Source organism: Erwinia sp. BNK-24-b (assembly GCF_047456155.1).
In the GTDB taxonomy this organism is placed as follows: Bacteria; Pseudomonadota; Gammaproteobacteria; order Enterobacterales; family Enterobacteriaceae; genus Erwinia; species Erwinia phyllosphaerae.
Map to the genome: position 1 here is coordinate 3,208,928 of NZ_CP179901.1, position 115,343 is coordinate 3,324,270.

Consider the following 115,343-nt stretch of genomic DNA (forward strand, 5'->3'; position numbering starts at 1 on the left):
TCGACAGGCGCAGATAATAAAAGCTGCGGTCGAAGCTATCAGTAAATTGTGACACCAGAACACCTTTCCAGATTTCGGGAGATGCAGGCATTTCTTTCTGCACCCTGGCAACTCGAGGTTGCGGCCGGGGCACCGTATCCGAAGACTTAGGCACCAGGGCTAAGTGTGACTTACCAGTATGGTAAATCTTGGTCGTAAAATTCTACTGCTAACGAAGCGCGGTTGCCAGCAGGGAATTTCGCTATGTATTTTGATATATAACGTTTTTTTTGCCGCATAACGCGCTACGCTGGCGTAAAATAAGACAAAATTGCCGGGCTGCCTTGCCGCCAGGCTTACATATTGAAGGAATTTTATGCGTAACCGCACTCTGGCCGACCTTGATCGCGTTGTTGCTCTTGGCGGCGGTCACGGACTGGGCCGCGTTTTATCAGCGCTCTCCTCGCTTGGCTCCCGCCTGACCGGCATTGTCACCACCACCGACAACGGCGGCTCAACCGGCCGGATACGCCGTGCGGAAGGCGGCATTGCCTGGGGCGATATGCGCAACTGTCTGAACCAGCTGATAACCGAGCCCAGCATCGCTTCGGCCATGTTTGAATACCGTTTTGGCGGTCAGGGCGAGCTGGCCGGACACAACCTGGGCAACCTGATGCTAAAGGCGCTGGATCACCTGAGCGTCCGGCCGATCGAAGCGATCAACCTGATCCGCAATCTGCTCAAGGTGGATGCGTTTTTGATCCCGATGTCCGAGCAGCCGGTGGATCTGATGGCGCTGGATGCCGACGGTAACGAAGTCTACGGCGAAACGGCTATCGACAAGCTGCAACAGTCGCCGCGCGAGCTGATGCTTTCCGACACGGTCAGCGCCACCAGAGAAGCCATTGAGGCCATTCACGAAGCCGATCTGATCTTAATCGGGCCCGGCAGTTTTTATACCAGCCTGATGCCGGTGCTGCTGCTGCCCGATATGGCGCAGGCGCTGCGCCGCACGCCAGCACCGATGGTGTTTATCGGTAACCTGGGCAAGGAGCTAAGCCCGGCGGCGGCACAGCTTACCCTGGCGGACAAGCTGGCGATCATGGAAAAGTATATTGGCCGAAAGGTGATTGATGCCGTGGTGGTTGGCCCACAGGTCGATACGTCGGGCGTTAGCGACCGGCTGATTGTGCAGGAGCCGCTGGAGGCGGTGGATATCAAATATCGCCACGACCGCCAGCTGCTGCACAGCGCGCTGGAGCACGCCATTCAGCGGCTGGGTTAACGCGCCGCTGGCCAGCAGCCACTCTTAAGAAGCGGCGATAAACAGTTCGCGTATCTCGTGCAGCTGGTCGCGCACGTTGGCCGCCTCTTCGAACTCCAGGTTCTGCGCGTGCTCCTGCATTTTCGCCTCCAGCTCGCGGATGCGTTTTTGCAGGCCTTTTGGCGACAGGTCGACCACCGCCGCATCCTCTTCCACAATCGGGCCGGCTGGCTTGCGCCCTCTGCTTTTGTTCTTGCTGAGGCCCTGGCCCAGCTCCAGAATATCGGCGATTTTCTTGTTCAGCGCCTGCGGCACAATGCCTTTTTCCTGGTTGTAGATCTCCTGCTTCTCGCGGCGGCGCTCGGTTTCGCCAATTGCCCTTTCCATTGACGGGGTGATCTTATCGCCATACAAGATCGCCTTGCCGTTAACGTTACGCGCGGCGCGGCCAATGGTCTGGATCAGCGAGCGCTCGGAACGCAGGAAGCCTTCTTTATCGGCATCCAGAATAGCGACCAGCGACACCTCTGGCATATCCAGCCCTTCTCGCAGCAGGTTGATGCCGACCAGCACGTCAAACTTGCCCAGACGCAAATCGCGAATGATTTCGACGCGTTCGACCGTGTCGATATCCGAGTGCAGATAGCGTACCCGCTCGCCGTGCTCGGTCAGGTATTCGGTTAAGTCTTCGGCCATGCGCTTGGTCAGTACCGTGACCAGCACGCGCTCGTCAATCGCCACCCGCTTGCGAATTTCCGACAGCAGATCGTCTACCTGCGTGGCGACCGGCCGCACTTCGATAAGCGGATCCAGCAGCCCGGTTGGCCTGACCACCTGATCCACCACTTCGCCACCCGACTTCTCCAGCTCGTAGTTGCCCGGCGTCGCCGAAACATAGATGGTCTGCGGGGCCAGCGCCTCGAACTCTTCAAACTTCATCGGACGGTTATCCAGCGCCGACGGCAGGCGGAAGCCATACTCCACCAGCGTCTCTTTACGCGCGCGGTCGCCGCGATACATGCCGCCAATCTGCGGGATGGTAACGTGGGATTCATCAATCACCAGCAGGCCGTCGGCTGGCAGATAGTCGAACAGCGTGGGCGGCGCTTCGCCCGGCCCGCGCCCCGACAGGTAGCGTGAATAGTTTTCGATGCCCGAGCAGTAGCCCAGCTCGTTCATCATCTCCAGGTCAAACTGCGTGCGCTGGGAGATGCGCTGCTCTTCCAGCAGCTTATTGTTGGCCAGCAGCGTTTTACGGCGATCGGCCAGCTCTACCTTAATATCTTCCATCGCCTGCAGGATGCGCTCACGCGGCGTCACGTAGTGCGTTTTAGGATAGATGGTGTAGCGCGGAATGACCGAGCTAATCTGGCCGGTCAGCGGATCGAAAATAGAGAGGCGCTCGACCTCTTCGTCAAACAGCTCAACGCGCAGCGCGTAGTCGTCCGACTCCGCCGGAAAGATATCGATAACTTCGCCACGCACGCGGAAGGTGCCGCGCTGAAACGCCTGATCGTTACGGCTGTACTGTAGCTCGGCCAGTCGGCGCAGAATGGCGCGCTGGTCGATAACCATACCGCGCGTCAGATGCAGCATCATTTTCAGGTACGAGTCGGGATCGCCCAGACCATAAATGGCCGACACCGACGCCACCACGATGACGTCGCGGCGCTCCAGCAGCGCTTTGGTCGCGGAAAGACGCATCTGCTCGATATGTTCGTTAACCGAGGCGTCCTTCTCGATAAAGGTGTCCGAGCTGGGCACGTAGGCTTCCGGCTGATAATAGTCGTAGTAGGAGACGAAGTACTCGACGGCGTTTTCAGGAAAGAATTCCTTCATCTCTCCGTAAAGTTGCGCTGCTAAGGTCTTGTTGGGTGCCAGCACCATCGTCGGACGGTTCAGATCGGCTATCACGTTCGCCACGGTAAAGGTTTTGCCCGACCCCGTTACGCCGAGCAGCGTCTGGTGCGCCAGTCCATCCTGCAGCCCTTCTTCAAGGCGGCGAATGGCTTCAGGCTGATCGCCGGAAGGTTTAAAGGCGGAATTAAGTTTAAAGACTTTGCTCATTGAATGGCTACCTGGTAGTGAAAAGCGCGGACAAGGTTGTAATTTTACTCCGCTATGGCGATTTTGCCAGCGAAAAATACTGGATATAAGCACAGTTATTCTGCATGCTGGCTACGTTAAGTAAAATCTTGCGGATGCAGAGCAGCGGCAAATGCTTAAGCGGCAGGAAAGCGGCAAGGTTATCCCCAGCCAGGATGAAAGTTTAACATTTGTCAATACGCGCGGTTGAAATGACGACGGCGAAACTGCCTGGCCCTTTCTGCCGCTTGATTTTCATTAACTTATTGAAAAATATTACGCTGTTAATGGCGCTGAGTTTAGCAACAACTCAAGCCCAGGCCGCGTCCGCTCTCGCTTTACAAAGGTTTTCAGTCAGTCATACACATGGTTATCCACAGGAATGGTGGATAAGTGAATTCAGCGCCCTGCCCGTCTGCTGTGTATAAATTCCCTGTTCATGCGCGCGCGTACGCAAAATAATTTTTTTCTTTATTATTTTTATTCATTGTCCCCCGTTAGCCGGGCTGGCACGCATAGTTTCCTGAACGAAACCAGCCTTATTTACGCTTTTTCTTTTTGCTTTGTAGCGCCCGGTATTGCCTTTTATACAGGCGTCTGCACCATTATCGCTAAGCAACCGGCACTGACAAAGTGCAGCAACCTGTTCCCCGGGGCAATTGTTAACTTTTTCTGACCAATTGCGGCGGTAAACTGCGCTTCTCTACGAAATATCCGATTCTATTAAATTATGGCCTGCTAATTGCAACACTCTGTGACCGCCTCACGCTTTCACTACGTCAGCGTGTGAAGCGCAAACTGCGGACGTTGCCAAAACGTGACTGTTCGCCATCCATTGCCAAACGGAGGCGCGATCGAAAACCGTCCGAAGGAGAGTGTCAGATGCTGAGCTTACATGCGATTAACCAGTTTTATGGACAGAATCATATTTTGTGGGATGTCGATCTGGAGCTGCCGCCGGGCACCTGCACCGGCGTACTGGGTCGGCCAGGCATGGGTAAGACCACGCTGGTGAACTGTATTATGGGCCATCTGCCAATCAATAGCGGCTCCATTACCTGGCAGGAAGGGAACAGGCCGCCGCAAAATTTGCTGGCGCAGCCGGTCGAAAAACGCGCCGCGCTAGGCATTGGCTATGTGCCGCAGGGCCGTCATCTTTTTTCTCAGCTTAGCGTTGAGGAGAATTTGCAGATAGCGCTGCTGGCGGGCGTGGGGCAGCAGGGCCATCCGGCTATTCCGCCGATGGTTTACGATCTGTTTCCGGCGTTGTATTCGCTGCGTCACCGCCGCAGCGGCGAGCTGGCGCTGGACCAGCAGCAGCAGCTGGCGTTGGCCAGAGCGCTGGTGCTGCAGCCGAAGCTGCTGATTCTGGATGAGCCAACGGAAGGGATGTCGCCCTGGCTGGAGGAGGAGATGGGCAATCTGATCCACCGGCTGAATCACGATTTCGGGCTGACTATCCTGCTGCTGGAGCAGCGAATTTCGTTTATCCGTAAGGTGGCCGACTATTTTCTGCTGCTGCACCGCGGGCGCAACGTGGCGCATGGCAAAGTTGCGCAGCTGGATGAAAGCATGGTGAACACCTGGCTAACGGCCTGAACGGCCGTTAACTTACTCCGGTAGGCGAACATAGCGGCCCAGCTGGTCGAAGTCGGCGCTGTTCGTCAGGTAAGGGATTTCACCCAGCAGCGGCGCAGGTAAGCGCTGCCGTAGCGTCGCCATATATTCGGCGTGGCGCTTGCCCGCTGGCTGTACCACGTTAGCTATCCAGCCTGCCAGCCGCAGCCCGCTGGCCTGGACGGCCTGCGCCGTCAGCATGGCGTGATTGATGCAGCCCAGCTTGACGCCAACCACCAGCACCACCGGCAGCTGTTCCTGTATTACCCAGTCGGCAAAGGTGTGTTCTTCGCTTAGTGGCGTAAACCAGCCGCCCGCGCCTTCCGTCAGTACCCAGTCGGCCTGCTGTTGCAGCGCCGCCAGACCGGCGGAAAGACGAGAAAGCTCTATCGGCCTGCCCTCTTCCGCGCTCACAATATGCGGCGAGGTCGGCTCCAGAAAGGCCAGCGGATTGATACTCTCGTAAGGCAGTTCCAGCACGCTGTTTTGCTGTAAAGCCAGCGCGTCACTGTTGCGGATACCGTCCGCCGTTACTTCACAGCCGGAAGCGACAGGCTTATAGCCTACGCTACGCAGCCCGGCAGCTTTTGCCGCCTGTAGCAGCGCGGTGCTGGCAACCGTTTTTCCTACTTCCGTATCCGTACCGGTAATAAACCAACTACTCACCATCGATAACTCCATACAGCAGATGATAGCTGAGCAGAAAACCGCGCTCGTCGCGCGGCCAGCTCTGCGCCAGCTGATGTAAATGTCCCCGGCTTAGCAGCCCGCCACGTCGCCCGTGGTGTAAATGCGTTGCGCCAATGCCTTTTAGCGATCGCAAGGCGCTCAACACGTCAGGAAATGCCAGCGTCAGCGTGTGCTGCTCCAGCCGCAGATCGAGTTCGGCTGCTGCTGCGCTTGTTTCCGCCACGCTCAAAAAACGATTGACGGGCGCGGGTAGATCCAGCGTTTGCCAGGCCAGATTCAGCTCGCCAAGCGACCCCGCCGCCAGCGTTGAAAACAGTACCTGTCCACCGGGACGCGTAACGCGCCGCATTTCGTGCAGCGCCAGGCGTAAATCGCTGCACCACTGGACGGCAAGGTTGCTCCAGCAGACGTCAAAGCCGGCATCGGCAAAGGGCAGCGCTTCGATATCGCCTTGCTGATAGCTATCGGCGGTGTCGTGTAGCCTGGCCTGCTCCAGCATCTCCACCGATAAATCCAGCGCCGTCACATGATGGCCCGCGCTGCGCCAGCGCTGGCTAAACCAGCCTGGCCCACAGCCCGCGTCAAGCACCCGGCAGTGCTGTGGTCTGCGGGCAAACGAGAAGAGCTTCTCCCCGCTCAGCCGCTGTAGCTCAGCATGCTGGTTGTAGCTTTGCGCCGCTTTGCCAAAGGCCTGAGCGACCGCCGCCTTATTGACCGTTTGCGTCATGCAGCGCCTCCAGTAAGCGGTAAATATCTTCTTCGCCGTGCGCCGCGCTTAGCGTGATGCGCAGGCGCGCGGTGCCTTTCGGCACGGTTGGCGGGCGAATAGCCGTCACCCAGCAGCCTCGCTCACGCAGCCTGCCCGCCAGCCGCAGCGCCTGTGCTTCCTCGCCCACCAGTAAAGGCTGGATGGCGGTAGCGGAAGGCAGCAAGGTGAGCGACTTATCAACGCCAGCACGGAACAGCGCGATATTGCGTTGCAGTTGCTCACGCAGCTCATCGCCCTGTTGTACCGCCTCCAGCGCCGCCTGTAGGGCAAAAGCCTGCGCGGGTGGCATCGCCGTGCTGTAAATCAGATGACGAGCAAACTGCAACAAGTAATCTGCCGTTTCTTCGCTACAGAGTACCGCCGCGCCGCTTAGCCCAAATGCTTTACCAAAAGTCACCACCAGCAGCTCTGGCCGGACTTTTTGCTGCCAGCAGCTGCCGCGCCCCTGTTCGCCGATCACGCCAACGCCGTGCGCATCATCCACCATTAGCCAGCTCTGGTGCGCAGCGGCCAGCTGATGTAGATCCGCCAGCGGCGCGCTGTCGCCGTCCATGCTAAAGACACCTTCGGTAACGACCAGCGTTTCGCCTTCGGGCGAACTCTCTAACAATTTTGCCAGCGCCTGCGGCTGATTGTGGGCGAAGCGCCGCAGCGTGGCCGGACTCAGCGAGGCCGCCTCCAGCAGCGAAGCGTGCGATAGCCGATCGGCCAGGATGCGGTCATTTTTTTGCATCATCGCCGCGATAACCGCCTGGTTCGCCGCAAAACCAGAGATAAACAGCAGCGCGCGCGGATAGCCCAGCCAGCTGGCCAGCTGCTGCTCAAATTCCTGATGAGGCAAGCCGTAACCGGTGACATGGCCCGATCCGCCCGCCCCCACGCCATAGCGTTCAGCGCCCTGCTGCCAGGCTTTGATAATCGCCGGATCCTGACTCAGCCCCAGATAGTCGTTGGCGGAGAAATTCAGGTAGCGATGACCATCAACGCAAAGCGTTCGGGCATCATTCTGCTGATGAACGCGGCGCTGGCGAAACTGCTGGCTGGCCCGCCGCTCGTCGAGCGCCAGGCCGATACGTTGCTGCCAGCTCATTACAGGGCCGCGTTATAGAACTGCTCGGTGTCGGCGGTCAGTAGCTGACCGGCTAACGCCTGCTGCTGCTCGTTATCACCGGCTGCGGTAGTGGTATGTTCCGGATTCAGGCCCAGCTTGCGGAACAGGATTAAATCTTTGTCCTCTTCCGGGTTTGGCGTGGTCAGCAGCTTGCAGCCGTAGAAAATCGAGTTCGCACCAGCCATAAAGCACATCGCCTGCGTTTGCTCGCTCATCTGCTCGCGACCGGCAGACAGGCGTACGTGCGAGGTCGGCATCATGATACGCGCCACAGCGATAGTGCGGATAAAATCGAAAGGATCGACATCGTCGTTGTCCGCCAGCGGCGTGCCTTTGACCTTCACCAGCATGTTGATCGGCACGCTTTCCGGCGGCACCGGCAGGTTTGCCAGCTGCACCAGCAGACCGGCGCGATCGTTCACGGTTTCGCCCAGCCCGACAATACCGCCGGAGCAAACTTTGATCCCGGCATCGCGCACTTTGCCCAGGGTATCAAGGCGTTCCTGATAGCTGCGCGTGGTGATGATGCTGCCGTAAAACTCTGGCGAGGTGTCCAGGTTGTGGTTGTAGTAATCCAGTCCGGCGTGCGCCAGGCGGCTGGCCTGCTCGTCGCTGAGCGTGCCGAGCGTCATGCAGGTTTCCAGCCCCATCGCCTTCACGCCTTTGACCATCTGCTCCAGATAAGGCATATCGCGCTCGTGGGGGTTTTTCCACGCCGCGCCCATGCAGAAGCGGTCTGACCCTGCGGCTTTGGCTTTACGCGCTGACACCAGCACCTCTTCCACCTCCATCAGGCGCTCGGATTCCAGCCCGGTTTTATAACGCGCGCTCTGCGGACAATATTTGCAGTCTTCCGGACAGGCGCCGGTTTTGATCGACAGCAGCGTGCTGACCTGCACCTGACGCGGATCGAAATGTTGACGGTGGATCTGCTGCGCTTCAAACATCAGCTCCAGAAAAGGCTTGTCGAAAAGGGCCTGCGCCTGTGCGATTGTCCAGCGATTTGCCATTGCTTGCTCCAGAAAGGGGGTAAATAAGGTCTCAGGCGGCTAAAAAACGTAAAGCGCCACAAACGAGGGCGCTTTATCAACCGCCTTTTTTACGGTTATACTTGTAAACTAATTTTTTTAATTTTGGTTTACAAGTATTTTATGACGCCCAACGATCTCGCCTTCGACCGTGACCATATCTGGCATCCCTACACTTCCATGAGCAAACCGCTGCCGGTCTATCCGGTGGTGGCCGCGTTCGAGACCACGCTAAAACTGGATGATGGCCGGGAACTGACGGACGGTATGTCATCATGGTGGGCGGCGATCCACGGCTACAACCATCCGCGCCTGAACCAGGCGATGCACGCGCAGATTGCGCAGATGTCGCACGTGATGTTTGGCGGCATTACGCATCCGTCGGCCGTGGCGCTTTGTCGCCGTCTGGTAGAGATGACGCCGCAGGGCCTGGAGTGCGTTTTCCTGGCGGATTCTGGCTCGGTGGCCGTTGAAGTGTCGATGAAAATGGCACTGCAATACTGGCAGGCGCGCGGCGAAAAGCGTCAGCGCTTTCTGACGCTGCGTAACGGTTATCACGGTGACACTTTTGCCGCCATGTCGGTGTGCGATCCGCAAAACTCTATGCATTCGCTTTATCAGGGCTATTTGCCGAATCATCTGTTTGCCGCCGCGCCCGCCTGCGGTTTTGACGATGAGTGGCAGGAAAACGATATCGCTGATTTTGCGCGGTTGCTTACGCAGCATGCGCATGAGCTGGCGGCGGTCATTCTGGAACCCATTGTCCAGGGCGCGGGCGGGATGCGTTTTTACCATCCGCGCTATCTGCAAGCGGTGCGAGAGCTGTGCGATAGTCACAATGTGCTGCTGATCGCGGATGAGATCGCGACAGGTTTTGGCCGCACCGGCAAGCTTTTCGCCTGCGACCATGCCGGCATCGCGCCGGATATCTTATGCGTTGGTAAGGCGCTGACCGGCGGCACAATGACGCTTTCCGCCACGCTGACCACGCGCGAAGTGGCCAACACCATCAGCAACGGCGAGGCGGGCTGCTTTATGCATGGCCCAACGTTTATGGGCAATCCGCTGGCCTGCGCCGTCGCCAGCGAAAGCCTGGCCATGCTGCAGGAAAATCAGTGGCAGCAGCAGGTCAGCGCGATTGAAACACAGCTGCGCGCCGGGCTGTTACCGCTAAAAGCGCAGCCTGAAGTTGCCGATGCCCGCGTGCTGGGTGCCATTGGCGTGATTGAAACCCGTCGTCCGGTCAATATGGCCGCGCTTCAGCGCTTTTTCGTCGAGCGCGGCGTCTGGATCCGGCCTTTCGGCAAACTTATTTATCTGATGCCGCCCTATATTATTCAGCCGCAGGCGCTTAAAAAGCTGACGGATGCAATAGCCGAAGCGGTGCAGCAGCCCGGCCTTTTTCTGGATTGAGCCTTGAGCGGCATGGCACAGTCGACCAGGCGAGAGAGACGCGCATGCACTACGCTTCTTACAAGTTGTACCTCGTTAAGGAGAAAGAACTATGCCGCAAGACAAACAGACAAACCGCCGTATCGTACTGGCTTCACGCCCGCACGGTGCGCCAACCGAAGCTAACTTCCGTCTGGAGTCGCAGCACGTACCCGAGCCAGGGAAAGGCCAAATTTTGCTGCGGACCGTCTGGCTATCGCTGGACCCCTATATGCGCGGTCGTATGAGCGACGCGCCCTCCTATGTCCCGCCCGTCGCCGTGAATGATGTGATGGGCGCGGGCACCGTTGCCGTTGTTGAAAAGTCTAACCATGAAGATTATCAGCCGGGCGACTGGGTAGTCAGCCAGAGCGGCTGGCAGGATTTTGCCCTGTCCGACGGAAAAGACCTCTTTAAACTCAGCGGCCCGGTACTGAAGCATCCGTCATGGGCGCTGGGCATGCTGGGAATGACCGGCTTTACTGCCTATATGGGCCTGCTGGATATCGGTAATCCTCAGCCTGGCGAAACCGTGGTGGTCGGGGCGGCTACCGGCGCGGTGGGATCGATGGTCGGTCAGATCGCTAAGCTGAAAGGCTGCTACGTGGTTGGCATCGCCGGTGGCGAAGAGAAATGCCGCTATGCCGAAGAGGTGCTGGGCTTTGACCGCTGCCTGGACCACCGCTCTGGCGATCTGGCGGAATCACTGAAGCGCTACTGTCGCGATGGTATCGACGTCTATTTTGAAAGCGTTGGCGGCCCGGTGTTTGAGGCCGTCCTGCCGTTGATGAACACTAAGGGACGTATTCCGGTCTGTGGATTAATCGCCGATTACAACAGCACCGATACGCCCAGCGGCCCCGACCGCCTGCCGCAGTTCCAGGGTGCGATCCTGCGCAAACGCCTGCGCGTCGAAGGTTTTATCATTACTCAGGACTACGGCCACCGCTTCGAAGAGTTTTTCCAGCAGATGAGCCAGTGGGTAGCCGAAGACCGCTTTGTATTCCGCGAAGATGTGATAGACGGCCTGGATAACGCGCCGGAAACCTTTATCGGCATGCTGGAAGGCAAAAACTTCGGCAAGGTGCTGATTCGCGTAGCCGGTGACAAACCATCAGGAGTGTAAGATGAAAATTTTAATGGTGCTGACCTCACATGACCAGCTTGGCGACACCGGTAAAAAAACCGGCTTCTGGCTGGAAGAGTTCGCTGCGCCTTATTACGTTTTCCGCGATGCCGGCGCGAACGTCGTGCTGGCTTCGCCCGCAGGCGGACAGCCGCCACTCGATCCCGTCAGCGACGAGCCCGATGCGCAAACTGCCGATACCGAACGCTTTCGCAAAGATATTGCCGCTCAGCAGGCGCTGGCCAATACGCAACAGCTGGCCGATATCGACAGCAGCACGTTTGACGCGGTGTTTTATCCTGGCGGACACGGCCCTTTATGGGATCTGGCCGAAAACCAGCACAGCATCGAACTGATTGAGAGTTTCTACGCCAACGGTAAGCCGGTGGGCGCCGTGTGCCACGCGCCGGGCGTGTTAAAGCAGGCTAAGAAGCCGGACGGTACGCCGCTGGTGGCTGGTAAACGAGTTACCGGTTTCAGCAACAGTGAAGAAGACGCCGTTGGCCTGACGAATGTGGTACCTTTCCTGGTCGAGGATGCGTTGAAAACGCTGGGCGCGGAGTATGAAAAAACCGATGACTGGGGCAGCTATGCCATCACCGACGGTCATCTGGTAACCGGCCAGAATCCCGCATCCTCCGCAGCCGCAGCCGAGGAGCTGCTGAAACTGCTTCATCAATAAACCAGGAGGGGAAATGAAACTCTTTAGCCAGGATTTTCACGACGGCGACAAACTGCCAGAGCGGCAGGTTTTTAACGGTATGGGCTACGGCGGCGATAATCTGTCCCCGCATCTGGCCTGGGATGATGTGCCGCCCGGCACTAAAAGCTTTGTGGTGACCTGTTTCGATCCCGATGCGCCAACCGGTTCCGGCTGGTGGCACTGGGGCGTGGCAAATCTGTCCGCTGATACGCGCGTGCTGCCGCAGGGCGCAGGTTCCGGCATCGCCGATCTGCCTTCGGGCGCAGTGCAAACCCGTACCGACTTTGGTAAGGCGGGCTATGGTGGCGCGGCACCGCCAAAAGGCGAAAGCCATCGCTATATCTTTACCGTTTACGCACTGGACGTAGAGAAACTGGAAGTGGACGAGCAGGCCAGCGGCGCGATGCTGGGCTTTAACGTGCATTTTCACCAGCTGGCGAGCGCTTCCATCACCGCTATTTACAGCTGATTAAAACAGGCGGCAATTCTGTCGCCTGTCTCGGTTTAAATTTCCGCTATCGTCACCCACATCGGGCCTTGCCCAACCGCATAGCGAGCCAGCGGCTGCAGCAGTCCCCTTTCCGCAGTAATTTTATAGACTTCGATATGGTGCGACTTCTGTCCTGCCGCAATCAGATACTGACCGCTGGCGTCAATGTTAAAACCGCGCGGCTGCGTTTCCGTCGGCTGATGGCCTTCGACAGTCAGCAAACCACCGTCTTCACTGACGCTGAACACGGTCAGGATGCTGGCCGTACGATCGCAGCTGTAAATGTGACGGCCATCCGGCGTTAAGCGAATATCTGCCGCCCAGCGCGTGTCGCTGAAGCCTGCTGGCATCATATCCAGGCTCTGTACGCGTTCCACTTCGCCATGGGCATTATTGAGCTGCCAGACGTCTACGGTGCTGTCCAGCTCGTTAACGCAGTAGGCGTATTGCTGATTGGGATGGAACACCATATGGCGCGGGCCAGCGCCTTCCACAGTATTAACCTGCGGCTGGGCGTGCGGCGTCAGCTGACCATCTTCCTGCAGATCGAACAGGCAAATGCGATCCTGCTTCAGCGCCGGAACAAACAGCGTGTCGTTACGCAGATCGATATTGGCGGAATGGCAGCCGTCCAGGCCTTTAATCACCTGTAGCGGTTCGCCCGGCAGACCTTCTGCATCAAGTGGCGTTACGCTGACGCAGGCGTCGTTGTAAGAGCCGGTGAAAATAAAGCGGCCCTGGCGATCGGTGGAAATATGCGTCGGGCTGCCAGGCAGTGGTGCTTCTCCCGCTTTGGTCAGCTTGCCTTCGCTGTCGATGTGGAAAGCGATAACGCGGAAGTCAGGACGAATGCCGACATACAAAAAGGCTTTGTCTGGACTGACCACCATCGGCTGAACCTGACCTGGCAGATCGACAACCTGCAACAGCGTTAGCGCGCCCTGTTGCTCGAGCTGAAAGACGTGGATTTGCCCGCTTTCGGGGCTGGCGGTGTAAACGACCTGTTTCATGAATGCTCCTTTTTTCCTGGCGATCTGTTTTGCTTCAGCGTAGCGTGTTTTTCCCGGCTATGCTGGCGGATTTTTGCCAGGCAATTTTGTTAACCTCGTCACAAGGTGTAGACTCGAAAATTCGTGTTGATTATCGTTGGAACTGTTTATGAGTTATCGCGTTATTGCTTTGGACCTGGACGGCACGCTGCTTACGCCACGTAAAACGATTCTTCCCGCCTCGCTGGAAGCGCTGCAAAAAGCCCGACAGGCTGGCGTAAAAGTGATTATCGTCACCGGCCGCCATCACGTTGCCATCCATCCTTTTTATCAGGCGCTGGCGCTGGATACACCTGCAATCTGCTGTAATGGCACCTATTTGTATGATTATCAAGCAAAAAAGGTGTTGGCAGCCGATCCGCTGCCGCCAGAGCAAGCGCTGCGGGTAATTGAGATGCTGGATGAAGCCGCGATCCACGGCCTGCTGTATGTCGATAACGCCATGCTTTACCAGACCGAAACCGGCCACGTCACCCGCACTATTAACTGGGGACTGTCACTGCCGGAACATCAGCGCCCGGTGTTTACTAAAGTGCCAAGCCTGGCGAAAGCGGCGCAAGAAGCGCAATCCATCTGGAAGTTTGCCCTGTCTCATTCCGATACCCACGCTTTACAGCAGTTCGCCGACGGCGTCGAAAAAGAGCTGGGCCTGGCCTGTGAATGGTCATGGCATGATCAGGTGGATATCGCCAAAGCGGGCAACAGCAAAGGCAAACGGCTGGCGGAATGGGTTGCATCTGAAGGTTTGCAGATGAGCGACGTGCTGGCTTTTGGCGATAACTATAACGACCTGAGCATGCTGGAAAATGTCGGGTTGGGCGTGGCGATGGGTAATGCCGACGACGCGATTAAGGCTCGTGCACACCGTGTTATCGGCACCAATCTTGAACCCGGCATCAGCGAAACGATTTACCGGGAAATTCTGTAGTCGGCTTTAGCCGCTATCAGCACGGTCAGAGTCAGCTTTAAAGCTATCAGCACGGCCTAAGTAGCAATCGCTACGCTTTTAATCTGGGCATAAAGCCACATGCCCGGTTTAATCATCAGCTCGTCGCGGGCCCAGGGCGTTATGCGCGCCCACAGCTCGCTTTGCCCCACCAGCAGCTTTACCTCGACGTGGTTATCAATATCCAGCAGCTCGCTGACCTGCGCCGGAATGACGTTGCGAATGCTGCTGTTGAGCGGCGGCTGCAGGACCAGCGACACGTCGGCTGCCTGAAGGCGAATACGCAACGGCGTCTTCAGCGGCGCGTTAATCCGGTCAACCCAGATATGCTGGTCGCCCAGCGACAGCGCGGTCATCGCGTAATGCGGATGCTGCTCCAGAATCTGAACACGCAGCACGCTGCTCTGCTCGGCACGCGGTAGCCACGGACGCATGGTGCTGCTGGCCCAGACTTTCTCCAGCGTGCCCAGCGCTTTCACTTCGCCCTTATCCAGCACCAGCACGTTATCGGCCAGCTGGACAATCTCTTCCAGGCTGTGGCTGACGTACAGGATGGGGATATCAATCTGCTTTGCCAGCTTTTGCAGATACGGCAGCAGCTCGCGCTTGCGCGGCAGATCCAACGAGGCCAGCGGCTCGTCCATCAGCAAGATTTCCGGCGCGCTAAGCAAGGCGCGACCAATCGCCACCCGCTGTTTTTCACCGCCGGAAAGCGAGAAAGGAAAGCGATCCAGCAGTTGTTCAATGCCTAAAAGCGCGACCAGAGCGTCAAACTGTGAGCGCATGCTTTTCGCCATGCCATAGGTAAGATTGCCTTTTACACGATAGTGTGGGAATAGCCGCGCATCCTGAAAAACATAGCCGATGCGCCGCTTTTCGGGCGGCAGATTCAGGCCCGACTCCGCATCAAACAGCAGACGGTCATTGAGCAGAATGCGGCCTTCCTGCGGCGTGGTCAGGCCGCCGATAGCGTTAATCAGCGAGGTTTTTCCAGCCCCGGAAACGCCAAAGATAGCCGTGATCCCTTTTGCGGGCAGCTGCGCGTTAACCTGTAAGGTCGCCTCGCCCAGACGCTGACTGAAATTGAGTTCTAGCATGCGCCCCCCAACCTTTTCCGGCCCCAGCGCGCCAGCCACTCCGATAGCCATAGCGAACAAAGCGCCAGCGCTATGGCAATCAGGCAGAGTCTGGCCGCCGCGTTTTCCGCGCCCGGCGTTTCAATCAGCGTATACATGGCGGAAGGAATGGTGCGCGTTTCACCAGGGATATTGGAGACAAAGGTGATGGTCGCGCCAAATTCGCCCAGCGAGCGGGCAAAGGCCAGCACCGTACCGGCAATAATGCCGGGCAGCGTCAGCGGCAGAGTAATGGTAAAGAAAACCCGCCAGCGCCCTGCACCCAGCGTGCGGGCCGCCAGCTCCAGCCTGCTGTCGACGCTTTCCAGCGCAAGGCGAATCGCCCTGACCATCAGCGGAAAAGCGATGACCGCCGAGGCCAGCGCCGCACCGCGCCAGCTAAAGGCAAAGGTGAAGCCGAACCAGTCATACAGATACTGCCCGATAAAGCCGCGACGGCCAAAACCGATCAGCAGCAGGTAGCCGACGACCACCGGCGGCAGCACCAGCGGCAGGTGGATCAGGCTATCGAGCAGGGTTTTACCGGGAAAACGGCAGCGCACCAGAATCCAGGCCATGAGGATACCGAACGGCAGGCTGAACAGCACCGCCACGCTGGAAACTTTCAGGCTCAGGATAACCGCCTGCCATTCGGGATCGCTTAATATCACAGAGGCGTAAATCCGTAGTGTTTAAACACGGCCGCAGCTTGCGGCCCTTTTAAGTAATTGTAGAACGCGGTCACGCTGGCGGAGGCATGGCCTTTCAGCATCGCCATCGGATATTCCACGGGTTTGTGGCTGTCAGCCGGGAAAACGCCAACCTTCGTTACTTTCTGGCTGGCCATCGCATCGGAGCCATAAACGATACCGTAAGGCGTTTCGTTACGCTCCACCAGCGCCAGCGCGGCACGAACGCTGTTGCCGCGCGCCAGCACCGGCTCGACCGTCTCCCAGGCACCCAGCTTCTGCAACGCCTCTTTGGCATAGATACCGGCCGGAACGTGGTCCGGATCGCCTACCGAAAGACGCTGGCCCTTCAGCAGGCTTTTCCAGTCGGTAGTTTTAGAAATATCAACCTGCTGCGCCTTAGCTTCTTTTGGCGCGATCAGCACCAGATCGTTGCCCAACAGCGTATAGCGGCTGGCTTCATCAATGGTTTTTTTCTGGGCGGCGTAGTCCATCCACTGCTGATCGGCAGAGATAAACAGATCGGCAGGCGCGCCCTGCTCAATTTGTCGGGCCAGCGTAGAAGAAGAAGCGAATGAAGAGACGATCTTCACCTCTTTACCTTGCTGATAAGTGCTGGCGATATCCTGTAGCGCATTGGTCAGGCTGGCCGCAGCAAAAACGGTGATGTTTTCTGCCGCTACCGCGTGGCCTGCAAGGCCGGCCGTCACGACGGCACCGATAAATAACTGGCGTAATTTCACAGACATAATCTTCCCCGAGGTATCGTTATAAAGCAGTCACTATAACGTTTTACCAGGCAGTGTCATGATCTTTATCGGCAAAAAAAGGCAGAAGTTGAGACGGCTCGCAAAAAAATACGCCCGGCGAAAACCGGGCGTACAGGAAGGGGTTTTAGCGACGATCTTTCGCTGGCTGGTCTTTGCGGTGACCAAGAGTAGAAATGACGTTAAACACTTCGCCCAGGCCGTAGATCAGCCCAAGAATAATCGCCATCACCACGGGTACCATGAGGATTGCTTCCCCAAGTCCAATCAGTAATTCCAGCATGGCGTTCTTCCTTATTGAATAAAAGAAACTATTGTATCCATGGAACAAAAAAGTGCACTGACCTTTTGTGCGTTTTCGCGGTTTTTACGTTACGGGCGCACAAGCGTGTACAATTTAGCTATCCCTTTTTTGCAGGAGCATTTATGCAGGCTGAACTTTCCTTAATTTTAAAGCTGCAACAGCGGCTGTTTGCCGATCCCCGTCGTATTGAGCTACTTAAGCAAATTGGCCTGACCGGGTCGATTAGCCAGGGCGCGAAAATGGCGGGCATCAGCTATAAAAGCGCCTGGGATGCGATTAACGAAATGAATCAGCTGGCCGACAGAACGCTGGTAGAGCGCGCAACAGGCGGCAAAGGCGGTGGCGGCGCACAGGTTACCGCCTATGGTGAGAGGCTGATCCAGCTCTATGCCCTGATGGAACAGATTCAGCAAAAGGCGTTTGACGTGTTGCAGGATGACGTGCCGCTGGGCAGTTTATTAGGCGCCATCGCCCGCTTTTCGCTGCAAACCAGCGCCCGTAATCAGCTGTTCGGAACGATTGTCCAGCGCGATGCTCAGACCGTGCAGCAGCACGTCGAGGTACTGCTGGCAGATGGCGCAACGCGTATCAAAGCAGCGTTAACGGAACAGAGCGCTAACCGTCTGGAACTGACCACCGGCAAGGAAGTGTTGGTGTTGATCAAAGCTCCCTGGATAGACGTCACTCAGGCTGCCTCCGCTGCGGATAACCAGCTCAGCGGTACGCTCAGCGAACTGGTAAAAGGCGAAACCCACAGCGAAGCGCTGGTTACTCTGCCCGGCGGTGAGGTACTTTGCGCCACGCTGCCCAACCAGCGCGCAGAGGAACAAAAACTCCAGCCCGGCATCGTGGTGACAGCACATTTTAATGCCGATCGGGTAATTATCGCCACGCTGCTCTGAAAGCGTCAGTCATGTTTGACAGGGCCGCCGCTGGCGATTAATAGTGACAGGTACAATGCATAAAATGGAATAAACAATGTCTACGTTGCAAATTTCGCAAGGCACGTTTCATCTTAGCGCGGCCCGTACGCTGTTACTGAACGAACTGACCATCCAGGCAGGCGCCAGTTGGGCATTCGTTGGCGCAAACGGCAGCGGCAAATCTTCTCTGGCGCGCGCGCTGGCTGGCGAGCTAACCGCCGCGAAAGGAACGCTGGTCAACCAGTTCGTCCGCCCTGCCCGTCTTTCCCTGGAGCAGCTGCAAAAGCTGGTCTCGGAAGAATGGCAGCGCAACAATACGGATATGCTGAGTCCTGACGAAGAAGATACGGGACGTACCACGGCTGAGATCGTTCAGGAGGAGATCCACGACGCGGCCCGCTGCCAGCGTCTGGCCGAGCTTTTCGGCATTACGGCTTTGCTGGATCGCCGCTTTAAATATCTGTCGACAGGTGAGACGCGTAAAGCCCTGTTGTGCCAGGCACTGATGGCTGAACCCGATTTGCTGGTGCTTGACGAGCCTTTTGACGGGCTGGATGTGGCTTCGCGCGCCAACCTGGCTCAGGTGCTGGCGCAGCTGCACCAGCAGGGCTACACAGTAGTGCTGGTGCTGAATCGCTTTGACGATATTCCCGATTTTGTTGAGCAGGTTGGCGTGCTGGCGGAATGCGAGCTAACGCACGTTGGGCCTCGGGAAGCGATTCTTGCCGAAGCGCTGGTTGCACAGCTGGCGCACAGCGAAAACTTACAGGGGATGACGCTGCCGGAAGCGGACGACGCTTCGGCAAAGCATACCCTGCCTGCCGGAGCGCCGCTGATTGTACTGCGTGACGGCGTCGTCTCCTATAACGATCGGGCCATTCTTAACCATCTTGACTGGACGGTAAATCCTGGCGAGCACTGGCAAATTGTTGGCCCAAACGGCGCGGGGAAATCAACGCTGCTTAGCCTGGTGACGGGCGATCACCCTCAGGGCTACAGCAACGATCTAACGCTGTTTGGCCGCCGTCGCGGCAGCGGCGAGACCATCTGGGATATCAAGCAGCACATTGGCTACGTCAGCAGCAGCCTGCATCTGGATTACCGCGTCAGCAGCAGCGTGCGCAACGTCATCCTTTCCGGCTATTTTGATTCTATCGGCATCTACCAGGCCGTTTCCGATCGCCAGCAGAGCCTGGCCCGCCAGTGGCTGCAGGTATTAGGGATGAGCGCGGTAGCGGATGCGCCTTTTCACAGCCTTTCCTGGGGACAGCAGCGGCTGGTGCTGATTGCCCGCGCGCTGGTTAAGCATCCTGCCCTGCTGATTCTGGATGAACCCTTACAGGGTCTGGATTCCATTAATCGTCAGCTGGTGCGCCGCTTTGTTGATGTGCTGATTGGCGAAGGCGCAACGCAGCTGCTGTTTGTTTCGCATCATGCTGAAGACGCGCCGCAGTGTATTACCCATCGCCTGACCTTTGTCCCGGAAGGCGAAAATTATCGCTATCAGCTGGACGCCCTGTAACTTATCACGCCCGCCAGCGATAAAAGGTGCCGGTTTTCCGGCACCTTTTGCCTTTTTTCAAAAGTAAGAAATGATATTTATAGCAAAAAAATCAGGGTAACCCTCGGCATTATAACCAGTCTAATAATATTAGCTTTCGCGGCTATATTCAGAACCTAAAATCAAAGAACAGTCTGAAAATTTATTAGTTTATATACGCACGCCCCCTAAACTATAGTGAAAGTACGCCAGTTATAGATAAAGTCAACTTTTGTCTGATGCAGATCATACTTGATTTATTTCCGGGCGCTCTCCACTGGAATTTTAACAGATCCTGTTAGATGCTATATGCGCAGGCTCAAAGGACAGTGTGTATTTAAAAAAGGATATAAAATTATGGCATGGACTTACAACGTAACGAGCAAGAACTTCTATCTTAACGGCAAATTAAAATTTCAAGCCAGATATGCGGGAGCACCAGGCTATAAAAACAACCCTGATTATGAATGTTTGAGAAACAGAGGCCCGCTGCCCAGAGGGAGATACAGGATTGTTGGTGTTCCGTTCACGCATCGAAAAGCAGGGCCATTTACGCTAAGATTAAAGCCGTATCCGGATAATAGCATGTGTGGCCGGGATGGTTTTCTGATTCATGGCGAGAGTAGAAAGAATCCCGGCACGGCTTCAAATGGCTGTATCATTCTCGACAGGGATTTTCGTAATCTTATATGGAACAGTCTGGACAAGGAAGTAATAGTAATATGAAATATGTCATTTTGTTTTTTATATCATTAAGCATCAACTGCTCTGCCACACAGGTTAAGGATAATAACTGTAAATCCCCCCTGTCCAGCACAGGTATTGCGCTAATGGATGATATGTTCAACAATATGGGAGTAGATCCAAACAGCATTGATAAAGAAAAAATCCGCACCGAATTATTATATAATGAACCCGTAAGCGAAGCGCTGGCCAGACATTATGCGCTGGAAAGATATAGAGCCAATCCGGATAAATGGCTTTCAGTTAAAGATTACATGAATATTTATAGCGAAAGCCACCCGGAAAATTTAATCATAAAGTTTTCCATCCGGAATAAAACAGGTCAGGAAAATATATTTTTAGTTTCCGCTATAGCTAATGATTACGAGTGCGGCGTGAGATATAACGGATATATTATCGTGAAGCGCGAGTTTTAATTTTTTATCCCTCAGGTTTAACCGGAGGGATTTTTTATTCCGTTACCTCGCCGATTGAGGCACCAGCGTGCCTCTTATGCGTTCCGGTCTCCTTTTGGAGCACAATCTTGCTCGCAGGTGGCCAGGGCTTGCTGGTACCAAGTTTGCTCCATCAATGGGCAAACGCTACCAGCACAGACCGATTATTCTGAAAATCCCTTTTTCTTTCATATTTCAACAGCGTAAATAACCTGCTGATATCAGGTGTAACCGCTACCACAGGAAGGCGATAAAGGCCGGGCCGCTATGGATTTTCCAGCCATAAAGCCTGACTTTCAGGAATTTTCATCTTGTGTAAACGATTCCATTTATTCACACTCGATCACGCTTTATTGCGCTGCGCTGTGCTATTTTTCTTACAGGCTTGCCCTTACCCGGTTTTATCAGGACTTAACATGCAAAAATTCAATCCGGTCGATCACCCTCATCGCCGTTACAACCCGCTTTCTGACCAGTGGATTCTGGTTTCTCCGCATCGCGCCAAACGCCCATGGCAGGGCGCGCAGGAAACGCCTTCCCACGAGAAGCTGCCCGCGCACGATCCGGACTGTTTCCTGTGTGCGGGTAATACACGCATCACCGGCGATAAAAATCCGGACTACAGCAGCACCTATGTGTTTACCAACGACTTCGCCGCGCTGATGACCAATACGCCGGACGCGCCGGAAAGCGACGATCTGCTAATGCGCTGTGAAAGCGCGCGCGGCACCAGCCGCGTCATCTGCTTCTCGCCGGACCACAGCAAAACGCTGCCGGAGCTTTCCGTCACCGCACTGGAAGACGTTGTGCGTACCTGGCAGGAACAGACCGCAGACCTGGGCCAGCACTATCCCTGGGTGCAGGTTTTTGAGAACAAAGGCGCAGCGATGGGCTGCTCTAATCCGCATCCGCATGGTCAGGTCTGGGCCAACAGTTTTCTGCCTAACGAAGCTAAGCGCGAGGACGATTTACAGCGTGCCTATTTTGCAAAACACCAGTCGCCGATGCTGGTGGATTACACGCGTCGCGAGCTGAACGACGGTAGCCGTACCGTGGTTGAGACCGAACACTGGCTGGCCGTGGTGCCGTGGTGGGCGGCCTGGCCGTTTGAAACGCTGCTGCTGCCAAAAGCGCACGTTAAACGCCTGACGGACTTAACGGACGAGCAGCGCAGCGATCTGGCCGTGGCGCTGAAGAAGCTAACCAGCCGCTATGACAATCTGTTCCAGTGCTCTTTCCCCTATTCGATGGGCTGGCACGGCGCGCCTTTTAACGACGATGCCAACGAGCACTGGCAGCTGCACGCCCATTTTTATCCGCCGCTGCTGCGTTCCGCGACGGTACGCAAATTTATGGTCGGTTACGAAATGCTGGCCGAAACCCAACGTGATTTAACAGCGGAGCAGGCTGCCGAGCGTCTGCGTGCCGTTAGCGATATTCATTTCCGCGAGACCGGAGCATAACCATGACTTTAAAAGCCCTGACCCAACAGATTTTCAGTGAAAAATTTGGCTATGCCGCCCCGCAGATGATTCAGGCCCCGGGCCGCGTTAACCTGATCGGCGAGCATACCGATTATAACGATGGCTTTGTGCTGCCCTGCGCTATCGACTATCAGACCGTGATCGCCTGCGCAAAGCGCGACGACCGCAAAGTGCGCGTCATCGCCGCCGATTATGAAAATCAGGAAGACATTTTCTCGCTGGATGAGGAGATTGTTCCGCATGACACGCAGATGTGGTCAAACTACGTGCGCGGCGTGGTAAAACACCTGCAAAAGCGCAACGGCGACTTTGGCGGCGTGGATATGGTAATTGCAGGCGACGTGCCGCAGGGTGCGGGTCTGAGCTCTTCCGCTTCGCTGGAAGTGGCTGTCGGTACCGTGTTCCGCCATCTGTACGATCTGCCGCTGGACGGCGCGCAAATTGCCGTTAACGGCCAGGAAGCGGAAAACCAGTTTGTCGGCTGTAACTGCGGCATCATGGACCAGCTGATTTCAGCGCTGGGTGAGAAAGATCACGCTATGCTGCTTGACTGCCGTACGCTGGGGACGCGTCCGGTGCCGATGCCGGAAGATATCGCCGTAGTGATTATCAACTCTAACTTTCGTCGTAACCTGGTAGGCAGCGAATACAATACCCGTCGTCAGCAGTGTGAAGCGGGCGCAAAATTCTTTGGTAAAACCTCGTTGCGCGACGTTGAGCTGGCGCAGTTTGCTGCGATGGAGCACGAGCTGGAGCCGCTGGTAGCCAAACGCGTGCGTCACGTCCTGACGGAAAATGCCCGCACGCTGGAAGCCGCCGACGCGCTGGCGAAAGGCGACCTGGCGCGCATGGCGATGCTGATGGCGGAGTCGCACGCCTCTATGCGCGACGACTTCGAAATTACCGTGAAGCCAATCGACACCCTGGTCGACATTGTGAAAACCACCCTTGGCGAGCGCGGCGGCGTGCGCATGACCGGCGGCGGCTTTGGCGGCTGCGTGGTAGCGCTGATGCCGCTGGACCTGGTCGATAGCGTGAAGGCAGCGGTTGCACAACAGTATGAAGCGCAGTCCGGCATCAAAGAAACCTTTTACGTTTGCAAAGCTTCTGAGGGTGCAAGCCAATGCTGACCGACAAAGCCCACGCGCCTGACGGCCAGCCGTGGCGTATCACCACGCTGCGCAACGCGGGCGGAATGGTCGTCACTTTTATGGACTGGGGCGCAACCTGGCTTTCCGCTCGCGTTCCGATGAAGGATGGCAGCGTGCGCGAGGCGTTGCTGGGCTGCGCCACGCCTTCTGACTATCTTAATCAGACCGCTTACCTTGGCGCGACGGTAGGACGCTATGCCAACCGCATCGCCAGTGCGACTATCAGTCACCAGGGCGAAAGCTGGCAGCTGGTGGCCAATCAGGGCAGCCACCAGCTTCACGGCGGCCCGGACGGGTTTAACAGTCGTCGCTGGCAGATCGTGCGCCAGGCCTGCCAGGAGGTCGAGTATCAACTTCATTCGCCCGATGGCGACCAGGGCTATCCGGGTAATCTGACCGTGACGCTGCTCTACCGTCTGGAAGATGACAACACGCTCTCTATTCATTATCACGCAACGGTGGATAAAGCCTGTCCGGTCAACCTGACCAATCACGCCTATTTCAACCTGGATGCGGAGCATGCCGACGCGCGCCATCATCGACTGCGTTTGCATGCCGACTACTATTTGCCGGTCGACAGTGAAGGCATCCCCAACAGCGAGCTTACCGACGTAACCGATACGGGGTTCGATTTCAGAGAAGCGAAAAGCGTGGCGCGCGACTTCCTGCTGGATAGCGATCAGCGGGCGGTTAAAGGCTACGATCACGCCTTCTTGCTGAACAGCACCGACAGGGATGCTCCCAACGCCGAGCTGTGGTCGGCCGACGGCAGGTTAAAGCTTAGCGTCTTTACCACCGCACCCGCGCTACAGCTCTATTCAGGTAATTATCTGGAAGGCACACCGGCTCGGGAACAGGGCGTCTATACTGCCTTTCAGGGTATAGCGCTGGAAAGCGAGTTTCTGCCCGACTCGCCTAATCATGCCGAATGGCCGCAGCCCGACTGCTGGCTACAGCCAGGTGAATCGTATCAGTCCGTGACGCGCTACCGCCTGACGGCAGTTTGATTAAACGCATGAAAAACGTGCATCGCGTAGGCCGCGGGCTTACCTGCGATGAAGATTTCCGCTATGGTAATGGCCAGTTAGAATTGCGTCGGCAATTTTCGCTTTATCATTATCTTAGAAACGTCAGATTATTAAGGAGTTAAGCTATGGCTGTAACTAAGCTGGTTCTGGTACGTCACGGCGAAAGCCAGTGGAACAACGAAAACCGCTTTACCGGATGGTACGATGTTGATCTTTCCGATAAAGGGCGTACCGAAGCGAAAGCAGCGGGTCAGCTGCTGAAAAAAGAGGGTTTCACCTTCGATTTCGCTTATACCTCCGTGCTGAAACGTGCCATCCACACGCTGTGGAACATTCTTGACGAAGTGGATCAGGTCTGGCTGCCGGTTGAAAAATCCTGGCGTCTGAACGAGCGTCACTACGGCGCGCTGCAGGGTCTGGATAAAGCGGAAACCGCGCAGAAATATGGCGACGAGCAGGTTAAGCAGTGGCGTCGCGGCTTTGCGGTAACGCCGCCGGAGCTGGATCGCGCCGATGAGCGTTTCCCTGGCCACGACCCGCGTTATGCTTCCCTGACCGCCGAGCAGCTGCCAACGACCGAAAGCCTGGCGCTGACCATCGACCGCGTGCTGCCATACTGGAATGAGTCCATCCTGCCGCGCATGAAGAAAGGCGAGAAAGTGATCATCGCTGCTCACGGCAACTCGCTGCGCGCGCTGGTGAAATATCTGGATAATATGAGCGAAGAAGAGATTCTTGAGCTGAACATCCCGACTGGCGTGCCGCTGGTGTATGAGTTTGACGAAAACTTCAAGCCAATCAAACACTACTATCTGGGTGATGCCGACGAAATCGCTGCTAAAGCGGCGGCCGTGGCAAACCAGGGTAAAGCGAAGTAATAAAGCTGTTGTGCCGGTGAAAAGGCCGTACAGGCTTTTTGACCCGAAAAGAAAATCCGCCGAAAGGCGGATTTTTTTCAGGTAAAGCAGGTGCTAGCTGCGACGCGCTTTCACCGCATCGGCCAGCTGGCGCAGCACGGTTTCCGTGTCTTCCCAGCCGATACAGGCGTCGGTCACGCTTTTGCCGTAAACCAGCGGTTCGCCGCTTTCCAGACTCTGGTTACCTTCCACCAGATGGCTTTCAATCATTACGCCGATAATCGCCTTGTCACCGCCAGCAATCTGCTGCGCCACGTCATCCGCCACCGTTAGCTGCTTTTTAAACTGCTTGCTGCTGTTGGCATGGCTGAAGTCGATCATGATTTGCGGCTCCAGCCCTGCTTTCTGCAGGCCCTCTTTCACCGCTTTCACGTGCTCAGCACTGTAGTTAGGCTCTTTGCCACCGCGCAGAATAATATGGCAGTCGCCATTGCCGCTGGTTTCTACGATGGCGGAATGACCATACTTGGTTACCGACAGGAAGCAGTGTGGCGCGCTGGCCGCGTTAATCGCGTCGATAGCCACTTTAATCGTGCCGTCCGTACCGTTTTTGAATCCCACCGGGCACGAAAGGCCGGAAGAAAGCTCGCGGTGCACCTGCGATTCCGTGGTACGTGCGCCGATTGCGCCCCAGCTCATCAGATCGGCCACGTACTGTGGCGTAATCATATCCAGAAACTCACCCGCCGCCGGCAGGCCAGTATCGTTAATATCAAGCAGCAGCTTGCGCGCGATACGCAGACCATCGTTGATCTGATAGCTGTTGTCCATATGCGGATCGTTAATCAGCCCTTTCCAGCCCACGGTGGTACGCGGTTTTTCAAAATAAACGCGCATCACCACTTCCAGCGAGTCGCTCAGCTCTTCGCGCAGCTTCAGCAGGCGGGCGGCATAGTCGGTTGCGGCAGTGGTATCGTGAATGGAGCATGGCCCAATCACCACCAGCAGGCGATCGTCCGTTTTTTGCAGGATGTTATGGATTGCCTGACGGGCAACGGCAACGGTCTTTGCCGCCGTTTCCGTGGCAGGGAATTTTTCAAGTAACGCAACAGGCGGTAAAAGTTCTTTTATCTCTTTAATTCTTAAGTCATCGTTCTGATAATTCATAATATTTCCAGATATTTACTAAGCCGTACTGCACACCAGGCGCATCGCAACCAATCTATCGCGTGCGGGTAAGGCTGTAAATCAACTTTGCGCAAATTATTATCAGCGCGAGTTGCTGTTTTGACACTTTTTACTACACTTTTAATGCTTAACATTTATAAAAACGTATAGAGATCGCCCGCTTTACGATGGCAATCCATGCGAAAGGAGAGTTTCTCTCCACCCTTTTTATGCAAACCGCTTTTTAAGCAGGGTTTGGTTCGCCAATATGCCAAAAATTAATGGAGTAAGATGATGAAAAAGTTTGCAATTGTAATCCTGACAGCAGCAATGTCTTTGGGTAGCGCTGCGGCTATCGCCGGTAACGGCACGTCAAACCAGGCCGCCGATGCTGGCGCGGTTGCGGGTGGTGCCAAACAAAACCTGGCCCCTAACCACGTTGATAACAGCCAGATCAACAATACCGGTGATGCAACGACGCCAACCAAACATAAGACCACGAAGCATCACGCCAAGAAAAAAATGACGGCAAATGAAATTGATAAAAACACCCAGTGTAAAGATGGCAAATGCCCGAATATCAATGAAAAAGTTGGCCCAGGCGCAGACACCAAAACTGACGGCACTACGCAGTAAGCAAGTGCGCTGAATTCTGAGGAGAGCTACGGCTCTCCTTTTTTATTGGTTTGCCTTCCCTGCTGGCAAACAGTCTGAAAAAGAGAAAAGCCTGCGCTAAAAAGCTCGCCGGAGAATAGCCGCGGGCGCATAATTTATTGATATGATTAAGCTGGTTTATTAGAAAAATGGATATTTATGGCGCACTCGCATTCTCATAGCGGCGGAAACCGCAACCGTCTGTTGGCGGCTTTTTTAGTTACCGTCGTTTTTATGGTGGCCGAAGTTATTGGCGGCATCGTTTCCGGCTCGCTGGCGCTGCTGGCGGATGCTGGCCACATGCTTACCGATGCGGCGGCGCTGCTGATGGCCTTATTGGCCGTTCAGTTTGCCAGCCGCAAACCTAATGCCCGCCACTCTTTTGGCTTGTTAAGGCTTACCACGCTCGCCGCTTTCGTCAACGCGCTGGCTCTGATGGTGATTACGGCGCTGATTGTCTGGGAAGCGGTACGCCGCTTTATGCAGCCAGAGCCGGTAGCGAGCGGCTATATGCTGGGTATCGCCGTAGCGGGCTTACTGGCTAATTTGCTGTCGTTCTGGCTACTGCATCACGGGAGTGAAGAAAAAAATATTAACGTGCGCGCCGCTGCGCTGCACGTCATGGGTGATTTGCTGGGTTCCGTCGGCGCGATTGCCGCCGCGCTGATCATTATGTTTACCGGCTGGACACCTGTCGATCCACTGCTGTCGATTTTGGTTGCGGTATTAGTGCTGCGCAGCGCGTGGGTATTGATGAAAGAGAGCTTCCACGAGCTTCTGGAAGGTACGCCGCCGCAAATGGACGTAGAAAAGCTTAAAAGAAAGCTGACGCAGGGCATCGCCGAGGTGCGTAACGTGCATCACGTGCATTTATGGCTGGTCGGAGAAAAACCCGTTATTACGCTGCATGTCCAGGTGATCCCGCCTTACGATCACGATGCGCTGCTGCACCGCATCCATGACTATCTGCATGAACATTACCAGATTGAACATGCCACGGTGCAGATGGAGTATCAGAGTTGTGAAGACGGCGACTGCGAGCTTGCCTGGGGAAAAAGCGGGCATGAACATGACCCCGCTCACGCCCACCATCATCATTAACTTGCCATAGCGCCCGTCCGACGGGCGCTTTTTATCCACAACCACGAGCCGTTCAGCGCAATCAGCGTCAGGATGGCATATTCCAGCGACATCGCGTAGACGCCCTGACGGGCAAATATCATTACGCTAATCACATCAATCACCACCCACAGCAGCCAGTTTTCTACGTATTTACGCGTCATCAGAATCATTGCCACGACAGAAAGCACCAGCATAGATGAATCCCAGAACGGAAACGCGTCCGGCTGTAGCTGCGGCATGGTTACCGCCAGTCCCATTCCCTGCATCAGCTTTACGGCGATCTCCGTTAGCCATGCAAATACCGGGTTGATATAGCGCGTCATTAGCGCAATCGCCACAACGCTTACTACCAGCCAGACCAGCGTTTTACGCAGGCCCAGCCAGCGGATTTGCAGCGCCTGCTGATTCTCCGTGGTCTGGCGGGTCCATGCATACCAGCCGTAAACGTTGGCGGCAAAGAAAAACAGCTGGAGCAACAGGCTGGCGTAAAGCTGGATCTGAAAAAATATCACGGCAAACAGCGTGACGTTAATCAGGCCAAAAGCATAGTTGATGTTTTTTTCCCGGCTGGCGAGCCAGATGCAAAGCAGACCGGCCAGCGTGCCGATCGCTTCTATCCACGAAAGATCGTAGCCGCCCGTGCCCAGAGGAATATGAACCAGAATATTTTGCGTGCTGAAAAAATCCATGTTGGCACCTTGTTCCTGAAATCAGAGGTTATAGCGTTGCAGCAAAGGTTAGCATACGATTCAACGGCAGCAACGCGGCTTCACGCAGCGCCGCATCAACATGAATTTCATGTTCGCTGCCGCCATACTCCAGGCCTTGCGCAATAGCCTGTAAGCCATTCATCGCCATCCACGGACAGTGCGCGCAGGTGCGACAGGTTGCCCCCTCGCCCGCCGTTGGCGCTTCCAGCAGCTCTTTATCCGGACAGGCCTGCTGCATTTTATAAAAAATGCCGCGATCGGTGGCGACAATCATCTGCTGCTGCGGCAGCGTTCTGGCCGCCTTAATCAGCTGGCTGGTTGAGCCGACCGCGTCCGCCAGATCGACAATGGCCTGCGGCGATTCCGGATGAACCAGAACCGCGGCGTCCGGATAGAGCGCCTTCATCCGCATAAGGGCCTGGGTTTTGAACTCGTCATGCACAATGCAGGCACCTTGCCAACACAGGATATCTGCCCCTGTCTGGCGCGTAACATAGCGGCCAAGATGCTTGTCAGGTGCCCAGATAATTTTTTCACCCAGGCTATCCAGGTGTTCAATCAGCTCAACGGCAATACTGGAGGTAACAACCCAGTCGGCTCGCGCTTTCACCGCCGCAGAAGTGTTAGCGTAAACCACCACGGTACGGTCAGGATGCGCATCGCAAAAACGGGTAAATTCATCAATCGGACAGCCCAGATCCAGCGAACATTCCGCCTGAAGCGTCGGCATCAGAATGGTTTTTTCAGGGCTAAGGATTTTGGCCGTTTCACCCATAAAACGAACGCCGGCGACCAGTAGCGTAGAAGCCTGATGCTGACTGCCGAAACGCGCCATTTCCAGCGAGTCCGCCACGCAGCCGCCGGTTTCTTCCGCCAGCGCCTGAATTTCCGGGTCGGTATAGTAATGCGCCACCATTACGGCATCGCGCTCTTTCAGCAGCCGTTTGATTTTATCGCGGTAAAACTGCTTTTCATCGGGCGTCAGACGGGCGGGCTTGGGAGGAAAAGGATAGATAGCGGTTTCGGGATCGAACATCAGGCTCATCACGCGGCTCTCGTTTTATCAACTTAACCAGAGTGGCGGTTATAACGTTTTGCTCGCGTTATTCCGCCCGGTTTGTTTTGTATGCTAAACAAGATAGCCGAATCTTTCGCCGCTGTCGCTGACTTTTTTACTGCATTAACTTAGCTGAAAGTTATCGGTCGTTTCTATTTTTAATAAAAAAGCTTTGGCCTGTAGACCGCCAGCAAAGCCGGTCAGCTTGCCGTTAGCGCCAATAACCCGATGGCACGGGGCAATAATAGAGATAGGGTTTTTGCCGTTAGCCGCACCGACCGCACGGACAGCGGCAGGATTGCCGATGGCGCGAGCAATTTCCCCGTAGCTGCGGGTTTCGCCAAAAGGAATAGCCACCAGCGCCGCCCAAACCTTTTTCTGGAATTCCGTGCCTACAAAATCCAGCGCAACGGTAAACTGCCTGCGCTGCCCGGCAAAATATTCCGTCAACTGGCATTCGGTTTCCAGCAGGACAGGATGTGAGCCTTCTGCCAGCAAGGCCGGAAGCCGATAGCGTTTTGGATCCTCGTTTTCCCACAGGATAGCGGCAAGGCCTTTGTCGCTGGCGATCAGTTTTAATATGCCCACCGGCGACGGCATGAGTTTAAAAAAATAGTTCATCTTTCGGCTCCCTTTCCTGTGGATTGAGGCGTTTATTATCCGCGATATCTTTGCGCACGCCAGCCGTTTTCGGTCACCGGAGTGAAATAGTAACCTGTCCGAAAATGGCTGGCACGCGGGTGGAAAGCCGCTTAATCTGCCTGAAAGAGAGCTGGCAGGAAGAGATAATGATTGATGCACAGGTTGCGTATAGCGCGCTTACTTCACGCGACGGTCGTTTTGACGGCGTTTTCTACGTAGGCGTGATTTCAACGGGCATTTACTGTCGTCCGGTTTGCCCGGTGAAAGCGCCGCTGGCAAAAAACTGTTTATTTTTTGACAGCGCCGCCGCTGCTGAAAAAGCGCATTTTCGTCCTTGCCTGCGCTGTCGCCCCGAGCTGGCACCGGGAAATGCCCCCGTAGACAGCAGCCGCCGCATTGCGGATAGCCTGCTTGAATATATCGCTGATGGGGTGCTGGAAGAGAATGCCAGTCTGGAAACGCTTGCTGCTCGCTTTTCTCTTAGCCTGCGGCAGTTGCGGCGTATTGTGCATAAAGAGCTTGGCGTTTCGCCGCTGGAGCTGAAACAGACCCGTCGGCTACTGCTGGCGAAGCAGCTCCTTACCGAAACCACGTTATCTGTTATCGACATTGCGCTTGCCAGCGGTTTTAACAGCCTGCGGCGGTTTAACGACGAGTTTAACAAGCGTTACCGGATGCCGCCTAGCCGCCTGCGCAAGCAGGACCTTGTTTCGGGCAGGCGGGAAACTTCTACGCTGCAATTACACTACAGGCCGCCTTTCGACTGGGAAGCCCTGCTGAATTTTCTACGCCAGCGAACGTTAAAAGGCGTGGAGGCGGTGGACAATGTTAGCTATGCGCGTACGGTTCGTCTTGGCGAGCACACAGGCTGGATCCGCGTGACCAAATCAGAAGATTCATTGCAGGTTGAGTTTACCCACTCGTTAACGCCGGTTTTGTCGGCCTTGATCAGGCGGTTACGAAATCTGTTCGATCTTGATGCGCATCCGGCGGCGATTGCCGATCGACTGGGCCAGCATCCTTTGCTGGGCCCGAGCCTGCAAAAAAATCCAGGTTTACGCGTGCCTGGGGCGTTCGACATTTTTGAAATGTCGGTACGGGCAGTATTAGGGCAGCAGGTTACGGTCAAAGCCGCCACGACCCTTAGCGGGCGTTTTGCTGGCGCTTTTGGTGAAGCTTTCGCTACGCCTTTTCCGGAACTCACGCATTTATCACCAGAAGCTTCTGCGGTGGCGCTAAGCACGCCTGAGGAGATAGCCGGTCTGGGCATCGTGCGTGCACGCGCCAGCACGCTGCTGACGCTGGCAGATGCCAGTATGCGAGGAGAGCTGGTTGACTCTGCCGCCCAGCCAGAAGAGATGATAGCCCGGTTGACGGCGTTGCCCGGGATTGGTGACTGGACAGCGCACTATATTGCGTTGCGAGCCTTGCGCTGGCCAGATGCGTTTCCGGCGGCAGATATTGTGATAAGGAAAAAACTGGGCGGCGTGACGGCCAGGGAAGCGGAGCAGATGGCAGAAGCATGGCGCCCGTGGCGAAGCTACGCGGTGATGCATATCTGGCAAAACCTGACGCCTGTGAAGCTGGCGAAGCGTTAAAGCGGTGGTTTAATCGGATTAGCGTCTACTGCTGGCCAGGCAATTGTGTTGCGGTAAAAAGCAGTGAGATCGGTACCGATAATTGAGTCCGTGCTACGGCGAGATTAAGCCGACACAGAAAGCTTATGGTATGACAAGCGGCAACTGAGACTGAAAAGGTGCTGTAGCAGCATAAAGAAAGAGAGGGGTCGAACCCTGACGAATAATGCATAGCAAAAAGGCGCCTTTAGGGCGCCTTTCTACATTGGTGGGTCGTGCAGGATGACTCGGCTAAAGCCTCGCCCTTCGGGTCATTGCTTTCAGCAACGCTGTCTCCCTCTGGTCGACTCGACCTGCTGCAGGTTCGAACCCTGACGAATAACGCATAGCAAAAAGGCGCCTTTAGGGCGCCTTTCTACATTGGTGGGTCGTGCAGGATTCGAACCTGCGACCAATTGATTAAAAGTCAACTGCTCTACCAACTGAGCTAACGACCCGAAGTGGTGGGTGATGACGGGCTCGAACCGCCGACCCCCTCCGTGTAAAGGAGATGCTCTACCAACTGAGCTAATCACCCACTTCGGTACTTCCTGAGCGAAAGAACGCTGTCTTTGCGCTTTACACCGCTTACCACTTTTAAAGTGGTGGGTCGTGCAGGATAACTCGGTGTCCCTCGGCCTTCCGGCCCGTTGCGGTGCAACGTTGTTTCACTTCGTTCAACCCGAACCTGCTGCAGGTTCAAATCCTTCACGCTTAACACTGATTGCCACTTTTAAAGTGGTGGGTCGTGCAGGATTCGAACCTGCGACCAATTGATTAAAAGTCAACTGCTCTACCAACTGAGCTAACGACCCGCATCTGGCGGTTACTGCTGGTTACTACTTTATCAATGGTGGGTCGTGCAGGATAACTCGGTGTCCCTCGGCCTTTTGGCCCGTTGCGGTGCAACGTTGTTTCACCTTGTTCAACGCGAACCTGCTGCAGGTTCAAATCCTTCACGCTTTACACCGGTTACCACTTTTAAAGTGGTGGGTCGTGCAGGATTCGAACCTGCGACCAATTGATTAAAAGTCAACTGCTCTACCAACTGAGCTAACGACCCGCATCTGGCGGTTACTACTGGTTACTACTTTATTAGTGGTGGGTCGTGCAGGATAACTCGGTGTCCCTCGGCCTTTCGGCCCGTTGCCAGGCAACGTTGTTTCACTTTGTTCAACCCGAACCTGCAGCAGGTTCAAATCCTTCACGCTTTACACCGGTTACCACTTTTAAAGTGGTGGGTCGTGCAGGATTCGAACCTGCGACCAATTGATTAAAAGTCAACTGCTCTACCAACTGAGCTAACGACCCACTTTTGCGCTGTCGGAACGTTTTAACATATGTCCCGGCAACGGCGGCATATATTACTGATTTACCGTTTCAGCGCAACCACTATTTTCAGATAACCTGCTCAACTGCCTGACTTTCATGCGACTGGACCAGAAAGCATACGATAACTGGTCAAAGTACGACATTTACAGCGCGGCAGCGCGTTTTTGCGCTTGTTTCGCGGCATCGGTGTTTGGATACTGTTTGACCACCTGCTGGTAAACGGCTTTGGCTTTCGCGCTGTCGCCTTTTTCCTGCATGATTACGCCCACCTTATATAACGCATCGGCGCTTTTAGGGGATTTGGGGTAATTTTTTACTACGGTCGCAAAGTAGTAGGCCGCGTCGTCTTTTTTACCCTTGTTGTAGTTCAACTGTCCCAGCCAGTAATTGGCATTAGGCTGATAGGTTGAATCCGGGTATTTCTTGACGAAGGCCTGAAACGCCGCGATAGCCTGTTCGTTTTGCTTTTTCTCAAGCACCAGCGCCACAGCGGCGTTGTAGTCGCTGTTAGCATCGCCGCCCTGCACAGGCGCTGCAGAAGCGCTGTCACTGGCTGTGGAGCCATCTACGGTCGCTGCCGGGGCTGCATCGCCAGAGGCAGGTGCCTGCGCGCCGCTGCTCACCTTATCTAACTGCTGATAAAGATCTTTCTGGCGTTCGGTGACCTGGTTCAGCTGATACTGATTTTCCTGGATCTGACCACGTAGCGAATCGATATCGCGCTGGTTGTCGGAAAGCTGCTGCTGAAGCTGCTGAAGGAGCTGTGCCTGAGCATTGGAAATACGCTCAAGCGAGGTGACGCGGTCTTCGACCGAGCCTGAACCTACGTTACTGATTGACGCCTGGGCATTAGCGGCCCAGGGGGCCGCTACGCCAACCAGTAACGACAGACCCAGCAAGTGAAGTCTGAAGTTACTAATCATATCGTTCTCTTAGTATACCAGTACGGCACGACGGTTTTTGGCGTAAGCCGCTTCGTCGTGGCCCAGTACAGCTGGCTTCTCTTTACCGTAAGAAACGATAGAGATCTGATCGGCAGAAACGCCTTTGCCCTGCAGGTACATTTTAACAGCAGTAGCACGACGTTCGCCCAGGGCGATGTTGTACTCTGGCGTACCGCGCTCATCCGCATGACCTTCAACGGTCACTTTGTATGATGGATTGCTACGCAGGAAGTTTGCGTGCGCATCCAGCATCTGTGCGAACTCAGACTGGATGTCATATTTGTCCAGACCGAAGTAAACGATGTTGTTCTGCTGCAGCTGCTGCATCTGCAGGCGTGCCTGCTCGTCGGAGGACATGTTGCCGCCGTTCATGCCGCTGTTCATGCCGCCGTTCGCGTCATCGCCCATACCGTTGGTCTGGTCGTTGTTGTTGTTTTTGTGTGAGCTACATGCAGCCACTGCGATAACTGGCAGTGCCAGCATTAAGCCTTTCAGCACTTTATTCAGTTGCATTTCTACGATCCTATTATTGTTTGCCATACATATTTATATGCATCACAGATACGGCGACCAGGCAGGGAATTTGACCTGTCCATCAGTAGCCGGAAGACGCGCTTTGAAACGGCCGTCGGTCGAGACCAGCTGCAGTACGGAACCCATGCCCTGAGTGGAGCTGTAGATTACCATAGTGCCGTTTGGCGCGAGGCTCGGCGTTTCATCCAGGAACGTGTCCGTTAATTGTTGAACGGCTCCCGTTTCCAGATCTTGTCTGGCGACGTGTTGCGCACCGCCGTTGGTGCTTACCATCACCAGTGATTTACCATCAGTGCTCACGTCGGCATCCTGATTCTGGGAGCCTTCCCAGGTCAGACGCTGTGGCGCGCCGCCGTTAACATTGATTTTATAGATTTGTGGACGGCCAGCCTGGTCAGAGGTATAGGCCAGCGTCTGGCTGTCCGGGAACCAGGTCGGTTCGGTGCTGTTATAGCGACCATCGGTAATCTGACGGATTTGGCCCGACGCCAGGTCCATCACATACAGATTCAAACTGCCGGTTTTGGACAGCGCGAACGCCAGCTTGCTGCCGTCAGGCGAGAAGGAAGGCGCGCCGTTATGACGTGGGAATGAGGCAACCTGCCTGATTGCGCCGTTCGCCAGCGTCTGTACAACCAGCGCAGATTTACCGCTTTCAAAGGTTACATAGGCCAGCTTGCTGCCATCTTTTGACCAGGCCGGCGACATCAGCGGCTCAGGAGAACGATGCACGGTGAACTGGTTGTAACCATCGTAGTCAGAAACGCGCAGCTCGTACGGGAACTGGCCGCCGTTGGTCTGCACCACGTAAGCGATACGAGTACGGAACGCGCCTTTAATACCGGTCAGCTTTTCGAAAGTTTCGTCGCTGGCGGTATGTGCGGCGTAGCGCAGCCACTGTTTAGTCACCTTGTACTGGTTCTGCGCCAGTACGGCACCCGGATTACCGGAGGTATCTACCAGCTGGTAAGAAACGGTATAGCTACCGTCAGCGCCTGGCTGGATCTGGCCGACCACGACCGCATCAATACCCAGCGCCGTCCAGGCAGCAGGCTGAACTTCTGCCGCTGTGGTTGGCTGCTGTGGCAGACGAGCCCTGTCCAGCGGGTTGAATTTGCCGCTGTTGCGTAAGTCCGCCGCGACGATGCCGCCGATATCTTCCGGCGCTGCGCCCGGACCTTGCCATTTAAACGGCACAACGCCGATAGGACGGGCGGTGTTAACCCCTTGCGTAATCTCAATGCGCACTTCTGCATGCGCCACGGCGACAAACAGCAGCATAAAACTTAATGCTATACGTAATGCCTGCTTCATCTTCTCTCCCTTACCTGAACGCAATGTCCACAATAATTAGCAGTGTTTCAACGAACCCATAGTGCACTTATAGAGTACGGCAAGTTGACCTTAGTTCAACCTGCCGGATGTTTCCGAAATTATTAAGGCTTAAACTCTAACACTGCGTCTTTCGCCGCCTGGTAAACACCATCGCTAGGCGGTTTAGGTATTCTCGCCATGCGCGCTGCGTTTAAAGCGGCCTGGCACAGCGCCGGATCGCCGCCCGCTGACGTGGCGGAAATTAGCATACCGTCCGGTGCCAGTTTGATATGCACGTTACAGGTCCGCCCTTTAAACGTATCCGCGTCATAAAATTTACTTTGGATAGCGTTCTGTACCTGCCCCAGATAACTGTCAACCGCCGCGCCGGAGGCGCCCGCTTTCTTCTGGTTGCCCTGCCCCGCTGCGGCCCCGCCAGCCTTACCGGACTTCGGCGCATTCTTGCCGGAGGTCAGGCCGCCTAACAGATCGTCAACGTCGCTGCTCTCTTTAGCCGCTTCTGCCGCTGCTTTTTTCTTCGCGTCGGCTGCCGCCTTCGCTTTAGCCGCTGCATCCGCTTTAGCCTTCGCTGCCGCTTCGGCCTTCGCCTCTGCTTTCGCTTTCGCGGCGGCATCGGCTTTTGCTTTCGCTTCTTCGGCGGCTTTTTCCTTCGCCGCTTCCGCTTTCTCCTTCGCGGCAGCGGCGGCTTTCTCTTTCGCCGCCTCGGCTGCTTTCTCTTTCGCTTCTTCGGCCGCTTTCTCTTTCGCCGCCTTCGCTTCTGCCGCCGCCTGTGCTTTCGCATCGGCCTGCGCTTTGGCTTTCGCCTCCTGCGCCGCTTTCACTTTTGCTGCTTCCGCAGCGGCGGCCGTTTTCTCTTCAGCCTGTTTTTTTGCATCCGCAGCGGCTTTTTTCGCCTCTGCTTCCGCTTTTTTCTGTGCGTCCGCCGCGGCTTTCGCCTGGGCATCGGCCTGCGCTTTCGCATCGGCCTGGGCTTTGGCTTTCGCCTCGGCTGCTGCCGCCGCTTTTGCTTCAGCTGCCGCTTCTGCTTTCGCGTCCGCCTGCGCTTTTGCCTTCGCCGCTGCGGCTTCCGCCTGTTTTTGCTCCTCGGCCGCCTGCTTCGCCGCTTCCTCAGCTTTTTTCTGCTCGGCAGCCTGCGCGGCCGCTTCCTGCTTCGCTTCCTTCTGCGCCTGCAGGCGCTCTTTTTCCAGCGCCTTCAGCCGCTGCTGTTCGGCCGCCTGCTTCTGCTGTAGCTCTTCCGCCTGCTGCTGAGCCGCTTTCTCACGCTGCTGCTCGGCACGCTTGCTGTCGCTCTGCTGGTTCTGCTGACGATTATACTGGTCGACGATAGCGCCCGGATCGACCATCACCGCATCGATGTCGCCACCGCCGCCTCCGCTGCTGGCGTCGATATGTTCGTCAAACGAGCTCCATATCAAAATCGCGATCGCAATCACATGCAGGATCACTGAAATGATAAGGGCCCGTTTCAACTTATCGTTCTGTTCGGTTACCTTCGACACTTTCGATTCCCAAAAACGGTCCGCATAAATTAAATCGGCTGCGTCATTAATCCGACCGACTTCACGCCCGCCTGATGCAGCAAGTTCAGCGCTTTGATGATCTCATCGTAAGGCACGTCTTTCGCGCCGCCGATCAGGAACACCGTTTTCGGATTCGCTTCAATGCGCCGCTGCGCTTCGGCAACAACCTGTTCCGGCGGCAGCTGTTCCATACGATCGTGATCGACCACCAGGCTATATTGTCCCACGCCCGCGACTTCCACAATCACCGGCGGATTATCGTCGCTGGAGACCGTTTTGGAATCCGTTGCGTCCGGCAGATCCACTTCCACGCTTTGCGTAATAATGGGTGCCGTTGCCATGAAGATCAGCAGCAGCACCAGCAGGACGTCGAGCAGCGGAACGATATTAATTTCAGACTTAAGGTCGCGACGATGGCGACCACGCGTTCTGGCCATAGCTGAATGACTCCGCTGTTACTTGCTGTTCTCGCTGGAGAACGCCTGACGATGCAGAATAGCGGTGAACTCTTCCATAAAGTTATCGTAATTCTGCTCCAGCTTGTTCACGCGCTGGTTAAGGCGGTTGTACGCCATGACCGCAGGAATGGCCGCAAACAGACCGATGGCGGTAGCGATCAGCGCTTCTGCAATACCCGGCGCGACCATCTGTAACGTGGCCTGTTTAACCGAGCCCAGCCCGATAAAGGCGTGCATAATCCCCCATACCGTACCGAACAGGCCGATATAAGGGCTGATGGAACCGACGGTGCCGAGGAAAGGAATATGGTTTTCCAGCGCTTCCAGCTCGCGGTTTAGCGAAATGCGCATGGCGCGCGTTGCCCCTTCCACCACGGCTTCTGGCGCATGGCTGTTAACGCGATGCAGGCGCGCAAACTCTTTAAAGCCCGCATAGAAGATCTGTTCAGAACCGCCCAGCTCGTCACGACGCGCCTGGCTTTCCTGATAGAGGCGCGACAGCTCGATACCCGACCAGAATTTGTCTTCAAAGGCGTCCGCCTCGCGACCTGCCGCGTTCAGGATGCGCGTACGTTGAATAATGATTGCCCAGGAGGCAATAGAAAAGCCAATCAAAATCACCATGATAAGTTTGACCAGAAGGCTCGCCTTCAGGAACAAATCAAGAATGTTCATGTCAGTCACTGCTTGAACTCCGCGACAATAGACTTGGGAAGCGCAATGGGCTTCATCAGATGTGGATTGATGCAGGCGATCAGGACTTCAGCTTCATTAAGCGTCCTGCCTTCTGCATTAACAATGCGTTGTGCGAATGTCATGGTCGTTCTGCTCATCTTCACTACCTCGCTCTGGACCTCGAGCAGATCGTCAAGGTGCGCAGCGGCAAGGTAATCAACCGTGAGACGACGCACGACAAAACCAACCTGCTGCGCCAGCAGCGCCTGTTGGCTGAAATGGTGCTGGCGCAGCATCTCGGTTCGTGCCCGTTCATAAAAAGCGACATAGCTGGCATGGTAAACCACACCACCGGCATCGGTGTCTTCATAGTAGACACGAACCGGCCATCGAAACAGCGTTGTACTCACTCTACATCCCGGTATTACTTTTTAAACGTTGCTACTATACGCAAGAGCCTGAGCCTTGGGAATGGGTTGCCAGAGGGGAAGTAAAATAATTATCTTCTGGTAACAATAACGAGGTTTTACGGAGAGTTCTTAAACATTTATTGACGGAAAAAGAAGATAAAAAAGAGAAAGGCGAACGAAATTTTTGCCGTTGCTGAACCAGCGTGGCGGGTTCATCTAAAAAGGGTGGCACCGCCAGACAGCTGGCCGGGTTAAAGCGGCGGCCATGACTTCACCAGCAGGTAAACCGCAAGGTGAAGTCATGGCGTTAAGCAGAGCCCTTATGAGGCTTCATCAAGGTGTTCAATTGCCAGCGCGGTAATAACAGCAATCGCACAGGCCAGCAGCGTGCCGAGGATCCAGGCAAAGTACCACATGGTTCAGCTCCTTAATCAATAGAGTGTATGAGAGTTGGCCTCAATCTGTTGCCGGGTCACGCGACCAAACATCTTGTAGTAGCACCAGCCGGTGTAGAGCAAAATCAGGGGCACGAAGATGATGGCGGCCACAGTCATAATTTGCAGCGTCATCAGGCTGGAGGTCGCGTCCCACAGGGTAAGACTGTGGTTAACCGTACTGGACGAAGGCATCACGAACGGGAACATCGCCACGCCCGCTGTCAGGATCACGCAGGCCACCGTTAAAGAAGAACAGACGAAGGCCCAGCCGCTTTTGTCCAGACGGGAAAAAAGAGCGGTCAGCAGCGGCAACAGCGCGCCAAGGCCGGGAACGATCCACAGCAGCGGCACCTGCTGGAAATTGGCCAGCCAGGCCCCCGTCTCACGAGTCACTTCTTTAATCAGCGGATTGGATGCCGCATTGTGGTCGAGCGCTGAAACCAGCACATAGCCATCAATCCCCTGCCTCACCCAAATACCCGCCAGCACAAAGCACACCATCATTATCAGCGTGGCAATCTGCGCGACCGTGCGCGCTCGTAGCTGCAGTTCCCCAGCGGTACGCATTTGCAGATAAGTTGCGCCCTGCGTCAGGATCATGGTAACGCTGACTATACCGGCCAGCAGTGCGAAAGGATTAAGCAACTGGAAAAAACTGCCGGTGTAAAACAGTCTCAGATATTCGTCGGCATAAAAAGGCACGCCCTGTAGCAAATTGCCAAAGGCCACGCCGATCACCAGCGGCGGCACAAAGCTCCCGACAAAAATGCCCCAGTCCCACATGCCCCGCCAGCGCGGATCTTCTATTTTGGAGCGGTAGTCAAAACCGATGGGCCGAAAGAACAGCGAGGCCAGCACCAGAATCATCGCCACATAGAAACCGGAAAACGCGGCCGCGTAAACCATGGGCCATGCGGCAAACAGCGCGCCGCCTGCGGTAATCAGCCAGACCTGGTTGCCGTCCCAGTGCGGCGCGATGGTGTTAATCATAATGCGGCGCTCGACGTCGTTACGGCCAATCAGCCGCCCCAGCATGCCGACACCCATATCAAAACCGTCGGTAATGGCGAAACCGATAAACAGCACGCCAATCAGCAACCACCAGACGAAACGCAAAAGCTCATAGGTCATCATCTTACGCTCCTTTCCCTGCGTGGAGAGACGTCTCAAAATGGTAACGTCCGGTCTTTAAGCTGCTCGGCCCACGCCGGGCAAACTTAAACATCAGGTACATTTCCGCTATCAGGAACAGCGTATAAAGCCCGCAGATCAGCAATAGCGAAAACAGCAGCTGCCCTACCGTCAACGAGGAGTTAGCCACCGCCGTTGGCAGGATTTCCCCGATTGCCCAAGGTTGCCGCCCATACTCGGCGACAAACCAGCCCGCTTCCGCAGCTATCCAGGGCAGCGGAATGCCGTACAGCGCACACTTAAGCAGGAAGCGGTTGTTACCGATACGATTACGGATCACGCTCCAGAAACAGCACAGGGTAATCAGCAGCATTAACACGCCGCACGCCACCATAATGCGGAAGGAAAAGTAGAGCGGTGCCACGCGCGGGATAGAATCCTCGGTGGCCTTTTGAATTTGCGCTGCGCTGGCATCGGCTACGTTTGGCGTATAGCGTTTTAACAGCAGGCCGTAGCCCAGGTCGCGTTTTGCCTCATTGAACGCCGCGCGCACCGCCGGACTGGTATCCCCTTCCCTCAGCTGTTCCAGCAGTTGATAAGCACGCATACCGTTGCGAATACGGAGTTCGTGCTGCGCCATCAAATCTTTAATGCCGGATACGCGCTCATCCACCGAGCGGGTAGCGATCAGCCCGAGCGCCCAGGGGATCTGTATGGCGTAATCGTTGCGCTGCGCCTGCTGATTGGGCAGGCCAAACAGCGTGAAGGCGGCCGGTGCGGGCTGCGTTTCCCACTCCGCCTCAATCGCGGCCAGCTTGGTTTTTTGCACGTCGCCCATGACATAGCCCGATTCATCGCCCAGCAGGATCACGGCCAGAACGGCCGCCATCCCAAAACTGGCGGCGATGGCGAAAGAACGTTTAGCAAAAGCGATATCACGGCCGCGCAGCAGGTAATAAGCGCTGATGCCCATAATGAACATGGCGCCGCAGGTGTAGCCAGCGGCCACGGTATGCACAAATTTAACCTGCGCCACCGGATTGAAGATCAGTTCGGAAAAGCTGACCATTTCCATACGCATGGTTTCAAAATTAAAGTCGGAGCCGACCGGATTTTGCATCCAGCCGTTGGCTACCAGGATCCAGAGCGCCGATAAATTCGAACCTAATGCCAGCAGCCAGGTAGTCATAAGATGCTGCACTTTACTCAGGCGATCCCAGCCGAAGAAAAACATGCCGACAAAAGTTGATTCGAGGAAAAAGGCCATGAGCCCTTCAATAGCCAGCGGTGCGCCAAATATATCCCCGACGTAGTGTGAATAATAAGACCAGTTGGTGCCGAACTGAAATTCCATCGTCAGTCCGGTGGCCACGCCCAGCGCAAAGTTAATACCAAAAAGCTTGCCCCAGAATTTGGTCATATCTTTATAGATTTGCTTGCCTGACAGCACGTAGACCGTTTCCATAATAGCCAGCAGAAACGCCATTCCCAGCGTTAGCGGCACAAACAGGAAATGGTACATTGCCGTTAGCGCAAACTGTAAACGCGACAGTTCGACAACATCTAACATTTTGGCTCCTTGCTCCCTGCCCGGCCTTATTCACGCGCGGTAGCGCCAGTATTGCGGCAGAACAGGATGACGAATAACACCTGAGGGTGTAGCGATTACCCCGTCGGCAATTGATTGCGGACTCAAAAACCAGCACGCTTTAATAGCGCTTATCTTTTGCCAGCGAGATAATGCATAAAAATGCGCTGACCCCAATATTTCCGAATACGTTATTTAAAGCGTAAAGCTGTTTTTTTGATGCAGAGCAATTTAATCGCAACGCGGCGCTTTAGCCAGCGCTAAAGCGCGGAATAAAATTTATTTCTTTGATCTCGATTAATAATCGATTTTAAATTTAGGGTGACAAATAAAAATTTAACATATACCCCTATGGAAATTTAATATACGCATTACTTTAAAACAATTATGTAATATCGGGAAGGTTCGCGACTTTTATTTTTTACGTTATTTCTGGAAACTTAATTTGATTAATAGTTCTTATTTTGTCAGAGAGAATAGCTTGCCGTACGTGAAGCGATAAAAAAGGCCGCCCGGAGGCGGCCTGAAGCTGTTGGAAACGCATTATCATTCACTGGCTCTTTTCTGACCGGTGAATAACAGCAGCATACTTACTGCGGCAGAACGGCCTTCACCGCATCGCCGATGTCAGCAAGGCTGCGCACCGTTTTCACACCGGCAGCTTCCAGCGCGGCGAATTTCTCGTCCGCTGTTCCTTTACCGCCCGCGATAATGGCGCCCGCATGGCCCATACGCTTGCCTTTTGGCGCGGTCACGCCAGCAATGTAGCCCACAACCGGTTTGGTTACGTGCTCTTTGATAAAGGCTGCCGCTTCTTCTTCCGCGCTGCCGCCGATCTCACCGATCATCACAATCGCTTCGGTCTGCGGATCTTCCTGGAACAGCTTCAGGATATCGATAAAGTTAGAGCCAGGGATCGGATCGCCGCCGATGCCGACGCAGGTCGACTGGCCGTAGCCGATATCGGTGGTTTGCTTAACGGCTTCATAGGTCAGCGTACCGGAACGGGAAACGATACCGATGCGGCCTGGCTTATGAATATGGCCCGGCATGATGCCGATTTTGCATTCGCCCGGCGTGATCACGCCCGGACAGTTCGGCCCGATCATGCGCACGCCAGCTTCGTCCAGCTTCACTTTTACCGTCAGCATATCCAGCGTAGGGATCCCTTCGGTAATGGTGATGATCAGTTTGATGCCCGCTTCGATAGCTTCCAGGATACCGTCCTTGCAGAACGGTGCCGGAACGTAGATAACGGAGGCGGTGGCGCCCGTGGCTTCTACCGCTTCGCGGACGGTGTTAAACACCGGCAGGCCCAGATGCTCGGTGCCGCCTTTGCCCGGCGTAACGCCGCCAACCAGCTGCGTGCCGTAAGCCAGCGCCTGTTCAGAGTGGAAAGTCCCCTGGCCGCCGGTAAAGCCCTGGCAGATTACCTTGGTGTTTTTATCGATCAAAATGGACATTATTTTCCCTCCGCTGCGGCAACAACGCGCTGCGCCGCATCGCTCAGGCTGGTTGCTGCAATAATATTCAGTCCGCTGTCCGCCAGTTTCTGCGCGCCCAGCTCGGCATTGTTTCCTTCCAGACGCACCACGACCGGCACGTTAACGCCCACTTCTTCTACCGCACCCATGATGCCGTCTGCGATCAGGTCGCAGCGCACAATGCCGCCGAAAATGTTAACGAAAACGGCTTTTACCGCATCGTCGGAAAGGATGATTTTAAAGGCTTCGGTCACGCGCTCTTTGGTCGCGCCGCCGCCTACGTCCAGGAAGTTAGCCGGCTGGCCGCCGCTCAGCTTAACGATGTCCATGGTGCCCATCGCCAGACCCGCGCCGTTAACCATACAGCCGATGTTGCCTTCCAGCGCCACGTAGTTCAGTTCCCACTGTGCCGCATGCGCTTCACGGGAATCTTCCTGGCTTGGGTCGCGCATTTCACGCAGCTCCGGCTGGCGGAACAGCGCATTGCCGTCGGCGCCCAGCTTGCCGTCCAGGCAGATCAGATCGCCCTGTTTGGTGATAACCAGCGGGTTGATCTCAACCAGCGCCAGGTCGCGCTCCAGGAACATAGTGGCCAGACCCATAAAGATTTTGGTGAACTGGCCAACCTGCTTGCCGCTCAGGCCCAGCTTGAACGCCAGCTCGCGGCCCTGATAAGGCTGCGGGCCAGTTAACGGATCCAGTGCCATTTTGTGGATCAGGTGCGGCGTTTCTTCCGCCACTTTCTCAATTTCAACGCCGCCTTCGGTAGAAGCCATAAACACGACGCGACGGGTACCACGGTCAACGACCGCGCCCAGGTACAGCTCCTGATCGATGTCGGTAGCGGCTTCAACCAGAATCTGGTTAACCGGCTGGCCGTGCGCATCGGTCTGATAGGTGGTCAGGCGTTTGCCCAGCCAGTGTTCCGCAAACGCGCGGATCTCTTCTTTGCTTTTTACTACTTTCACGCCGCCCGCTTTACCACGGCCTCCGGCATGAACCTGACATTTCACGACCCACGGGCCAGCGCCAATTTTTGAAGCGGCTTCTTCCGCTTCGCGTGGAGTGGTGCAGGCATAACCGACGGGTGCCGGTAAGCCATACCGGGCGAACAGCTGTTTTGCCTGATACTCATGTAAGTTCATGTTGTTAATCCATCCAGTTCGGAAAAGACTTGGTCGAATCCGGCAGCTTGCCAGATCTTCGGCCACTCACAGGGAGCGCGGCAGTCGCCGCGCTCGACAGAAATTAAACGTCCAGCAGCAGACGAGAAGGATCTTCCAGCAGCTCTTTGATTGCCACCAGGAAGCTGACGGATTCTTTACCGTCGATCAGGCGGTGATCGTAAGAAAGCGCCAGATACATCATCGGCAGGATCACAACCTGGCCATTAACCGCCATTGGGCGATCTTTAATGGCGTGCATGCCCAGGATGGCGCTCTGCGGTGGGTTGATGATTGGCGTGGACATCAGCGAGCCGAAGACGCCGCCGTTGGTAATGGTGAAGTTACCGCCGGTCAGTTCTTCTACGGTCAGCTTGCCGTCACGGCCTTTAATCGCCAGCTCTTTGATTTTCTTCTCGATATCAGCCATGCCCAGCGCGTCGATATCTTTCAGTACCGGCGTAACCAGGCCACGCGGCGTAGAAACCGCGATGCTGACGTCAAAGTAGTTGTGGTAAACAACGTCTTCGCCATCGATAGAAGCATTGACTTCCGGGAAGCGTTTCAGCGCTTCAACCACGGCCTTCAGGTAGAAGGACATGAAGCCCAGACGGATACCGTGACGTTTTTCGAAGGCTTCGCCGTACTGCTTACGCAGGTTCATGATCGGCTGCATGTTGACTTCGTTAAACGTGGTCAGCATAGCGGTGCTGTTTTTAGCTTCCAGCAGGCGCTCGGCGATACGCTTACGCAGACGCGTCATCGGTACGCGTTTTTCGCTACGGCCAGCCAGTGACGGCGCGGCGGCGGCTTCCGGCGCTTTTGCTTCTGCAGGTTTAGCCGCAGGCGCTTTAGCCAGGTGCTTCTCTACGTCTTCACGCGTTAAGCGGCCGCCAACGCCGGTGCCTTTAATCGCGGATGGCTCCAGGCCATGCTCGGCAATCAGGCGACGAATAGCCGGGCTGAGGGCATCGTTGCTCTCTTCTTCCAGCGAAGCGCTCTGACGCTGTGCCGGGGTAGATGCCTGCTCTTCCGGTTTCGCCGAGCTTTCTTTGCCGCCGCTGTTGCCTTCTTTCAGACGACCCAGCGCCTGGCGTGAAGTCACGGTCGCGCCTTCATCTTCCAGAATCGCTTCCAGCACGCCATCGGCAGAAGCAGGAACTTCCAGCACAACTTTGTCAGTTTCAATTTCTACCAGCACTTCGTCACGGGTTACCGTATCGCCTGGTTTCTTGTGCCAGGTCGCCACGGTGGCATCGGCAACGGATTCAGGCAGGTCGGGAACGAGGATCTCTACGCTACTCATTATTTTTCCTTTAATTAATTAACGTTCAGCGCGTCATTTACCAGGTCTTGCTGCTGCTGCTGGTGAACGGACATATAGCCAACTGCCGGAGAAGCCGAAGCAGGACGACCGGCGTAACGTAACGATGCGCCGAAAGGCACCACTTCACGGAAATGATGCTGGCTGCAATACCAGGCACCCTGATTTAATGGCTCTTCCTGACACCAGACAAAGTCATGCACGTGCGCATACTGCTGGAGTTTTTCCTGCACCGCTTTGTGCGGGAAAGGATAAAGCTGTTCGATACGAACGATAGCCACGTCGGTCTGCTCGTTCTTGCGGCGTTTTTCCAGCAGGTCGTAATAGACTTTGCCGGAGCAGAGCACCACGCGCTTGACGCCTTTGGGATCGATGTCGTCGATTTCGCCAATCGCTGGCTGGAAGCCGCCGTTAGCCAGCTCTTCAAGCGAAGAGATCGCCAGCGGATGACGCAGCAGCGATTTCGGTGACATGACTACCAGCGGGCGACGCATTCCGCGCAGCGCCTGACGGCGCAGCATGTGGTAAACCTGCGCTGGCGTTGAAGGGACGCAAACCTGCATGTTCTGCTCGGCGCAGAGCTGGAGGTAACGTTCCAGACGCGCGGAGGAGTGCTCCGGCCCCTGGCCTTCATAGCCGTGCGGCAGCAGCATAACCAGACCGCACATACGGCCCCACTTCTGCTCGCCGGAGCTGATGAACTGGTCAATAACAACCTGCGCGCCGTTAGCAAAGTCGCCGAACTGCGCTTCCCAGATGGTCAGCGTGCGCGGTTCTGCCGTGGCGTAACCATATTCAAATGCCAGCACCGCTTCTTCAGACAGCACGGAATCCCAGACGCGGAAGGTGCCCTGTCCGTTATGGATATGCTGCAACGGCGTATAGGTTGAGCCGTTTGCCTGGTTATGGATAACCGCATGGCGATGGAAGAAAGTACCACGGCCCATATCTTCACCGGAAAGACGGCATGGAATGCCCTCGTCTACCAGCGTGGCGTAGGCCAGGTTTTCCGCTGCGCCCCAGTCAAACGGTTTTTCGCCCGCGGCCATAGCGGCACGGTCGTTGTAGATTTTGGCTACGCGCGACTGCATTTCAATCTCTTCAGGCACGTGGCAAACGCGCTTCGCCAGCTCCTGCAAACGCTTCAGATCCAGCGTTGACGGATAGCTTTCGTCCCATTCGTGATTGAGATACGGCGACCAGGTAAACGAATGCAGGCTCATCGGACGCCATTCCGGCACCACGCATTCACCGGCGTCCAGCGCATCGCGGTAAAGATTGACCATTTCGGTGGCATCTTCCAGGCTGGCGACCTTTTCCTGCTCCAGGCGGTCTGCGTAGAGCTTACGCGGAGTAGGATGCTTTTTGATTTTCTGGTACATCACCGGCTGCGTTGCGCTCGGCTCGTCGGCCTCGTTGTGGCCGTGGCGGCGATAGCAAACCAGATCGATAAAGACGTCACGCTGGAAGGTGTTACGGAAGTCCAGCGCCAGGCGCGTAACAAAGGCAACCGCTTCCGGATCGTCAGCGTTGACGTGGAAAATCGGTGCCAGCACCATTTTGCCGATATCGGTACAGTACTGGGTAGAACGCGCGTCGCGTGGGTTAGACGTGGTAAACCCAATCTGGTTGTTGATCACGATACGCACAGTCCCGCCGACTTCATAGCCGCGCGCCTGGGACATGTTCAGCGTTTCCTGAACCACACCCTGGCCGGTGACCGCTGCGTCGCCGTGAATAGTAATCGGCAGCACTTTGCTGCTGCGCGGCTCGTCCAGACGATCCAGTCGAGCGCGAACCGATCCCATGACGACCGGGCTAACAATCTCCAGGTGCGACGGGTTAAACGCCAGCGCCAGGTGCACCATGCCGCCTTCGGTTTCCACGTCGGAAGAGAAGCCCATATGGTACTTCACGTCACCGGTACCGAGATGCTCTTTGTGCTTGCCGGAAAACTCGTCAAACAGATCCTGCGGCTTTTTGCCCAGCACGTTGATCAGCACGTTCAGACGACCACGGTGCGCCATGCCCAGCACCACTTCGCGCGTGCCGCTTTTGCCCGCGTGGCGGATCATTTCGTTAAGCATCGGCACCAGCGCGTCGCCGCCTTCCAGCGAGAAGCGTTTTGCACCGGGGAATTTGGCACCCAGATAACGCTCCAGCCCTTCCGCAGCGGTCAGCTGTTTCAGGAAACCTTTTTTCTCATCGGTAGAGAAAGAGGCCTGGCCCGCCACCGATTCGATACGCTGCTGGATCCAGCGCTTCTCTTCGGTGTTGGTGATATGCATATATTCCGCGCCGATAGAGCCGCAATAGGTCTGCTGCAGCAGGCTGAACAGATCGGCGAGCTTCATCGTGTCTTTGCCAAAAGCAAAAGAGCCTACGTTGAAGGTTTCCTGGAAATCCGCTTCGGTAAGATCGTGGAAAGCAGGATCCAGATCCGGTACGGATTCCTGTTTCCACAGGCCCAGCGGATCGAGATTGGCCTGCTGGTGACCACGGAAACGGAAGGCGTTGATCAGCTGGAGAACCTTGACCTGCTTGGCGTTGGTATCGGGATCGCTGACGGAAGAAGTATAGCGAGAAGCATCTTTCGCCAGACGTTTGAAGTATTCGCGAGTGGTGGAGTGGAACTGCTCTGGCCTGACCCCGTGGCCCGGAAGCTGCTGAAACAGCTCTTTCCAGGCCGCATCGACAGAGTCAGGATCGGTCAGATAGTCCTCATAGAGTTGCTCTATATAGGTCTGATTCGCGCCGGCCAGCCAGGAGGAGTCCAGCCAGGGTTTCATCGCGCTGTTCTGCATTGTGATCCCTTAAAGCAATATGCTTTTTTTTGCCGTGATTATGTAACGGAACAGCTAAGCCCCGCGCCGCGTGAGCGGCTTGCCCTCGGTCACGCCTGCAGGCGTGGCCTGATAAAACAGCCGGGAGCCAGGCTCCCGGACGGTACGCGCTTATGCGCTTCGCGCCAGCAACATCGACTTGATGTGGCCGATGGCGCGCGTCGGGTTCAGCCCTTTTGGACAGACGCTGACGCAGTTCATGATGCTGTGGCAGCGGAAAACGCTGAAGGCATCACTGAGATCGTCCAGGCGCGGACCGGTTTCCGTATCGCGACTGTCGATCAGGAAACGGTAAGCGGCCAACAGCCCCGCCGGCCCGATAAACTTGTCCGGATTCCACCAGAACGACGGGCAGGAGGTGGAGCAGCATGCACAAAGGATACACTCATACAGGCCATCCAGCTTTTCACGCTGTTCCGGCTGCTGTAAATGCTCGCGTGCCGGTGGATTTTCTCCATTATTCAACAGGTAAGGCTTAATTTTCTCATATTGAGTGTAGAACTGTCCCATGTCTACTACCAAATCGCGGATAACCGGCAAACCGGGCAGCGGACGGATCACAATTTTACGTTTTCCCGCGCCCAGCGCGGAAACCGGCGTGATACAAGCCAGGCCGTTTTTACCGTTCATGTTGATGCCGTCGGAGCCGCAAACGCCTTCGCGACAGGAGCGGCGGAAGCCCAGTGTCGGATCTTTTTCTTTCAGACGTATTAAGGCGTCCAGCAGCATCATATCCCGCCCTTCTTCGGACTCCAGGCTGTAGTCCTGCATCCGGGGCGCGTCGTCTACGTCCGGGTTGTAACGATAAACTGAAAATTCGATTCTCATCTTACTCTCCGCAAACTAGTAGGTACGCGCTTTTGGCGGGAAGGCCGCACGCAGCTTCGGTGCCATGTTAACTTCACGGCGGGCCATGCTTTCGCTCTGCGGCAGATAGACGCTGTGGCACAGCCAGTTTGCATCATCACGATCTGGATAGTCGAAGCGGCTATGCGCGCCACGGCTTTCGGTACGGTAGTTAGCAGCAACGGCGGTGGCGTAAGCGGTTTCCATCAGGTTATCCAGTTCCAGACACTCGATGCGCTGAGTGTTGAAATCTGGCGAACGGTCATCCAGACGCGCGTTTTGCAGACGCTTACGCAGCACTTTCAGCTCTTCTAAACCTTTTGCCATCGCTTCGCCTTCGCGGAATACCGAGAAGTTATTCTGCATACAGGTTTGCAGCGCTTTACGCAGCTCGGCCGGGTCTTCACCAGACTGAGTATTGTTCCAGCGGTTCAGGCGCGCCAGTGAAGCGTCAATCTCGTCGTCCGTTGCGTCCAGCAGTTCGCCCTGCTCCTGAATGGACTGCTGTAAGTGCAGGCCAGCCGCGCGGCCAAACACCACCAGATCCAGCAGCGAGTTACCGCCCAGACGGTTAGAGCCGTGTACGGATACGCAGGCAATTTCGCCCACGGCGAACAGGCCCGGCACCACCACATCTTCGCCCTGCTCGTTCAGCGTCAGCGCCTGACCGGTTACTTTGGTCGGGATACCGCCCATCATGTAGTGACAGGTAGGGATAACAGGAATAGGTTCTTTGACCGGATCGACGTGGGCAAAGGTACGGGACAGCTCCAGAATGCCCGGCAGGCGCGCTTCCAGAACGTCTTTCCCCAGATGATCGAGCTTCAGCTTGATATGCGGGCCCCACGGGCCTTCACAGCCGCGGCCTTCACGGATCTCAATCATCATTGAACGGGCAACTACGTCACGACCCGCCAGGTCTTTCGCGTTTGGCGCGTAGCGTTCCATAAAGCGTTCGCCATGCTTGTTCAGCAGATAGCCGCCTTCGCCGCGACAACCTTCCGTCACCAGCACGCCCGCACCCGCGATACCGGTTGGGTGGAACTGCCACATCTCCATATCCTGCACCGGCACGCCAGCGCGCAGCGCCATGCCAACGCCGTCGCCGGTGTTGATATGCGCATTGGTAGTGGACTGATAAATTCGGCCCGCGCCGCCCGTAGCCAGCACGGTGGCTTTGGCTTTAAAGTAGACAACTTCGCCATCTTCAATATTCAGCGCGGTACAGCCGACCACCGCGCCATCGGCGTTTTTCACCAGATCCAGCGCGTACCATTCGGAAAAGATGGTGGTTTTGTTTTTCAGGTTCTGCTGATAAAGCGTATGCAGCAAGGCGTGACCGGTACGGTCAGCGGCTGCCGCAGTACGTGCAGCCTGCTCGCCGCCGAAATTTTTCGACTGGCCGCCGAACGGGCGCTGATAGATGCGACCGTCGTCCAGGCGGGAGAACGGCAGACCCATATGTTCCAGCTCCAGAATCGCTTCCGGGCCGGTTTTACACATATATTCAATGGCGTCCTGGTCACCGATATAGTCGGAGCCTTTCACCGTGTCATACATGTGCCATTCCCAGTTGTCGTCATGGGTGTTGCCCAGCGCGACGGTAATCCCGCCCTGCGCGGAAACAGTGTGGGAACGGGTCGGGAAAACTTTGGATAACAGGGCACAGGTCTGGCCCGATTGGGAAATCTGTAGCGCGGCACGCATGCCTGCACCACCAGCGCCGACAACAACGGCGTCAAATTCTCTGACTGGCAACTTCATTTTTTACACACCCCACACAACAACAGTTCCATAAATCGCATAGACAAACAGCGCTACCACAATCGCCATCTGCAACAGCAGACGCGTTGCCAGATGCTTGATGTAGTCTGTCAGCACCTGCCACATCCCTATCCAGCCATGCATCAGAATGGAGAACAGCGTCAGCAGCGTGAATACTTTGGTTACGGAGGAGGCAAAAAAAGCGCGCCAGATATCGTAGGTCAGCGTGTCCGTCATCACGAAGAAGCCGAGGATATAGACGATGTAGACCGTCATTACGATAGAAGTAGCGCGTACCAGCAGCCAGTCATGAACGCCATTGCGTCCCAGTGCAGAAGCGTTGCTTAACATACGAGGACTCCAGCCAGAATTGAAAGCACGACAGTGATACCAAAACAGATTTGCGCCGAACGCGTTCCCACTACCTGAGTTTCCGCCAGATAACCAAAATCCATCAGCATGTGACGAATGCCGCCGACGGTATGGTACGCCAGCGCGGTCAGAATGCCCCACATGATGAATTTAGCGAAGAAGCTCTGCATAACGGCGGATGCCTGCAGAAAGCCTTCCGGCGACGACAGCGACAGGCCCAGTAACCAGAGCAGTATGCCAACGGCAACGAACGTAATAACGCCGGATACGCGGTGGAGAATGGACGCGATTGCGGTAACGGGAAAACGGATCGTTGAGAGATCCAGATTGACAGGTCTTTGTTTTTTCACGGTTTTGCCCACAGAGCCTTTCTTATTTTGCTTCCTCCGGTCCTGAAGGTGACAGCTGAATACATAAGCATTGCAACTGTGAACCGGCACCAAAACAGCAACATCCAGTGTTAATTGTGGCGCTAAAACGCTGGGTGGCTCCTGGTGTCAGGGTATTCCGGAGACCTGGCCGCAGTATAAGTCGATCACAATCTCATTACAATTACCCTACAAACATCCAGGTGAAAATTAGGTGAAACAGTGATCTGACTCACGCTTTTTACATTTAATACAAATTTAATTATCTGATTTGACAAAACTTCAACATTTTTGTTACAAACTGGGCGCTAAAAGTTCTATGATGCACAAAAGTTATGGGGATACACTTTCCCCTAAGCACAAGTTATGTAACATTGGTGATATATACTTATTAAGTATCTGGTTTGTAAGCTACGACCATACCGAATCTTTAACAACTGCTAAACAAAACCTGTTTGTGCTCTTCCGGCCAGTACGCGCCGTCACTCTGTACCCTGCACATGATTAACTGCCACAGAGTTGATATTGCTTTTTAGCACGCGACGGTGGACATAACGGCGTTTCAGATGTCATAGATTCATCGACAAGGCGCTAAGGAGACTTAAAATGGCTGATAAAAAAGCAACGCTTAACCTGCCAGGCGAAGATGCTATTGAACTTAACGTGCTAAGCGGCACGCTGGGTCAGGAAGAGATCGACGTTCGCACTCTTGGCTCTAAAGGCTATTTCACTTTCGATCCGGGCTTTACCTCCACCGCTTCTTGTGAATCCAAAATTACCTATATCGACGGTGACGAAGGCATCCTGCTGCACCGTGGATTCCCTATCGATCAGCTGGCGCTGAATTCCAACTATCTGGAAGTGTGCTATATCCTGCTGAATGGCGAAGCGCCAACCAAAGAGCAGTTTGACGAATTCCGCACTATCGTTACCCGCCACACCATGATCCACGAGCAGATCCACCATCTGTTCCGCGGCTTCCGTCGCGATTCGCATCCTATGGCGGTCATGTGCGGCGTGACCGGTGCGCTGGCGGCGTTTTATCACGATGCGATGGACGTGAATATCGAACGTCACCGCGAGATTGCGGCTTTCCGCCTGCTGTCCAAAATGCCTACCGTTGCCGCGATGTGTTACAAATATTCGATCGGCCAGCCGTTCGTCTATCCACGCAACGACCTCTCCTATGCCGGTAACTTCCTGAACATGATGTTCTCCACGCCTTGTGAAGAGTATGTGGTTAACCCGGTGCTGGAACGCGCAATGGACCGTATCCTGATCCTGCACGCCGACCATGAGCAGAATGCTTCTACCTCTACCGTGCGTACCGCTGGCTCTTCCGGCGCAAACCCGTTTGCCTGTATCGCCGCAGGCATCGCTTCCCTGTGGGGACCGGCACACGGCGGCGCCAACGAAGCCTGCCTGCGTATGCTGGAAGAGATCAAAACGGTTGAGCACATTCCAGAATTTATCCGTCGCGCGAAAGACAAGAACGACTCCTTCCGTCTGATGGGCTTTGGTCACCGCGTGTATAAAAATTATGACCCGCGCGCCACGGTAATGCGTGAAACCTGCCACGAAGTGCTGGAAGAGCTGGGTATGAAGGACGACCTGCTGGAAGTGGCCATGGAGCTGGAGCATATCGCGCTGAACGATCCGTACTTTATTGAGCGTAAACTTTATCCAAACGTCGACTTCTATTCAGGTCTGATCCTGAAAGCGATGGGTATTCCTTCGTCTATGTTTACCGTTATCTTTGCGATGGCGCGTACCGTGGGCTGGATTGCGCACTGGAAAGAGATGCACGATGACGGCATTAAAATTGCCCGTCCGCGTCAGCTTTATACCGGTTACGACCAGCGCGAGTTTAAATCCGCTACGAAGTAATCTCATGCTGTAAGAGCAGAAGCGCCGCACTGCGGCGCTTTTTTTATTAATAACATTAAGCTTTTCAATAGCTGGGTATTATCATGAGGCAAAAAGATTAAGGACGAAGACCGCCGTCGTTGTTATCAATACAGCCGACAGGGTCGGGCAAACAGACGCAGCTTATTCCGTCTGCCGTAGCGGGCGTACACTCAGAAGCAGCAATGGCCAGAGACGTATTCAGAACACCAGCCAGCGTAGACATAATTAGAAAATATTTAATTTTGGAATTCATTATATTTACCTGTTAGAAATTATATATATGTGGGTAGTAGCCTGCTTAGCTTATGCCCTTCCTCCTTATTTTAAAATACCCGCCTGCTGTAAAAGCGATCCAACCGAAAATAAACTGCATGCCCTTATTAAAAGGGCAACATCAGAAAAAAAAAAATAAAAAACAAATCGTTAATACTTTAAATAAACAGCCCATTTTTTATCAACAATATTCTCAAAATACGAGATCTTAAAATTGACAACCTGGGCACCAGTAAAACGGCCGCGATGACAGTGACGTTTTTTCAATAAACCCACCGCAGCGCTCGCACTTTTTCCCCGCGCGATGAAAAACCTTAAAGCTGAACAGCGCGCCGTGATGTTTGTTCTCTTTGGCTACGCCGCGCGTTTTATAAGACAGGCGCGGGATTGCCAGCAGCGCCTCCGCTAGCGTATCCAGCTGTTCTGCGTTCAGATCCTGTGCTTTACGCTGCGGCGCGAGACCGGCCTGCCAGAGAATTTCCACGCGTAAATAGTTGCCCAGCCCGGCCAGAAAAGCCTGATCCAGCAGCAGGCCGCTAAACTGGCGTCGCCGGAAGCGCGTTGAAAGCAGGCGTTCTTTCACCTCTGCCACCGTTAACGTCATATCCAGCACGTCCGGCCCAACGCGCAGCAGAAAAGGATGTGCTGCCAGCGTGTCTTCATTGAGTAGTTCGATATCGGAAGCACTGTACAGCAGCAGCGTTTTGTCTTCCGCCGCCAGCTTAACGCGCAGCACGCGATTGCTTTGCGGCTCGGTGCCGCTCTTGACGACGCGCCAGACGCCGTACAGCTGGTTATGGCTATACAAAATCAAACCGTTAGAGAAGTGGGTCAGAATTGCCTTGCCACGCGTTTCTATGGCCTCAACGCGTTCGCCGGTCAGCGAAGATTCGTAGGTTTTTAACTGGGGGAAAGCAAACCAGACCTCGGTCAGCGTTTTGCCTTTAATCGCCTGTTCCAGTTTGTCCGCAGCGCGGCGGATTTCAGGGCCTTCCGGCATGGTGCCTCCTTGTTAGTCGATTAATGGGTAGCGCCTCCCGTCAGTTTTATATCCTGCTCAACGGTTAGCGTGATGGTAAGCGCCATCTCCAGCGCCAGCACCACCGTCTGTAACGGCATGCTGGCCGCACCCGGATGCCTGACCGCCTGCTGCGGTAGATACGGAACGTGGATAAAGCCGCCGCGACCGCCCTGCTTTACCTGCCGGTGCAGCAACCCGTACAGCACGTGATTACAAACAAAGGTGCCAGCCGTTTGCGAGACCGAGGCGGGAATATCGGCTTCGCGAATGCCTTCCACAATGGCCTTGATCGGCAGCGTGGTGAAATACGCGGCCGGGCCATCCTCTACAATGCGTTCGTCCACGGGCTGCTGGCCTGCATTATCGGCAATGCGCGCGTCGTCAATGTTGATGGCTACCCGCTCAACCGTGATATCAGGTCGGCCGTTGGCCTGCCCCACCACGATAACCAGCTCCGGCTCCAGCTCGTCCATGGCTTTATGCAGCTCCGTCAGCGATTCGCCAAACACGCAGGGAAGCTGCTTTGCCACTACCCGTGCGCCGCAGATTAAGCGCTCATGCAGCTGGCTAACGGCTTCCCAGGAAGCATTAACCGGTTCACCTTCAAACGGCTCAAACGCGGCGATCAGTACGTTTTTCATCAGTAACCTCAGCGGAACATCAGGAACCAGAGAAGGAAAATATTCACTATTAACAATAGCACGCCGGTTGGTACCTGAGCTTTGATCACCGCATTGCGGTCAGGAAGCTCCAGCAGCGCGGCGGGAACGATATTGAAATTGGCGGCCATTGGCGTCATCAGCGAGCCGCAGTAGCCGGAAAACATGCCGATGGCCGCCATTACCGCCGGATCGCCGTGATGCTGCACGACCAGAATGGGAATACCGATACCGGCGGTGACGATCGGGAAGGCCGCAAAAGCGTTACCCATTACCATCGTCAACAGCGCCATACCAATGGCATAAGTCGCCACCGCAACAAAACGATTATCAACGGCAAGCCAGGTTTCCGTCAGGTGAGATATAGCCGTACCCATGCCGGCGGCGGTAAACAGCAGGCCAAGCGTGGCAAGGATCTGCGGCAGAATAAACGCCCAGCCGATAGCATCCAGCAGGCGACGCGCCTCCTGAACTGACTGCGCGGGTGCCTCACGCGTCATTTTTAGCGCAATCAGCCAGCCTGCCAGACAGCCCACCATCATCGAAAACAGCGTGACCAGCGTGGCGTTATTGCCCGCGCCAAAGACCGCCGTACGTAAACCGGGCAGATTGTTAAACAGCAGTACGCCAATCACCGTAACCACGGGAATGGCCAGCGCGGGCAGAAACAGGCGGTTACCGAGACGCTTAGCGCTCGCTTCTCTTTCCTGCGGCGTACGCTGATGGTAAGAACCCAGCTTCACGCCGCCCAGACCGGCAATCAGTGCCATAACCACCACCACCAGACCAACGGCGATATGCAGCGTTCGCGCACCAAGCCATGCTGCGGCCCCATCGCCGATAAAAAAGACCAGGCCATACAGCGCCCAGAACAAGCCGGTAGTTAAACGGCGTGGATTTTTCTCGTCCCGCCATGACATCACGGCCACGACCAGCAGAATCAATCCCGCCAGCCAGTAAAGATAATGCAGCTGAAACATCAGCGCCCTCCTTTGCTTTGCAACGCCTGCGCGTTCAGAGCCGACAGTTCAGCAGCCAGCTTTTTATCCAGACGACGCAGGCGGAAAGCGTGGATCAGGAAAGCGCAAATGGCCGTTGGAATGCCCCAGACAGCAATCTTTAGCGGATCGGTTTCAATACCGGCCGACTCCTGCATAAAGTTATGCATAAAGATAATGGCACCGAAGGCGACGAAAATATCTTCGCCAAAAAACAGCCCGACGTTATCGGTTGCCGCCGCCATTGCGCGCAGACGATGGCGAACGTCAGGCGGCAGTTCGCCGTAGCGATTCTCCGTCGCGCCTTCTGCCATCGGGGCCAGCAGCGGCCGCACCATCTGCGGATGGCCGCCAAGGCTGGTCAGCCCCATTGCCGCGGTGAGTTCGCGCACCAGCAAATAAACCATCAGCAGTCTTCCCGCCGTGGCGCTTTTGATTTGGGCAATCCAGGCCTGCGCCCGCTCTTTTAACCCGTGACGCTCCAGCAGGCCAATAACCACCAGCGGCAGCAGCAGAATTAACGGCAGGTTACGGGTATTTAAAAATCCGCTGCCCAGCTTTTCCAGAATATCGGCGACCGGCATCTTCGCCGCCAGACCGGTGATCAGTCCGGCTACCAATACCACCAGCACGGGGTTAAAACGTAACAGAAAACCCAGCACGATGGCGGCAATACCCACCAGCGGCCAGAGATTGACGGCGTTCTCCATTTATCCTCCTGATAATAAATGAGTCTTTGTAACCTGCAGCGCAGTAAGGGAGAGAAAATAAAATGGCCGTCGCGAAAACGGCCAGTAAAAAAGGATGCAAAGGCAATGCCAGATAGCGATTTGAGAGAGGGCCGGGTTAACGGCCGCTGACGGTGATAGCATGACGAGCGAAAGCGGCGCGCAGCTGGCGCGCAAAGACGAGCGCGTGCGCACCGTCGCCGTGCAGGCACACGGTCTCGGCTTTTACGTCCACCCACTCACCGGTGATAGCGCGAACCTTGCCCAGCTGCACCATGTCCAGCGTCTGGCTAATCGCCTGCTCGTCGCTTTCTATCAGCGCGCCCGGTTGCGAGCGCGGCACCAGCGAACCGTCGGCCTGATAGCCGCGATCGGCAAAAACTTCTTCCCTGGTCATCAGCCCTGCTTTTCTGGCGGCCTTAATAGATTCGCTTCCTGCCAGGCCAACCAACACCAGTTGCGGATCCGCTGCTTTTACCGCGTGAGCAATCGCCTCTGCCAGCGCTGGCTCTTGCGCGGCCTGGTTATAAAGCATGCCGTGTGGCTTGACGTGGGTTACGCTGCCGCCTTCGCTTTGCGCAATAGCCTGAAGCGCGCCAATCTGCTCCAGCGTTTGCGCATAAACCGTCTCTGGCGGAAGAGTAAAGCGCGTGCGGCCAAAGTTTTCCCGATCCGGAAATGACGGATGCGCGCCAATCTGAACGTCATATTCCAGCGCCCAGCGCACGGACTGTCGCATGGTGTCCGCATCTCCGGCATGAAAACCGCAGGCGATATTGGCCGATGAGACCAGCTGTAGCAGTTCGCAATCGTTGTCACAGCCCTCGCCCAGGTCGGCGTTTAAATCAATCTTCATTGGCTAATCCCCAGGCCATTTGCTCCAGCGAGCGCTGGCGTTCGCGCTTCGCCTGTAATGCCTCTTCTAACGTGCAGTGAATAAAATGGATGGGCTCGCCCAGGCGGATTTGCGCCAGATGATAAAGATCCGCCTCAATAACGCAGGCAATACGCGGATAGCCGCCGGTGGTTTGCGCATCCGCCATCAGGACAATCGGCTGGCCGTTTGGCGGCACCTGAATGACGCCGGGCAGCAGGCCGTGCGATAGCATTTCGCGCTCTGCCTGACGAGCCAGCACGCGGCCCTCCAGGCGATAGCCCATGCGGTTACTCTGCGGGCTGAGCCGCCAGCTGGTGCGCCAGAACAGGTCCCGGCTCTCACGGCTGAACTCATGGTATTCAGGCCCGATCATTGCCCGAACGCGGTTATCAAACAGCAGTTGGCGAACGCCCGCCGGTTTGCGGAAAACGCGGCCAGGCTCGCCCAGCGGCAGGCTGTCGCCATCTTCAATCTGGCGTCCGGCAAAACCGCCAAAGCCGGTTTTGATATCCGTACTGCACGATCCTAAAACCGGCACGGCGGCAAAGCTGCCGTCCAGCGCTAAATAGCTGCGCATTCCCCGCAACGGCATTTTGAGCGTCAGCCGCGAGCCTTTACGTACGGCGGTGCGCCAGCCGGTCCAGACAGGCTTGCCGTCCAGCTCTGCGCGGCAGCCTGCACCAGTCAACGCTATCCAGCCGTCACGGGTAAATTCCGCACAGAACTGCCCCAGCGTGATTTCCAGCACCGGGCTGTTTTTATCATTGCCGACCAGCAGGTTAGCCGTTGCCATCGCCGGGTAATCCAGCACGCCGCCGCTGCCGATACCGTACTGACGCCAGCCGGTGCGGCCCGCATCCTGTAGCGTGGTACTCATCCCGGCGCGAATGATTTTCAGCATACGCCCTCCTTTTGCGGCACAAAGCGGACGTTATCACCCGGCCGCAGAAAGGTTGGCGGCTGTTGTTCGGGCGTAAACAGTGCAACGGAAGTCTGGCCGATAAGCTGCCAGCCGCCGGGCGCGGCAAGCGGATAAATGCCCGTCTGGCTACCGCCGATGCCAACCGAACCGGCAGGCACCTGGATGCGGGGTTCGGCGCGGCGCGGCGTGTAAAGCCGCTCGTCCAGTCCGGCCAGATAGGGAAAGCCTGGCTGGAAACCAATGAAGAAAACCACATAGCGGCCTGCCGCATGCGCCTCCACTACCTGCTTTGCCGTCAGCTTACTGTGGCGCGCCACAACCTCCAGATCTGGCCCTGCCGCGCCGCCATAAATCACCGGAATAGTAATTTCACGCGTTTCCAGCACCAGCGCTTCGCTTTTTTCCCACCAGCTTTGCAGCCATTCGATGGCGTCCAGCGCATGCTGCTCCGGGTTGCTCAGGATCACCGTAATGTTGTTCATGCCGGGAATGACCTCCGTCACCTCTGCACGATCGGCCAGCCGCTGCGACAGGCCCCAGATACGCTGCTGGCTCTCAAGAGTGACGGGGGGTTCCAGCTCAAGCACTACCGCGCGTTCGCCTAAAAGGTAACAACGTGCTCGTTGCAAAACGCTCCTCCGGGCCCGTTGGCAAGGCCACTGTTTTCCAGAAAGAAGAAACAGTTATGCGGAAATGTTATAGCGGTGTCAATGCTGACGTAACAGAAGGTTGCGCCAGGTTAAACGACGAAAAAGCGCGGCAGGCGCTGCACAGCAGCTACGCTTAATACTTCTGTCTTACGGAGGTATTGATGGCTACGACATATAAAATTACTTACGAACACGGAGTGGAAGGTCAAACCCGATCTGACGAAGTCCTGCTGGAAAGCGACGGCGAACCTACTCAGGAAGAGGTGCACGAGGCGATATTGCAGGACACGGCACGACAGCATGCCCCCGGAGCGGGTGTGGATGGCGTAGCAGGATTTTCTGTGATTTCCGTTGCGCCCAGTCCCTGACGCAGGCATCTCTTTGGGCGGCGCAGTAACCGCCCGTTAGTCTTCAGGCTGGATTATCGATATCGATAAAGGTGACGTCCAGGCCGTGATGTTGCGCCAGCCACTCGCCTAAGGCTTTAATGCCGCCGCGTTCGGTAGCGTGATGGCCTGCGGCAAAAAAGTGTATGCCCTGCTCGCGCGCGCTGTGGATGGTCTGCTCGGAAACTTCCCCGGAGATAAAAGCATCTACGCCAGCTGCCGCTGCCGCGTCGATAAAGCCCTGCCCGCCGCCGGAACACCAGGCCACGCGACGAATCTGCGCGGGCGCGTTGTCGCCACAGTGCAGCGGTTCGCGTTGCAGAACGGTAGCGATACGTTCTTTTAGCTGTTCACCCGTTAAAGGCTCGGCCAGCTCGCCCCAGGGAACCAGCGGCATCACTTCGCCTTTCACCTCAATACCAAACATTTTTGCCAGCTGGGCGTTATTGCCCAGTTCGGGATGCGCGTCCAGCGGCAGATGCCAGCCATACAGGTTGATATCGTTCGCCAGCAGCGTTTTTAGCCGATTGCGCTTCATCCCTTTAATCACCTGGGCTTCGCTTTTCCAGAAGTAGCCGTGGTGCACCAGTACCGCATCCGCCTGCAGGCGTACCGCTTCATCCAGTAACGCCTGACAGGCCGTCACGCCGGTAACGATTTTTTGAATCTCCGCCCGGCCTTCAACCTGAAGACCGTTCGGGGCATAGTCGCTGAAGCCTGCGCTGTTAAGCTGCTGATTAACGATTTTTTCGAGTTCACTGTTTTGCATAGCGCATCCTGATCTTTTCACGTTCTGAATGCGGCAACTTTAGCAGACGGTGCCGGGCACGGCTATTTCCTTGCCGCCTCGTAAGCAGCCAGCGCGCGCTTGCGGGCCTCTTTATGGTCGACAATCTGTGGCGGGTAGTCGAGCCGTACGCCGTTTTTCTTCGCCCACTCCTGCGGCTGATGGATATGCTGAACGGGAACATCTTTCAGTTCCGGCAGCCAGCGATAAATAAATTCGCCCTGCTTATCGAAACGCTCGCCCTGGGTGGTCGGATTAAAGATGCGGAAATAAGGCGCGGCATCGTTCCCGCTAGAAGCGGCCCACTGCCAGCCACCGTTATTGGCCGCCAGATCGCCATCGATCAGCTGCGACATAAAGTAGCGTTCGCCGATCCGCCAGTCGATCAGCAGATCCTTAATCAAAAAGCTGGCGGTAATCATACGTAGGCGGTTATGCATCCAGCCCAGCGTATTAAGCTGACGCATGGCGGCATCGACGATGGGATAACCGGTTTTTCCCTGCTGCCAGGCCGTCAGCTGCTCTTCGTCACTTTGCCACCGCACGTTTTTGGTCCAGCCGATAAAAGGCTGATGCTTACAAAGCGCAGGCCAGGCAACCAGCAGATGGCGATAGAATTCGCGCCAGATAAGTTCGTTAAGCCAGGTAAAGGTTTTTTCGTTTTCCAGCGCATCGGGATGTTCGCGCAGCAGCCGATGCAGGCACTGGCGGGGAGAAAGCACGCCGGTAACCAGGTAAACCGAAAGGCGGCTGGTGCCGTCGATGGCTGGCGTATCGCGCTTTGCCGCATAATCTACCACCGGCTGTTGGCAGAATTCGCGCAGTCGCTGAATGGCCGTTTTTTCACCTGCGGGAAAAAGCTCTTCGTCGAATTCCTCTTGCGGATAGTCAAAGGGCTTTAGCGCAGGCTTCTCCTGTAAGGGAGCCCGATTGCGGGGTTTCGGTGCGGGTGCGCATTCCGGCATGCCTTCACGTAGCCTCCGTACAAAAGCTTTACTGAAGGGCGTAAAGACCTTGAACATTTCGCGGTTGCCCGTCAGTACGCTACCGGGCGGCAATAGTCCGTCGTCAAACCCTTGCGAGACAACATCCAGGTCGTAAAGCTCGCGCTCCGCTTTGGCATCGCGCTGCCTTTCGTTAACTTCGTGCTGATAGTTGTAAAACAGCCTGTCGACCTTGTGCTGCTGGCAAAAATCTTTCAGCGCTTCGACGGCGGCAGAAAAGTCATCACATTGCAGATAGTGTAGCGGAATGCCTTTATCCGCCAGCAACTGCTGTACATCCTGAACGCTTTGATAAATAAACGCGGCCTGCTTTGCCGACATGTCATGCGCGCGCCACTGCTCTGGCGTGGCGATATAAAGCGACAGCACGGTAGCATTTTCGTCACGACAGGCTGCATGAAGCGCGTAGTTATCGTGGATGCGCAGATCGTTGCGCATCCAGACAAGGTGGGTAGCCATAAAGCTCCGTGTAAAAATTAATGGCCGTAACGCAGGCGAAGTGCTTCCGGATAGGGTTCAAAATAGCGCTGCTGCGCCAGATAAGGATCGGGGTATTCCGACATGTAGTGCTTTAATAGCGTCATCGGAGCCAGCAACGGCTGTAACCCCTGCCGGTAGTGATCGATCAGCGAGCTCAGTTCCTGGCGCTGTTTCGCATTTAGCTGCGGCCGGAAGTAGCCCTGAACGTGCATCATCACGTTGGTATGGTTGCCGCGCGTCGCCTTGTGTTTCAACAGATCCATCAGGCGCTGACGATACTCAAAGGCAAACGCTTCCAGTGAAGACCAGCTTTCCACAGCGGCGACAAAGCGCCCCATTTCACGATATTCCGGCTGCGAGTGGGCTAACAATGAAAGCTTATAGCGGCTGTGAAAAGCAATCAGCTTGCCGCGAGTCAGGCCGCTGCGCCACATCTGATTAAATTCATGCAGCGTGTAGATGCGTTCAACAAAGTTTTCGCGCAGCACAGGATCGTGCAGCCTGCCGTCTTCTTCCACCGGCAACCACGGCATTTGCTTCATCAGCTCGCGCGTAAAGATACCGATGCCTTCTTTACGGTTGTTGTTATTTTCCGGCTGATATACGCGCACCCGCTCCATACCGCAGCTGGGCGATTTGGCGCAGACGATATAGCCGCAAAGGTGATGCAGGTTAGCGATCTTCTTCTCGGAAAAGCTCTGCATCTCATTGGTCAGCGGCTCGCCCTTGCCATTGCTAAAGCAAAGTTCAACGGCACCGTCAGATTGCTCGGTGAGACGCAGCGCCGGGCGCGGCGTTGGCAGACCAATGGCCATTTCCGGACAAACGGGTTCATAGCGCATAAAAGGAGCCAGATCTTCAGCGGCAAAAGCGCAGCGCTTGTGGCCGCCATCAAAACGGACGCTGTCGCCAAGCAGGCAGGCGCTGATGCCTACCGGAATTTTATCACTCATCTCTTTCTCCCCTTCGCTACGGACACCCTTAAGTGTAGCCATTAAAACTATACAAAACAAAATATCTTGTACAGGTTTAAAGTACAGGCTGTGGACACTGTTGCTGAAGGGAAAAGCCCTGGCCAGAGCAACGGCCCGTTTTGGCGCATGAGCGCGCCAAACGAGCCCCCGAGGACGAGGTTACGGCGTGTCCGTGTCCGCTCTGGCTCTGGCTCTGGCTCTGGCTCTGCTAATTATTTACCGGTTTGAAAGCGACCTGATAATTGAAAATGAAAGTTTATCAGCAGCCTGAAGTAGCTTAAAAAAGGCCATTCGCTATAAAGCGGACAGGAGGCGAAACTTAATAAAGCTCCGTTGCGGCCATTTCTGATTGCGCCAGCCAGACCGGCTGCGTACTGTTTTTGCACCAGCAGCGATGCAGATAGCTATAGAACCGGCTTCTGTCGCGATAAAACAGCATAACGGGCAGCGCGAGGATAGCAACAAGCATCGTTGCGGTACGGCGCAGGATAAGATGAGGCAATGAATAACGCTGGTAAAGGTTCATAAACCCTCCTGAATAATCAAAACGGACTGGTTAAAATAATACCAATTTGCCTGATTATTTACCACTCATCAGACCTGTTAAGGTTGATTATTTTATTCGCCCTAAAAAGTTAAATAACAGTTAATTCAAGGAAGGTTTTTAACCATAATTTAACATTGCTGAATGGTAACGGCAGTTGCGATGAAAGTTTGCTTTCGCCAATATCCAGGCTACCCCTTAATTTTCGCAACGACTATAAGTCGACCCGATTATTTACATTAAATCACGTTAGTAACATAACTTCGCAGGATAATAGCCTCGTGATCTTACTGAACATTAATAGAATTTAACGGCTATTTTTAGCGCGCCATTTATACACGGTTAAAATAACGTTATTTTACGGCATTGTTTAATGGGAGAAACAGCCGGGTTTGCAAAACGCTTTAAGGGAAATCAGGAAATTATTATATCGCGAGATAGTCAATAATAAAAAAAGGCGCTGACTAGTCAGCGCCTTAATATGTCGACTTTCGCGATTAAGCGTTTTTCAGCACTTCGCTAACAATTTCTACCGCTTCTTTTTCAATCTTCTCGCGGTGCTCGGCACCCAGGAAGCTTTCGCAATAGATTTTGTAGGCGTCTTCCGTACCGGAAGGACGTGCAGCAAACCAGCCGTTTTCCGTCATCACTTTCAGGCCGCCGATAGAGGCGCCATTGCCTGGCGCAGCGGTCAGACGTGCAGTGATAGGATCGCCTGCCAGGGTGTCGGCGCTTACCATTTCTGGCGACAGCTTCGACAGCGCGGCTTTCTGCGCGGAGGTTGCGGAAGCCTGCAGACGGTTATAGCTAGGCGCACCAAAGCGCTCGGCCAGCTCGTCATAGTGCTGCTGCGGATTTTTACCGGTTACGGCAGTGATTTCCGCAGCCAGCAGGCACATGATGATGCCGTCTTTATCGGTAGACCATGGCGTGCCGTCAAAACGCAGGAAGGATGCGCCCGCGCTCTCTTCGCCGCCAAAGCCAAAGCTGCCGTCGAACAGGCCGTCAACAAACCATTTAAAGCCAACCGGCACTTCAACCAGCTTGCGGCCAATATCGTTAACTACGCGGTCGATCATCGCGCTGGAAACCAGCGTTTTGCCGACGGCGACTTCTTTGCCCCACTGTGGACGATGCTGGAACAGGTAGTTGATAGCAACGGCCAGGTAGTGGTTTGGATTCATCAGGCCAGCCGGCGTGACGATACCGTGGCGGTCATAATCCGGATCGTTGGCAAACGCCAGATCGAACTTGTCGCGCAGCGCCAGCAGGCCCGCCATCGCGCTTTCAGAAGAGCAATCCATGCGGATCACGCCATCTTTATCCAGGTGCATAAAGCGGAAAGTCTGATCGACGGAATCGTTAACGATAGTCAGATCCAGCTTGTAGAATTCCGCAATGCGCTGCCAGTAGGCGATGCCGGAGCCGCCGAGCGGATCGACGCCGATTTTCAGGCCCGCTTTCTGAATAGCAGGAATATCGATGATCTCTGCCAGGCCTTCGATATAAGGCTGGATCAGATCTTTTTCCTGTAAACGGCCGCTTGCCCAGGCTTTATCCAGCGCGATGCGCTTAACGTCTTTCAGGCCGTCTTTGATCAGCTGGTTAGCGCGATCTTCAACTACTTTGGTCACGTTGGTATCGGCCGGGCCGCCGTTTGGCGGGTTATATTTAATGCCGCCATCTTCCGGTGGGTTATGCGAAGGCGTGATAACGATGCCGTCAGCCTGTGCGCCGCCCGCTTTGTTGTGCTCCAGAATGGCGTTAGAGATAGCGGGCGTCGGCGTATAGCCGTTGTCCTGCTGCACAATAACGTCCACGCCGTTCGCCGCCAGTACTTCCAGTACGGAAATAATGGCCGGTTCAGACAGCGCGTGCGTGTCTTTGCCGACGTAGCAAGGTCCAGTAACGCCGTTCTTTTTACGCTCTTCCGCAATTGCCTGAGCAATGGCCAGAATATGCGTCTCGTTGAAGCTGTGTCGTCCTGCGCTGCCGCGATGGCCGGACGTGCCGAATTTTACCGCATGCTCTGCGTTGCCGGGTTCCGGCTGCAGGACATAATACTGCGAGGTTAATTGTGCAACGTTAATCAAATCGCTCTGCTGGGCTGGCTGCCCGGCACGGGGGTGACTGGCCATTGGCGCTTCTCCCTGACGCTTATTAGAGGGTGCCGCAAACTTTGTCTGCCAGTTCCGCCGGGAACTGCATGGACGACATGATGTGTTCAATCATGCTGCGTTTGCGACCTGTGTTAGTGTTGGTAATCACCCAATACGGCGTGCCCGGAATATGCTGCGGCTTGGTATGGGTGCCATTCTGTACCAGGGTTTGCTGATTGCCTGCAAAGTAGACGCGCGTACGACCGTGTAGTGACTCGGTCGCGGCGGCAAATACCTTGGGATCCAGATTGTATAAAGTCGACAGGATCAGCATAAAACGGTTTACCGCTTTCTTCTGCTCCGCATACTCGTCCGACAGCAGCAGTTCACGCACGGCGCGAACGCGATCCTGCGGGCGGGCTTCCTCTTTAACAGCCGTTTCAACGCTTACCGCGGCAGGCGCTGCTGCGGGTGCCGGCGCCTTTTCCACCGTCTGACCGGCAGAAAATTTCAGCATCCGGCGTAAAATATCAGAGGCGCTTTCACCGATATGCTGCGTGTGGCTGGCGATATAACGGTAGAGTTCTTCGTCGACTTCAATAGTTTTCATCTTGATCCAGTACGATTATTGCTGATAAGAGCCAGTTAGCGACATGTTTTTGCGCATGCGCAGACAGACCAGCTCTAACACGAGGATTATAAAGTTAAATCCTGCCGGGGTGTAGCGCCAGCCCCGATTGTGAACAAAAGTCGGAATATGCCGTAAAAAGATCGTTTACGATCCGGCGGCCCGCTCCGGCAGAAAATCAATGTTTTATGATACCCTAACCCTTCGTTTCTCCTGTAAGAAGTTTGCCATGAAATTGAATTACCGCCTGCAATCTGAACAAATGGACACTTTTACCGCGCCAGTCGTGCTGATTCACGGTCTTTTCGGCAATCTGGACAACCTTGGCGTGCTGGCGCGTGGGTTAAAAGATGCCTGTCGCGTTCTCCAGTTTGACGTGCGTAACCACGGCCTCTCGCCGCGTGCCGACGAGATGGACTATCCGGCAATGGCTCACGACATCCTGGCATCGCTTGACCAGCAGGGCATCGCAAAATTTTCCGTTATCGGCCACTCCATGGGCGGCAAAATCGCCATGATGCTGGCCGCGCTGGCGCCGGAACGCATTGAAAAACTTGTTGTTATTGATATTGCACCGGTTGCCTATCAGCAGCGCCACCATGACGGAATCTTTGCCGCGCTTAAGGCAGTGAGCGAGGCGGGCCTCACCGGTCGCCGCGAAGCCGCCGCACTGATGCGACAAACTATAGACGAAGAAGGCGTGATTCAGTTTTTACTGAAGTCTTTTCATGATGGCGAATGGCGTTTTAATGTGCCTGTGCTGTGGCGGTGCTATGATCAAATCATTGGCTGGCAAGCGCAGCCTGCCTGGCCCGGCCCGGCGCTGTTTATTCGCGGCGAGCTTTCTCCCTATATAACGGAAGATTATCGCCAGGCGCTGCTGGCTCAGTTTCCTGCGGCAAAGGCGCATGTGATAGCCGGAGCGGGTCACTGGGTGCATGCTGAAAAGCCCGATGCCGTTTTACGCGCCATTCGCCGCTTTTTTGCTCTGTGAAAACAATTGTTTCGGTAAAAGGCTTTAATCTTGTCGACACGACTTTCACTGGGGTATGATGGCGCGCTAAAATTTGTCGGCGACTGCGGTCGCCGATGTTAATGGCCCAATCCATCAGAACTCCAGCCTTCAGTATCACGATTCTATGGCAAAAGAAAACACGGACCGCACCACGATCGATCTGTTCGCAGACGAGCGTCGCCCGGGACGACCCAAAACCAATCCGCTGACGCGTGATGAGCAGCTGCGTATTAATAAACGCAACCAGCTTAAGCGTGATAAAGTGCGCGGGCTGAAGCGCGTAGAGCTGAAAATGAACAGTGACGCGGTTGATGCCCTGAACCAGCTCGCCGAGCAGCGCAACATGAGCCGCAGCGAGCTGATTGAAGAGATGCTCATGGCGCAGTTAGCCAAACCAACGCGCTGAGCGGCGCAGCGGCAAAGCACAAAGCGACAAATGTGGGAGGATTAGCCGTTTATCCTCCCGTGGCTGTCTGCTATTATTGCCGTTTACATCATCAGGCTAGCCGCCGCATATCATTAAGTTTCAAGAGGTTATTAAAGTCATGGCAATCGTAGGCATTTTCTTTGGCAGCGATACGGGCAATACGGAAAACATTGCAAAAATGATCCAGAAGCAGCTCGGTAACGAGGTGGCTGAAGTTCATGATATCGCTAAAAGCAGCAAAGAAGACCTTGAAGCCTTTGATATTTTGCTGCTGGGCATCCCAACCTGGTACTACGGCGAAGCGCAGTGCGACTGGGATGACTTTTTCCCAACGCTGGAAGAGATTGACTTTAACGGCAAGCTGGTTGCGCTGTTTGGCTGTGGCGATCAGGAAGATTACGCGGAATATTTCTGCGATGCGATGGGCACTATCCGCGATATTATCGAACCGAACGGCGCGGTCATCGTGGGCCACTGGCCAACCGAAGGTTACCACTTCGAAGCGTCCAAAGGCCTGGCGGACGACAATCATTTCCTGGGCTTAGCCATTGATGAAGATCGTCAGCCGGAACTGACCAAAGAGCGCACCGAGAAGTGGGTAAACCAGATTTCTGAAGAACTTCAGCTGAAAGATATTCTCGAAGCCTGATGATCCCGGCCCGCCGAACAGGCAATTTTGTGCGGGCCAACGCATTTTCCTATCGCATCGATAGCTACTTTTTTGTAACTTTTGCCTGGAAAACGGTACAATAGTACGGCTCCGTTCACGCAACGCTTTTCACCATAATGATGATAAAGGTTGAATGTACGAATATTAACCCGGTACAGATGGGTGCTTGCTTTCCGGACGTAACGACATCTTATCCTTACATCCCTCAATGGTTTTGCATCTCTGCTGTGGTTTCTTCCAGGCATCAGTTCTATAATGAGACGCTCAGCTTTTGCGTCGACCGATGCTCACGGCTTTTCAGCCATTTAGTGACCAGTAAAGTAACAGGACAATATCCGCATGACTGACAACAACACCGCATTAAAGAAGGCCGGCCTGAAAGTCACGCTTCCTCGACTAAAAATTCTGGAAGTGCTTCAGGAGCCAGAGAGCCATCACGTCAGCGCGGAAGACTTGTATAAGCGCCTGATTGATATGGGCGAAGAGATTGGTCTGGCCACGGTTTACCGCGTGCTGAACCAGTTTGATGACGCAGGGATCGTTACCCGTCACAACTTTGAAGGCGGCAAGTCCGTGTTCGAACTGACGCAGCAGCATCATCACGACCACCTTATCTGCCTGGACTGCGGCAAAGTGATCGAATTCAGAGATGAATCCATCGAATCTCGCCAGCGTGATATCGCCACCAAACACGGTATCAAGTTGAGCAACCACAGCCTCTACCTTTATGGCCACTGCGCCACCGGCGACTGCCGTGAAGATGACTCGCTGCACGATAAATAATGCCTGATACAAAAAAACCGGTGATCGCTCACCGGTTTTTTTTTAACCCAAGGGCAGGCTTTTTGTTAAAAAGCACAATCGATCCGCAAAAAGTGCCAGCCAGCGGTCTGAACGATCAATCTGGCAAAATCCGTATTTTAGATACAAAGAATGCGCCCTGCTATTTTCCCAAACGCATAAGTGAGCCGGGCATATCAGAGCGTTTCTGTACGGCTGAAACGTTTTCCATCCGGACTAACAGAACGGACCATAACTTTGCCAGCGACCGTTGGCTGCATATTTGCCTCGTAGCGCCGCCAGTTTTTCCCCTCATCCACGCTATATTCAATGATTAACCCCGGCAGCGCAATATTGGCTTCCAGTTTACCATCGGCAATTCGCGCACCGGGAACCGGCAGGCGATAATGAATGCCGGCTTTATCCAGCCTTGCCAGCTCACGCTGCCCCAGCAGATTAGCGAACATTTGCCAGTCTTCCAGCAGCACCTGCCGATCAACATGTTGGGTAACACCGCCAATAAACTCTTTACCCGCCTTATAGTCCAGCTCCCAGGCCGCGCGGTGCCAGGCTCTTTCAGCCACTGCAGCCACGCGAGGGAAAATCATATACTCCATTTGACGATCGGTACGTGACGTTTCGCTCCAGAGCTGGGCCGACAGACCATAAGCGCCAGGCCAGGTTTTGTCAGATTTCGCGGTGAAGGTTTTACCATCGCGATCCACAGAGGTTTCGGCATTTTGCGGTAGATTATCAGGTGCGAAGCTAAACATTTTACGCTCGTCGCTAAACCGCGTTCCCCAGTAGTAACCGCGCTCCAGTGGATTTACCTCGTAGGGAAAATCCATATAAACGTAGTCAGGGCTGGAGATAATTACCTCATAACCTTTATTTGCCCAGTCGTTAGCCGAATCAAAACCACCCCAGTACAGCGTATCCCAGAAATTAACAGCAACACGTTTAGTGGCAAACGTGTCGGCATTTTCGGCATCTTTCAGGCCATCCTGCCATGCCTGCATTTTGTCGATACCATGTTGCTTAACCTGCTGGCTAACCTGCAGCGCAAAGTAGCTGGGCAGATGTTCAAGATCCGCTACTTTGCCGTCTTTGATCATTGCCTGGCAAACCTGCGATTTTGCCCACGGCTTGTCTTCCTTACTCATATCAAGAAGGCCAGTGCCGGCAACGGGTTTATTTATGTCTGAATAACCGGCCCCCAGGCGAATGTTTTTCGCTTCGTCGCCGCCAAAGTGCCACGTTTGCAGCGGCTGCCCGGCTTCTTGATGCATGGCCTGAATTTCACTGATAACCTTATCAGTGAAGCGCAGAGAAGATGACAAACAAGGGTTCAGATAGCTGGTACGATCGTAAAGCTGTACCGAGGTGGTATTAGAATCATCAGTGGGGTCAACCAGGCGGTATTCTGAAGCTTCTGCTCTTTTCCCTTCTTTTATCAGTTTGTTGTAGCGTGCCTCCATGGAAATGACGGCGGCACGGGCGTGGGCGGGCATGTCTATTTCCGGGATAACGTTAATGCCGCGAGCCGCAGCGTATTTCACAATGTCGATATAGTCCTGGCGGCTAAAATGGCCGCTGCCGTTGTTGTCACTGTCCGGCCCTGACCCCAGCTGTGGTAACAGGCAACGCTGCTCGCTGAGGTCATGACAGCGCTTACTGCCAACCTCCGTGAGCTCCGGCAGGCCCGGGATCTCAATTCGCCATGCTTCGTCATCGCTAAGATGAAAGTGGAAGGTGTTAATTTTCCATGCGCTCAGCTGATCTAACATACGCATCACGGCGGCTTTACTGTGAAAATTGCGGGCTACATCCAGAAAAACGGCGCGCATAGCAAAACGCGGGGCGTCATTGACCTTCATGGTGGCGATTTTTGCACTGCCATCGGCCGGAAGCAGTGAGAGAATTGACTGCAGGCCATAGAACACACCGTTGCGATCGTAACCAATGACTTCAGCCTTATCCTGGCCGATTGTTAACAGATAGCCGCCTGAAACTGCCAGCTCTTTGCTTAACGCTTTACCGTCAACGCGCGTAGAAATTTTATAACCACTGCCCTGTACTTTTATTCCCGACAGCTGAAAACGCTGCTGCACCGCCAGTTCCATTTCTGCAGGTAAACTGCTCAGGTCCAGTTTTACGCCTTTTGACAGGTCGGCATCTTCCGGCAATATTTCTGCCCATCGCGGCTCAGGGACAATTTTTCCTCTTAAGGCTGTGGCGGGTAGCAGAGCCACGTCACTGTTTTTGTCAAAGCGGCTCGCTGCGGCCATCAGCACGTTTTTATCATCCGGAATACGCTTCCATTGATTGCCGAATGGCTCAACGAAGGTAGTCAGATCTTCAGAATCGGTACTGGCAATAGTTTTAGGCTTTGCTTTGCCCGACGTAACGTACCAGCGAGGCATGACGTCGGTGATATATAGCTGCCAGTATTCATTTATAATCGGAATGACCACTGATTCACCGGCCGCAAAGCCTTTGAATTTCTCCGTAGGCTCCAGCCGGGTCAAATCCCCGACAATATGCACCATGCGGAATTCTTCACTGTCGACCTTCAGCGTTTTATGAACGTTAGACATATAAATTGCCCAGTTCTTACTGTCGATTGCCGGCCCCGGGTTGGTTAAAGTGATCGTTGCCCGGTTACAGGAGGCCCAGTCGGCCCCCAGCCCTGCGCAGTTCACACCATGCTGCGCAGCCTGGTTATCCGTTACCTTATATTTCACGCCAAACTGGCTAATCTGATCGACAATTTCCCGATCTTCGCTGGCGATAGCGCTACCCAATGTTGAGGCTAACGCTATGGCAACAAGACTGACTCTGAACTTATTCATCCGTTTTCCTTGTTCATCATTGATCTGTTTAATTTATTGCTGATATTTGTCAGGCTACGCCTTAATACCCTTGCCACATTTCGCTACCGGATAAACTTTTGCCCGGGCCGCTGAAGAAGAACCTTCTGCAAATCATCGGTCAGGGCCTGTCCGCCTGAAAAAGTGTCAAAGGTGCCATAACAATAAATTTTATGTCCTGCTCATCCTGAAAAATATTGCCATAGCCGCCGCTCCAGCTGGGAATAGCGGAATGGTTATCGTAACGTGTGTAGTGCAGTTTGAATGAGGTGCCTTTAATGAAGCCCTGCTGCACGGTGTACAGTAAATCCAGGTTCCATGCGGACTCTTTCAGACGGTGATTTTGGTCATAAGCAGGGGAAGGTTTGGCATCCCAACCCCAGGCGTATGAGGTGCCCACTGCCCAGCCTGGCAACTGCCAGTTTTTCAGGTCATACATCACGCCCGCAAACAGGGCTTTTTCGCCGTTGGCGTTGAAATCCGACCGGGAATCCCACCAGACGTCCAGCCGACCATTTGAGGTGGCGTAGCCCGGCGTCATACGTTGCAGAAAGAACCCCTGGTTGCCTTCGGCTTTTACCCACGTTCCTTCCAGACGCAGATCAAGCGGGCCGGTGGCGTAGCCCAGCGTAATAGCCTGCAGCCAGGCCAGACCGCTATAAACGTCGTTTATGTTGGCAGCATTGCCGCTCTCTTTATCTTTTGCGCCATAAAACTGCCAGCTGGTTTGCAATGTGTTTTTTGCGAGCGGTAAAGCATAAGAGACTTTGCCGAAATACTGGTCCATATAATCAGCGGCCTGACCAAAAGCGCCTTCCACAACGATTTTATCTCTGCTGTATTTTGCGCCGAGCGAGTGCAAATAACCTACGCCCGTTACACCGTCTGCCTTACGGAATTGATACATGTTGCGATACCAGGGCGCTTTATACTCATCTGTCCACATATAGGAAAGGGATAACCTGCTCGCCGCAGAAAAATCGTAAACCGCTCCTGCCTCCACGCCGCGATAAGTACCCGGAAGAAAACTCCAGTGAGGCGCTAATAATGTTTGCCCTGCTGGCTGTATATAACCGCCGCGTAGCCAGTAATCGGCATATTTAAGTTTTAGCGCCGCTTTATAGATACTGCTGCCGTTTTTATCACCGCTCCATTTTTCATCCCAGCGCGTTTTTGCCTCGCTAAAGCCAATTTCATTGGGGGCAGCTGGCCCTTTGCCTGAGAGCTCGGCCACGCCAAACGCTGCCAGGTCCAGCCCTACTACATCAGCCGCATAGCCGGATGAAAAATCCAGGCTTCCATTAAAGGTGGAATGATGAAGGTTTTGCTGATATTGCCCGTATTTATAACTCGAAGGTGTAAGATCTCTCCGTTCCCGATGACGTTGCCAGTAATAAATTTGGCCGCTGAGCGAAGCATCGTTAACAAAGCCTGCTGCTATTGCCTGCGAAAAAAAGGAACTTTCTCCCGTTATAAAAAAAAGAGCAAAGGTAAACGATAATGCCCGACGCTGCGAAGTAGTCCTTAACATTAATTAGCCCCCTTATCCTTAAGAGTCGCATTCCAGCGCTTAAAAAAACCGTTTAAAACCGTATAATAAATGCTCAATCCAATTCGCTAATGATAATATTTTTTGCAGCGCGAATTATCAATTCATTATCAATTCCATCATGCAGAATTATGACCTGAGCCACAGAAAAGCCGGGTGTGCGTTAATAATAATTATTATCCAGCATTAACCAGAATAAAAAATCCAGATAAAGTTAATTACCTTCAATAACTCAGAAGTATTGTAGACAATAATATGAAAAGAACGCAGCCTGGAGGCTGCGTCAGATTTTTGGTAGGCGCCAATAACGGAGCATATTTTACGTTCTGCGAACGTAGCCGTTTTTACTTCACGCTTTCCACCCGGCTGAAACGCTTGCCATCGCTGCTTGCGGAACGAATTAACACTTCGCCAGTGACTTTTGGCTGCGCGCTATCCAGGTAGCGCTGCCAGGTTTTACCGCCATCCACAGAATATTCAATGGCCACGCCCGGTAGCGCGATATTCGCTGCCAGTTTGCCCTCGACGATGCGGGCGCCGGGCTGCGGTAAGCGCCAGGAGATACCGGCTTTATCCATTTTTTTCAGCTCGCGCTGTCCTAAAAGATTGGCGTAGCGCTGCCAGTCACGATCCAGCGCGGCCCGATCGACGTGCTGCGTTTCACCACCTTTATACTCCCTGCCCGGCTGATAATCTTGTTCCCAGTCGGCCTGATGCCAGCCGCGCTCTGCGACAGAAATCACGCGTGGGAAAATCATCCACTCCATTTGCTCATCGGTGCGTACGGTTTCGCTCCACAGCTGCGCTGACAGGCCAAAGGCACCCGGCCAGGCTTTGTCAGATTTAGCATCAAAAAAGTTGCCGTCGCGATCGACTGAGGTTTCGGCATTTTGCGGTAGGTTATTGGGCGCAAAGCTAAACATCTTGCGCTCGTCGGTGTAGCGCGTTCCCCAGTAATATCCCCTCTCCAGCGGATTGACCTCATAAGGAAAGTCCATATAGAGATAGTCCGGATTAGAGAGGGTAACTTCATAACCCTTATTGGCCCAGTCATTTGCGCTGTCAAAACCGCCCCAGAAAAGCGTATCCCAGAAGTTAACGCCAACGCGCGAGGTGGCGAAATCTTTCGCGCTCTGCGCATCCTTCAATCCATCCTGCCACGCCTGCATTTTTCCAATACCGTGCGCTTTTACCAGCGCGCTGACTTTTTTGCCAAAATAGCTGGGCAGGTGATCCATATCCGCCACTTTGCCCGACTTAACCAGCGCCTGGCACGCCTGCGATTTTGCCCAGGGTTTGTCCTGGCGGCTTAAGTCCAGCACGCCCTTGCCCGCTTCCGGCTTCGCTACATCGGTATATCCCGCGCCCAGGCGAATGTTTTTCGCCTCGTCGCCGCCAAAATGCCAGGTGGTCAACGGCATGCCTGCAGCCTGGTGCATAGCCTGAATTTCACCCATGACCTTATCGGTAAACCTGACAGACGAATCCAGGCAAGGGTTAAGATAACTGCTCCGATCGTAAAACTGTACGGAGGTGGTGTTTGAGGTATCGGTAGGATCAACCAGCCGATACTCGTTTGCCTCTGCGGTTTTCCCCTCTTTCATTAGTCTGTTATAGCGCGCCTCCATCGAAATAACGGCGGCTCTGGCGTGGGCAGGCATATCTATCTCAGGGATCACTTCAATGGCACGCGCTTTGGCATAGCGCAGGATATCGATATAGTCGCTGCGCGTCAGATAGCCATTGCCGCTGGCCTCGGCAAACGGACCCGAGCCGAGCTGCGGCAGCAGGCAGCGCTGCTCGGTTAAATCGTGGCAGCGTTTTGCGCCTACTTCTGTTAGCTCCGGCAGGCCGGGGATTTCAATCCGCCAGCCTTCGTCGTCGCTAAGGTGGAAATGGAATTTGTTCAGCTTAACGGCCGCCATCTGATCCAGCAGACGCAGAACCGCTTCTTTACTGTGAAAATTACGGCCGATGTCCAGAAAGACGCCGCGATAGGCAAAGCGCGGGGCATCAACCGCATCCAGCGTAGCAATTTTCTGCTCGCCGCTGGCCGGCAGCAACGACAGGATGGACATCATGCCGTAGTAAACGCCCGCCTCATCAAACCCTTCTACCTGCGCTTCGTGTTCGGTAATATGCAGCTTATAAGCACCGGAAACGGCTTCCTTTCCAGTAAAAGCCCCGGCGGAAACACTACTTCTTATCGTATAACCTTGCGGGTTCTCCTCTACGCCCATTAGCGCAAAGCGTTCGATAACCGCTTCAGCCGATTCATTGCTCAGCGACGTCAGCTCAAAATTTATCCCTTTGCTTAAGTCTGCATCCTGCTGATGAAGGGTAACCTGGAGCGGCGTAGGGATAATCTGGCCGCGTAACGCTTCGGCATTAAGCAATGCCGTATCGCTGTTTTTCACAAAGCGGCTTTCGGGCGTCATCAGCACGTTTTTATCGTCCTGAGTGCGTTTCCAGTGGTTAGCCATCGGCGCGACAAAGGACGTTAAATCCTCAGTGTCGGTACTCGCGATAATTTTAGGCTGCGCATTTTCAGAGGTTACATACCAGCGCGGCATAACATCGGTAATAAACAGCTGCCAGTACTCGTTAACAATGGGAATCTCTACCGACTCGCCAGCAGCAAAACCTTTGAACTTTTCCGTCGGCTCCAGACGCGTTAAATCGCCTGTTACATGCACCATACGGAACTGCTCATTATCAACGCGCAACGTCTGGCGAATATTGGGTAGCCAGATGGCCCAGTCTTTACTGGTCACCGCCTCGCCTGGATTGGTTAACGTAATGGTAGCCCGATTACAGGAAGCCCAGTCAGCGCCCAGCGCCGCGCAGTCGATACCGTTTAGTGCCGCGTGGTTATCGTTAACGGTGTACTTCACGCCGAACTGGCTAATGCTGTCGACCACACGTTGATCCGCCAGAGCACTGCTGCTAGCCATAATCGACATCAATGCGGCTGCAATAAGCGACAATCTTAACGTTTTCATCATTTCCCTCGTAGTGTTGAAGAGTTTTCCTGACCACGGCAGTTAAAAAGGCGACAGGATGCTGGTAAAGCTCTGTCGCCTCTGGTGATTTGCCCTGACGTTTGCTAAATCAAAACACGGTGAAAGGTGCGATAACCGTCAGCCTTACGTCTTTTTCGTCCTGGAACATATTTCCGTAACCGTTGCTGAAGCTCGGAATAGAGGAGTGGTTTTTGTAACGGGTATAGTGAAGGTTGATCTGCGTATCTTTGGCACGCCCTTCCTGCACCGTATAGCGTAGATCCATGTTCCAGGCGGATTCGCTGCGGCGCTGGCTCTGGTCGTAAGCCGGATTGGTTGACGGACGAGCATCCCAGCCGTAGGCGTAAGAGGTGCCGATTGCCCAGGCGGGAAGCTGCCAGTTTTTCAGGTTATACATCACGCCGCCATACAGTGATTTTTCCCCATTAGCGTTGAAATCGCTGCGGGAGTCCCACCATACGTCATTGCGCCCGTTCGAGGTCGAACCAACCGGTGTCATACGCGCCAGAAAGAAGCCCTGATTGCCGCGAGCTTTCACCATGGTGCCTTCGAGCCGCCAGTCAAACGGGCCGGTGGTATAGCCCAGCGTGATAGCCTGTAGCCAGGCCAGTCCGTCATACACGTCGTTAATATTATTTGCGCCGCCGTGCTCTTTATCGCGCGCGCCGTAAAACTGCCAGCTGGTACGCAGATCGTTGCCGGCTACGGGAAACGCCCAGGAAGCTTTGGTAAAGTATTGCTCCATATAATTGCCGGCCTGGCCGAGCGCGCCTTCCAGCACCAGCTTATTTTTGAAGTCATATTTAACGCCGACGGAATGCAGATAGTTAATTTCAGTTGTTAGATCGGGCTTGCGGAATTTATACATCTGCCGATACCAGGGGGATTTATACCGATCCGTCCAGATATAAGATAAAGAGAGCGCGCCAGCATCTTCAAAATCATAAACGGAACCGACTTCAAAACCACGATAGGTTCCCGGAACAAAGCCCCATTGCGGCATAAGTAACGTCTGGCCTTCTGGTTGAATATAACCGGCTCTTAACCAGTAATTATCATGTTTAACTTTTATGGCCGCTTTATAAAAAGAGGCGCCATTAGCATCGCCGTCGAATTGCTCGCCCCAGCGATTTTTAGCACGACTGAAGGCAATTTCATTCGGTGCGGCCGGTCCTGTTCCGGCCAGCTGTAGCGCACCATATACGCCCAGATCCAGACCGACAAAATCAGCTGCATAGCCTGAAGAGAAATCGAGGTTGCCGTTAAAAGTAGAATGATGAAGATTTTCCGTATACTGGCCGTACTGGTTATGGACAGGGTCCATCTCCTTTCTGTCTCGCTGCCGCTGCCAATAATAAACACCACCGGTTAGCGTAGAATCATCAATAAACCCTGCGGCGACAGAAACAGGAGAATAAAAGCTGCCGACAAGAGCAGAACTACAGGCAACAGCTATCGCCAGTGCTTTTCGCATTGAATTGAAAGAGTGCATTGAGAAATCCTTCTCTTATAATGACAAATAAACAAAACCCTAAAAATAAAAAGTATTTACCTTACTGCGCGGTAATTATATTTTTCGCGGCGCGAACTATCAATTAATAACAATTATTGACAACGAAAAGTATGACCTACGACAGGTTATAATTTTTTTGTAAGATGCACGTTAATATAATAAATATTATATTCAAAAAAAAGCAGCCCGAAGGCTGCTATTTTATTAATAAAAGCGTTATTCGCCCGCTTTCGTCCAGGTGTCGCGTAAACCCACGGTACGGTTAAAGACCAGCTTGCTGCTGCTGGAGTAAACGCTGTCCGCACAGAAGTAGCCTTCACGCTCAAACTGGTAAGGGCTGGAAGCTTCTGCCGTTTTCAAACCCGGTTCAACAAAGCCCTGACGAATAACCAGCGACTCCGGATTGATAGTGGTCAGGAAATCTTCCGCCGCTGCCGGATTCGGCACGCTGAACAGGCGATCGTACAGACGGAATTCAGCCGGGAGCGCATGCTCGGCAGAAACCCAGTGAATCACGCCTTTAACCTTGCGGCCATCGGCAGGATCTTTACTCAGCGTATCCACGTCGCAGGTACAGAACAGGCAGGTGATATTGCCCGCTTCGTCCTTCGCCACACGCTCGGCCTTAATCACGTAAGCGTTGCGCAAGCGCACTTCCTTACCCAGCACCAGACGCTTGTAGTGCTTGTTGGCTTCTTCACGGAAGTCGGCGCGATCGATGTACACTTCACGGCTAAACGGCACCTCACGCGTTCCCATCTCTGGCTTGTTCGGATGGTTTGGCATGGTGATAATTTCTTCGTGATTAGCCGGCAGGTTTTCAATCACCAGCTTAACCGGGTCAAGAACCGCCATTGCACGCGGCGCATTTTCGTTCAGGTCGTCACGAATGCACGACTCCAGCGACGCCATCTCGACGATATTGTCCTGTTTGGTAATGCCGATACGGCGGCAGAACTCGCGAATCGAGGCGGCGGAATAGCCGCGACGGCGCAGACCGGAAACGGTCAGCATACGCGGATCGTCCCAGCCCTCGACAACCTTTTCGGTTACCAGCAGGTTCAGCTTGCGCTTGGACATGATGGCGTATTCAAGATTCAGGCGAGAAAACTCGTACTGCCGTGGATGCGTTGGGATGGTGATATTGTCCAGCACCCAGTCATATAAACGGCGGTTGTCCTGGAATTCCAGCGTACAGAGCGAGTGCGTGATCCCTTCCAGCGCATCGGAAATGCAGTGGGTAAAATCGTACATCGGATAGATGCACCATTTATTGCCGGTCTGGTGGTGTTCAGCAAATTTGATACGGTAAATGACCGGATCGCGCAGGACGATAAAGCTGGAGGCCATATCGATTTTCGCACGCAGGCAGGCACTGCCTTCAGCAAATTCGCCGTTGCGCATTTTTTCAAACAGCGCCAGGTTTTCTGCCACGCTGCGATCGCGATAAGGACTGTTTTTGCCGGGCGACGTCAGAGTGCCGCGATACTCGCGGATTTGCTCCGGTGATAGTTCGTCAACATAGGCCAGACCTTTATTGATTAACTCAACAGCATAGTGATGCAGCTGGTCAAAATAGTCAGAGGAGTAACGGACGTCGCCGCTCCACTCGAAGCCCAGCCACTGCACGTCACGTTTGATTGATTCAACGTACTCCAGATCTTCTTTTACCGGGTTCGTATCATCAAAGCGCAGATTACATTGTCCCTGGTAATCCTGGGCAATACCAAAGTTCAGGCAGATAGACTTGGCGTGGCCAATATGCAGATAGCCGTTCGGCTCCGGTGGGAAGCGGGTATGCACGCTGTTGTGCTTACCGTTCGCCAGATCTTCGTCAATGATCTGACGAATAAAGTTAGTTGGGCGGGCTTCTGCCTCACTCATCTCATTTTCCTCTGGAATTACTCTGATACGTGAAATAACGGATTATGATCCACAAAGCCGGGAAGGGAAACAACCGTTTGTTAGCATATAACGTAAAAAAGGGCGGGAATCGCTTCCCGCCCTGCGTTAATGGCGGCACGGCTGGCCCGCCTCGCTGTCGATTGTTAGCTTATCTCAAAGAGACGGCTCTCGCCTGCTACCACCGTTTCCCCGGCGGTCAGCTTGATGCCGCTAAAGTCATCCATGTTAGTGACGACAACCGGGCTTATCATCGACTTCGCATTGCTGTTCAGCCAGGCCAGATCCATTTCCAGCACGGGCTGGCCGGCGCTGACCTGAGCGCCCTCTTCCACCAGCCGCGTAAAGCCTTTACCCGCCAGCGCAACGGTATCAATCCCCATATGCACTACGAGCTCCACGCCTTTGTCCGTTTCCAGGCAGAATGCGTGATTGGTATTGAAAATCTTTAATACGGTGCCGCTGGCGGGTGCAACTACCACGTTGCCGGTTGGGCTGATGGCCAGACCTTCGCCGACGGCTTTGCTGGCAAAAGCCTCATCAGGGACCTGCTCCAGTGCGACCACCGTGCCGCTAACCGGTGCCAGCAGCGTTTCAACAACGGTTTTACCTGCCGCCGGTTTAGCCTGAACGGGTGCCGTTGCCGTAGCCGTGACCGGAGAGGCACTTACCGCTACTGGCGCAACAGGCCCTTTCGCGACGATCTTTTTCATCGCTTCCGCAACGGACTCTGCTTTTGCTCCAATAATTACCTGAATGGTTTGCTTGTTCAGCTTCACGACGCCAGAAGCGCCCAGGCGCTTACAGGCCGCATCGTTTACCTGTGCGGAATCTTTAACGGAAAGGCGCAGGCGAGTAATACAGGCATCAATAACCTTAAGGTTGTCAGAACCGCCTACGGCAGCGATGTACTGGCGGGACAGCTGCTCCAGCCCCTCCTCAGTATTGCTGTTGGCTTCTTCGGTGACCTGCTCGCCCGCCTCTTCACGACCGGGCGTTTTCAGATTCAGCATGCGGATAACCGCGCTGAACAGGACAAAGTAGAGAACAAATGCAATGGCGCCCATCACCAACAGCATCCAGACGTTGCTGCTGGCCGCCGGCAGTTTGTACATTAGCGCATAGTCGATTGCGCCTGCGGAGAAGGAGAAACCGGCGTGAATGTTTAGCGCGGTTGCCACGTACAGGCTGATCCCCGTCAGCACGGCGTGGATCAAATAAAGCATTGGCGCCAGGAACATAAACAGGAATTCCAGCGGCTCCGTAACGCCGGTTAAAAAGGCGGTGACGGCCACGGAAAGCAGCATACCGCCAACCATAGGACGACGCTCTTTAGGTGCTGCCATATACATTGCCAACGCCGCGCCCGGCAGGCCGAACATCATGATGGGGAAGAAGCCGGACATAAACATGCCCGCCGTGCCGTCACCGGCATAGAAGCGGTTGATATCGCCATGGAAAACCGTACCTGCCGCGTTGGTGAAGTCGCCAATCTGGAACCAGGCGATGGTGTTCAATACCTGGTGTAGGCCGGTAGGGATCAGTAAACGGTTAACAAAGCCAAAAATGCCCGCGCCGAACGCGCCAGCGGAAACAATCCACTCGCCGCCTGCCTGAATAGCGTTTTGCACCGGTGGCCAGACGTAACCAAAGACGGCGGCCAGGATCAAACAGAAGAACCCCGTAGCAATAGGAACAAAACGTTTCCCGCCAAAGAAACTGAGGAAATCGGGCAGCTTAATATCGGACCAGCGGTTGTAGGTTGCACCCGCTACCAGCCCGGTAATGATACCCGCCAGCACGCCCATATTGACGGCCGGATTGATGGTGACCATCGCCTTGGTCAGAATAAAATAGCCTACCGCGCCTGCCAAAGCGGCCGCGCCGGCGTTGTCTTTAGACCAGGTAGAGGCCACCCCGATAGCAAAAATAAGGGCCAGATTGTCAAAAATTGCGCCGCCCGCCTGGGCGATAAACGGCATATTGAGCAGGTCCGGCTGGCCAAAGCGCAGCATTAACGCGGCTACCGGCAGCACGGCTATCGGCAGCTGTAACGAGCGCCCTAGCCTTTGAAAAAATCCTAAAATATTCACTATTCCCCCTATAAGAGCCGTTAAGGCGCCAGTTATGTGATGTTTTTATAACGGCAGGCTGCCAGTGGTCTGGCATGAAATCATCTGACGCAGTGTAGAGAAAATTTAATTCGCCACGCAAATTAAAACCGTTGTTTTTGTGATACCCATCATTAATGAGGCACAATTTATTTGGGTTATACTGGCTATAGCCCACAACTTATTTTATCCTGAAAAAAAACAAAGTTTTTCTTTTTCGCGGTGCCCGGTGGCAACAGGTTACGCTTATAGTAGCCCCACGCGCGCCGCAGATAGCTTTCCAGATATCGCTTATATGAGGTAAAACATGAGACTGATCCCGCTTTCAACACCAAACCAGGTCGGTAAATGGGCCGCCCGTCACATCGTCAACCGTATTAACGCCTTTCAGCCTACCGCTGAACGTCCTTTCGTACTGGGTCTGCCTACCGGCGGCACGCCGCTGGAAGCCTATCGTCATCTCGTTGAGATGCATAAAGCGGGCCAGGTAAGCTTTAAGCATGTGGTCACGTTCAATATGGACGAATATGTTGGCCTGCCGAAAGAGCATCCGGAAAGCTACCACAGCTTTATGTATCGTAACTTTTTTGACCACGTTGATATTCAACGCGAAAACATCAATCTTCTGAATGGCAACGCGCCAGATATTGACGCAGAATGTCGCCAGTATGAAGAGAAAATCCGTGCGCTGGGTAAAATCCACCTGTTTATGGGAGGCGTTGGCAACGACGGGCATATCGCCTTTAACGAACCGGCCTCCTCTCTGGCATCCCGTACGCGTATTAAAACGCTCACGCATGAGACGCGCGTGGCTAACTCGCGCTTTTTTGATGGCGACGTAAATCAGGTGCCGAAGTATGCCCTGACGGTGGGTGTAGGAACGCTGCTGGATGCGGAAGAAGTCATGATTCTGGTCACGGGTCACGTTAAAGCGCTGGCGCTCCAGGCGGCGGTAGAAGGCAACGTGAACCATATGTGGACTATCAGCTGTTTACAGCTGCATGCGAAATCCATCGTCGTCTGTGATGAACCCGCGACGATGGAGCTTAAGGTTAAAACAGTCAGATATTTCCGCGAAATCGAAGCGGAAAACATGGAAAATCTGTAACTCATCTGCACAACGTTACCGGCCGCCGGGCTGGTAACGCCGGGAGAATATTATGTTTGCTTTAACTCATGGCCGTATTTTTACCGGCTACGAAATTCTGGATAATCATGCCGTAGTGATCCGCGATGGTTTGATTGACCAGGTTTGCAGGCTGGAAGAGTTGCCTGCTGGTATCACTTTGCAGCGCGTTGACGGCGCGTTTATTGCTCCCGGCTTTATCGATTTACAGCTTAACGGCTGCGGCGGCGTGCAGTTTAATGACAGTCTTGAGGCCCTTAGCGTCGCTACCCTGCACACTATGCAGAAAGCTAACGAAAAATCTGGCTGCACCAGTTTTCTGCCTACTCTTATTACCAGTACCGACGAGTTAATGAAGCGCGCAGTAGAGGTCATGCGTGCTTACCTGGCGCAGAACGCGAATCAGGCGCTGGGTCTGCATCTTGAGGGACCGTGGTTAAATCCTTTAAAAAAAGGGACGCATGATGCCGCATTAATTCGTTTGCCAGATAAGGCGCTGGTCGATTTTCTTTGTGAAAATAGTGACGTCATCGCCAAGATAACGCTGGCTCCCGAGCAGGTTGACGCTGCGGTTATCCGTCAGTTACGCAACGCCGGTATCGTTATCTCTGCGGGTCACTCGCATGCCACCAGCGCCGAAGCGCGCAAAGGCCTTTCTGCCGGAATCAGCTTTGCTACCCATCTTTATAATGCGATGCCTGCCTTAACGGGCCGCGAACCGGGACTTATCGGCACTTTATTCGACTCACCTGACGTTTATTGCGGCATTATCGCCGATGGTTTACACGTTGATTACGTTAACATCCGTAATGCAAAGCGCATTAAGGGCGATAAGCTGGTGCTGGTTACCGACGCCACCGCGCCAGCTGGTGCGACCATTGATCGGTTCATTTTCGCTGGAAAAACAATATACTATCGGGATGGACTTTGCGTTGACGAGAACGGCACGCTCAGCGGCTCTGCGCTAACCATGATCGAAGCTGTGGCGAACAGCGTCGAACATGCAGGCATTGCGCTGGATGAGGCGCTCAGAATGGCAACGCTTTACCCAGCCCGTGCTATGGGTGTGGAGGATAAGTTAGGTTCAGTCACCGCCGGAAAAGTGGCCAACCTGACGGTTTTCACCCGTGACTATCAAATAATCCAGACTTTCGTTAATGGTGACAAAGTCTTAAGCGAGTAGAAACTGAATGACCACTGGCGGCCAGGCTCAAATAGGAAATGTGGATCTTGTTAAACAGCTAAACAGCGCGGCCGTCTACCGCCTTATCGACCAGCAGGGTCCGATATCGCGCATTCAAATTGCTGAGCACAGCCAGTTAGCGCCAGCCAGCGTGACTAAAATCACCCGCCAGATGATTGAGCGCGGGCTGATAAAAGAAGTTGACCAGCAGGCCTCCACCGGAGGCCGTCGCGCCATTTCTATCGTTGCTGAAACGCGTGGTTTTAACACTATCGGCGTTCGACTGGGCCGCAACGACGCCACGCTAAATCTGTTCGATCTTAGCGGTAAAGTGCTGGCGCAGGAGGATTATGCCCTGCCGGAGCGCACGCAGGAAACGCTGGAGCACGCGCTTTTTAACGCTATTGCCGGCTTTTGCGAACAACATCAGCGCAAGCTACGTGAATTAATCGCTATCGCCGTCATCCTGCCGGGCCTTGTCGATCCCAATAACGGCGTTATCCGTTATATGCCGCATATCGCCGTACAGCACTGGCCGCTGGTGGCTAATCTCCAGAAACGCTTTAACGTCACCAGCTTTGTCGGTCACGATATCCGCAGCCTGGCGCTGGCCGAGCACTACTTTGGTGCATCCCGCGACTGCGCGGATTCTATCCTGGTGCGGGTTCATCGCGGAACAGGCGCGGGCATTATCACTAACGGCCATATTTTCCTTGGCAGCAACGGCAACGTTGGCGAACTGGGCCATATTCAGGTTGATCCGCTGGGGGAACGCTGTCACTGCGGCAATTTTGGCTGTCTGGAAACCATTGCCGCTAACAGCGCCATTGAGAATCGCGTGCGCCACCTGCTTAAGCAGGGCTACCCGAGTTCGTTGACGTTGGACGACTGCCAGATGCCTAAAATCTGCAAGGCTGCAAATCGTGGCGATGCGCTGGCAGCGGAAGTGATTGAATACGTTGGCCGCCACCTGGGTAAAGCCATCGCCATTGCCATCAATTTATTTAATCCGCAAAAAGTAGTTATTGCCGGTGAGATAACCGAAGCGGATAAAGTTCTCCTGCCTGCCATTGAAGGCTGCATTAACACTCAGGCGTTGAAAGCCTTTCGCAAAAACCTGCCGGTATTGCGCTCTGAGATCGATCACCGTTCGGCTATAGGCGCCTTTGCGCTGGCTAAACGCGCTATGCTGAATGGCATCTTGTTGCAACATTTACTGGAAAGCTAACGTTAATGAGCGCTCTGACCCTGAACGACAGTGAAAAAACGACGATTAAAAACGTCATCTGCGATATTGACGGCGTGCTGATGCACGACAATACGGCCGTGCCCGGTGCCAACGAATTTCTACAGCGGATTCTGGATAAAGGCATGCCGCTGGTGGTGCTGACTAACTACCCTTCACAGACCTCGATGGATCTTGCTAACCGCTTTTCCTCTGCCGGTATCGATTTACCGGAAAGCGTTTTTTATACCTCCGCGATGGCTACGGCAGATTTCCTGCGTCGTCAGGAAGGCAAAAAGGCTTATGTGGTAGGGGAAGGCGCACTGGTGCATGAACTCTATAAAGCCGGTTTTACCATCACGGATATCAACCCCGACTTTGTTATCGTTGGCGAGACGCGTTCCTTTAACTGGGACATGATGCATAAAGCCGCGTATTTCGTTGCCAACGGCGCACGCTTTATTGCTACCAACCCGGACACGCACGCGCGCGGTTTCGTCCCGGCCTGCGGCGCGCTGTGCGCGGGTATTGAAAAGATATCGGGCAGAGCACCTTTTTATGTCGGCAAACCCAGCCCTTGGATCATGCGCGCCGCGCTAAATAAAATGCAGGCGCACTCGGAAGAAACGGTGATTGTCGGTGATAACCTGCGTACCGATATCCTGGCGGGCTTTCAGGCGGGGCTGGAAACTATCCTGGTGCTGTCCGGCGTGTCGACGTTAAGCGATATAGACGCCATGCCTTTCCGCCCCAGCTGGGTTTTTCCCTCCGTGGCGGACATCGACATTATTTAAATCCTCAGCCCGACCAGCGCGTCGGGCTTTTTAATCTTTTGGCCCTGTATAAAATTTAGCCGTAATTCAGCCTTCATTGAAGATTCATCAATAAAAAGGCGTTAAAAATAAATAATCATCAATATTTAAGGCTATGAAACAGGTAATTTAGCAGCGAAACGCTAAAAGAGTTGCATGGTCACGCAATCTGGCGCATTTTCTTATCTATCGGGCGAACAATTCGCCACTCGGTTTCTGTTTTCATCATTACTACCGTTGCGGTATGCCATTAGGGAGTTAGCTATGTGTTCTATTTTTGGCGTGTTGGATCTTAAAAGCGATCCTGTTGAACTGCGTAAGAAAGCGTTAGAGCTTTCTCGTTTAATGCGTCACCGTGGCCCGGACTGGTCAGGTGTTTACGCGGGCGATAACGCAATTCTGGCCCACGAACGTCTGTCAATTGTCGACGTTAACAACGGCGCACAGCCTCTCTATAACGCAGCCCATACCCACGTGCTGGCGGTAAACGGTGAAATTTATAACCATCAGGCGCTGCGTGCAGAGTTGAGCGGCCGCTACGAGTTCCAGACCGAATCCGATTGTGAAGTTATTCTGGCGCTTTATCAGGAAAAGGGCGTAGATTTTCTGGACGACCTGCAGGGTATGTTCGCCTTTATTCTGTATGACAGCGTAAAAAACACTTATCTGGTTGGCCGCGACCATATCGGCATCATTCCCCTGTATATGGGCAACGATGAACATGGCAACCTGTTTGTTGCTTCAGAAATGAAAGCGCTGGTGCCGGTGTGCAAATCAATTAAAGAATTCCCGCCGGGAAGCTATCTTTCCAGCACCGATGGCGAAATTCGCCGTTACTGGCAGCGTGACTGGTTCAGCTATGAAGCGGTTGAAGATAACAAAACCGACGCCGCCGCGCTGAAAGACGCGCTGGAAGAGGCTGTTAAAAGCCATCTGATGTCGGACGTGCCGTACGGCGTGCTGCTGTCTGGCGGACTGGACTCCTCTATTATTTCTGCCGTGACCAAAAAATTCGCGGCTAAGCGTATAGAAGATCAGGATAAGAGCGAAGCATGGTGGCCACAGCTGCACTCTTTCGCGGTAGGCCTGGAAGGTTCCCCCGATCTGAAAGCAGCGAAATCCGTGGCTGACCATCTGGGTACGGTACACCATGAAATCCACTTTACCGTGCAGGAAGGTCTGGATGCGATTCGCGATGTGATTTACCACATTGAAACCTACGACGTGACCACGATCCGTGCTTCTACGCCGATGTATTTAATGTCGCGTAAGATCAAAGCGATGGGTATTAAGATGGTGCTGTCCGGAGAAGGCGCGGATGAAGTCTTTGGCGGCTATCTCTATTTCCACAAGGCGCCGAACGCTAAAGAATTCCACGAAGAGAACGTACGTAAGCTGCTGGCTTTACATATGTTTGACTGCGCGCGCGCTAACAAAGCGATGTCTGCCTGGGGCGTTGAAGCCCGCGTGCCCTTCCTGGATAAAAAATTCCTCGATGTGGCGATGCGTATTAACCCGGCGGACAAAATGTGCGGCGCTAACGGCAAGATGGAAAAGCATATCCTGCGTGAATGCTTCTCCTCTTATTTACCGGAAAGCGTGGCCTGGCGCCAGAAAGAGCAGTTCTCTGACGGCGTAGGCTACAGCTGGATCGATACGCTGAAAGAAGTCGCGGCGAAGCAGGTTAGCGATCAGCAGCTGCAAACGGCGCATTTCCGTTTCCCATACAACACGCCTTCTTCTAAAGAAGGTTATCTGTACCGGGAAATCTTTGAAGAGCTGTTCCCTGTGCCAAGCGCAGCAGAATGCGTGCCGGGTGGTCCATCCGTTGCCTGCTCTTCTGCCAAGGCTATCGAGTGGGATGAGGCGTTTAAAACAATGGACGATCCTTCCGGTCGCGCCGTTGGCGTCCACCAGTCCGCTTATAAATAACTTACGGCTTTTATTCACAAAACGGGTCGCCAGCGGCCCGTTGTTGTTTAAAAAAACGCGTTAAAAGGGCAAGTTTTGCTGATTTAGTCGCCATACTGGTTATAAGCCAGACAAACGAATCATTTCAGCAAAAAAACGGGAAAAAACTTGTTGACGCTTTCAGGTCAACTTAGCATAATGCGCCCCGCAACGCCGATGAAGGTGACGTGAAAAAAGATGGCTACTTAGCTCAGCTGGTTAGAGCACAGCACTCATAATGCTGGGGTCACAGGTTCGATTCCCGTAGTAGCCACCATCTTTTTTTTGCGGGAGTGGCGAAATTGGTAGACGCACCAGATTTAGGTTCTGGCGCCGCAAGGTGTGCGAGTTCAAGTCTCGCCTCCCGCACCATTTTCATCGCAATGCACGGATGGGGTATCGCCAAGCGGTAAGGCACCGGTTTTTGATACCGGCATTCCCTGGTTCGAATCCAGGTACCCCAGCCAGTTTTTCTGATGGTTAGTGACTTGTTTACGGACATTGGGATATCGCCAAGCGGTAAGGCACCGGTTTTTGATACCGGCATTCCCTGGTTCGAATCCAGGTATCCCAGCCAGTCAGAATGTTGTATAGTTGTAACGCAGTAAAATTAGGCTACTTAGCTCAGCTGGTTAGAGCACAGCACTCATAATGCTGGGGTCACAGGTTCGATTCCCGTAGTAGCCACCAATTTTATTGGGGTGTCGCCAAGCGGTAAGGCACTGGTTTCTGATACCAGCATTCCGGGGTTCGAATCCCTGCACCCCAGCCAATAAGTAAAGAAGCCCGCGCAAGCGGGCTTTTTTACGTCTGTCGCCTGGTGAAACGCAACTTCTTATGGCGGTGCGCTTGCTAAAAGAGAAGCTATTCCGTTAAGTGCCATGCTGGCGCACGGAGACGCCAGGACAGCTTACAACTGTAAATGTCACGCCACTGCCTATAATCCCAACGCGTAACGCAGCGCCTGACGTTTTAACACGCCAGAACGTTCAGCGGCCATCAACCCTATATTGCGTAAAACGCGTAAAGGCGCGGCCTGGGTACTGAAAGCAAAATAGAAAAGATCCATACCGCTCTGCATCAGCAAATTATCTTTCTGCCGGGAACGCTGATAACGCAGCAAAACTCTTTCTGCAGCCCAATCTTCTGCCCGCTCCCGTGAGGCGCTAAGGATATCGATTAATGCATCCACGTCGCGATAGCCGAGATTAACGCCCTGCCCCGCCAGTGGGTTAATGGTATGGGCTGCATCACCTACCAGCGCCAGGCCTGGCAAAACGTAGCGGGTAGCATGGCGGCGAACCAGCGGGAAAGATCCTGCAGCAACCGGCGTTACTTTGCCTAATCGCGCCGGAAAATGCGTTTTTATCTCGGCAGAGAGCTGCGCCATATTCATCGCCTGTAGCTGACGAATGCGTGCCGGGCTGTCGTACCACACCAGAGAAGCCCAGCCGTCAGACAGCGGCAGAAATGCTCTTGGCCCTGCTGGCGTAAAATGCTGCCAGGTGCAGTCTCCCGCATCGTGCTCGCAGCGCACGCTGATTAACATGCAGGATTGAGCATAGTTCCAGCCACGTATTCCTATGCCCGCCAGCTGCCGTACCTGAGAATTCGCGCCGTCGGCCCCTATCACCAGCCTGGTGTTCAGCTTATCGCCGTTTTCCAGCGTTAACTGCCAGCCGCCGTTACAGGAATGTAGCGTTTTTAGCTTTGCCGGTGCCGTCAGCGATACCTCCTGCTGCTGTAGCCGCTCCCAGAGCGCTCTTTGCAGGATGCTGTTTTCGACCATATAACCCAGCTCGGGCAAACCAAGTGACGCCGCATCGAAGCTGACGTTCGCCGTTTGCCACTCCCAGGTTTCCAGCTTGCGGTACGGCGTGCAGCGCATAGCCTGGATGCCCGGCCAGACCTCCAGCTGCTTCAACAGGTCAACCGAAGAAGCGCCCAGGGCAGAAATTCTGATATCCGGCTCGCTCCGATCGTTGAATTCGGCCGGGATCTGTTTTTCCAGCACCGTTACCTTAAATCCCTGCGTCGCCAGTCCGCTTGCCAGCGCCGCGCCCACCATTCCGCCACCGACAATAGCGACATCCCATTTTTGCATTATTTCTGTCATCATATTTTCCTGTCCAGTGGACGTCTGACGAGCTAATTCTGTTAACCTTAGTGTACCGGATTTTTAGCAGCTGTTGAGAAAACGGCAGGGCGCTGGTCACCACAGCGGCAAAGCTTTACAATACGCCTCCTGCATTACCTCCTGCATGACAAATGGCAACCAGATGACGAAAAAACTGTATATCAAAACCTGGGGCTGTCAGATGAATGAGTACGACTCATCCAAAATGGCCGACCTGTTAAACAGCACTCACGGCTATTCTCTGACGGAAGTAGCGGAAGAAGCCGACGTGCTGCTGCTCAACACCTGCTCCATCCGTGAAAAGGCCCAGGAAAAAGTTTTCCATCAGCTTGGACGTTGGAAAACGCTGAAAGATCGCAATCCCGATGTAGTCATCGGCGTAGGCGGCTGTGTAGCGTCGCAGGAAGGCGATCATATTCGCCAGCGCGCGAATTTTGTCGATATCGTTTTTGGCCCGCAGACGCTGCACCGCCTGCCGGAAATGATCAATACCGTGCGCGGTTCTAAAAGCCCGATTGTCGACATCAGCTTCCCGGAAATCGAAAAATTTGACCGCCTGCCAGAACCGAAAGCAGATGGCCCGTCGGCCTTCGTTTCGATTATGGAAGGCTGTAATAAGTACTGTACGTTCTGCGTGGTGCCTTATACCCGTGGAGAAGAAGTCAGCCGCCCTTGCGACGACATTCTGTTTGAAATCGCTCAGCTGGCGGCGCAAGGCGTACGTGAAGTTAATCTGCTGGGCCAGAACGTTAACGCCTATCGCGGCGAAACCTTTGACGGCGAGCTGTGCACCTTTGCTGACCTGCTGCGCCTGGTTGCCGCCATCGACGGCATTGACCGCATTCGCTTTACCACCAGCCATCCGATCGAGTTTACTGACGATATCATTGAAGTCTATCGCGATACGCCGGAGCTGGTCAGCTTCCTGCATCTGCCGGTACAGAGCGGTGCCGACCGTATTCTGACGCTGATGAAACGCGCACATACCGCCCTGGAATATAAAGCGATTATTCGCAAACTGCGCGCGGCCCGTCCGGATATCCAGATAAGCTCGGACTTTATTATCGGCTTCCCGGGCGAAACCCAGCAGGATTTTGAGCAAACCATGAAGCTGATTGGCGAGGTCAATTTCGACACCAGCTATAGCTTTATCTATTCTGCACGCCCGGGCACGCCAGCCGCCGACTTGCCGGACGACGTACCGGAAGAAGAGAAAAAGCAGCGCCTGTGGATCCTTCAGGATCGCATTAACCAGCAGGCGATGGCGTGGAGCCGCCGCATGGTAGGCACCGTGCAGCGTATTCTGGTGGAAGGTACCTCGCGTAAAAACGTGATGGAGCTTTCAGGCCGCACTGAAAACAACCGTGTGGTTAACTTCGAAGGCACGCCGGAGATGATTGGTAAATTTGTCGATGTGGAAATCGTCGATGTCTATACCAACTCTCTGCGCGGCAAAGTCATCCGTACCGAAGAGCAGATGGGCCTGCGCACCAGTGAAACGCCCGCTTCCGTTATTGCGCGCACGCGGAAAGAGAACGAGCTGGGTGTGGGTCTGTTCCAGCCTTGATGTTATCTGGCTTCTGCGGCGAGCCTCACAGGTTCGCCGCTTTAATAGTGAAAACGCGTCTTGCTTTCTGCAGGCAGTGCCCAAATATCCCTTCCTGTGCTTGCGCATTGTTGCGCTGCCATAAATAATTCCCTTACGGTCACGCTCTTAGCGCGTGGCAAGCTGATACAACGCCATCCTCAACCTGGCCCTGAGCGACCCAAAGGATTAGTTTGAATATTGAGACACGCGAAATAACCTTAGAACCTGCTGATAATCACCGTCTGCTGAGCCTGTGCGGCCCGTTTGACGATAATATCAAGCAGCTGGAACGTCGGTTAGGCATTGAGATCAACCGTCGCGATAACGCCTTTAAGCTGGTCGGCAAGTCATTGACCGTGGATGCCGCCGCGCGCATTCTGCGCGACCTGTATGTTGATACGGCTCCCGTGCGTGGACATATCCCGGATATCGATCCCGAGCAAATTCATCTGGCCATTAAAGAGAGCCGGGTGCTGGAACAGTCAGCCGACAGCGTGCCGGAATATGGCAAAGCGGTAAATATCAAGACCAAACGCGGCGTAATCAAACCGCGTACGCCAAACCAGGCGCAGTACGTCGCCAACATGCTCGATCACGACATCACCTTTGGCGTTGGGCCTGCCGGGACAGGGAAAACCTATCTGGCGGTGGCGGCAGCGGTGGATGCGCTGGAGCGTCAGGAAGTCCGTCGTATCCTGCTGACGCGTCCGGCCGTAGAGGCTGGCGAGAAGCTGGGCTTTCTGCCAGGCGACCTCAGCCAGAAGGTTGACCCCTATCTCCGTCCGCTTTACGACGCGCTGTTTGAGATGCTGGGTTTTGAACGCGTTGAAAAGCTTATCGAACGTAACGTTATTGAAGTTGCGCCGCTGGCCTATATGCGTGGCCGAACGCTGAACGACGCGTTTATCATCCTGGATGAAAGCCAGAACACCACCATTGAACAGATGAAAATGTTCCTGACCCGCATCGGCTTTAACTCTAAAGCGGTCATCACCGGCGACGTGACGCAGATTGACCTGCCGCGCAACCTGAAGTCGGGTCTGCGCCACGCTATCGAAGTGCTGTCAGAAGTGGAAGAGATCAGCTTTAACTTCTTCCACAGTGAAGACGTGGTGCGTCATCCGGTCGTTGCCCGCGTGGTGATTGCCTATGAGGCATGGGAAGCAGCCGACCAAAAACGCCGCGATGCGCTGGCGGAAGAACGTAAACGCGAGGCGCTGGCAATGCAGCAGGCCGCGCAGGAGCCTAAATGAGTACCGTAATACTGGATTTACAGCTGGCATGTGAACAGCCGGCAGGATTACCGGCAGAATCTGATTTTCAGCGCTGGCTGGAAGCGGTGCTGCCGCAGTTTCAGGAAGAGAGTGAAGTGACGGTTCGCCTGGTCGATGAGGCCGAGAGCCGTGAATTGAATCACACCTACCGCAGCAAAGATAAGCCCACTAACGTGCTGTCGTTTCCGTTTGAAGCGCCGCCGGGTATTGAGCTGCCGCTGCTGGGCGATTTGATTATTTGCCGCCAGGTCGTGGAACAGGAAGCGGCGGAGCAGGAGAAGCCGCTGCTGGCACACTGGGCGCACATGGTGGTGCACGGCAGTCTGCATTTGCTGGGCTATGACCATATTGAAGACGACGAAGCCGAAGAGATGGAATCGATTGAGACCGAGATAATGCTTGCTCTTGGTTATGACGACCCGTACATTTCGGAGAAAGATTTGTAAACCGCGTCCCTTCCCGCTTTCCGGAAGGGACACCCTTAATCTCAATAAGAGTGACAGAAACAAAAACGCCATGAGCGATGACCATTCACAGAACAACGACAGTCCCAGTAGTAAAAAGGGATTTTTCACCCTTATCCTCAACCAGCTGTTTCATGGTGAGCCCAAAAACCGTGACGACCTGCTGGAACTGATCCGTGATTCCGAGCAGAACGAGCTGATCGACCAGGATACCCGCGACATGCTCGAAGGGGTCATGGACATCGCGGAACAGCGCGTGCGCGACATTATGATCCCGCGCTCACAGATGGTGACGCTAAAGCGTAACCAGTCGCTCGACGAGTGCCTGGACACGATCATTGAATCCGCCCACTCTCGCTTTCCGGTTATTAGCGAAGATAAGGACCACGTTGAAGGCATTCTGATGGCAAAAGATTTGCTGCCGTTTATGAGCAGCGAATCAGCCCCGTTCAGCATTGAAAAAGTGTTGCGTCCGGCCGTCGTGGTTCCGGAAAGCAAGCGTGTCGACCGCATGCTGAAAGAGTTTCGTTCGCAGCGCTACCACATGGCGATTGTAATTGATGAGTTTGGCGGTGTTTCCGGTCTGGTGACTATCGAAGATATTCTGGAGCTGATTGTCGGCGAAATCGAAGACGAATATGACGACGAAGAAGATCGCGATATCCGTCAGCTGAGCCGTCATACCTATACGCTGCGCGCCCTGACGCCAATCGAAGACTTTAATGAAATTTTCGAAACGCAGTTTAGCGATGAAGAAGTGGATACGATTGGCGGGCTGGTAATGCAGGCGTTTGGCCATTTACCGGCACGCGGTGAAAGCGTTGAGATCGAAGGCTATCAGTTTAAGATCGCCATGGCCGACAGCCGTCGTATTATTCAGGTTCACGTCAGAATTCCGGAAAACTCGCCGCAACCGATACTGGAAGAATAACCTCTCTATGGCTATTGCCTCTTTATACCAGCGCCAGCGGGTTCGCCTGCTTTTAGCGCTGTTGACGGGTGCCTCTGGCACCCTGGCGTTTTCGCCTTACGATTTCTGGCCCGCCGCGCTGATTGCGCTTTGTGGACTGCTGGCATTAACGCTTAACCGCACCACCCGTCAGGCGACCGCTATCGGTTTCGTCTGGGGCTTTGGCCTGTTTGGCAGCGGCATCAACTGGGTTTACGTCAGTATTGCCACTTTTGGCGGCATGCCTGGCCCGGTAAACGTCTTTTTGGTGATCCTGCTGGCGGCTTATTTGTCGCTTTATACCATGCTGTTTGCCGCACTGTTGAACCGTCTGTTTCCCAAAACCTCGCTGCTACGGCTGACGCTCGCCGCGCCCGTGCTGTGGCAAATCACCGAGTTTTTGCGCGGCTGGATCCTCACCGGCTTTCCCTGGCTGCAGTTTGGCTACAGCCAGATTGACGGCCCGTTAAAAGGACTGGGGCCGCTGGTCGGCGTGGAAGGCATTACCTTTGTGCTGACAATTGTTGCCGGCCTGATCGTTTATAGCGCGGCCAGACGTCAGTGGATTGCGGCAGTGGGCGCGCTGGCGTTGCTGCTGCTTCCGTGGCCGCTGCGCATGCTCAGCTGGTATCAGCTACAGCCGGAACGCACGGTTAACGTCGCGCTGGTACAGGGCAATATTCCCCAGTCGCTGAAGTGGGATGCCAACCAGCTGCTTAACACGCTGAAAACCTACACTGGCCTGACCCGTCCCTATGTCGGCAAAGCGCCGCTGATTATCTGGCCCGAATCGGCTATTCCCGATCTGGAATCAAACCAGCAGCCTTTTTTGCAAACTATTGATCGTGAACTACGCTCGCAGAACAGCGGCCTGATCACCGGTATCGTCGACTCGCGGCTGGAAAACAATCGCTATCACGACTACAACTCCATCGTGGTATTGGGCGATAAAAAGCCCTACAGCTACGAAAGCGGTAATCGCTATCAGAAAAACCATCTGGTACCTTTTGGCGAGTTCGTGCCGCTGGAAACCCTTCTGCGCCCGCTGGCGCCGTTTTTCGATTTGCCTATGTCTTCCTTTAGCCGCGGGGCCTATTTACAGCCTCAGCTGGAGGTAAACGGCTATAAACTGACGGCCGCTATCTGCTATGAAATCGTGCTGGGACAACAGGTGCGGGATAACTTCCGCCCGGATACGGATTTCCTGCTGACGATTTCTAACGATGCCTGGTTTGGCCACTCAATCGGCCCGTGGCAGCATTTTCAGATGGCGCGGATGCGAGCGCTTGAACTGGGACGTCCGCTGCTGCGCGATACCAATAACGGCGTGACGGCAGTGATCAATGCTGACGGCGACGCGGAAGAGATGATCCCCCAGTTTGCGCCTGGCGTACTGGCTGCGGACGTTACGCCAACCCGTGGCCTGACGCCTTATGCCCGCTTCGGTAACTGGAGCGTGTGGATTGCTACGCTGATTTTCGGCGCGGCCGCCGTGCTCGGTAGCCGCAGGCGTCGATTCCCGTAAAACATTTTCTTCTCTTCAGGCGCCGTTATCGGCGCTTTTTTTATCCGCCAATGGACCCCTCCCCTCTTAAAAGCTACTTAGTACAAAGCTCTGCCTCAGAACCTGGCATGACGATTGCAAAATACTTTCCCGTACGGGCTGAATTGTTTATGTGGGCCAGTCATTAACCGAAAATGCACCATAAAAATCTGCCTTTTGCGCCGTTGTGAAGCATTGCGCAATATAACGCCTCTTTTTGGTGCGGCGGGCCTCGCAAAATTGAAATCTTAATGTTTCACACCATTAACATTCAGCTATGTTAAGGCTGTTCAGCGCGCAATTGCGCTGTATTAAAAGAATAAGCCAAAGACAAACACACCATCACAAACAGCGCACCGTAATGGCGCTTTACCACGAAGGAGTTGGAGATGAAATTTCGGAAAACCGGGCTGTGTCTTTTACTGGCTGGCCTGTCCTCCGCTATCGCTTATGCAGACGACGCACCGCAAACAACCCTGGATAAAATCGCTAAAAACGGCGTTATTGTTGTTGGACACCGGGAATCTTCCGTGCCGTTTTCCTACTACGATAACTCGCAAAAAGTTGTGGGCTATTCACAGGACTATTCCAACGCCATTGTGGCGGCAATTAAAGCTAAGCTGAACAAGCCGGATTTACAGGTGAAAATGCTGCCCATCACCTCCCAGAACCGTATTCCGCTGCTGCAAAACGGCACCTACGATTTTGAGTGCGGCTCCACGACCAATAACGCGGAGCGCCAGAAGCAGGCCGCGTTCTCGGACACCATTTTTGTTATCGGCACCCGCCTGCTGGTTAAAAAAGGCAGCCCGATTAAAGATTTCCCGGACTTAAAAGGCAAAACTGTCGTCGTCACTTCCGGCACTACTTCAGAAATTTTGCTGAATAAGCTGAACGACGAGCAAAAAATGGGAATGCGCATTATCAGCGCTAAAGATCATGGTGATTCATTCCGCACGCTGGAAAGCGGTCGTGCCGTTGCCTTTATGATGGATGACGCGCTGCTGGCCGGCGAACGCGCCAAGGCGAAGAAGCCGGATGACTGGGTCATCGTCGGTACGCCGCAGTCGAAAGAGGCCTATGGCTGCATGTTGCGCAAAGGCGACACGGGCTTCAAGCAGCTGATGGATGAAACCATCGCCAAAGCGCAAACCTCGGGCGAAGCGACCAAATGGTTCGATAAGTGGTTTACCCAGCCTATTCCGCCTAAAAACCTCAACATGAACTTTGCGCTTTCTGAAGATATGAAAGCTACCTTCAAAACGCCGAATGACAAGGCGCTGAACTAATAACGAAAACAGGTGCGACAGGGTAGCGCTGCTACCCTTTTTCTACCGGAGTGACTTATGTCAATTGATTGGAACTGGGGAATCTTTCTGCAGCAGGCCCCTTTTGGCAATACGACCTACCTGGGGTGGCTGTGGTCCGGCTTTCAGGTCACGATTGCCGTTTCTGTTTGCGCATGGATTATCGCTTTTTTTGTTGGCTCGCTGTTTGGCATTTTACGAACCGCGCCCGAGCGCTGGCTGTCGGCTATCGGCACCTGCTATGTTGAACTGTTTCGTAACGTACCGTTGATCGTACAGTTTTTTATCTGGTATCTGGTTGTGCCGGAGCTGCTGCCTGAAAGCATCAGTACCTGGTTTAAATCAGAACTGGATCCCAATATTCAGTTTTTCACCTGCTCCGTGCTTTGCCTGGGGTTATTCACCGCGGCTCGTGTCTGTGAGCAGGTGCGCGCCGCTATTCAGTCGCTGCCGCGCGGCCAAAAGAACGCCGGACTGGCAATGGGCCTGACGCTGCCGCAAACCTACCGCTACGTGCTTTTGCCTAACGCCTATCGGGTTATCGTACCGCCGATGACGTCAGAAATGCTGAACCTGGTGAAAAACTCCGCTATTGCCTCAACTATCGGGCTGGTCGATATGGCGGCGCAGGCCGGCAAGCTGCTGGACTATTCGGCTCACGCCTATGAATCTTTTACCGCTATTACGCTGGCCTATATCGCCATTAACGTTGTGATAATGCTGTTGATGAGCCTGGTTGAACGCAAAGTACGCTTGCCTGGCGGCATGGGGGGCAAATAATGTACGAATTTGACTGGAGCACGATTGTTCCAAACCTGCCTTATCTGCTTAACGGTATGGTTATTACGCTGAAAATCACCGTTATTGCGGTCATCTTTGGCATCATCTGGGGCACCTTACTGGCCGTAATGCGCCTGTCCAGCTTCAAACCGATTAGCTGGTTCGCCAAACTTTACGTCAACCTGTTCCGCTCTGTTCCGCTGGTCATGGTGCTACTCTGGTTCTACCTGGTGGTCCCCAGCTTTCTACAGCAGGTTCTGGGCGTTTCACCTAAAACCGATATCCGTCTGATCTCGGCAATGGTGGCGTTTGCTCTGTTCGAGGCGGCTTACTATGCGGAAATCATCCGCGCGGGGATTATCAGTATCGCTCGCGGTCAGGGTAACGCCGCGCTGGCGCTGGGCATGACGCAGTGGCAGGCCATGCAGCTGATTATTCTGCCGCAGGCGTTCCGCGCGATGGTGCCGCTCCTGCTTACTCAGGGCATCGTGTTATTCCAGGATACCTCGCTGGTTTACGTGCTCAGCCTTGCCGACTTCTTCCGTACCGCCGACACCATCGGCATCAATAACGGCACCGAAATCGAAATGGTGCTGTTTGCCGGTGCGGTTTACTTTGTTATCAGCCTTAGCGCTTCGCTGTTGGTCAGCTATTTGAAGAAAAAAAGGACAGTATAAATGATTACCCTGAAAAACGTTTCAAAGTGGTATGGTCACTTTCAGGTGCTGACCGACTGCTCTACGGAAGTGAAAAAAGGCGAAGTAGTGGTGGTTTGCGGCCCTTCCGGCTCCGGTAAATCAACGCTGATTAAAACGGTTAATGGCCTCGAACCCGTTCAGGAAGGCACGATTGCCGTTAACGGTACCGCCGTTAACGATAAGAAAACCAATCTGGCGCAGCTACGTTCCAAAGTTGGCATGGTTTTCCAGCACTTTGAGCTGTTTCCTCATTTAACCATCGTAGAAAATTTGACGCTGGCGCAGGTCAAAGTCCTGAAGCGCAATAAGAAAGAAGCCCGGGAGAAAGGACTCAAGCTGCTGGCGCGCGTAGGGCTGTCGGCCCATGCTAATAAGCATCCCGGCCAGCTTTCCGGTGGCCAGCAGCAGCGTGTAGCTATTGCACGCGCGCTCTGTATGGATCCTGTCGCCATGCTGTTTGACGAACCTACTTCCGCACTCGATCCGGAAATGATTAATGAAGTACTGGACGTGATGGTGGAACTGGCCAATGAAGGCATGACGATGATGGTGGTAACCCATGAAATGGGCTTCGCCCGCAAGGTCGCCAACCGGGTAATCTTTATGGATGAAGGGAAAATTGTGGAAGACTCGCCGAAGGACGAGTTCTTTAACAATCCCCAGTCCGATCGCGCAAAAGACTTTCTGGCTAAAATCCTGCACTAATCCCTCGAAGGGCAGCGCTATGCTCTGCCCTTTATTAGCACGCTTACTCCTTAACCATTTCAAAAAAGAGGAAACCAAACAGCGTTAAGACGCTTTTGATAACGGCATGCCGGGCTACGTGTAAGATTAGTTACTTTCTTAACCGAGCCGGAGAAGCCATAGTGATACCCCATAAAATTCATTATATATGGATTGGAACGGAAATATCTTTAGAGAATTTGTGTAATATCATTCGCAACAGCGTGGTTAACAAAAGTTATCAAATCATTATCTGGACAGATGATATAAGCATGCTCAGGAAAACCGCAAGGCGGTATGAATTCCCCTCCAGCCACATTCAGGTGAGAAATATTAACACTCTTTTCCCTCGTCTTAAAAACGTGAGCGATAAAGATAATTTATTAAGAAACAGCGCTACTTTTCTGCATTCCCTTTTCCTGCGCCAGTCTCACGGACACTATGCCAACTTTGCCTGCGCCAGCGATATTGCCAGGCTGGTAATTTTATATATCGAAGGCGGTATTTATTTTGATGCTGATGTAAAACTGATAGCAACAGAAGGGTTCGAAATCGATGACGAAACCGATCTTAGAATTGAAAGCAAAAGGCTGCCGATAAACATTACCGCGCCTTCCGGCCTGTTAATCGGCGGCAATCAGGAAAGATACCCTGAAAAAGGCTTTATTAACGATAAAATTGGCAACGCCATTCTTGCGGCTCCCGCCGGATCGGAAATCGTCAGGGAGCTTTTACTCACAATTAAAGAAAATTTTACTATGAAGAACGATAACGCATGGGGATACGGCAAAACAAAAATGCGATATTTTTCAACATTATGTTTTACCGGCCCCTATTTATTCACCGACGTGCTGGTAAAAGAAAAGATGATTCCTGATTGTTATATAATGGAAAACACGACTGGCGCTCTTTTTGAAAAGTTAAATGCAGCGGCTAACTGGATAAAAGTGCCAAAGCTGAAAACTTATCGGGTTAGCTTTAGCCAGCACAAAATGCTGTGGCTGGATAGCTGCCCTTTATAGCCAGGCAGCCGCTACTGTAGCGGGCGCTCGCGTTGCGCCTTTTATCCCTGTGCCGTATTGCCGCCGCGCCTAAGGCTCGAAAGGCACGCGCTGAAACTGATCGTTACCGCATTCAGGACAGCGCGTCAGCGCTTCTGGCGTATAGATGGCGCGGGTAAACCGGCATTTTTCGCAGACCAGGTTACCCAGGCCGACAACCTCGCCACTCTGATAAACACCATGATGGTTAAGATCCTGGAAAACCTCGCGCCATTCCAGCTGGCTTTTATCGGTAATATCCGCCAGCTCCTTCCAGACGCTTTGACGGATCACGCGTAGAAAAACGCTGTCGCCAGCATCATCTTCATTTTCCGTATAGCTGCGGGCGAACTCTTCAAGATCTCGTCGTACGGCCCGGGTGACATCATCTATCTGGCTACGGGTAAGCTCGCCGCGATTATTCATCCGCTGCCTGGCGCTTTCGACCAGCGCATCAATATCATGCTCGCCTTTATTAATTCTCTCTGTCAAAGAAGAAACCAGTTCACGATAGTACTGAGCCACCTTGTTCATTTTTTCTCCTGAAGGTCCCGATATAAGCTGTCTTCAGTTTAGCTCTGTTCGCATTATTGCAGCGGGATGACGGCAAAATTTGCCTGCCATCTTCCAGCTTGCAGAGAAATGCCCGCTGCCAGGGCGGTTACTGTTGTTGCGCCGGGGGCGAATCAGCTATGCTATGCGGATCTAAACGAACCCGAAAAGAGCCTGGCGCTCTTTAAAAAGGACCACTGGCTGCCATGCAAGAGCAATATCGCCCGGAAGAGATAGAATCCCGTGTGCAACAACACTGGGACGAGAAGCAAACCTTTAAAGTCACCGAGGAGGAAGGTAAAGAGAAGTATTACTGCCTCTCCATGCTGCCCTATCCTTCTGGCCGCCTACATATGGGCCACGTGCGTAACTACACCATCGGTGATGTTATTTCGCGCTATCAGCGCATGCTGGGCAAAAACGTGCTGCAGCCAATTGGCTGGGATGCTTTCGGCCTGCCTGCGGAAGGCGCTGCGGTAAAAAACAACACCGCGCCTGCGCCGTGGACCTACGACAACATCGCCTACATGAAAAACCAGCTTAAGCTGCTGGGGTTTGGCTATGACTGGAGCCGCGAGCTGGCTACCTGCCAGCCGGAATACTATCGCTGGGAGCAGTGGTTCTTTACCCGACTGTATGAAAAAGGCCTGGTTTATAAGAAAACGTCTGCCGTTAACTGGTGCCCGCACGACCAGACCGTACTGGCTAACGAACAGGTTATCGACGGCTGCTGTTGGCGCTGCGACACGCAGGTTGAGCGTAAAGAGATCCCACAGTGGTTTGTCAAAATCACCGACTACGCCGATGAGCTGTTAAACGATCTGGATACGCTGGAAAGCTGGCCCGAGCAGGTCAAAACCATGCAGCGTAACTGGATTGGCCGTTCGGAAGGCGTGGAGATTACCTTTGACGTCGACGCCAGCGAAGAAAAACTGACCGTTTACACTACGCGTCCGGATACGTTTATGGGCGCGACTTACCTGGCGGTAGCGGCCGGGCATCCGCTGGCTATTCAGGCCTCGGTAAACAATCCAGCGCTGGCGGACTTTATAGCGGAATGCCGCAACACCAAAGTTGCCGAAGCCGAAATGGCGACGATGGAGAAGAAAGGCATGGCCACCGGCCTGTTTGCTGTCCATCCGCTGACGGGCGACAAGGTACCGGTTTGGGTGGCTAACTTTGTTCTGATGGAATACGGCACCGGTGCGGTAATGGCAGTTCCGGCGCACGACCAGCGCGACTGGGAATTCGCTCAAAAATATCAGCTGGAAATCAAACCTGTTGTGCTGAACCTGGACGGCAGCGAGCCGGACGTCAGCAGCGCTGCAATGACCGATAAAGGTACCCTGTTCAACTCTGGCGAGTTTAGCGGACTGGATCACGAAGCCGGTTTTAACGCCATTGCCCAGGCGCTGGCCGATAAGGGTGTTGGCGAACGTAAAGTTAACTATCGCCTGCGCGACTGGGGGGTTTCCCGTCAGCGTTACTGGGGCGCGCCAATTCCAATGGTGACGCTGGAAGATGGTACGGTCATGCCAACGCCGGAAGACCAGCTGCCGGTGATCCTGCCGGAAGACGTAGTCATGGACGGCATCACCAGCCCGATCAAAGCCGACCCGGAGTGGGCCAAAACCACCGTTAACGGCCAGCCTGCGCTGCGTGAAACCGACACCTTTGACACCTTTATGGAGTCTTCCTGGTACTACGCCCGCTATACCTGCCCGGACTTTGATAAAGGCATGCTGGATCCCGCTGCAGCAAACTACTGGCTGCCGGTGGATCAGTATGTTGGCGGCATTGAGCATGCAATTATGCACCTGCTCTACTTCCGCTTCTTCCACAAGCTGCTGCGTGACGCTGGCCTGGTAACGTCAAACGAGCCGGCTAAGCGCCTGCTGTGCCAGGGTATGGTACTGGCAGATGCCTTCTACTATCTGGGCGCCAACGGCGAACGCAACTGGGTTTCTCCGGTTGACGTCACCGTCGAGCGTGACGAGAAAGGCCGTATCGTGAAAGCCTCTGATGCAGCGGGTCACGAGCTGGTTTACGCGGGCATGAGCAAAATGTCGAAGTCAAAAAACAACGGCATCGACCCACAGGTTATGGTTGAACGCTACGGCGCGGATACCGTCCGTCTGTTTATGATGTTTGCTTCCCCGGCGGAAATGACGCTGGAGTGGCAGGAATCCGGTGTGGAAGGCGCTAACCGCTTCCTGAAGCGCGTGTGGAAACTGGTCTTTGAACACACGGCAAAAGGCCCGGCTGGCGCGTTGAACGTAGAGAGCCTTAACGACGAACAGAAGTCGCTGCGTCGCGATCTGCACAAAACCATTGCCAAAGTTTCCGACGATATTGGCCGTCGTCAGACCTTTAATACCGCGATTGCGGCAATTATGGAGCTGATGAACAAGCTGGCGCGTGCGCCACAGGAAAGCGAGCAGGATCGCGCGTTAATGCACGAAGCGCTGCTGGCTGTGGTACGCATGCTTTATCCGTTTACGCCGCACGCCTGCTTTACCCTGTGGGAAGCGCTGAACGGCGAAGGTGAAGTGGATAACGCTGCCTGGCCACAAGCTGATGATGCGGCTATGGTCGAAGATTCTCTGCTGGTCGTTGTGCAGGTAAACGGCAAAGTTCGCGGTAAGATCACCGTCCCGGCGGATGCGACTCAGGAGCAGGTTCAGGCGCGTGCCGCGCAGGAACATCTGGTGGCTAAATATCTGGACGGCGTGACTATCCGTAAAGTGATTTACGTTCAAGGCAAGCTGCTTAACCTGGTTGTAGGTTAATGTCAGGAGGAAGAGTGCGACAAATTATCTCTCTGCTGGTGGTTGGGCTAACGCTGCTCACCGCCGGCTGCGGCTATCATCTGCGCGGCACCACGTCAGTGCCGGCAGAAATGAAAACGATGATTGTGGACACGGGCGATCCGAACGGACCGCTGGCGCGTGCCGTTCGCGAGCAGCTGCGTTTGAACAACGTCACCATTCTGGAAAAGCCAGGCCTGCGCAAAGATGTACCTTCGTTGCGTCTGGGCGGGGAAACGCAGGGACGTGATACCGCTTCGATCTTCCAGGACGGTAAAACCGCAGAGTACTCTCTGGTGATGACGGTTAACGCACAGGTACTGATCCCAAATAAAGGTATCTATCCGCTCAGCGCCACGGTTTATCGTTCATTCTTCGATAACCCGCTGGCCGCGCTGGCGAAAGACTCCGAGCAGGACATTATCATTAGCGAAATGCGTACTCAGGCAGCGCAACAGCTGGTACGTAAGCTGCTGACCGTGCACGCGGCAGAGAAAGACAGTTCAATCGATACCCTGGGCGGTACGCCAGCGGCTATCGATCAGACTTCGCCGCGCTCTGTTCTGCCTGACAACTCCTACACCAGATGATCAGGATCTATCCTGAACAGCTTGCCGCGCAGCTCCGCGAGGGGCTGCGCGCCTGCTATATCCTGAGCGGCAACGAGCCGTTGCTGCTGCAGGAATCCCAGGACGCCGTGCGCGCCAGCGCACAGCAACAGGGTTTTATCGAACATTTTAACGTCGCAGTCGATCAACACACCGACTGGGACGCCGTTTTTTCTACCTGTCAGGCGCTCAGTCTCTTCGCCAGCCGACAGACGCTAACGCTCCTGCTGCCGGAAAACGGCCCTAACGCGGCGATAGCAGAGCGACTGCTTATGCTTTCTACGCTGCTGCATCAGGATATCCTGCTGCTGCTGCGCGCGCCCAAATTGACCAAAGCGCAGGAAAACAGCGCCTGGTTTAAAGCCCTTTCCGCCGACGCGGTGCTGGTGCCTTGCCAGACGCCGGAGCAGGCGCAGCTTCCTCGTTGGGTAACAACGCGAGCCAAAAGCATGAAGCTGGTGGTGGACGACGCGGCAGTACAGCTGCTGTGTTACTGCTATGAGGGCAACCTGCTGGCGCTGTCGCAGGCGCTCGAGCGCCTTTCACTGCTCTGGCCGGACGGCAAGCTGACGTTGCCCAGAGTGGAGCAGGCGGTTAACGATGCCGCTCACTTTACGCCTTTTCACTGGGTGGATGCGCTGCTGGCCGGCAAAAGCAAGCGCGCCCGGCATATTTTGCAGCAGATAAAAGCGGAAGAAAACGAGCCGGTCATCTTGCTGCGTACGCTGCAAAGAGAGCTGCTGACTTTACTGGCGTTGCAGCGGCAAATAGTCAAGACCCCCTTACGCACGCTGTTCGACCAGCAGCGCGTCTGGCAGAACCGGCGTCCGCTGTTTACCCAGGCGCTGCAGCGGCTTTCTGCCAGGCAGCTGGCACAGGCAATTCGTCTGCTTACCCGCATCGAACTTAGCCTGAAGCAAGACTATGGCCAGACCGTCTGGGCAGAGCTGGAAACCCTGTCGCTGCTGCTCTGTAGCCAGGCTTTCCCGGAGACGTTTTGCGATGTCTGAAACACCAGCACTACAGGCCCTGTTTGGCGGCACCTTTGATCCCATTCACTTTGGGCATCTTCGTCCCGTTGAAGCGCTGGCCGCGCAGCTTAATCTTCAGCAGGTAACGCTGCTGCCAAATAACGTGCCGCCGCATCGTCCACAGCCGGAAGCCTCCCCTGCTCAGCGGGTGAAAATGATTTCACTGGCGATAGCTGACCATCCGCTTTTTAATATTGACCAGCGCGAACTTAATCGCCAGACGCCTTCATGGACGATTGAAACCTTAATTGATATTCGTCGTGAACGCGGTAAGCAGCAGCCGTTAGGTTTTATTATCGGCCAGGATTCTTTGCTGACGCTACATAAATGGCATCGCTGGCAGGAGCTGCTCGATTATTGCCATTTGCTGGTCTGTAAACGCCCTGGCTATGCGGAAGAAATGGCAACGCCAGAACAGCAGCGCTGGCTGGATAGCCATCGGACAAAAAATATATCTCAACTGCATCAGCAACCTGCCGGTTCGGTTTTCCTGGCGGAAACCGCTCTCTGGCCCATCTCCGCCACGGAAATCCGCACGCGTCGCCATGCCGGACTTCCCTGTGATAATTTGCTGCCCGCCTCGGTTATTCGCTGGATTGATCAACAGAAGCTTTATTTACCGCAAGACAGTTAATAAATATCCCGCATCGAAAACAGCCATCAAGATTAATCTTATCTCTTCTTATTCATATTAATAGCACCGTAAATTAATTATTAATAATTTCCCGTGCAGATATTCCCTGTTTAAAATCCCGCCTGTCGCCTGCCAATAAAAAATAACCGCGCTTTTATTAAAATCAGACCTCAGTTTGGGACTAATACAATGAAGATTGAACGAAAAAAAAGATGTATAAAAAAATTACTGCTTGCCAGCTGTATAGCCATTTCCTGTAATGCTTTTGCTCACGACCTGTATAACCCACAGCAAACTTATCCCGCAGGATCTTACGTCACGCTGGACGGTAAAACTTATCACGCCAAATGGTGGGTGGGCGAAGGCCAGCGTCCGGATGCAATAGTCGCTAATCCATGGGAAACGCCGTGGGAGCTGGTGCAGGACAACGGCACGCCTGACAATGAGTCAGATGTGACGCCGCAGCCGACCCCCGACGTTACACCGGAACCCGATCCGCTACCGGATGTAACCCCGTCCGACTACCCGCCTTACGTAGCAGGCACGGCTTATAAATCAGGCGATATCGTCAGCAACGCCGGCAAAGATTATATCTGTAAAGAAGGGGTCGCGGCCTGGTGTAGCGGCAGCGCGCTGGCCTATGAGCCTGGCGTTGGCCACGGCTGGGCATCTGCCTGGTCTCTCTATACCGGCAACGGCAGCGATGATGCCGACGGCAGTCAGCCAGAAGCCACGATGAAGCTCTCCCGCAGCGAGCTGGAAAAAGCAGAAACGCAGTTGACCAGCGGTGGCCTGATGAGCGAAGTCATCGCTTCTATTGCCACGCTGGACAACGACCGGGTAGAAAAAATCACCGCTGGCGCAAAAGATAATCCGTCCAACGTGCAGCGCGTGGAAAAAATTATTGATGCCGCACGCTGGGACTATCTGTTCCCACGCCGCGACGCCGCCTATACCTACGATAATTTCCTGAAGGCCGTGGGTAAATTCCCTCGTCTTTGCGGCGACTATACCGACGGTCGTGATGCAGATCAGATCTGCCGCAAAACGCTGGCAACCATGTTTGCGCACTTTTCCCAGGAAACCGGCGAACACAATGTTCATGGCGACGTGCCTGAATGGCGTCAGGGCCTGCACTGGGTACGTGAGATGGGCTGGGTTGAAGGCCAGCCGAACGGCTACAACGGCGAATGTAATCCGGATACCTGGCAGGGCAAAGCCTGGCCGTGCGGCAAGGATAAAGAAGGCCGCTATCTGAGCTATTTTGGCCGTGGTGCCAAGCAGCTTAGCTACAACTACAACTATGGCCCGTTCTCAGAGGCGATGTATGGCGACGTGCGCGTGCTGCTTGATAAACCAGAACTGGTAGCCGATACGTGGCTGAACCTGGCCAGCGCCATCTTCTTCTATATCTATCCGCAGCCGCCGAAACCCAGCATGCAGTTTGTTATTGATGGAACATGGCAGCCTAACGCGCAGGATAAAGCGGATGGCCTGGTGCCTGGCTTTGGCGTGACCACGCAGATTATCAACGGCGGCGTCGAGTGCGGCGGCAGCGTCGAGGTGGCTCAGTCACTCAACCGTATTAAATACTACGAAGCTTTTGCCAAAGAGCTGAATGTACCGATTGCCGAGGGTGAGGTGCTGGGCTGTAAAAATATGAAACAGTTTGCGGAAGGCGGTGCCGGCGCGTTACCCATCTACTGGGAAGAGAACTGGGACTACAGCGCGCAAAATCCTGGCGGCAAGAGCTATGCCTGTAAACTGGTGGGTTATCAGACACCTTATAGCGCATTTAAAAAGGGCGATTATGCCGAATGCGTAAAAGCGCATTTCCCTGACCTGGTTATTACCGATAAATAGTTAACGCCAGCGGAAGAGGTAATCCCCTCTTCCGCTTTACCTCCTGCCCACGTATTCACTCTTTTTCTAAAGTAAAGGAAGCGCCGCCGCCATTGACTCTCAGGCCGGGGCTGTTATCCTCCGCTGCCAGGATTTTTAGCGAGCAGCGACATCAGCTCACAATTATTCAGTACAGGATCGTGGATCTTCCGCGCCGACATGGGATAATAGTCTTTCCGCCTGGCGGAAAACCATCTCGTTCTAACCGTATTCAGAGGGGAACCTTTTGCAAGGTCAAGCACTCCAGGAATTTGTCATTGATAAAATCGATGACCTGAAAGGCCAGGATATTGTGTCTGTTAACGTACAGGGCAAATCCAGTATTACCGACTGCATGATTATCTGTACCGGCACCTCCACGCGTCACGTGGCGTCTATCGCCGATCACGTCGTGCAGGAATCGCGCGCCGCGGGCCTGAAGCCGCTCGGCGTTGATGGCAAAGCAGCCGCTGATTGGGTTGTGGTCGACCTCGGCGATGTTATTGTGCACGTCATGCAGGAAGAGAGCCGCCGCCTCTACGAACTCGAAAAACTCTGGAGTTAACGAGTGAAGCTGCAGCTGGTCGCCGTCGGCACCAAAATGCCGGATTGGGTGCAAACCGGATTTCTGGAATACCTGCGTCGTTTTCCCAAGGATATGCCGTTTGAGCTGACCGAAGTGCCGGCCGGCAAGCGCGGAAAAAACGCCGACATTAAACGCATTCTGGAAAAAGAAGGCGAAGCGATGCTGGCCGCCACGGGTAAAGGCAACCGCATCGTCACGCTGGATATTCCGGGCCAGCCGTGGGAAACCCCGCAGCTGGCTACGCAGCTGGAGCGCTGGAAGCAGGATGGCCGCGATGTCAGCCTGCTGATCGGCGGCCCGGAAGGACTGGCACCGGCCTGCAAAGCGGCAGCCGAGCAGAGCTGGTCGCTCTCCGCGCTGACCCTGCCTCATCCGCTGGTACGCGTGCTGGTGGCAGAGAGCCTTTATCGGGCATGGAGTATTACGACCAACCATCCTTACCATCGCGAATAGAGCTTAACGGGACAGATTAAAGCAGCGGATGAAATTACAACGTAACGCCTTTCGTGACTATACCGCCGAACAGACGCTGTTTGTTCGGCGGGCAATGATCGCTTTTTTCGGCATCTTACTGCTTTCCGGCGTGCTGATCGCTAACCTCTACCATCTGCAAATTATTCGCTATACCGATTACAGTACCCGTTCCAATGAGAACCGCATCAAGCTGGTGCCCGTCGCGCCCAGCCGCGGCATTATCTTTGACCGCAACGGCACGCCGCTGGCGCTAAACCGCACCATTTACCAGATTGAGCTGGTGCCGGAAAAGGTCGAAAGCCTGGAAAAAACGCTGCTGGCGCTACGGTCGGTGGTCGATTTGACCGACGAAGATATTGTCGCTTTTGAAAAAGAGCGCAAGCGCTCGCGCCGCTTTACCTCTATTCCGCTTAAAACCGGCCTGAATGAAGTGCAGGTTGCCCGTTTTGCCGTCAACCAGTACGCCTTTCCCGGCGTAGAGGTGAAGGGCTACCAGCGCCGCTACTATCCCTACAGCTCTGCCCTGACCCACGTGCTTGGCTACGTTTCCAAAATCAACGATCGCGACGTTGACCGGCTGGATAAAGCAGGCAAATGGCCGAACTACGCGGCCACGCACGATATCGGCAAGCTGGGCATCGAACGCTATTACGAAGATTTACTGCACGGCAAAACCGGCTACGAAGAGGTAGAGGTTAATAACCGCGGCCGCGTTATCCGACAGCTGCACGAGCAGCCGCCGCAGGCCGGCCAGGATATCTGGCTCACCATCGACCTTAAACTGCAGCAGTATATCGAAACGCTGCTGGCCGGTAGCCGCGCCGCCGTGGTGGTAACCGACCCGCGCAACGGCGAAATCCTGGCCATGGTTTCCATGCCAAGCTACGATCCGAACCTGTTTGTCGACGGTATCAGCAGTAAGGACTATAGCCAGCTGCTGAAAGATCCTGACCGGCCGCTGATTAACCGCGCGACCCAGGGCGCCTACCCGCCCGCCTCTACGGTGAAGCCTTATATTGCCGTTTCCGCCCTCTCTGCCGGGGTGATTAACAAGAACACCAGCCTGTTCGATCCCGGCTGGTGGCAGCTTCCCGGCTCTGAAAAGCGGTTTCGCGACTGGAAACACTGGGGGCACGGCCATCTGAACGTCACGAAGTCGCTGGAAGAGTCGGCCGATACCTTTTTCTATCAGGTCGCCTATGACATGGGCATCGATCGCCTTTCCGAATGGATGGGCAAATTTGGCTATGGCCATCTTTCCGGGATCGATCTGGTGGAAGAGACCGCAGGCAATATGCCTACCCGCGAATGGAAGATGAAGCGCTTTAAAAAACCTTGGTACCAGGGCGACACCATTCCGGTCGGCATCGGCCAGGGTTACTGGACGGCTACCCCGGTGCAGATGAATAAAGCGATGATGATTCTGATTAATGACGGCGTGGTGCGTACGCCGCATTTGATGATGTCCAACGCGCTAAACAACGTCAGAGTGCCCTGGAAACAGCCCGACATTCCGCCCGTGGCCGACATTCATTCCGGTAACTGGGAAATTGCCAAAGACGGTATGTACGGCGTAGCAAACCGACCAAACGGGACGGCGCGCAAAAGCTTTGCTGACGCGCCGTATAAAATCGCCGCCAAGTCAGGTACGGCTCAGGTATTTGGTCTGAAAGAGAACGAAACCTATAACGCCCATAAAATTTCCGCGCTGCTGCGTGACCACAAGCTGATGACCGCTTTCGCGCCCTATGACAAGCCGCGCGTGGCGGTGGCGATGATCCTGGAAAACGGCGGCGCCGGTCCGGCAGTGGGCACCATCATGCGTCAAATCCTCGATCACATTATGCTCGGGGACAACAATACTAACCTGCCAGACGCCGCCCCGGTGCCGTCTGGCTACGAAGGCGAATAACCATGAACGATCGTCATCAGAAAAGCACTATCTGGACGAGAATCCACGTCGATCCCACCTTTTTTATTTTAATCTCTGCCCTGCTGGTCTACAGCGCGCTGGTGATCTGGAGCGCCAGCGGCCAGGATCCGGGCATGATGGAGCGCAAGCTGGGCCAGATAGCGATGGGTATCGTTATTATGCTGGTCATGGCGCAGATCCCGCCGCGCGTATATGAAGGCTGGGCACCCTATCTTTATATTCTTTGCGTGGTGCTGCTGGTGGCCGTTGATGCCTTTGGCCACATCAGTAAAGGCGCGCAGCGCTGGCTGGATTTGGGCATCGTGCGCTTTCAGCCTTCGGAAATAGCGAAAATCGCCGTGCCGCTGATGGTCGCGCGCTTTATTAACCGCGACATCTGCCCCCCGACGTTAAAAAATACCGCCATCGCGCTGGTGCTGATTTTTATGCCTACGCTGCTGGTCGCCGCGCAGCCCGACCTCGGCACGGCCATCCTGATTGCGGCTTCCGGGCTGTTTGTGCTGTTTCTTTCCGGTATGAGCTGGAAGCTGATTCTGGTCGCGGTGCTGCTGGTTGCGGCCTTTGTCCCGGTACTCTGGTTCTTTTTAATGCATGATTACCAGCGCGACCGCGTGATGATGCTGCTTGATCCGGAAAGCGACCCGCTGGGTGCAGGCTATCATATTATCCAGTCTAAAATTGCCATCGGCTCCGGCGGCCTGCGCGGCAAAGGCTGGCTGCACGGCACGCAATCGCAGCTGGAGTTCTTACCCGAACGCCATACGGACTTTATCTTTGCCGTACTGGCCGAAGAGCTTGGTCTGGTGGGCGTGCTGGTGCTGCTGGTGCTTTATATTCTGGTGATCATGCGCGGCCTGCTAATGGCGGCGCGGGCGCAAACCACCTTCGGCAGAGTCATGGCAGGCGGCCTGATGTTGATTTTCTTTGTGTATGTTTTTGTGAATATTGGTATGGTCAGCGGTATATTACCGGTGGTTGGCGTCCCGCTGCCGCTGGTCAGCTATGGCGGCTCCGCCCTTATCGTCCTGATGGCCGGATTTGGCATTATCATGTCGATTCACACCCACCGTAAACTGTTGTCAAAAAGCGTTTAAGAGGCTTATATGCGTAAGGATTGGCTCTGGATTGGCCTGACGGCGGCACTGCTGGCTGGCTGTACTACTGAACAACAGCAGGCGCCTGTTACCCAACAGCAGGCCTATAACGGTCCCGTAGTGGAAATTGGCGGCGTGGAGCCGCGCTACGAACCCCTTAGCCCGAATGCCAACCAGGATTATCGGGTTAACGGCCAGAACTACCGCATTGTGAAAAACCCGGACAACTTTAGCGAAACCGGGCTGGCAAGCTGGTATGGCGAAGAAGCGGACGGTACGCGTACCGCCATTGGCGAGACGTACGATTCGCAGGCGTTGACCGCCGCTCATCCAACGCTGCCTCTGCCCGCTTACGTACGCGTGACTAACCTCGCCAACGGCCGCCAGATAGTGGTGCGCGTTAACGATCGCGGGCCTTATAAGCCAGGCCGCATTATCGATCTCTCAAAAGCGGCCGGCGATCGCCTGAATATCTCCAATAATAGCCGCGTAAAAGTGGACTATATCAAGGTCGCGCCAGACGGCTCGCTGTCCGGCCCCGGTACTATTGGGACCACGGTAGCGAAACAGAACTATGCCCTGCCGCCGCGTCCCGATCTCAGCGGCGGTATGGTAACGATGGGGGCCGCTGCCGTGGATCCCTCGTCAGCCAGTACGCAGCCTGCTGCAACGCCAGCCGAACCGGCAACCCGTCCTGTTGATAACAGCACGCTCAGCAGCGACGACAATATGGGCGCGCCGGTACGCAGCAGCGGCTTTTTAGGCGCACCGCAGCCGCTGCCTAATGGCGTGCTGGAAGGTAACGAGCCGGAACCCGCTCCCGTAGCGGCTCCGCAAACCGCAGCGCCCGTTGCTGCTCCAGCGCCCGTTGCTGCTGCGCCAGTCGCGGCCACAGGCGGTACGGTTTACGTTGTGCAGGCCGGTGCGCTGAGCGACGCAACGCGAGCGCAACAGCTGATGACGTCGTTGAGTAAAAAGTTTGGCGTACCGGGAAGCGTTGACGCACGCGGCAACGTTTATCGCGTCCAGCTAGGCCACTTTACCTCGCGCCAACAGGCCGCTGCGCTACAGCAGCGTCTTTCCAGCGAAGCCAGCCTTACCTCTTTCGTGACCACAGCGTCTGGTAAAATGTGACCGATGTCCGGAAATCCGTCTGCGCCACGCCGTTCCGGCAGGTAAAGACGGATGCCGGGCAGAAACGCATTTGCTATAGTGAGTCACTTTTTTTAACTTAGCCATGGATGTTGTCGTCCCCAACATGAATATTCTGACCTCTTCCCAACAGCTTAAACGTCTGGCGGCTGGTTCGCTGATTGCCCTTAGCCT

At 54.4% G+C, this 115,343-nt stretch carries 105 protein-coding genes, 11 tRNA genes, 4 other RNA genes and 1 riboswitch (2 of these 121 running past the window's edge); of the genes, 56 read left to right on the plus strand and 64 right to left on the minus strand.

Annotated features, from left to right (window positions below):
* Window positions 1-58, minus strand: the beginning of a protein-coding gene (gene moaA, locus ACMGGR_RS14590; protein ID WP_414148972.1) for a GTP 3',8-cyclase MoaA. 932 nt of this gene lie to the left of the window's left edge; the window shows 58 of its 990 coding nt (coding positions 1-58); its start codon is at window positions 56-58; its stop codon lies off the left edge, out of view.
* Window positions 45-178, minus strand: a riboswitch (molybdenum cofactor riboswitch). (Overlaps the previous gene by 14 nt.)
* A 177-nt stretch (window positions 179-355) precedes the next feature.
* Here moaA and ACMGGR_RS14595 point away from each other — a divergent pair.
* Complete coding sequence (locus ACMGGR_RS14595) at window positions 356-1,264, plus strand: gluconeogenesis factor YvcK family protein (RefSeq protein WP_246760395.1); 909 nt, start codon at window positions 356-358, stop codon at window positions 1,262-1,264.
* Between the two features lie 24 nt (window positions 1,265-1,288).
* Here the strand turns inward: ACMGGR_RS14595 and uvrB are convergent, their stop codons facing one another.
* Window positions 1,289-3,310 (minus strand): excinuclease ABC subunit UvrB, encoded by a 2,022-nt coding sequence (gene uvrB / locus ACMGGR_RS14600; protein ID WP_246760394.1) that lies wholly within the window; start codon window positions 3,308-3,310, stop codon window positions 1,289-1,291.
* A gap of 900 nt (window positions 3,311-4,210) precedes the next feature.
* On the opposite strand from uvrB, the gene ACMGGR_RS14605 reads away from it, so the two are divergent.
* On the plus strand, window positions 4,211-4,927 hold the full coding sequence (locus ACMGGR_RS14605) for an ABC transporter ATP-binding protein (RefSeq protein ID WP_246760393.1): 717 nt from the start codon (window positions 4,211-4,213) through the stop codon (window positions 4,925-4,927).
* 12 nt (window positions 4,928-4,939) lie between these two features.
* On the opposite strand, the gene bioD is transcribed toward ACMGGR_RS14605, so the two are convergent.
* Genes bioD through bioB form a run of 4 tightly spaced genes read right to left on the minus strand, consistent with a single transcriptional unit; the run spans window position 4,940 to window position 8,525 of the window.
* Window positions 4,940-5,614: a dethiobiotin synthase gene (bioD, locus tag ACMGGR_RS14610; RefSeq protein ID WP_246760392.1), complete on the minus strand. Its 675-nt coding sequence runs from the start codon at window positions 5,612-5,614 to the stop codon at window positions 4,940-4,942.
* Window positions 5,604-6,362 carry a malonyl-ACP O-methyltransferase BioC gene (gene bioC / locus ACMGGR_RS14615; protein WP_246760391.1) on the minus strand — a complete coding sequence of 253 codons (759 nt, stop codon included), beginning with the start codon at window positions 6,360-6,362 and terminating at the stop codon, window positions 5,604-5,606. The genes bioD and bioC overlap by 11 nt, the downstream gene beginning before the upstream one ends.
* The gene (bioF, locus tag ACMGGR_RS14620; RefSeq protein ID WP_414147205.1) at window positions 6,343-7,494 is read right to left on the minus strand and encodes an 8-amino-7-oxononanoate synthase; all 1,152 of its coding nucleotides are present in this window, start codon (window positions 7,492-7,494) and stop codon (window positions 6,343-6,345) included. The genes bioC and bioF overlap by 20 nt, the downstream gene beginning before the upstream one ends.
* Window positions 7,494-8,525, minus strand: a complete 1,032-nt coding sequence (gene bioB, locus ACMGGR_RS14625; protein WP_246760389.1) for a biotin synthase BioB — start codon at window positions 8,523-8,525, stop codon at window positions 7,494-7,496. Before bioB ends, bioF begins: the two co-directional genes overlap by 1 nt.
* A 141-nt stretch (window positions 8,526-8,666) precedes the next feature.
* Between bioB and bioA the strand changes: the two genes are divergently transcribed.
* The 4 genes from bioA to ACMGGR_RS14645 all read left to right on the plus strand — a co-directional run bounded on the left by bioA (window position 8,667) and on the right by ACMGGR_RS14645 (window position 12,272).
* On the plus strand, window positions 8,667-9,956 hold the full coding sequence (bioA, locus tag ACMGGR_RS14630; RefSeq protein WP_414147206.1) for an adenosylmethionine--8-amino-7-oxononanoate transaminase: 1,290 nt from the start codon (window positions 8,667-8,669) through the stop codon (window positions 9,954-9,956).
* 91 nt (window positions 9,957-10,047) lie between these two features.
* A complete protein-coding gene (locus ACMGGR_RS14635) occupies window positions 10,048-11,100 on the plus strand; it encodes an NADP-dependent oxidoreductase (RefSeq protein WP_246760387.1) in 1,053 nt (350 codons plus the stop codon).
* A gap of 1 nt (window position 11,101) precedes the next feature.
* Window positions 11,102-11,782, plus strand: a complete 681-nt coding sequence (locus ACMGGR_RS14640; protein ID WP_246760386.1) for a type 1 glutamine amidotransferase domain-containing protein — start codon at window positions 11,102-11,104, stop codon at window positions 11,780-11,782.
* Window positions 11,783-11,795: 13 nt separating this feature from the next.
* Window positions 11,796-12,272 carry a kinase inhibitor gene (locus ACMGGR_RS14645; protein WP_414147207.1) on the plus strand — a complete coding sequence of 159 codons (477 nt, stop codon included), beginning with the start codon at window positions 11,796-11,798 and terminating at the stop codon, window positions 12,270-12,272.
* Window positions 12,273-12,307: 35 nt separating this feature from the next.
* Here ACMGGR_RS14645 and pgl read toward each other — a convergent pair whose 3' ends face one another.
* Window positions 12,308-13,303, minus strand: coding sequence for a 6-phosphogluconolactonase (gene pgl / locus ACMGGR_RS14650; RefSeq protein ID WP_414147208.1), 996 nt, complete (start codon window positions 13,301-13,303; stop codon window positions 12,308-12,310).
* A gap of 148 nt (window positions 13,304-13,451) precedes the next feature.
* Between pgl and ACMGGR_RS14655 the strand changes: the two genes are divergently transcribed.
* Window positions 13,452-14,270, plus strand: coding sequence for a pyridoxal phosphatase (locus ACMGGR_RS14655; protein WP_414147209.1), 819 nt, complete (start codon window positions 13,452-13,454; stop codon window positions 14,268-14,270).
* A 56-nt stretch (window positions 14,271-14,326) separates the two neighbouring features.
* On the opposite strand, the gene modC is transcribed toward ACMGGR_RS14655, so the two are convergent.
* The 4 genes from modC to ACMGGR_RS14675 all read right to left on the minus strand — a co-directional run bounded on the left by modC (window position 14,327) and on the right by ACMGGR_RS14675 (window position 17,142).
* A complete protein-coding gene (gene modC, locus ACMGGR_RS14660; protein WP_414148973.1) occupies window positions 14,327-15,385 on the minus strand; it encodes a molybdenum ABC transporter ATP-binding protein ModC in 1,059 nt (352 codons plus the stop codon).
* Entirely contained in the window at window positions 15,379-16,074 is a 696-nt protein-coding gene (modB, locus tag ACMGGR_RS14665; RefSeq protein ID WP_414147210.1) for a molybdate ABC transporter permease subunit, read from the minus strand. Before modB ends, modC begins: the two co-directional genes overlap by 7 nt.
* Entirely contained in the window at window positions 16,071-16,841 is a 771-nt protein-coding gene (gene modA, locus ACMGGR_RS14670) for a molybdate ABC transporter substrate-binding protein (RefSeq protein ID WP_414147211.1), read from the minus strand. The genes modB and modA overlap by 4 nt, the downstream gene beginning before the upstream one ends.
* Before the next feature lie 145 nt (window positions 16,842-16,986).
* Window positions 16,987-17,142: an AcrZ family multidrug efflux pump-associated protein gene (locus tag ACMGGR_RS14675; RefSeq protein ID WP_246760380.1), complete on the minus strand. Its 156-nt coding sequence runs from the start codon at window positions 17,140-17,142 to the stop codon at window positions 16,987-16,989.
* A gap of 143 nt (window positions 17,143-17,285) precedes the next feature.
* Between ACMGGR_RS14675 and modE the strand changes: the two genes are divergently transcribed.
* From modE to gpmA, 8 genes are all read left to right on the plus strand, one after another.
* Window positions 17,286-18,065, plus strand: a complete 780-nt coding sequence (modE, locus tag ACMGGR_RS14680) for a molybdenum-dependent transcriptional regulator (protein WP_414147212.1) — start codon at window positions 17,286-17,288, stop codon at window positions 18,063-18,065.
* A gap of 76 nt (window positions 18,066-18,141) precedes the next feature.
* The gene (modF, locus tag ACMGGR_RS14685; RefSeq protein WP_414147213.1) at window positions 18,142-19,608 is read left to right on the plus strand and encodes a molybdate ABC transporter ATP-binding protein ModF; all 1,467 of its coding nucleotides are present in this window, start codon (window positions 18,142-18,144) and stop codon (window positions 19,606-19,608) included.
* Window positions 19,609-19,983: 375 nt separating this feature from the next.
* The gene (locus ACMGGR_RS14690) at window positions 19,984-20,352 is read left to right on the plus strand and encodes a tlde1 domain-containing protein (protein WP_414147214.1); all 369 of its coding nucleotides are present in this window, start codon (window positions 19,984-19,986) and stop codon (window positions 20,350-20,352) included.
* Window positions 20,349-20,786, plus strand: coding sequence for a hypothetical protein (locus tag ACMGGR_RS14695; RefSeq protein ID WP_414147215.1), 438 nt, complete (start codon window positions 20,349-20,351; stop codon window positions 20,784-20,786). Before ACMGGR_RS14690 ends, ACMGGR_RS14695 begins: the two co-directional genes overlap by 4 nt.
* Window positions 20,787-21,220: 434 nt before the next feature.
* A complete protein-coding gene (gene galT / locus ACMGGR_RS14700) occupies window positions 21,221-22,267 on the plus strand; it encodes a galactose-1-phosphate uridylyltransferase (protein WP_414147216.1) in 1,047 nt (348 codons plus the stop codon).
* Between the two features lie 2 nt (window positions 22,268-22,269).
* A complete protein-coding gene (galK, locus tag ACMGGR_RS14705) occupies window positions 22,270-23,418 on the plus strand; it encodes a galactokinase (RefSeq protein WP_414147217.1) in 1,149 nt (382 codons plus the stop codon).
* The gene (galM, locus tag ACMGGR_RS14710) at window positions 23,412-24,446 is read left to right on the plus strand and encodes a galactose-1-epimerase (RefSeq protein WP_414147218.1); all 1,035 of its coding nucleotides are present in this window, start codon (window positions 23,412-23,414) and stop codon (window positions 24,444-24,446) included. Before galK ends, galM begins: the two co-directional genes overlap by 7 nt.
* A gap of 146 nt (window positions 24,447-24,592) precedes the next feature.
* A complete protein-coding gene (gene gpmA, locus ACMGGR_RS14715; RefSeq protein ID WP_246760372.1) occupies window positions 24,593-25,345 on the plus strand; it encodes a 2,3-diphosphoglycerate-dependent phosphoglycerate mutase in 753 nt (250 codons plus the stop codon).
* A gap of 93 nt (window positions 25,346-25,438) precedes the next feature.
* On the opposite strand, the gene aroG is transcribed toward gpmA, so the two are convergent.
* A complete protein-coding gene (aroG, locus tag ACMGGR_RS14720; protein ID WP_414147219.1) occupies window positions 25,439-26,491 on the minus strand; it encodes a 3-deoxy-7-phosphoheptulonate synthase AroG in 1,053 nt (350 codons plus the stop codon).
* Window positions 26,492-26,782: 291 nt separating this feature from the next.
* Here aroG and ACMGGR_RS14725 point away from each other — a divergent pair, with 291 nt between their 5' ends.
* Window positions 26,783-27,127 carry a YbgS-like family protein gene (locus ACMGGR_RS14725; protein WP_246760370.1) on the plus strand — a complete coding sequence of 115 codons (345 nt, stop codon included), beginning with the start codon at window positions 26,783-26,785 and terminating at the stop codon, window positions 27,125-27,127.
* 177 nt (window positions 27,128-27,304) lie between these two features.
* Window positions 27,305-28,246 (plus strand): CDF family zinc transporter ZitB, encoded by a 942-nt coding sequence (gene zitB, locus ACMGGR_RS14730; protein ID WP_246760369.1) that lies wholly within the window; start codon window positions 27,305-27,307, stop codon window positions 28,244-28,246.
* On the opposite strand, the gene pnuC is transcribed toward zitB, so the two are convergent.
* The 3 genes from pnuC to ACMGGR_RS14745 form a co-directional block, all read right to left on the minus strand.
* Complete coding sequence (gene pnuC, locus ACMGGR_RS14735; protein WP_414147220.1) at window positions 28,243-28,956, minus strand: nicotinamide riboside transporter PnuC; 714 nt, start codon at window positions 28,954-28,956, stop codon at window positions 28,243-28,245. The genes zitB and pnuC overlap by 4 nt on opposite strands.
* Window positions 28,957-28,984: 28 nt before the next feature.
* Window positions 28,985-30,025 carry a quinolinate synthase NadA gene (nadA, locus tag ACMGGR_RS14740; protein ID WP_246760367.1) on the minus strand — a complete coding sequence of 347 codons (1,041 nt, stop codon included), beginning with the start codon at window positions 30,023-30,025 and terminating at the stop codon, window positions 28,985-28,987.
* Between the two features lie 132 nt (window positions 30,026-30,157).
* Window positions 30,158-30,655, minus strand: a complete 498-nt coding sequence (locus tag ACMGGR_RS14745; RefSeq protein ID WP_414147221.1) for a methylated-DNA--[protein]-cysteine S-methyltransferase — start codon at window positions 30,653-30,655, stop codon at window positions 30,158-30,160.
* 167 nt (window positions 30,656-30,822) lie between these two features.
* On the opposite strand from ACMGGR_RS14745, the gene ACMGGR_RS14750 reads away from it, so the two are divergent.
* Window positions 30,823-32,274 (plus strand): AlkA N-terminal domain-containing protein, encoded by a 1,452-nt coding sequence (locus ACMGGR_RS14750; protein ID WP_414148974.1) that lies wholly within the window; start codon window positions 30,823-30,825, stop codon window positions 32,272-32,274.
* A 245-nt stretch (window positions 32,275-32,519) separates the two neighbouring features.
* Here the strand turns inward: ACMGGR_RS14750 and ACMGGR_RS14755 are convergent.
* The 27 genes from ACMGGR_RS14755 to sdhC all read right to left on the minus strand — a co-directional run bounded on the left by ACMGGR_RS14755 (window position 32,520) and on the right by sdhC (window position 52,814).
* A non-coding RNA gene (locus ACMGGR_RS14755) (RtT sRNA) lies at window positions 32,520-32,643 on the minus strand.
* Between the two features lie 31 nt (window positions 32,644-32,674).
* Window positions 32,675-32,750 (minus strand) — tRNA-Lys (locus tag ACMGGR_RS14760).
* A 4-nt stretch (window positions 32,751-32,754) separates the two neighbouring features.
* Window positions 32,755-32,830, minus strand: a tRNA-Val gene (locus tag ACMGGR_RS14765).
* Window positions 32,831-32,895: 65 nt separating this feature from the next.
* Window positions 32,896-33,018: non-coding RNA, RtT sRNA (locus tag ACMGGR_RS14770), on the minus strand.
* A 13-nt stretch (window positions 33,019-33,031) separates the two neighbouring features.
* A tRNA-Lys gene (locus tag ACMGGR_RS14775) sits at window positions 33,032-33,107 on the minus strand.
* Between the two features lie 36 nt (window positions 33,108-33,143).
* A non-coding RNA gene (locus tag ACMGGR_RS14780) (RtT sRNA) lies at window positions 33,144-33,266 on the minus strand.
* Window positions 33,267-33,279: 13 nt separating this feature from the next.
* A tRNA-Lys gene (locus tag ACMGGR_RS14785) sits at window positions 33,280-33,355 on the minus strand.
* Between the two features lie 36 nt (window positions 33,356-33,391).
* A non-coding RNA gene (locus ACMGGR_RS14790) (RtT sRNA) lies at window positions 33,392-33,514 on the minus strand.
* A 13-nt stretch (window positions 33,515-33,527) separates the two neighbouring features.
* Window positions 33,528-33,603, minus strand: a tRNA-Lys gene (locus ACMGGR_RS14795).
* 164 nt (window positions 33,604-33,767) lie between these two features.
* Window positions 33,768-34,547 carry a cell division protein CpoB gene (cpoB, locus tag ACMGGR_RS14800; protein ID WP_246761536.1) on the minus strand — a complete coding sequence of 260 codons (780 nt, stop codon included), beginning with the start codon at window positions 34,545-34,547 and terminating at the stop codon, window positions 33,768-33,770.
* A 9-nt stretch (window positions 34,548-34,556) separates the two neighbouring features.
* Window positions 34,557-35,081 carry a peptidoglycan-associated lipoprotein Pal gene (gene pal / locus ACMGGR_RS14805; protein WP_246761535.1) on the minus strand — a complete coding sequence of 175 codons (525 nt, stop codon included), beginning with the start codon at window positions 35,079-35,081 and terminating at the stop codon, window positions 34,557-34,559.
* A gap of 42 nt (window positions 35,082-35,123) precedes the next feature.
* The gene (gene tolB / locus ACMGGR_RS14810) at window positions 35,124-36,416 is read right to left on the minus strand and encodes a Tol-Pal system beta propeller repeat protein TolB (protein WP_246761534.1); all 1,293 of its coding nucleotides are present in this window, start codon (window positions 36,414-36,416) and stop codon (window positions 35,124-35,126) included.
* Between the two features lie 122 nt (window positions 36,417-36,538).
* Entirely contained in the window at window positions 36,539-37,936 is a 1,398-nt protein-coding gene (gene tolA, locus ACMGGR_RS14815) for a cell envelope integrity protein TolA (protein WP_414147222.1), read from the minus strand.
* Between the two features lie 29 nt (window positions 37,937-37,965).
* Window positions 37,966-38,394, minus strand: a complete 429-nt coding sequence (gene tolR, locus ACMGGR_RS14820) for a colicin uptake protein TolR (protein WP_246761532.1) — start codon at window positions 38,392-38,394, stop codon at window positions 37,966-37,968.
* An 18-nt stretch (window positions 38,395-38,412) separates the two neighbouring features.
* Window positions 38,413-39,090 carry a Tol-Pal system protein TolQ gene (tolQ, locus tag ACMGGR_RS14825; protein ID WP_246761531.1) on the minus strand — a complete coding sequence of 226 codons (678 nt, stop codon included), beginning with the start codon at window positions 39,088-39,090 and terminating at the stop codon, window positions 38,413-38,415.
* A 5-nt stretch (window positions 39,091-39,095) separates the two neighbouring features.
* Complete coding sequence (gene ybgC / locus ACMGGR_RS14830; protein WP_246761530.1) at window positions 39,096-39,500, minus strand: tol-pal system-associated acyl-CoA thioesterase; 405 nt, start codon at window positions 39,498-39,500, stop codon at window positions 39,096-39,098.
* A gap of 320 nt (window positions 39,501-39,820) precedes the next feature.
* Window positions 39,821-39,916 (minus strand): cytochrome bd-I oxidase subunit CydX, encoded by a 96-nt coding sequence (gene cydX, locus ACMGGR_RS14835; RefSeq protein WP_246761529.1) that lies wholly within the window; start codon window positions 39,914-39,916, stop codon window positions 39,821-39,823.
* Between the two features lie 15 nt (window positions 39,917-39,931).
* Window positions 39,932-41,071: a cytochrome d ubiquinol oxidase subunit II gene (gene cydB, locus ACMGGR_RS14840; RefSeq protein ID WP_414147223.1), complete on the minus strand. Its 1,140-nt coding sequence runs from the start codon at window positions 41,069-41,071 to the stop codon at window positions 39,932-39,934.
* Window position 41,072: 1 nt separating this feature from the next.
* Window positions 41,073-42,638: a cytochrome ubiquinol oxidase subunit I gene (gene cydA, locus ACMGGR_RS14845; protein ID WP_246761527.1), complete on the minus strand. Its 1,566-nt coding sequence runs from the start codon at window positions 42,636-42,638 to the stop codon at window positions 41,073-41,075.
* A gap of 608 nt (window positions 42,639-43,246) precedes the next feature.
* Entirely contained in the window at window positions 43,247-44,119 is an 873-nt protein-coding gene (gene sucD, locus ACMGGR_RS14850) for a succinate--CoA ligase subunit alpha (protein ID WP_414147224.1), read from the minus strand.
* Window positions 44,119-45,285, minus strand: a complete 1,167-nt coding sequence (gene sucC, locus ACMGGR_RS14855; RefSeq protein ID WP_246761525.1) for an ADP-forming succinate--CoA ligase subunit beta — start codon at window positions 45,283-45,285, stop codon at window positions 44,119-44,121. The genes sucD and sucC overlap by 1 nt, the downstream gene beginning before the upstream one ends.
* Window positions 45,286-45,388: 103 nt before the next feature.
* The gene (gene odhB, locus ACMGGR_RS14860) at window positions 45,389-46,609 is read right to left on the minus strand and encodes a 2-oxoglutarate dehydrogenase complex dihydrolipoyllysine-residue succinyltransferase (RefSeq protein WP_246761524.1); all 1,221 of its coding nucleotides are present in this window, start codon (window positions 46,607-46,609) and stop codon (window positions 45,389-45,391) included.
* 14 nt (window positions 46,610-46,623) lie between these two features.
* Window positions 46,624-49,431, minus strand: a complete 2,808-nt coding sequence (gene sucA / locus ACMGGR_RS14865; protein ID WP_246761523.1) for a 2-oxoglutarate dehydrogenase E1 component — start codon at window positions 49,429-49,431, stop codon at window positions 46,624-46,626.
* Window positions 49,432-49,581: 150 nt separating this feature from the next.
* Complete coding sequence (locus ACMGGR_RS14870; protein WP_246761522.1) at window positions 49,582-50,298, minus strand: succinate dehydrogenase iron-sulfur subunit; 717 nt, start codon at window positions 50,296-50,298, stop codon at window positions 49,582-49,584.
* Between the two features lie 15 nt (window positions 50,299-50,313).
* Window positions 50,314-52,080: a succinate dehydrogenase flavoprotein subunit gene (gene sdhA, locus ACMGGR_RS14875; RefSeq protein ID WP_246761521.1), complete on the minus strand. Its 1,767-nt coding sequence runs from the start codon at window positions 52,078-52,080 to the stop codon at window positions 50,314-50,316.
* A 3-nt stretch (window positions 52,081-52,083) separates the two neighbouring features.
* Window positions 52,084-52,431, minus strand: coding sequence for a succinate dehydrogenase membrane anchor subunit (gene sdhD, locus ACMGGR_RS14880; RefSeq protein ID WP_246761520.1), 348 nt, complete (start codon window positions 52,429-52,431; stop codon window positions 52,084-52,086).
* Entirely contained in the window at window positions 52,425-52,814 is a 390-nt protein-coding gene (gene sdhC, locus ACMGGR_RS14885; RefSeq protein WP_246761519.1) for a succinate dehydrogenase cytochrome b556 subunit, read from the minus strand. Before sdhC ends, sdhD begins: the two co-directional genes overlap by 7 nt.
* 612 nt (window positions 52,815-53,426) lie before the next feature.
* Between sdhC and ACMGGR_RS14890 the strand changes: the two genes are divergently transcribed.
* Complete coding sequence (locus tag ACMGGR_RS14890; protein WP_246761518.1) at window positions 53,427-54,707, plus strand: citrate synthase; 1,281 nt, start codon at window positions 53,427-53,429, stop codon at window positions 54,705-54,707.
* Between the two features lie 97 nt (window positions 54,708-54,804).
* On the opposite strand, the gene ACMGGR_RS14895 is transcribed toward ACMGGR_RS14890, so the two are convergent.
* The 8 genes from ACMGGR_RS14895 to pxpB all read right to left on the minus strand — a co-directional run bounded on the left by ACMGGR_RS14895 (window position 54,805) and on the right by pxpB (window position 60,835).
* Window positions 54,805-54,981: a hypothetical protein gene (locus tag ACMGGR_RS14895; RefSeq protein WP_414147225.1), complete on the minus strand. Its 177-nt coding sequence runs from the start codon at window positions 54,979-54,981 to the stop codon at window positions 54,805-54,807.
* Window positions 54,982-55,209: 228 nt separating this feature from the next.
* The gene (gene nei / locus ACMGGR_RS14900; protein WP_414147226.1) at window positions 55,210-56,001 is read right to left on the minus strand and encodes an endonuclease VIII; all 792 of its coding nucleotides are present in this window, start codon (window positions 55,999-56,001) and stop codon (window positions 55,210-55,212) included.
* A 20-nt stretch (window positions 56,002-56,021) separates the two neighbouring features.
* The gene (gene pcp, locus ACMGGR_RS14905; protein WP_414147227.1) at window positions 56,022-56,663 is read right to left on the minus strand and encodes a pyroglutamyl-peptidase I; all 642 of its coding nucleotides are present in this window, start codon (window positions 56,661-56,663) and stop codon (window positions 56,022-56,024) included.
* 8 nt (window positions 56,664-56,671) lie between these two features.
* A complete protein-coding gene (locus ACMGGR_RS14910; protein WP_414147228.1) occupies window positions 56,672-57,661 on the minus strand; it encodes a DUF979 domain-containing protein in 990 nt (329 codons plus the stop codon).
* Entirely contained in the window at window positions 57,661-58,389 is a 729-nt protein-coding gene (locus tag ACMGGR_RS14915; RefSeq protein ID WP_246761513.1) for a DUF969 domain-containing protein, read from the minus strand. Before ACMGGR_RS14915 ends, ACMGGR_RS14910 begins: the two co-directional genes overlap by 1 nt.
* Before the next feature lie 136 nt (window positions 58,390-58,525).
* Window positions 58,526-59,263 (minus strand): 5-oxoprolinase subunit PxpA, encoded by a 738-nt coding sequence (gene pxpA / locus ACMGGR_RS14920; RefSeq protein ID WP_414147229.1) that lies wholly within the window; start codon window positions 59,261-59,263, stop codon window positions 58,526-58,528.
* Entirely contained in the window at window positions 59,253-60,185 is a 933-nt protein-coding gene (pxpC, locus tag ACMGGR_RS14925) for a 5-oxoprolinase subunit PxpC (protein ID WP_246761511.1), read from the minus strand. Before pxpC ends, pxpA begins: the two co-directional genes overlap by 11 nt.
* A complete protein-coding gene (gene pxpB, locus ACMGGR_RS14930) occupies window positions 60,179-60,835 on the minus strand; it encodes a 5-oxoprolinase subunit PxpB (protein ID WP_414147230.1) in 657 nt (218 codons plus the stop codon). Before pxpB ends, pxpC begins: the two co-directional genes overlap by 7 nt.
* Window positions 60,836-61,017: 182 nt before the next feature.
* Between pxpB and ACMGGR_RS14935 the strand changes: the two genes are divergently transcribed.
* Window positions 61,018-61,224, plus strand: a complete 207-nt coding sequence (locus tag ACMGGR_RS14935; RefSeq protein WP_414147231.1) for a hypothetical protein — start codon at window positions 61,018-61,020, stop codon at window positions 61,222-61,224.
* 43 nt (window positions 61,225-61,267) lie between these two features.
* Here ACMGGR_RS14935 and ACMGGR_RS14940 read toward each other — a convergent pair whose 3' ends face one another.
* The 6 genes from ACMGGR_RS14940 to seqA all read right to left on the minus strand — a co-directional run bounded on the left by ACMGGR_RS14940 (window position 61,268) and on the right by seqA (window position 67,740).
* On the minus strand, window positions 61,268-62,011 hold the full coding sequence (locus tag ACMGGR_RS14940; protein ID WP_414147232.1) for a type 2 GTP cyclohydrolase I: 744 nt from the start codon (window positions 62,009-62,011) through the stop codon (window positions 61,268-61,270).
* 62 nt (window positions 62,012-62,073) lie between these two features.
* A complete protein-coding gene (gene phrB / locus ACMGGR_RS14945; protein WP_414147233.1) occupies window positions 62,074-63,492 on the minus strand; it encodes a deoxyribodipyrimidine photo-lyase in 1,419 nt (472 codons plus the stop codon).
* A 17-nt stretch (window positions 63,493-63,509) separates the two neighbouring features.
* Window positions 63,510-64,466 carry a YbgA family protein gene (locus ACMGGR_RS14950; RefSeq protein ID WP_246761506.1) on the minus strand — a complete coding sequence of 319 codons (957 nt, stop codon included), beginning with the start codon at window positions 64,464-64,466 and terminating at the stop codon, window positions 63,510-63,512.
* Between the two features lie 340 nt (window positions 64,467-64,806).
* Window positions 64,807-65,013: a YbfA family protein gene (locus ACMGGR_RS14955; RefSeq protein WP_246761505.1), complete on the minus strand. Its 207-nt coding sequence runs from the start codon at window positions 65,011-65,013 to the stop codon at window positions 64,807-64,809.
* Between the two features lie 515 nt (window positions 65,014-65,528).
* Window positions 65,529-67,169, minus strand: a complete 1,641-nt coding sequence (gene pgm / locus ACMGGR_RS14960; protein ID WP_246761504.1) for a phosphoglucomutase (alpha-D-glucose-1,6-bisphosphate-dependent) — start codon at window positions 67,167-67,169, stop codon at window positions 65,529-65,531.
* A 22-nt stretch (window positions 67,170-67,191) separates the two neighbouring features.
* A complete protein-coding gene (seqA, locus tag ACMGGR_RS14965) occupies window positions 67,192-67,740 on the minus strand; it encodes a replication initiation negative regulator SeqA (RefSeq protein ID WP_414147234.1) in 549 nt (182 codons plus the stop codon).
* A gap of 247 nt (window positions 67,741-67,987) precedes the next feature.
* Between seqA and ybfF the strand changes: the two genes are divergently transcribed.
* From ybfF to fur, 4 genes are all read left to right on the plus strand, one after another.
* Window positions 67,988-68,752: an esterase gene (ybfF, locus tag ACMGGR_RS14970; protein WP_246761502.1), complete on the plus strand. Its 765-nt coding sequence runs from the start codon at window positions 67,988-67,990 to the stop codon at window positions 68,750-68,752.
* 145 nt (window positions 68,753-68,897) lie between these two features.
* On the plus strand, window positions 68,898-69,179 hold the full coding sequence (ybfE, locus tag ACMGGR_RS14975) for a LexA regulated protein (RefSeq protein ID WP_246761501.1): 282 nt from the start codon (window positions 68,898-68,900) through the stop codon (window positions 69,177-69,179).
* A gap of 139 nt (window positions 69,180-69,318) precedes the next feature.
* Complete coding sequence (fldA, locus tag ACMGGR_RS14980) at window positions 69,319-69,849, plus strand: flavodoxin FldA (protein ID WP_246761500.1); 531 nt, start codon at window positions 69,319-69,321, stop codon at window positions 69,847-69,849.
* A 360-nt stretch (window positions 69,850-70,209) separates the two neighbouring features.
* Window positions 70,210-70,653, plus strand: a complete 444-nt coding sequence (gene fur, locus ACMGGR_RS14985; RefSeq protein ID WP_246761499.1) for a ferric iron uptake transcriptional regulator — start codon at window positions 70,210-70,212, stop codon at window positions 70,651-70,653.
* Between the two features lie 194 nt (window positions 70,654-70,847).
* Here fur and ACMGGR_RS14990 read toward each other — a convergent pair whose 3' ends face one another.
* From ACMGGR_RS14990 to nagE, 6 genes are all read right to left on the minus strand, one after another.
* The gene (locus ACMGGR_RS14990) at window positions 70,848-73,502 is read right to left on the minus strand and encodes a beta-N-acetylhexosaminidase (protein WP_414147235.1); all 2,655 of its coding nucleotides are present in this window, start codon (window positions 73,500-73,502) and stop codon (window positions 70,848-70,850) included.
* Between the two features lie 139 nt (window positions 73,503-73,641).
* Window positions 73,642-75,051 (minus strand): chitoporin ChiP, encoded by a 1,410-nt coding sequence (gene chiP, locus ACMGGR_RS14995; protein WP_414147236.1) that lies wholly within the window; start codon window positions 75,049-75,051, stop codon window positions 73,642-73,644.
* Between the two features lie 362 nt (window positions 75,052-75,413).
* Complete coding sequence (locus tag ACMGGR_RS15000; protein ID WP_414148975.1) at window positions 75,414-78,071, minus strand: beta-N-acetylhexosaminidase; 2,658 nt, start codon at window positions 78,069-78,071, stop codon at window positions 75,414-75,416.
* Window positions 78,072-78,180: 109 nt separating this feature from the next.
* On the minus strand, window positions 78,181-79,584 hold the full coding sequence (gene chiP, locus ACMGGR_RS15005; protein WP_246761495.1) for a chitoporin ChiP: 1,404 nt from the start codon (window positions 79,582-79,584) through the stop codon (window positions 78,181-78,183).
* 237 nt (window positions 79,585-79,821) lie between these two features.
* Complete coding sequence (glnS, locus tag ACMGGR_RS15010) at window positions 79,822-81,489, minus strand: glutamine--tRNA ligase (RefSeq protein WP_246761494.1); 1,668 nt, start codon at window positions 81,487-81,489, stop codon at window positions 79,822-79,824.
* A gap of 164 nt (window positions 81,490-81,653) precedes the next feature.
* Window positions 81,654-83,600, minus strand: coding sequence for a PTS N-acetyl glucosamine transporter subunit IIABC (nagE, locus tag ACMGGR_RS15015; RefSeq protein WP_246761493.1), 1,947 nt, complete (start codon window positions 83,598-83,600; stop codon window positions 81,654-81,656).
* 325 nt (window positions 83,601-83,925) lie between these two features.
* On the opposite strand from nagE, the gene nagB reads away from it, so the two are divergent.
* From nagB to ACMGGR_RS15070, 11 genes are all read left to right on the plus strand, one after another.
* Window positions 83,926-84,726, plus strand: a complete 801-nt coding sequence (gene nagB, locus ACMGGR_RS15020) for a glucosamine-6-phosphate deaminase (RefSeq protein WP_246761492.1) — start codon at window positions 83,926-83,928, stop codon at window positions 84,724-84,726.
* A 52-nt stretch (window positions 84,727-84,778) separates the two neighbouring features.
* Complete coding sequence (gene nagA / locus ACMGGR_RS15025; RefSeq protein ID WP_414147237.1) at window positions 84,779-85,927, plus strand: N-acetylglucosamine-6-phosphate deacetylase; 1,149 nt, start codon at window positions 84,779-84,781, stop codon at window positions 85,925-85,927.
* Window positions 85,928-85,934: 7 nt separating this feature from the next.
* Window positions 85,935-87,155 (plus strand): DNA-binding transcriptional regulator NagC, encoded by a 1,221-nt coding sequence (nagC, locus tag ACMGGR_RS15030; RefSeq protein WP_246761490.1) that lies wholly within the window; start codon window positions 85,935-85,937, stop codon window positions 87,153-87,155.
* Between the two features lie 5 nt (window positions 87,156-87,160).
* Window positions 87,161-87,946: an HAD-IIA family hydrolase gene (locus ACMGGR_RS15035; RefSeq protein WP_414147238.1), complete on the plus strand. Its 786-nt coding sequence runs from the start codon at window positions 87,161-87,163 to the stop codon at window positions 87,944-87,946.
* A 282-nt stretch (window positions 87,947-88,228) separates the two neighbouring features.
* Complete coding sequence (asnB, locus tag ACMGGR_RS15040) at window positions 88,229-89,896, plus strand: asparagine synthase B (protein ID WP_246761488.1); 1,668 nt, start codon at window positions 88,229-88,231, stop codon at window positions 89,894-89,896.
* Window positions 89,897-90,114: 218 nt separating this feature from the next.
* A tRNA-Met gene (locus tag ACMGGR_RS15045) sits at window positions 90,115-90,191 on the plus strand.
* Window positions 90,192-90,201: 10 nt separating this feature from the next.
* Window positions 90,202-90,286 (plus strand) — tRNA-Leu (locus ACMGGR_RS15050).
* A 20-nt stretch (window positions 90,287-90,306) separates the two neighbouring features.
* A tRNA-Gln gene (locus ACMGGR_RS15055) sits at window positions 90,307-90,381 on the plus strand.
* Between the two features lie 35 nt (window positions 90,382-90,416).
* Window positions 90,417-90,491: transfer RNA gene (locus ACMGGR_RS15060), tRNA-Gln, on the plus strand.
* Window positions 90,492-90,527: 36 nt separating this feature from the next.
* Window positions 90,528-90,604, plus strand: a tRNA-Met gene (locus ACMGGR_RS15065).
* A gap of 7 nt (window positions 90,605-90,611) precedes the next feature.
* Window positions 90,612-90,686 (plus strand) — tRNA-Gln (locus ACMGGR_RS15070).
* A 165-nt stretch (window positions 90,687-90,851) separates the two neighbouring features.
* Here ACMGGR_RS15070 and ubiF read toward each other — a convergent pair.
* The gene (ubiF, locus tag ACMGGR_RS15075) at window positions 90,852-92,030 is read right to left on the minus strand and encodes a 3-demethoxyubiquinol 3-hydroxylase (RefSeq protein WP_414148976.1); all 1,179 of its coding nucleotides are present in this window, start codon (window positions 92,028-92,030) and stop codon (window positions 90,852-90,854) included.
* 163 nt (window positions 92,031-92,193) lie between these two features.
* Here ubiF and miaB point away from each other — a divergent pair, with 163 nt between their 5' ends.
* The 10 genes from miaB (at window position 92,194) to ACMGGR_RS15125 (ending at window position 102,399) form a co-directional block, all read left to right on the plus strand.
* On the plus strand, window positions 92,194-93,618 hold the full coding sequence (miaB, locus tag ACMGGR_RS15080; protein ID WP_246761486.1) for a tRNA (N6-isopentenyl adenosine(37)-C2)-methylthiotransferase MiaB: 1,425 nt from the start codon (window positions 92,194-92,196) through the stop codon (window positions 93,616-93,618).
* A 212-nt stretch (window positions 93,619-93,830) separates the two neighbouring features.
* Entirely contained in the window at window positions 93,831-94,892 is a 1,062-nt protein-coding gene (locus ACMGGR_RS15085; RefSeq protein ID WP_246761485.1) for a PhoH family protein, read from the plus strand.
* Complete coding sequence (ybeY, locus tag ACMGGR_RS15090) at window positions 94,889-95,359, plus strand: rRNA maturation RNase YbeY (protein ID WP_414147239.1); 471 nt, start codon at window positions 94,889-94,891, stop codon at window positions 95,357-95,359. The genes ACMGGR_RS15085 and ybeY overlap by 4 nt, the downstream gene beginning before the upstream one ends.
* 70 nt (window positions 95,360-95,429) lie before the next feature.
* Window positions 95,430-96,308 carry a CNNM family magnesium/cobalt transport protein CorC gene (corC, locus tag ACMGGR_RS15095; RefSeq protein WP_246761483.1) on the plus strand — a complete coding sequence of 293 codons (879 nt, stop codon included), beginning with the start codon at window positions 95,430-95,432 and terminating at the stop codon, window positions 96,306-96,308.
* Window positions 96,309-96,315: 7 nt separating this feature from the next.
* Window positions 96,316-97,851, plus strand: a complete 1,536-nt coding sequence (gene lnt, locus ACMGGR_RS15100; RefSeq protein WP_246761482.1) for an apolipoprotein N-acyltransferase — start codon at window positions 96,316-96,318, stop codon at window positions 97,849-97,851.
* Between the two features lie 407 nt (window positions 97,852-98,258).
* Window positions 98,259-99,158, plus strand: coding sequence for an amino acid ABC transporter substrate-binding protein (locus ACMGGR_RS15105; RefSeq protein WP_414147240.1), 900 nt, complete (start codon window positions 98,259-98,261; stop codon window positions 99,156-99,158).
* A gap of 57 nt (window positions 99,159-99,215) precedes the next feature.
* Window positions 99,216-99,956 carry an amino acid ABC transporter permease gene (locus tag ACMGGR_RS15110; protein WP_246761480.1) on the plus strand — a complete coding sequence of 247 codons (741 nt, stop codon included), beginning with the start codon at window positions 99,216-99,218 and terminating at the stop codon, window positions 99,954-99,956.
* Window positions 99,956-100,633 (plus strand): glutamate/aspartate ABC transporter permease GltK, encoded by a 678-nt coding sequence (gltK, locus tag ACMGGR_RS15115; RefSeq protein ID WP_246761479.1) that lies wholly within the window; start codon window positions 99,956-99,958, stop codon window positions 100,631-100,633. Before ACMGGR_RS15110 ends, gltK begins: the two co-directional genes overlap by 1 nt.
* Entirely contained in the window at window positions 100,634-101,359 is a 726-nt protein-coding gene (locus ACMGGR_RS15120; protein WP_414147241.1) for an amino acid ABC transporter ATP-binding protein, read from the plus strand.
* Between the two features lie 161 nt (window positions 101,360-101,520).
* Window positions 101,521-102,399, plus strand: a complete 879-nt coding sequence (locus tag ACMGGR_RS15125) for a glycosyltransferase (RefSeq protein ID WP_414147242.1) — start codon at window positions 101,521-101,523, stop codon at window positions 102,397-102,399.
* Between the two features lie 69 nt (window positions 102,400-102,468).
* On the opposite strand, the gene ACMGGR_RS15130 is transcribed toward ACMGGR_RS15125, so the two are convergent.
* Window positions 102,469-102,951 (minus strand): zinc ribbon-containing protein, encoded by a 483-nt coding sequence (locus ACMGGR_RS15130; RefSeq protein ID WP_246761476.1) that lies wholly within the window; start codon window positions 102,949-102,951, stop codon window positions 102,469-102,471.
* 224 nt (window positions 102,952-103,175) lie between these two features.
* Here ACMGGR_RS15130 and leuS point away from each other — a divergent pair, with 224 nt between their 5' ends.
* From leuS to dacA, 11 genes are all read left to right on the plus strand, one after another.
* The gene (leuS, locus tag ACMGGR_RS15135; protein ID WP_414147243.1) at window positions 103,176-105,758 is read left to right on the plus strand and encodes a leucine--tRNA ligase; all 2,583 of its coding nucleotides are present in this window, start codon (window positions 103,176-103,178) and stop codon (window positions 105,756-105,758) included.
* 14 nt (window positions 105,759-105,772) lie between these two features.
* Window positions 105,773-106,366: an LPS assembly lipoprotein LptE gene (gene lptE / locus ACMGGR_RS15140; RefSeq protein ID WP_246761474.1), complete on the plus strand. Its 594-nt coding sequence runs from the start codon at window positions 105,773-105,775 to the stop codon at window positions 106,364-106,366.
* Window positions 106,363-107,394: a DNA polymerase III subunit delta gene (gene holA, locus ACMGGR_RS15145; protein ID WP_414147244.1), complete on the plus strand. Its 1,032-nt coding sequence runs from the start codon at window positions 106,363-106,365 to the stop codon at window positions 107,392-107,394. Before lptE ends, holA begins: the two co-directional genes overlap by 4 nt.
* Window positions 107,387-108,049 carry a nicotinate-nucleotide adenylyltransferase gene (nadD, locus tag ACMGGR_RS15150; RefSeq protein WP_246761472.1) on the plus strand — a complete coding sequence of 221 codons (663 nt, stop codon included), beginning with the start codon at window positions 107,387-107,389 and terminating at the stop codon, window positions 108,047-108,049. The genes holA and nadD overlap by 8 nt, the downstream gene beginning before the upstream one ends.
* A gap of 189 nt (window positions 108,050-108,238) precedes the next feature.
* Window positions 108,239-109,912 carry a glycoside hydrolase family 19 protein gene (locus tag ACMGGR_RS15155; protein ID WP_414147245.1) on the plus strand — a complete coding sequence of 558 codons (1,674 nt, stop codon included), beginning with the start codon at window positions 108,239-108,241 and terminating at the stop codon, window positions 109,910-109,912.
* Window positions 109,913-110,177: 265 nt separating this feature from the next.
* Window positions 110,178-110,495: a ribosome silencing factor gene (rsfS, locus tag ACMGGR_RS15160; RefSeq protein ID WP_246761471.1), complete on the plus strand. Its 318-nt coding sequence runs from the start codon at window positions 110,178-110,180 to the stop codon at window positions 110,493-110,495.
* Window positions 110,496-110,498: 3 nt separating this feature from the next.
* Window positions 110,499-110,969, plus strand: a complete 471-nt coding sequence (gene rlmH / locus ACMGGR_RS15165; protein ID WP_246761470.1) for a 23S rRNA (pseudouridine(1915)-N(3))-methyltransferase RlmH — start codon at window positions 110,499-110,501, stop codon at window positions 110,967-110,969.
* 28 nt (window positions 110,970-110,997) lie between these two features.
* The gene (gene mrdA / locus ACMGGR_RS15170) at window positions 110,998-112,902 is read left to right on the plus strand and encodes a peptidoglycan DD-transpeptidase MrdA (RefSeq protein WP_246761469.1); all 1,905 of its coding nucleotides are present in this window, start codon (window positions 110,998-111,000) and stop codon (window positions 112,900-112,902) included.
* 2 nt (window positions 112,903-112,904) lie between these two features.
* Window positions 112,905-114,017: a peptidoglycan glycosyltransferase MrdB gene (gene mrdB / locus ACMGGR_RS15175; RefSeq protein WP_246761468.1), complete on the plus strand. Its 1,113-nt coding sequence runs from the start codon at window positions 112,905-112,907 to the stop codon at window positions 114,015-114,017.
* Window positions 114,018-114,026: 9 nt separating this feature from the next.
* Window positions 114,027-115,151, plus strand: a complete 1,125-nt coding sequence (gene rlpA, locus ACMGGR_RS15180) for an endolytic peptidoglycan transglycosylase RlpA (protein WP_246761467.1) — start codon at window positions 114,027-114,029, stop codon at window positions 115,149-115,151.
* Window positions 115,152-115,275: 124 nt separating this feature from the next.
* Window positions 115,276-115,343, plus strand: partial view of a D-alanyl-D-alanine carboxypeptidase DacA gene (dacA, locus tag ACMGGR_RS15185; protein WP_246761466.1) — the beginning only. It continues 1,144 nt past the right edge of the window; 68 of the gene's 1,212 nt are visible here — the first part of the coding sequence; its start codon is at window positions 115,276-115,278; its stop codon lies off the right edge, out of view.

Coding starts and splice junctions, on each gene's coding strand:
- ACMGGR_RS14595 (WP_246760395.1), top strand. CDS start 356: ATGCGTAACCGCACTCTGGCCGACCTTGATCGCGTTGTTGCTCTTGGC.
- uvrB (WP_246760394.1), bottom strand. CDS start 3,310: ATGAGCAAAGTCTTTAAACTTAATTCCGCCTTTAAACCTTCCGGCGAT.
- ACMGGR_RS14605 (WP_246760393.1), top strand. CDS start 4,211: ATGCTGAGCTTACATGCGATTAACCAGTTTTATGGACAGAATCATATT.
- bioD (WP_246760392.1), bottom strand. CDS start 5,614: ATGGTGAGTAGTTGGTTTATTACCGGTACGGATACGGAAGTAGGAAAA.
- bioC (WP_246760391.1), bottom strand. CDS start 6,362: ATGACGCAAACGGTCAATAAGGCGGCGGTCGCTCAGGCCTTTGGCAAA.
- bioF (WP_414147205.1), bottom strand. CDS start 7,494: ATGAGCTGGCAGCAACGTATCGGCCTGGCGCTCGACGAGCGGCGGGCC.
- bioB (WP_246760389.1), bottom strand. CDS start 8,525: ATGGCAAATCGCTGGACAATCGCACAGGCGCAGGCCCTTTTCGACAAG.
- bioA (WP_414147206.1), top strand. CDS start 8,667: ATGACGCCCAACGATCTCGCCTTCGACCGTGACCATATCTGGCATCCC.
- ACMGGR_RS14635 (WP_246760387.1), top strand. CDS start 10,048: ATGCCGCAAGACAAACAGACAAACCGCCGTATCGTACTGGCTTCACGC.
- ACMGGR_RS14640 (WP_246760386.1), top strand. CDS start 11,102: ATGAAAATTTTAATGGTGCTGACCTCACATGACCAGCTTGGCGACACC.
- ACMGGR_RS14645 (WP_414147207.1), top strand. CDS start 11,796: ATGAAACTCTTTAGCCAGGATTTTCACGACGGCGACAAACTGCCAGAG.
- pgl (WP_414147208.1), bottom strand. CDS start 13,303: ATGAAACAGGTCGTTTACACCGCCAGCCCCGAAAGCGGGCAAATCCAC.
- ACMGGR_RS14655 (WP_414147209.1), top strand. CDS start 13,452: ATGAGTTATCGCGTTATTGCTTTGGACCTGGACGGCACGCTGCTTACG.
- modC (WP_414148973.1), bottom strand. CDS start 15,385: ATGCTAGAACTCAATTTCAGTCAGCGTCTGGGCGAGGCGACCTTACAG.
- modA (WP_414147211.1), bottom strand. CDS start 16,841: ATGTCTGTGAAATTACGCCAGTTATTTATCGGTGCCGTCGTGACGGCC.
- ACMGGR_RS14675 (WP_246760380.1), bottom strand. CDS start 17,142: ATGCTGGAATTACTGATTGGACTTGGGGAAGCAATCCTCATGGTACCC.
- modE (WP_414147212.1), top strand. CDS start 17,286: ATGCAGGCTGAACTTTCCTTAATTTTAAAGCTGCAACAGCGGCTGTTT.
- modF (WP_414147213.1), top strand. CDS start 18,142: ATGTCTACGTTGCAAATTTCGCAAGGCACGTTTCATCTTAGCGCGGCC.
- ACMGGR_RS14690 (WP_414147214.1), top strand. CDS start 19,984: ATGGCATGGACTTACAACGTAACGAGCAAGAACTTCTATCTTAACGGC.
- ACMGGR_RS14695 (WP_414147215.1), top strand. CDS start 20,349: ATGAAATATGTCATTTTGTTTTTTATATCATTAAGCATCAACTGCTCT.
- galT (WP_414147216.1), top strand. CDS start 21,221: ATGCAAAAATTCAATCCGGTCGATCACCCTCATCGCCGTTACAACCCG.
- galK (WP_414147217.1), top strand. CDS start 22,270: ATGACTTTAAAAGCCCTGACCCAACAGATTTTCAGTGAAAAATTTGGC.
- galM (WP_414147218.1), top strand. CDS start 23,412: ATGCTGACCGACAAAGCCCACGCGCCTGACGGCCAGCCGTGGCGTATC.
- gpmA (WP_246760372.1), top strand. CDS start 24,593: ATGGCTGTAACTAAGCTGGTTCTGGTACGTCACGGCGAAAGCCAGTGG.
- aroG (WP_414147219.1), bottom strand. CDS start 26,491: ATGAATTATCAGAACGATGACTTAAGAATTAAAGAGATAAAAGAACTT.
- ACMGGR_RS14725 (WP_246760370.1), top strand. CDS start 26,783: ATGATGAAAAAGTTTGCAATTGTAATCCTGACAGCAGCAATGTCTTTG.
- zitB (WP_246760369.1), top strand. CDS start 27,305: ATGGCGCACTCGCATTCTCATAGCGGCGGAAACCGCAACCGTCTGTTG.
- pnuC (WP_414147220.1), bottom strand. CDS start 28,956: ATGGATTTTTTCAGCACGCAAAATATTCTGGTTCATATTCCTCTGGGC.
- ACMGGR_RS14745 (WP_414147221.1), bottom strand. CDS start 30,655: ATGAACTATTTTTTTAAACTCATGCCGTCGCCGGTGGGCATATTAAAA.
- ACMGGR_RS14750 (WP_414148974.1), top strand. CDS start 30,823: ATGATTGATGCACAGGTTGCGTATAGCGCGCTTACTTCACGCGACGGT.
- cpoB (WP_246761536.1), bottom strand. CDS start 34,547: ATGATTAGTAACTTCAGACTTCACTTGCTGGGTCTGTCGTTACTGGTT.
- pal (WP_246761535.1), bottom strand. CDS start 35,081: ATGCAACTGAATAAAGTGCTGAAAGGCTTAATGCTGGCACTGCCAGTT.
- tolB (WP_246761534.1), bottom strand. CDS start 36,416: ATGAAGCAGGCATTACGTATAGCATTAAGTTTTATGCTGCTGTTTGTC.
- tolR (WP_246761532.1), bottom strand. CDS start 38,394: ATGGCCAGAACGCGTGGTCGCCATCGTCGCGACCTTAAGTCTGAAATT.
- tolQ (WP_246761531.1), bottom strand. CDS start 39,090: ATGAACATTCTTGATTTGTTCCTGAAGGCGAGCCTTCTGGTCAAACTT.
- cydX (WP_246761529.1), bottom strand. CDS start 39,916: ATGTGGTACTTTGCCTGGATCCTCGGCACGCTGCTGGCCTGTGCGATT.
- cydB (WP_414147223.1), bottom strand. CDS start 41,071: ATGATGACCTATGAGCTTTTGCGTTTCGTCTGGTGGTTGCTGATTGGC.
- cydA (WP_246761527.1), bottom strand. CDS start 42,638: ATGTTAGATGTTGTCGAACTGTCGCGTTTACAGTTTGCGCTAACGGCA.
- sucD (WP_414147224.1), bottom strand. CDS start 44,119: ATGTCCATTTTGATCGATAAAAACACCAAGGTAATCTGCCAGGGCTTT.
- sucC (WP_246761525.1), bottom strand. CDS start 45,285: ATGAACTTACATGAGTATCAGGCAAAACAGCTGTTCGCCCGGTATGGC.
- odhB (WP_246761524.1), bottom strand. CDS start 46,609: ATGAGTAGCGTAGAGATCCTCGTTCCCGACCTGCCTGAATCCGTTGCC.
- sucA (WP_246761523.1), bottom strand. CDS start 49,431: ATGCAGAACAGCGCGATGAAACCCTGGCTGGACTCCTCCTGGCTGGCC.
- ACMGGR_RS14870 (WP_246761522.1), bottom strand. CDS start 50,298: ATGAGAATCGAATTTTCAGTTTATCGTTACAACCCGGACGTAGACGAC.
- sdhA (WP_246761521.1), bottom strand. CDS start 52,080: ATGAAGTTGCCAGTCAGAGAATTTGACGCCGTTGTTGTCGGCGCTGGT.
- sdhD (WP_246761520.1), bottom strand. CDS start 52,431: ATGTTAAGCAACGCTTCTGCACTGGGACGCAATGGCGTTCATGACTGG.
- ACMGGR_RS14890 (WP_246761518.1), top strand. CDS start 53,427: ATGGCTGATAAAAAAGCAACGCTTAACCTGCCAGGCGAAGATGCTATT.
- ACMGGR_RS14895 (WP_414147225.1), bottom strand. CDS start 54,981: ATGAATTCCAAAATTAAATATTTTCTAATTATGTCTACGCTGGCTGGT.
- nei (WP_414147226.1), bottom strand. CDS start 56,001: ATGCCGGAAGGCCCTGAAATCCGCCGCGCTGCGGACAAACTGGAACAG.
- pcp (WP_414147227.1), bottom strand. CDS start 56,663: ATGAAAAACGTACTGATCGCCGCGTTTGAGCCGTTTGAAGGTGAACCG.
- ACMGGR_RS14910 (WP_414147228.1), bottom strand. CDS start 57,661: ATGTTTCAGCTGCATTATCTTTACTGGCTGGCGGGATTGATTCTGCTG.
- ACMGGR_RS14915 (WP_246761513.1), bottom strand. CDS start 58,389: ATGGAGAACGCCGTCAATCTCTGGCCGCTGGTGGGTATTGCCGCCATC.
- pxpA (WP_414147229.1), bottom strand. CDS start 59,263: ATGAAGATTGATTTAAACGCCGACCTGGGCGAGGGCTGTGACAACGAT.
- pxpC (WP_246761511.1), bottom strand. CDS start 60,185: ATGCTGAAAATCATTCGCGCCGGGATGAGTACCACGCTACAGGATGCG.
- ACMGGR_RS14935 (WP_414147231.1), top strand. CDS start 61,018: ATGGCTACGACATATAAAATTACTTACGAACACGGAGTGGAAGGTCAA.
- ACMGGR_RS14940 (WP_414147232.1), bottom strand. CDS start 62,011: ATGCAAAACAGTGAACTCGAAAAAATCGTTAATCAGCAGCTTAACAGC.
- phrB (WP_414147233.1), bottom strand. CDS start 63,492: ATGGCTACCCACCTTGTCTGGATGCGCAACGATCTGCGCATCCACGAT.
- ACMGGR_RS14950 (WP_246761506.1), bottom strand. CDS start 64,466: ATGAGTGATAAAATTCCGGTAGGCATCAGCGCCTGCCTGCTTGGCGAC.
- ACMGGR_RS14955 (WP_246761505.1), bottom strand. CDS start 65,013: ATGAACCTTTACCAGCGTTATTCATTGCCTCATCTTATCCTGCGCCGT.
- pgm (WP_246761504.1), bottom strand. CDS start 67,169: ATGGCCAGTCACCCCCGTGCCGGGCAGCCAGCCCAGCAGAGCGATTTG.
- seqA (WP_414147234.1), bottom strand. CDS start 67,740: ATGAAAACTATTGAAGTCGACGAAGAACTCTACCGTTATATCGCCAGC.
- ybfF (WP_246761502.1), top strand. CDS start 67,988: ATGAAATTGAATTACCGCCTGCAATCTGAACAAATGGACACTTTTACC.
- ybfE (WP_246761501.1), top strand. CDS start 68,898: ATGGCAAAAGAAAACACGGACCGCACCACGATCGATCTGTTCGCAGAC.
- fldA (WP_246761500.1), top strand. CDS start 69,319: ATGGCAATCGTAGGCATTTTCTTTGGCAGCGATACGGGCAATACGGAA.
- fur (WP_246761499.1), top strand. CDS start 70,210: ATGACTGACAACAACACCGCATTAAAGAAGGCCGGCCTGAAAGTCACG.
- ACMGGR_RS14990 (WP_414147235.1), bottom strand. CDS start 73,502: ATGAATAAGTTCAGAGTCAGTCTTGTTGCCATAGCGTTAGCCTCAACA.
- chiP (WP_414147236.1), bottom strand. CDS start 75,051: ATGTTAAGGACTACTTCGCAGCGTCGGGCATTATCGTTTACCTTTGCT.
- ACMGGR_RS15000 (WP_414148975.1), bottom strand. CDS start 78,071: ATGAAAACGTTAAGATTGTCGCTTATTGCAGCCGCATTGATGTCGATT.
- chiP (WP_246761495.1), bottom strand. CDS start 79,584: ATGCACTCTTTCAATTCAATGCGAAAAGCACTGGCGATAGCTGTTGCC.
- glnS (WP_246761494.1), bottom strand. CDS start 81,489: ATGAGTGAGGCAGAAGCCCGCCCAACTAACTTTATTCGTCAGATCATT.
- nagB (WP_246761492.1), top strand. CDS start 83,926: ATGAGACTGATCCCGCTTTCAACACCAAACCAGGTCGGTAAATGGGCC.
- nagA (WP_414147237.1), top strand. CDS start 84,779: ATGTTTGCTTTAACTCATGGCCGTATTTTTACCGGCTACGAAATTCTG.
- nagC (WP_246761490.1), top strand. CDS start 85,935: ATGACCACTGGCGGCCAGGCTCAAATAGGAAATGTGGATCTTGTTAAA.
- ACMGGR_RS15035 (WP_414147238.1), top strand. CDS start 87,161: ATGAGCGCTCTGACCCTGAACGACAGTGAAAAAACGACGATTAAAAAC.
- asnB (WP_246761488.1), top strand. CDS start 88,229: ATGTGTTCTATTTTTGGCGTGTTGGATCTTAAAAGCGATCCTGTTGAA.
- ubiF (WP_414148976.1), bottom strand. CDS start 92,030: ATGACAGAAATAATGCAAAAATGGGATGTCGCTATTGTCGGTGGCGGA.
- miaB (WP_246761486.1), top strand. CDS start 92,194: ATGACGAAAAAACTGTATATCAAAACCTGGGGCTGTCAGATGAATGAG.
- ybeY (WP_414147239.1), top strand. CDS start 94,889: ATGAGTACCGTAATACTGGATTTACAGCTGGCATGTGAACAGCCGGCA.
- corC (WP_246761483.1), top strand. CDS start 95,430: ATGAGCGATGACCATTCACAGAACAACGACAGTCCCAGTAGTAAAAAG.
- lnt (WP_246761482.1), top strand. CDS start 96,316: ATGGCTATTGCCTCTTTATACCAGCGCCAGCGGGTTCGCCTGCTTTTA.
- ACMGGR_RS15105 (WP_414147240.1), top strand. CDS start 98,259: ATGAAATTTCGGAAAACCGGGCTGTGTCTTTTACTGGCTGGCCTGTCC.
- ACMGGR_RS15110 (WP_246761480.1), top strand. CDS start 99,216: ATGTCAATTGATTGGAACTGGGGAATCTTTCTGCAGCAGGCCCCTTTT.
- gltK (WP_246761479.1), top strand. CDS start 99,956: ATGTACGAATTTGACTGGAGCACGATTGTTCCAAACCTGCCTTATCTG.
- ACMGGR_RS15120 (WP_414147241.1), top strand. CDS start 100,634: ATGATTACCCTGAAAAACGTTTCAAAGTGGTATGGTCACTTTCAGGTG.
- ACMGGR_RS15130 (WP_246761476.1), bottom strand. CDS start 102,951: ATGAACAAGGTGGCTCAGTACTATCGTGAACTGGTTTCTTCTTTGACA.
- leuS (WP_414147243.1), top strand. CDS start 103,176: ATGCAAGAGCAATATCGCCCGGAAGAGATAGAATCCCGTGTGCAACAA.
- holA (WP_414147244.1), top strand. CDS start 106,363: ATGATCAGGATCTATCCTGAACAGCTTGCCGCGCAGCTCCGCGAGGGG.
- nadD (WP_246761472.1), top strand. CDS start 107,387: ATGTCTGAAACACCAGCACTACAGGCCCTGTTTGGCGGCACCTTTGAT.
- ACMGGR_RS15155 (WP_414147245.1), top strand. CDS start 108,239: ATGAAGATTGAACGAAAAAAAAGATGTATAAAAAAATTACTGCTTGCC.
- mrdA (WP_246761469.1), top strand. CDS start 110,998: ATGAAATTACAACGTAACGCCTTTCGTGACTATACCGCCGAACAGACG.
- mrdB (WP_246761468.1), top strand. CDS start 112,905: ATGAACGATCGTCATCAGAAAAGCACTATCTGGACGAGAATCCACGTC.
- rlpA (WP_246761467.1), top strand. CDS start 114,027: ATGCGTAAGGATTGGCTCTGGATTGGCCTGACGGCGGCACTGCTGGCT.